This is a genomic window from Microbacterium sp. MMO-10 (genome assembly GCF_037148715.1).
GTDB lineage: Bacteria > Actinomycetota > Actinomycetes > Actinomycetales > Microbacteriaceae > Microbacterium.
Map to the genome: position 1 here is coordinate 281654 of NZ_JBBCSV010000003.1, position 111214 is coordinate 392867.

The following is a 111214-nucleotide window of genomic DNA, read 5'->3' on the forward strand; positions in this document are numbered from 1 at the left end:
GATCACGTTCGACGGCGAACAGTGAACGTTCATCCCGGGGAACTGGTTCGCTGGAATGGCGACGAGCTTCGCGTCGTCGCGGTGCGTCCCGCCTACGTCACACTTCGGCGACAGGACGGAGAGGATGACGACATAGAGGTGCTGCGCGCGGACCTCGTGGCGAATGCGGAGCCTGCCGGGGTGCGAAGCAGTGTGGAGATCCTCGATCTCCGGCTTCTAGACGAGCTCGCTCCAGCCGACCGCAAGGTCGTCGATGTTTGGCTGGAAGAGCTGGAACACCTCTCTGACCTCCTCGACAAGGGTGCGAAGAAGAAAGACGCTCATCGCGCCACGATCGATCGGGTGAATCGCCGGCTCGGCACCGACTACCAGCCGATCAAGGTCGCGCGTCAGGCGCGGAGTCTCGATGAGCTGGGTGTGGCGGGCCTTCTGGACCGACGTCGGTTCGGGCTTTCAGATCGGTCGGTGACGAAGCAAGACTCGCGCCTGGTGCAGGCCGTCGTTACGGTTTTGGAGGCGCAGACGCGCAAATCGACCGGCACCCGGGAACGAGTCGTGTGGATGGTCGAACGCGAGCTGGAGCGCGCGTACGGGCCAGGGGTGGTGTCGATGCCGAGCAGGGCGACCCTCTACCGTTTGATCGGCCAACTGGATGCTGGGCGCAGCACCTTCGGGAGTGCACGGCTCAGGCGCACGACCGCGAACCAACCGGATCACATCCACGGGACGAGAACAGGAGTGCGGCCGGGTGAGCAGGTCCTCATCGACACGACGCCGATGGAGATCCTTGTCAGCTGCGACGGCCAGGCAGTCAGGCCAGACCTGACGATCCTGCTGGACGAATGCTCGCGGAGCGTGCCCGCCGCGATCGTGACCGTGGGCACGCGAAGTATCGATCTGGTCGTCGTCCTCGCCCGCGCGCTGGTTCCGTACTCTGCCCGCCCGGACGGTGTGCGAGCGAACCGACGAACCGTCGCGCAGGCATGGGTGGGCGACGATGATCTTCTCGCCCAGCGGTTCGAAGATGTCCGCCTCGCTCAGCCGTATATCTTCCCCGAGTCGATCACGACGGACCGTGGCTCGTCGTACGTGTCGAGGCACTTCACGGATGCGTGCCGGACTCTGGAGATCTCATTGACGCTCGCTGCGAAGTACACCCCCACGCAGAAAGCGAAGGTCGAGCGCATGTTCCGCACAATCAAGGACGGGTTCACCGAATACCTGGTCGGGTTCCTGGGGCAGGGGCCAGAGATGCGAGGCGACGAGAGCATCCCAGTTGATCAGCTGCTCACGCTCGAGCAACTCCAGGAGCTGCTTGAGGACTGGATCGCAGCAGTATGGCAGAACCGCCCGCATGACGCGCTGCGCGATCCTCGTAACCCGCGACTTCAGCTCACCCCCAACCAGATGGTCGCCGCGTACCGTGAACTCGCTCCTGAGCTGCAGATACCGCTCGACGCCGACCGGTACATTGCGATGCTTCCGACGCAATGGCGTGCGATCCACAGCTACGGGATCAAAATCGAGCACCGCCGGTATGACGCCGATGCTCTCGCCGATCTCCGGCGTATGCGCTCTCCGCATCGCTCACAGAATGGGCGATGGCCCGTGCATGTCGACCCTTACAACCCGATGACCGTGTGGCTCGAGACGACTGACGGGTTCATCCCTCTGAGTTGGCGATCGCCGTACCAGGACGCGCCGATGGCCGACGAACTATGGAGGATCGCCAGGGCGCACGCTGCGGCGCGCGGAGAGGAGGAGCCGACGACCGTCGACCTCAACGACGCGATCCGCCGGTTCGGGAGCGTGGGCAATCGGGTGCCGACGGCCCGCGAGAGGAAACGTGCGATTAAGAACGTCACCGATCCACTCGGCATCACCAATCAACTGCCGCACGCCAGTCTCGCCCCGCAGGAGACGGGAGCCGAATCCACGCACGACCATCGTGGAAAGACGGTCGACGACTACGCCGACTTGGAGCAGCGATTGGCGCCTCCGTTCGGCAGAACCCGCGCCCAGAGCGCTGCGCCGTCCGTGGACAACGGGAAGGCGCAGTGATGCTCGACGACCTGTTCGACGATCTCGATCTCGAAACCCCAACGCTCGAGTTCGACTATGCCCGCAAGGAGGGATGGGCTCAGTTTGCCAGCTTCGATGCATCCCAGCCGGTCGAGATGAGCATGGGTGACTACGAGGCCCTGAGCTCCACGGAGCGAGCGCTCTACAACATCGGACGCGAGCGATTCATGACCGTCGAGTTCCGCGTGGCGACGCCCTCTCTGCGGAAAGCCGCGAAAGCGATCCAGAACGCCATGGCCGACAATAGGTCGCCCGATGCCAGCAAATCAGGCGTCATCATCTCCGGCAGGCCCGGATACGGCAAGACCACGGCCGTTCTAGAGTTCGGTCGCGCGCTCGAGCGACGTCTCGGGAGTCATTTCGGTCGACACGCCAAAGAGAATGAGGACGGCGAGGAGGACGAGAAGAACTTCATCCCCGTGGCGTACGTGCCCGTACCGACGCATGCGACCGCGAAGACGATGATCTCGAAGATCCTCGACTTCTACGGTGCTATCTATTCACAGACCACCCGCTATGAAACGCTCCTCGCGCGAGCCACCAGCATCATGCGGAAAGTCGGCACCCAACTCGTCATCATCGACGACATCCATCGACTGGATCTGACCTACCGCCACAACGAGCAGGTCGCCGATGCTTTGAAGGAAGTCTCTGAGCGATGCCCGGGAACCATGGTCTACGCGGGCGTCGACGTCGCAAAGAACGGATTGTTCTGGGGCTCTCGAGGCGAGCAGATCATGGCGCGATTCGAGGTCGTCCAGTTCGACCGGTACCGGGTCGATAGCGCTGAAGGGTTCGCGGTATGGGGGCGGGTCGTCGCCGAGCTCGAGTCCTCGCTCTGTCTCCTGCAGCAGCCGCATCTGGAGCTGGTGAGCATCGCAAAAGAACTACACGAGCTCTCCGGAGGGTCGATCGGGCGGCTCGCGAAAGCAGTGCGTCGCGGCGCAAGAGATGCCATCGGCAACCACACTGAGCGCCTGGATCTCGACTTGATTCTCGCCAATCTCGCGGCGGGCCGCGCCACCGCGCGATGGGTCGAGGACGAAGAAGGCGAACGACGAGTTCGCCGGCGTCATCGAACCCAGGTCGGGTGAGCCGGTCGAATGAGGGCTCTCCCGCTCCAGCCCATCCTTTTCGCAGGCGAGACAGTGCGGAGCTTCTATGCGCGTCTGGCCAAATGCAATGAGGTGCCGCCGGGGGAACTCTGGACGGCGATCCGGAAGAACCTCACGGGGCTTCCCCTCCGTACCACGCCGCACCTGGCGACTAACCTCATCGAGGAACTCGGAGGACTCGTGCCTGGCCACTTCAGAGAGGACGCGATACGTCAGACGCTTTACATCCGTTGCGAGCACCATGGCTGGGCTCATGCCCCCTGCCGCTCATGTGTGACACCGCCTCCACCAGCGAGGATGTGCACTCGTTGCTCGGCCGGCCAAGTCGTAGAAGTTCAGAGACGAGCGGGCGCGTTCTGCATTCGGCACCGGCGATGGCACTACGGCGGTGAGGAACACGACGTCCGTCATCGCGCCAGCTATCGTCGAGCGGAGCGCTGCATAGCGGGCACCCTGTGGCGGCGTGGCGTTGCGCTTGGCACCGGAGAGATCGAACTCGCGGCCGAACTGCTGCACGTCAGCGATCCGATGATCTCCGAAGGAGCAACCTGTGCCAACCGCCTGCGTGCCTGGTATCCAGAGGCGGTAAGTCTCGCCGAGTTCCTGACGGAGCCATGGGCGTGCCAGTTCCTCGCGGCCAGGACAATCGGTTCGGAGCCAGTCGTTGCCTTGATCGAGAGCAGCGTCGCAGCCGTCCGCGACGGCGGCGACACGGACCTCGAGCACATCCGAGGAGCCTTCCGCGCCAACGGGCGAGAAGCGAGCGTGACAGCTCCGCGCCGGGCCCGCGACCCTTACATGACGATCGTCAACGCAGGCCGTGTTCGCGCCTTCGTCCGCAAGCGAATGCCACGGTTGCGCGGCGCGTTCCTGAAGCACAACGACGCGCGGGACACAGAAGTCTCATGACACCGCTCCGCACACTGCCGATCAGTATCGCGCCGATAGACGGCGAGACCACCGACGGATACCTGGGCCGACTCGCAGTGGCCAACTACACAACCGTCGCCGAGGTGCGACATGCAGTTCTCGAAAGCATAGGACGCGCCACCTGGAACACCTTCGATCCCCGCGTCGGCGTCGCGATCGCGCGGCTCGCGGACATCCCGGCGGCCAGTCTCGAGCCTTCCTTTGAGGACCACGGGATGTGGGTTCGATGCGGACACGAAGGACGCTGGAGACCACGACAATGCGAGCGGTGTCGACGGTTCACAACCCCTCGCAGGGCGTGCTCCGCGTGCGTTAATGGGCTCGTGACCGAGACGGTCGCTCGGGGTGGCGGATACTGCGCGCGTCATCACCAGTGGGCGATGGATACGCATGAGTTCGCGGTCGATGACGCATGGGGCTACGGACAGGCAGAGGACATCGTTTCCGACCGGCTCTGGGAACGAGGGATCTCGCTCAGCACAGGGGAACTCCACCTGGGGGCGGCGCTTTGCCTTGCGGCTATTGGCGAAGATGCCACGGCGCGAGTTCGGCAACGGTCCCGCGAGGCGGGGTGTCCCGAGCCCCGCACCTACTCGGACTTTCTCGCGTTCGCGTATCCCGAAGTGGTCGCGGTGACCGACCTGATCACGACCAGAGCGTTCGTGGGCAGGCTGCTCGATTCCTCGGTCTCCGCCATTGTCAAAGGCAAGCAGCTCGCCATGGCCGTCGCGAAACTCTTCGGCGAGCCGGACAGCGACCAGCTGAGAGAACTGTCCATCAGGATCGTCGGCCACGCGCACGAAGCAGTGGTCTACGCAGAAGGACTTCGTCGAACTCGACAGGCGAAACAGGTGCTCTGTCCACCCGCGCGCGCCCTCATCGTGGCGGCGAACCGCCGGCGTGCATGCTTGCTTCGACACGCGTCACCGAGAGTCCTCCGGAACCGTACCCGACCGAGGAGCGACGGCACGCCGCCGCCCAGTGTCACCCGAAACGAGCCGCTCGTGCCAGACCTGCTTGCTCTGCGTTGAGCTCCACAGCCGGCGATCGGACTGTCCTACCGCGCTCGCAGGTCCGGGACGTCGGCCGGGATCAGCGATATGAGAGGGAGTTCCAATACCTGCGCCAGCGCGAGCAGAGTCCGCAAGGTTGGATTCGCGGGACTTCCAGGCCGCGACTCGCCCTTCTCGTACTTCTGATAGGTGTATCGGGTCAGGCCTGCCCGATAGGCGACATCCTCCTGGCTGAGGCCGGCACGCTCACGGGCGGATCGAAGCGATGTCGCGAAGCGCTGGGAATACGCGCTCCACTCCGCTTCGATCTGTTCGTTCCGCCGGGACACCTCATCAGCGTGGTGAAGGTCGCACGATCGTATGGCCTAATCCGTATGGCATAATTTCGGAGGCCATACGAAACAATCCATGTTCGTCGGACGTACTCCGCTGTTCCCTGCACGTGTGCTGCCCACCCCGACGACAGTTGGTCGCCTCGCGGGGTCGGCCCGTGCGTGCGACCGCGATTGCGACGGTGGCTCGTGGAGCCCGACCCTAACCCGATCTGGTGGCGAGGTATTGCAGCACCGCCACCGGCCGCATGGGCATATGTCTTTGAGGACTTCACCGGCGAAGACACAGCCGAGGAGTGGGCCCTCGCCGCGGCCATCTTTATTGCCCAGACGCGACGGCGAACGGGACATGGGCCCACGTTCGCGGAGCTCTTCGCGCACCTACTCCCGGACACATCCGGATTGCCCGCCCCATTCCCTGACGGGCTGGAGTTCATCGAACGCCGCCGCGCGATCTCGCGCTTTCGTGGACATGCGGCCACGGAATGGCGACGACGCGACATGGTCAGTTGGGACACCCAGGTGACCCGCAGTCTTCGAGTCGGCCGCGCGTTCCGAGAGCGATCACGACGACGGCAGCTTGCGCGTGAGCAGCGCCAGATGTCGGCATCCCATGAGCCCATCACCCGCGACTGCTCTGATCCGCAGTTCGGCAGCGGAGGGCAAAATGGTTGAAAGCGATGAGACCCTGCTGGAGGCGATTCTGGCCCGCTTCGACGAGGGGTGGGCCGAGGCCATCGACGTTGGGCCAGGGTGGTATTCGCTCCTCGTGAGGCTCGATCAGCAACTGAGCGAGATTGACCCCAACTATCGAGTGCAGCAGGTGAAGAGCAAGTTTGGGGCTCTCAGTTTCTACGCACGATCTTCTAGCGAGCCCGACGAGTTCAACGAGGTGTTCCATCAGACGATTCGGAGCGCCGAATGGGAAAGCGCGGAGATGTGTGAGGAGTGCGGGGCGCCAGCGCGTACCTACGCGATCCGCCTGTGGGTATCGACGCTCTGCGAAGAGCACGCGAAGGTCAAACGCGAAGAACCCGATGAACGCTAAGACTTGCGCATCAGGTGCGGTGATGCTTGTCAACGAAACGACGGATCTCCGCGACATCTGTCTGCGTAAGCCCCAAAAACTTGTCAGGGGCAACGACGAGCACAGGGACGTCGACCAAACGCCTCAGCTGTCTGCTGGCCTCGTCATCAGCGCGATCGTCAGCCCACACCACGGCCGAGAATCTACCCTCGCGAACGAAGGAGACCAGGCTCTGCAAGCGCCATCCGGAACGGGGCCAGTTCCGGTGCGACACATATGGCCCGACGAGCTTGCCGACTAACGGACCTCTAATAAGCCAGCCAACTTGCTCGGGCGACCACGTCGTGAGCCATGCGACCTGCACGTCCGAACGCTTGGCAACGGAATCGAGAGCATCAATCACCGAGTCGTCGACCGTCATCCACGACGTCCAACCCGGATCATTCGCATGGTCTGCGTATTCTTCTTCTCGATAAACCCTCGCGATGGTCCCATCGACGTCAAGCGCCAGCAGCACGCTTGGGTGGAGGCCTCTACTGCGCATCTGCACCCCTCAGACGATAGGTGGTACCGACGCCGGTCAACGACCCACGCGGTGCATGTCGATCAACTTCTACGCCATGTGATGTTGATCGAAGATCGGGCCAACCTGCTCGTCCATCACTTGAACATCCTCGAACGCGAAGGGATCATCACCTGCGGCCTTCCCGAAGGCGATGGCTGGCGAACGGGGCCGTACCGACCTCGTCAGCGCAGGAACCGATGCCGCGTTCGAGGCGGCGTTCGAAGACTTGTGCCGCCGCGTCGGTCAGCCTACGTTGCGCATACTCTCGCATCGGTACAGTGAGTGACCTGCTGCGGCCCGGACGCGAGCTCGTGATGAACCCGGGTTCGGGGTTCAATCGGCGGCGAAGGCGAAGGCGGCGCGCAGGACGCGCTCGTGGGCGTCGTCCGAGCCTTCACGGAGGATCCGGGCTGGTGATCGATCGTCCAGATCGGGATGCTTGCCTTGCAGCCAGGAAGCGGCCAAGCCGGGGCTTGCGCTGTGCGTGAGGACGCTGACGACCCGGTATGCCATGCGCAACTTGGTCATCGCTGCGGCGGGTGGGGACGCGATCCCTGTGACCCAATCGCGGACCGTTGCGGTGGCGCTGGTGCCAGCGATGTAGGTGACCAGGCGTGCGCCCAGGGTGGTTCGCAATGCGTCAACCAACTCTGCGGGCGACAACCGAAGTGCATCGTTGTAGGCCTGCAGGTGTACAGCGTCGATCGACCTGCTCATGTCCTTCAACCTAGCCGCTAGAACCCGCGACGGTGGCCGTTCAGTTGCGTGCGGGGCATCGCTCGATCAGGACCGTGTCCTACTACTGCCCTGCGTGCATGCAGGGGGCCGAGCGGGAGTTGCGTTCCCAATGTTCCGGCCTCACCAGCCTGCAAGATCCCACGGAAGTTGCCGTCTCGCTAGAGCTGCCATTTCTCACGGAAGTTGCGACTCGCTGCGCTCAAGGGTCGCAAACCATCCGAAGTAGCGACCCGGGCAGGCCTTCCCGTGGATGCGCCACGGCCGCGGGGAATGCCGACGCGCGGCACTCCCCTCGAGCCGAGCCACTCCGAGTGCCACAGAGCTCGCCCAGGACATGCCGGCCAACGAGGCGACCGGGAAAGCGGGGAGACCGCCGCCGAGGACTGTTTTCCGGTGATCCGATCCGCGCCCAACAGGACCTTCGTTCCTGCTGCTCGGGGCAAGTTGAGGAGGACGAGATCTACGTGCCGCGGGCAGACCTCGTGGCGAACGCGGAGTCGCCCTAGTCGCCGCCCCAGTTGCCAAGGTACATCGGCGTCCAATGCTGAGCATTTCGCGAGCTCATGAAGAACTGATGAGTCTTGTGGGCAGAGAGGGCCGCCGATGGGAGCGGGTGACGGTGACGATCAGTGCCGCGATCGTTCCGCAAGGGATGAGCAAGGACAGCCATGGCCCGAGAATGACTGCGGGGGTCAACCCAGTGCGCAGATTGACGGTGGTGAGTTTGGCGGACGCAGCCCCTGCGGGGGCAGTCGCGATGGTCTTGCCGGTGGGGTCGATTGCTTGGCTGGTGCCGGCGGTGGAGATGTTGATGACCGAGCGGCCGGTTTCGATGGCGCGCATGCGGGCGAAGGCGAGCTGCTGCAGGTTCTCATCGGTGCCGCGGAAGTCGGCGTTGTTGGTTTGGAAGACGTAGACCTGCGCACCGTTCCTGGCGCCGTCCCAAAGCACAGGGTCGAAGATGACGTCGAAGCAGATCGCGAGACCGATCGTCGTGTTGCCTACGGTCACGACGGAGGGAGTCCGGCCGGGGGTGTATTCGCGTTGGATGAGTCCGACGAGGTCTGGTGCGAGTTTGCCGTAGAGCCACCGGTCGGGTACGTACTCCCCGAAGGGGACGGGGTTTCTCTTGTCGTATAGTTGCGGACTGACCTTATCGGGCGTCCACAGCATCGACGTGTTGAATGTCTGTCCGTTCCGGGTGGTGGCCGCGTTGGCGAGCAACGGAGCCCCGGCGGCCGATGAGATCTGGTTGAGGACGGTTTGCGTGGCGGGGTTGCGGAGCGGGTCGGAGTCGACCGATCCTTCCGGCCAAACCAGCAGATCCATGGGGCGCCCGAAGAGCGGTGCGCTGGCGGCGGTCTGCCCGGCGAGGAGATCCCCCTGCTGCTTCCGATCGAAGTAACCGGCGGGGCCGTTGCCTTGCACCCAACCGATTCGGAAAGTGCCATTCGAGGTCGTCGGAAACTGCGGCGTCACGATCAGGATGCCCACGAGGACGATGGCCGGGAGCAAGCCAAGGCAGAACCGAAGCCCGCCGCCACGTAGCCACTGCAGAACTGCCGCCGCGATGACCGCGCAGAGGAAGGAGAGCCCGGTCACTCCCGTCCACGAGGCGACTTCTGCGAGAGGCCCGTTCACTTGCGTCATCCCGAGACGAGCCCAAGGGAATCCGCCGTACGGCCACGATCCTGCGAGCAGCTCGCCGGTCGTCCAGAGTCCCCCGATCAACATCGGGACGAGGGTTATCTGGGCGAAGCTGCGGCGGGGCGTCCTGGCGGTCCAACGGTAGGCGAGGGCGATGAGGACAGCTCCGATGCCGGAGAGCAGCGCTTCCAGCGTGGTCAGCGCGATCCGCGGCAACGGCCCGAGAAACGCCCCGACCCACGCGAGGAGGAGACCGTAGAAGACAGCGCCGTACGTGAACCCGAGCAGCGCGGCGATCGTCGCACGGCGCCCGACCAGCGCGGAGAGGAGGAGTGTGACGCTGACGAAGGTCAGCGGCCACCAGCCGATTGCCGGACTGGCGAGGACCATGGCCACGCCTGCGATGGCGGAGGCCAGCACCGCGACAGGAAGCGGCATCAGCGCCTTCAGCGGCGTAGAGGCAGGCGAAGTCTTCACGGCAGTCGTGGCCGGGATAGTGGTGGCGGGCATCCGTGTCAGGAGTCTTTCTGGCGCAGTGCGGCGAGGTGGGCGTTGTAGGCATCCAGTTCGGGGTTGCCATGGGCATCGATGTACCGGTCGGTGGCTTCGGTGCGGGCAGTGTCGTCGCGGAACCAGCGGTGCATCACGTAGATGATGATGAGAAGGGTGGGCGCTTCGCCGTAGGACCAGGCGAGGCCGCCGGCGACTCGCTGATCCTCGAGGGGATCCATGCCGAGCGCGGCGGTGGATGCGGCGAAAGAGTCGACGAGCAGTCTCGGCGCGATCATGAGGAAGACACCGAAGAAGGCGTGCAACGCCGCCTCGGCGAAGACGTCGAGGGCCCGCCCCGCGTGGGTGAGCTGAACCGGGAGCGGGTCGGCTGACAACACCGGGATTGCGAACAGGATCCCGGCGACCAGAAACGCGGCCTCCAGTACGAGGTGCCCGCCGGGGACGGAGAGGATCGGGCCAGCCAGGTCGGCCAGATACAGACCATAGAACGCTGCCAGGTACAGGGGCAGCGCGATCCACGGGCTGAGCGCCCATCGGGACGCACGACTGCGCAGGCCTGTATGCGCGGCACGCAGAACCAGGATGCCTGCGCCGTGATGCGGGGTGGCGCGAAGTAGGAGCGTTCCGGGCGAGCCGAGGACGAGCAGCGGTGGGATCGCGATCATCAAGGTGAGTTGCTGGAACATGAATACCGACAGCAGCGCGTACCCGTAGTTCTCCACGCCGAGGCCCGTCGTCGCGGCGAGGGCAAGGCATCCCAGCAGGAAGCTGATCGTGCGCCATATCGGCCACCGCCGGTGCTGTCGTCGCAACCGGATCACTCCCGCGAGATAGGCGGCAGCGAGCATTGCGGCGATGAGAGGGAGCAACGGGAACAGTCCCGGCGACGGGGTGAGCAGGGTGAGCGGTGATGGCGGACCGTCAAGGATCCCTGTGTTCATGCCGCACCGTCGTCCGTGTGAGGGGTGCACTCACTTGTGTGTTGGGCGGCGGCATCGGCGACAGCCCGACCGAGGGTCGGGTCGTCGCCGCGTGCGAGCCCGGCGTACTCCACCCGGATCCCGTCCGCAGAGGGGTGCGCTTTCACCCAGATCCGGCGACGGGGAAACAGCAACCCAGCCATTAGCCCCACGGTGGCGATCAGCGCGAAGACGAGCACCCACATGGCGTTCGGGTCGTGTTGCACTTGCAGAGACGCGAACCGTTTCACGGGGTCCTGCGCGGACGCCGTCTCCCAGGTGATAGTCCCCCACCCGTTGGGCAGGTCGGCGGTGCCTCCGGGGGTGAGCTTCAAGGATTCGCGGCCAGACTTGCCTCCCGTCTGCTGCGTGAGCCCTTTGACGTCGAGGGTGTATACCGACCGGGGGGTGCCGTTGTCGATTCCGAGGTCTCCGCTGAACACGTTGAGCGTGAGCACCGGGTTGATGAGATCGGGATAGATCGACGTGAACGCGCCGGACGGCAGGACCCCTTGGGTGGGATACAGGAATCCGACCAGCCCGAGTTGGGTGGGCATCCCGTCAGTGACCTTGATGACCCCTAACGACGTCATGTTGGAGTCTTGCGGAAGAAACGGCTGCGATTCGCGATACACGATCTCTCCCTGGGCGTCGCGGACGGTGATGGTCGGGGCGTACCCATTGCCGAGCAGGTAGATCCGGTCCTCGCCGATCGTGAGCGGCTTGTTCACCTGCACGCCACGGGTCTGCGGCGTCCTCTCTTTGCCGCGGACGGTGACCTCGGCGGAGAAGTCGCCGGCCTGACCGGCGCCCGGTGCTCCGGGTAGCTGGTAGGCGACCTTGAAGTCGTCGAGTGTCAGGGAATATGGGGTCAACCCGGTGCCGTCGATGAAACGGCCGGGGTTGAATGACGAGTAGTCGCTGAGGGAGTTCACGAAGGTGGTGCCCTCGACGACGACACGTTGACCGGTGTAGGTGAATCCGCCGCCGACGCCCACCGCGATCAGCACGCCGACCAGTGCGATGTGGAAGAGCAGGTTGCCGGTCTCGCGCAGGTACCCGCGTTCGGCGGAAACCGACATCCACCGGTCGGTGTCGTACCGCTGCACCCGATAGCCGCGGCGACGGAGATGCTCTTCCGTGATCTCGATCATCGCCGGGGCCGCGGTCCGCGGAACAGGCAGCATCGTCTCCTGATGCACGGGGAGACGTGACAGCACGGCCGGTGTGCGCGGAGGCCGAGACCGGAGAGCCTGGTAGTGATGCCGAGCACGCGGGATGACGCACCCGATCAGCGACGTGAACAGCAGCAGATAGATCGCGGAGAACCAGGGCGACACGTAGACGTCGAACAGGCCCAGCCCGTCGACGAACCCGAACACGCCCGGATTGTCGCGACGCCACTGGGTCACACCGTTCGGGTCTGCGCTGCGCTGCGGGAACACGGACCCGGGCACCGCGGCGACGGCGAGGAGGAGGAGCAACACCAGCGCGGTACGCATGCTGGTCAACTGCCGCCATCCCCACCGCAACCACCCGACCACACCGGAGGCCGGCGGGGTCGGGTTGTCTGCGGCCGCCTCCGTGTGGTCGGCGGGACGCAGCGGATCGACCGCAGCGCCGGCATCGAGGTCAGAGCGGGAGCGGGACATTGATCACCACCTGCTGCAGGGCGGACATCAGCGCCGTCCACAGACCGGTCACCATCAGGAGGCCGAGGAACACGAGGACACCGCCGCCGACGATGTTCACGGTGCGGATGTGCCGGCGCAGCAGCGTCACCGATCGTGATGCCCACCCCCACCCGACAGCAAGCAGCAGGAACGGGATGCCCAGGCCGAGCGAGTACGCCAACCCGAGCAGCCCCGCTCGTGCAGGATCGCCTAGGTTCCAGGACATCGACAAGATCGCCGCCAGGGTGGGCCCGATGCAGGGGGTCCATCCGACGCCGAGGGCGAAACCAAGCAGAGGCGCGCCGACGAGACCGGCCCGGGGCGAGATGCGGGGGCGCAGGGTGCGCTGCGCGATGCCGAAGAGGCCGATGAACACCAGGCCGAGCAGGACGATCACGACACCGAAGACGCGGGTGAGGACGTTCGCGTACCGGATCAGCGCGGAGCCCGCCGCACCACCGAGGATCGTGACCGTCACGAACACGACGGTGAAGCCGGCGATGAACAACCCCACCCCCCACAGAAGGCGGGCGCGGTCCGGTTGCGAACCCCTGGCCGTGCCGGCCCCAACCGCACCGCCGAGATAGCCGAGATATCCGGGAACGAGCGGCAGCACGCACGGTGAGAGGAACGAAACCAGGCCTGCCACCATCGCGATCGGGATCGCCACCCATAGGGCCCCATCGACGACGAGCGCCCCGGGATTCACGGCGACTCCGCCAGAGCGTCGGCGACCAGAGTGGAGAGTATGGATCCGCTTTCCAACTGTCCGATGATCCGGGCAGCCACCCGCCCACTCCGATCCAGCACAAGCGTCGTCGGGGTCGCCTGAATCGGGGTCGCCTGGGCGAAGGCGAGCTTGACCGAGCCGTCGGTGACGTCGATCACACTCGGATAGGTCACGCCGTTGTCGCGCGCGAACGATCGTGCGGTGGCGGGCTGGTCATAGGTATTCACGCCGAGGAACGCAACAGGCTTCCCCTGATACTTCTGCCACACCTGTTCCAGCAATGGGGCCTCTACGATGCAGGGGCCGCACGCGGCGTACCAGAAGTTCACGACCAGCACCTTGCCCCGGTAGTCGTCACTGGACACCGTCTCACCCGTCTCAGTGGTACCGCGGAAGATGACCGGATCGCTGCGATCCGCGGACGCAATCTCCACCACCCGGAAGTCCCCGGCGATATACCCTTTCGTGTCTCCGCCCCGGTACTGCTGAGACAGCGATTCATTGCTGGCGCACCCGGTCAGCGCCGCGAGAACGATTCCCACAGCCGCGACCGCCGCGGCGCTCCGCCCCCGGCCGGTCATGCGCGTCTGATCTTGATCATCGAGCCGGCGACCAGGAACACCACCCCTGCCACCGGTTGCGCTGCGGTCCAGACAACGCCGCGAAACGCGAACGGGAGCACAGGGTTCCAGAGGACTGCGACCACGGCGAAGACCGGGATCCACCACCACATCCGCGCCTGGAACGCGAACCAGCCGACGATGATGGCAAGGATGGACGCGACGAACAACGGCAGTGGCCCCCACCCTCGATCGGCCAGGACCGGCGCCAAGAACAGGACCACTGCGGCGACCATCGCCGGCGCCAACGCGTTGCGCTGGAACGTCGACGGCGCGCGCTTTCTGCCAGTCACCGTCCGCTCACCGCCGTGGTCGACCGTGTCAGGTCGCTGACCGAGCGGGCGGCGGGTCGACGGCGTGCCCACAGCACCACGACCAGGATCACGAGACCGATCGCGAGGGCGACATCGGCGAGATTGCCGATGAACCAGTCGCTATAGGCGAGGAAGTCGGTGACGTATCCGCGACCAAACCCCGGCGGGGCGAAAAGACGGTCGATCACGTTCCCGAGAGCTCCCCCGAGAACGAACCCGAGTCCGACGGCCCACGCGGTGCTCACCGCTCGCGTCGCCGCCACGAACAAGAACACGACCGTGCCGACACCGAGAGCGGTGAGCAACCAGGGAACGCTGGATCCGAACGACAGGGTCGCCCCGGGGTTGAACGTCAGCTGCAGGCCAAGTAGGTCGCCGAGCAGAGGAACCCGCGTGGTCTCGCTCAGCGAAGCCAATGCGGCGGCCTTGCTCGCCTGGTCGATCAGGACAAGCACTGCCGCCGTGATACATGCAGCAGCGAACCGTTGCGCCTGCTCACGCCTCACGTGCATGCTCCGCATCCGCATCCCGGCGAAGCCGATCCCGGCGGACCAACAGCACACCGACCACGCCGGCCCCGAGAATGAACACCCCACCGGTCACAGCGAGGACAGCAACCAGGCCGAGATCACGGGTGGGATCGTTCCGCTCGCCGCTGCTTGCTGTCACGGCTGCCACTGTTTCGGTCGGAGACGGTTCCGGTGAGGGGATCGAGGTCGGTGTGGGGGCCGGAGCCATGGCCGGTGCCAGCGGCCGCACGGTGTAGGTGAACGAGTCGCTGATCGGATGTCCATCCGTGCCGACGATGCGCCACCGAACCGTGACGACGCCGGAGACGGGGGCCGAGCGCAACGGCTGCGTGACAGTGCCGCCGTCGATGCTCGGTGCCCCGTCAGCCAGGTTCTCCCCGCCCGCGGTGATCACTTCGACGAGTGCAGTCCCCTCAAGCGTCTGCGGCTGCCCGGTGAAGTTGAGCGTCACGCTCGTGGGTGCGACCGTCACGGTGGAGTCCGCGGCAGGGACCGTGGAGTCGAGGCCGTCGTGAGCGGCGGCTGGTCCCGCACTGGACAGCAGAACGCCCGTGCTGAGAGCCGCCGTGGCGGCCACGATCAGCAGTGTGCGCGTGAGCGTCCCCCCTCGGCGGCGCGGGATCTCAGAAGTCGAAGAGGTCACCGAGCATGCCTCCCCGTCGGCGGCGGCCGGAACGATCATCATGACCGCGACCGCGGTCATGACCGTGGCCGCGGTCGGCCTGGCGGGGGTCGTAGTACGGCGTGCCGGGTGCGGGCCGGCCGGTCAGCTGATCGTCGGATGCGCGGTCGATGATCTTGTCGAGCTCGCCGCGGTCCAGCCACACGCCACGGCATTGCGGGCAGTAGTCGATCTCGACGCCCGACCTTTCGCTGATGAGCAGGTCGGTCGCGTCAACAGGGCATTTCATGATGGTGCTCCTTCGAATCGGATAGGGGTATCAGGAATGGGCAAGATGCTCATCGGGATGAGAACGGGGTTCCAGCTGGAACGTGGAGTGCTCGATACTCACCGAGAAATGCTCTGCGACGCACTCCTGGAGCTTCCGCAGCAGCAAGGCCATGTCGTTCACCGTCAGCGTGTCGTCGACGACCACGTGCGCGGTGAGGGTTGGCAGATCGGTGGAGACCTGGGACGCATGCAGATCATGCACCGCGATCACCTGCGGGAGTTCCAGGATGTGAGCGCGCACCTGTGCGAGGTCCAGCCCAGGTGGGGTGGACTCGAGCAGGACGCTGGCGGACGCGCGGAGCAGGATCAAGGTCCGCGGGATGATCAGCACTGCGATCAGGATGCCGGCGACCGCGTCGGCCCGGTACCAGCCGAATGCGGCGATCAGCACGGCGCTGACGATCACGCCCACCGAGCCGAGCGCGTCGTTGGCAACCTCGAGGAACGCGGCTCTCATGTTCAGGTTGTGATTGCGCCCACCCATCAGCACCCACAAGGAGGCGAGGTTCGCGGCGAGTCCGATGATGCCGAACACGAGCAAGCTGCCTGAGGCGATCTCGGGGGGTTCGATCAGGCGGCGAACGCCTTCGACGAGGGCGAAGATCCCCACGCCCAACAGCAGCGCGGCTTGTGCGAGGGCGGCCAGCACCTCTGCGCGACGCAGCCCCCAGGTGTGTCTGTCCGACGGTGCCCGGTTCATCAGCTGTGCCGCGGTGGTCGCCATCGCCAGGCCGATCAGATCGGTGAGCATATGCGCCGCGTCAACGAGCAGGGCCAGGCTGCCTGTGAGAATCGAGCCGATCACCTCGATGATGAAGAAGGAGGCAGTGATCGCGAAAGCGATCATCAGACGGCGTCGCGGCGTCGTCCCTCCCGCGTCGTGGCTGTGTCCGGCACCCATGATCGTCCTCCTCGTGTCTCGTGCTAGCGGTGGTTATCGTCGTCTCAGCGGTTGCCGCGCACGGCCTGTTCGATGAACCGTTCGAGGTCGTCGCGTTGCTGTAGAACGACCCGTTTTCCGTCGATGTAGAACGTCGGGGTGCTGTTCACACCCAGCTGGGTTCCCTCCTTGACGTCCTGCATGACGCGGTCCACCGTCTTGCGGTCCGCGATCGCACGGTCGTACGCGGTCATGTCGAGCCCAAGCTCCGCCGCCAACGTGCGGAACACCTCGGGGCGGGACTCCTTCGCCTCAGCCCACTGTTGCTGCGTCTCGAACAGCCGGCGGTACATCTGCTCGAACTGTCCCTGCTGCCCTGCCGCTTCGGCCGCTACGGCCGCATTGACCGAGTTGACGTGCCCTGGCAGAGGGAAGTATCTGACCACATACCGGATCTTCCCTGCGTACTGCTTCCGCGCGTCCTCGACGAGCGGGTAGAACGCGCCGCATGCCTCGCATTCGAAGTCAAGGAACTCGACGACGGTCACGGCGCCCTTTTCGCCGGCATCGAGGACATGTGAGTTGGGACGCACCACTTGGGGCTTCCCGTCCGTCGCCGCCACCACGACTTCTGACTTGCGTGACAACGCAACCGCGACCACGACACCAACCGCCAACAGCACAGCTGCCGTCGTCGTCACCAACGCGACCTTTACCTGGGTCTTCACTGCTTCTCTCCAACCATGCTCCGCAGACACGACGAACACCTCTCCCGATCAGCCCCGCAGTGCAACGCGAAGAGTCGAGAGCAGCGAACGGAATCAGGTCCGGAGGACGGAGAGTGCGACGATCGAGGGAGAAGGGGCGTGCGAACGCGCCGACGGCACGAGCGGGATCTGCACCCTCCCAGCGAGGCAGACCGTCGTCGCCGTTGCACGACGGAGCAACCGGCGGGCAACGGCGACGATTAGCAGACAGCACAGCGCCCCCAGCGCACAGCCCGCGACCCCCAGGACGCTGCCGTCCGCTGGGAGCGCGCCAGTCCCCACCGCTATGGCAGGGGTCATGCCGTCATCGCCGGTGGCCGCCGTCTCGACCTGAATCGTCGCGGCTGGAGTGTTCGAGACACTGGCGAACCGATCACCGGGTTCGGCGTGAAGAACCGACCAGACGCCACCCACGAGCATCAGCAGCACCAAGACGAATCCGAGAATGATTCGCATTCTCAACGGTGCGATATCGCGGACCCGATCTCTCAGGTGAGTCGACGCGATGCTCATGACAAGCTCAGGATAGCAACCGAAGACCCAATCCCCTAACATCTGAAGAGTTATTCAGGGGTCGGGCGGAGTTTGCGATGGAACGTGCAGCGGATGAGTGCGTGCGCCGAGAGGTCGACGGGGATCGTGTCGCGCTCGTGCAGGGGGCGTTGCCCGCCGATCACGACATCGACGAGCTCGCCGATGTGTTCTCTCTCTTGGGAGACCCGAGTCGGCTCCGTCTGCTGATGACCCTGCTTGAGGCGGGCGAACTGTGCGTGTGCGACCTGGCCGCTGCCACCGGGATGAGCGAGAGTGCGGTCAGCCACGCGTTGCGCCTTCTGCGCGCGCATCGCGTCGTCACGGTGGCCCGCCGCGGGCGAATGGCGTTCTACCGGCTCAGTGACGCGCACGTCCGCCTGTTGCTTGATGTGGGGATGAGTCACACCGCGCACACGGTCGCGATTCACCCTGAACGCGACGCGACGACGAACGGAGCGGACGCTTGACCGCCAACGACCAGCCGCGCGAGGACCACACGCACACGGGCGATGAGCCCGGTCACCGCGGTGTGCACGATCACTCCGGGGCAGGGCATGCGCATGCGCATGGGATCTCACAGAACGCCGATCGGCGTTACCTGATCGTCGCCCTCGCGCTCATCGTCGGGTTCATGCTGGTTGAGGTAGTCGTCTCAATCCTCTCCGGCTCTCTCGCTCTGCTCTCCGACGCCGGTCACATGTTGACCGACGCCGGCGCGATTGCGATGTCGCTCTGGGCGATGCACCTCGCTAAAAAGCCCGCCCAAGGGATTTGGACCTTCGGGTTCAAGCGTGCGGAGATCCTTTCCGCGGCGATTAACGGCATCTCCCTCGTCGTGATCAGCGCGCTCATCCTCGTCGAAGCGATCCGTCGACTGATCGACCCGCCCGCCGTCCAAGGTGGCCCGGTGGTCGCGGTCGCTGTCCTCGGCGTGGCTGTCAACATCGTCGCAGTGTGGATGCTGGCCAAGGCGAACCGCACCAGCCTCAACGTAGAGGGATCCTTCCAGCACATCCTGACGGACCTCTACGCGTTCATCGCTACCGCGATTGCTGGCGTGATCGTACTCACCACGGGGTTCGCGCGGGCAGACGCCATCGCCTCGCTCGTGGTCGTGGCTCTCATGCTCCGCGCAGCTTGGGGGCTCCTGCGGGACTCCGGTCGGATCCTCCTCGAAGCGGCTCCCGAAGGCGTGGAGCTGGCGAAGATTCGCGAGCATCTCCTGGCGACGCCGCACGTGGTAGGTATCCATGACCTGCATGTGTGGACGGTAACTTCGAACCTTCCCGCACTCTCCGCGCACGTTGTCCTGGAACGCAGCTGCTTCAACGACGGACACGCCCCCAAGATCTTGGACGAGCTCCAGTCTTGCCTCACAGGCCACTTCGACGTTGAACACTCAACCTTCCAACTCGAACCTGGAGAACACGCCGCCCATGAGGACGCTATCCACTAGCAACGGGTGGTTCTCTCCGTGAGAAGCCAACTCGGGCCGGAGGTAGGGTGCTCTCCGGTCTCGCGGACGCCCAAAGAACGGTCGGTCACTGGGCCCCCGAGGAGGGCGTGATGTTGCAGGCTTTGAGTAGACTGCTCACCGCCTGCGCAGGAATCTGATCGCCGGCGTTGGCCACTTCTTCCAGAGAGGTGAGCAGCTCACCGCCGATCCCCGCGGCCTTCGCAGTGGTCACCAGAGCGCCTAGAGCTTGCTGGTCCTGAGTGGTAATCACACCATCTTTGAGCGGTGCGCAGATCTGGCGGGTGATCTCGTCGGTCGCCGCCTTTCCTGCCGAATCCGCCACGTTCTGCAGTTGCGCGCACCCGACTAGCGCGGCGAGCAGAGGGGCGATGGCGAGCACAGGCAGCAGCGAGCGACGAGACATGACCTCGTTTCTACTGAGCCGAGCTTGGGTGTGCCTGACAGCGTCGGGACCGCCCCACAGGTAGGTGGCAGCTCCTGGTCATGCCTTCAGTGTGCTGCTCATACTCATGTTCGTCTCGATGGGGGCTAAACAGCTCAGGTGGTGCTTCCGGCGGGCGATGGTGGGTCCGTTCGATCCAGGCTGCGACCCCATGACCGTCATTTCGGGCCTGGCGGGCGAGCCACCGTCCATCCCGGAGAGGCTCGGGTGACTATGGAGGCCACCTGCTGAACCACGGCGCGGTCGTTTGACCCGTTTGCCGCGCCGATCGTTGCGACAACGCGTCGTCCTGGAAGAAGGACCGAATGACCACTTCAAGCACCGAACGTGCAGCGGCAGCTGCTGCGGAGGAGTGCGGTTGCGCGCCAGCCCCGAGCGAACGAGAGTCCGTGTGGCGGCTACCGATCGACCGCCGTCACGCGCTGGGGATCGCGGCCCTGAGTACCGTCGCACTGGCCGCGTTCGGCGTCGGTTCCGGTGTCTCGAGAGCCTATGCGGCGTCATACCCGAGTTGGGACGATGTGCAGGCTGCAAAGAGCAATGAAGCGGCAAAGGCGGCGGAAGTCACGAGGATCGAGGGTCTGATCCAGTCCCTCACCCAGCAAGTGGCTGAGACGCAAGCTGCCGCGGCGAAGGCTTCCGACGAGTTCTACGCAGCGCAGCAGGCCCATTTCGCCGCGGTCACCAAGGCGCAGAACCTGCAAGCTCAAGCGGATCAACAGGCTGAGATTGCCGATGGCGCGGCGGCGCGGGCGGCGAAGGTGGCCGCACAGCTCAACCGTGATGAGGGCGACGACACCGCCCTCAAGCTGTTCTTCTCCGACTCGGGCGCCAACACCGACGAGCTCCTCGCGCGGCTCGGCACGATGGACAGGTTCCTCAACTACAACCAGTCCGTCTATGACACCGCGGTCTCTGCACGCAATACCGCGCAGTCGCTCACCGATCAAGCGAAGGTCGCGCGCGATGAACGGGACCGTCTCCAGCAGGTTGCCGAAGAGAAGCTGGCTGCAGCGCGGAAGGCGGCGGAGGTTGCGCAAGCGGCACTGAAGGAGCAGTCCGCGAATCTCGAGACGCTCACAGCGCAGCTCGCGGCGCTCCGGGACAGTACGGCGCAGACCGTGGCCGGATACCAGGCGGGGGTTGCTGCACGTGAGGCTGAAGAGCAGGCTCGTCGTACCCGCGAAGCGGCAGAAGCAGCAGCCAACGGCGGTGGCAATGGCGGCGGTGGCGGCGCTTCCGGATCCGGTGGCTGGGTCCGCCCGCACGGAGGCGCACGCAGCTCGAGCTACGGGCCCCGCGTCCCTGACTGCGGCCCCCAGGGATGCTCCTCCAGCTATCACTACGGAGCGGATCTCGCCAACGGCTGCGGGGCTGCGATCTACGCCGCGAACTCAGGGACCGTCGACTACGCCGGCGCCAACGGCGGCTACGGCAACTACATCCGGATCCAACACGGCGGCGGCATCGGCACCGGGTACGCCCATATCCGGCCGGGAGGCATCCTCGTCGACAACGGGCAATGGGTCAGCGCCGGGCAGGTGATCGCGTACGCCGGCGACACGGGACGATCGTTCGGTTGCCACCTGCATTTCGAGGTCTACATCGACGGCGAATACACCAACCCCGTCGCGTTCATGGAAGATCGCGGAGTGTACGTTTGACCACGCACTGGAGTTGACGATCGTCGTTGAGCGCTCGATCGTGGGCCGCCGGCAGAGGAATCTGCTCAAGGCGTGTTCGAGGCCTCGTTCTCCTTGGCCGTTGACGCACGATCGATGCGGCGCCGTTCTCGAGCAACGGCGAGGACACCGAGGGCTCCTGCTGCGAGTATGAAGGCGAGCCCGATGACGAACGTGACTCCGATGAGGGCGAGGTCATCGCGTCTTACACGTTGTTCTTCGTTCGGTGTTGGGTGGTCCAGATCGTCGGACGGGCTCGGGGGCGGTGTCTGTGTTGCCATGGGCGTGGGACTTTCCACGGCGCGGGGCGACGCGGATGCGGTGTCCCCGATCGAGGATCCGATCGTGAGCGCGATGAAAACAGCCACGGTGGCCAGCGCCCGTTGCAAGGTCCTGAGCGGCGTCCGCCAGCGGGTGAACGAGCGATCAGAAGGCGACAAGAGCACCATTGGCCTTGCGCGCCGAGGACGGGCGCCGCGACCGTGCTGATCCCGGCTGTTCCAATCGGGGCGGTCCTTGCGGCTGCGCTCTTGGTAACCGCGTTCATTCGTAGGTGGGTAGTAGCCGGGGTGACTGGGAAGCGGACTCATCGGGTTGAGGCTGCGGTCGACAGTCTCGAGCTCGCCGCGGTCCCGCCCGGCATCACAGTGTTGCGGATTGGAGGGGATCTCCACGCCGGAGCGATCCGCAACGTGTAGGCCAGCTCCGTCAACAGGGCATTTCATGATCTGCTCCTCGAGTTCTTTCAGGGTGGTTTGGGTTGTCACGGACGGCTCACGCGCGTTCCTCGGTTGAGACTGATTCGGTTCGGGGTGAACACTCGGCGCCGATCGGCAAGCGCTCCGCGACACTTGGCTGAAATCCCAGCTGAAGAGCAGCAGAGACTTTTCCGATTTGGCCCGTGGGACGCGGCGAAGCTTGAGGCTCAACTTGCGCGACGACGTCGCCGGCGCGCAAGCCAGACGAGGGTGAGGAGGAGGACGCCAAGAGCTATTGCGGATCCCGCGATGATGAAGGCGATAGTGCCTTCATCGGTGTTCGTGGAAGCGGCGACTGTCGCCGAAGTTGGTGTGGGCGTTTGCGCGGCGGGAGTTTGCGTGGCGGCTGCTGTCGGTGGAGCGGCGGGCGTGGCGCCCGGTTGGACACGGATGGACTCATTGCGACAGGCGGGGAGGTTCCACCCGAGGGCTGGCGTTGCGTCAGCTGCAGGAGCGTATTGGAAGTCGTACTTCTCAGAGATGGGATGTCCGTCGCTGGAGACGGCGTTCCAGATGATCGTGTAAGTCCCCGGCTCTCCGAGGGCGACCGGAGTGGTGAGCACGTCCATCTCGATGGTTGAGCAGGATGTCTCGTAGTAGAGACCATCCGGGCCGACCACCTGAGCAAAACTGGCCTGCGCGAAGTCGATGAGCTCACCGCTGAAGGTCAAAGACACGGCGTTCAGGCTCGTCACTGTTTCGCCGGCGGCGGGCGACGAATCGAGGAGGTTGTCGTGTGCCGAAGCCGGGCTACTAACGAGTAGCGTCGCTGCGACGGCACTGGCTAGGCCGAGAGTCGCGACACGAAGTGCGCGGGAGATGGTCCTTTTCATTGTCAATCCTTGGGGTTGGAGGCAGGCTTCGGTGGAGCGAGGGTAGGTGAAGGCGCAGGACTGCAGCGGCTAAATAGCGTCGCTGTTGTCGCCCCGCCTTCCGGGTGCGATTGCACGGTCGCCGTGTGCCGTGCTGTTCAGGGGTTGCGGGTGTGATGTTCTCCTGGCCTCACGCCGGGCGATGACGATCGTGAGCAGAACCGGGAATGCGCCGACCAGGATGAGGATGCCAGCGATGGTCTGGTCGGCTCTGGGCTCAAGGCCCCAGGTCCTTCCCATCGCCCCGAACCAGTTCGCAGCGATCAGGCCGCTCTGGAACGCGATCCATCCGCCGATGACGACAGGCACCATTGTGACCAAGGCGGCCGAAAGCCGGGTGGCGCGGGGAAGCGTTGCGTGTGGACGTAGCAGGGACCTCGTGAGGATGGACCCGGCGATGACCATCGCAGCAACGCGTAGCTCGTGCCCGAGCAGGTCGGCAAGTGTCCAGCGCAGCAACCCGGTCGCTGATGTTGCCCACAACACCAGCACGAAGAGGATGCAAGCCGCTACCGGAGACGAGAAGAGGCGGACCGGGCGTGACCGGGCGGTTGCCTGGATCCATTCACGGACACCCCGGCTGTCGTCTGTGCGGCTCGTGATCGCGACCAGAGCAAGTTGGTAGGGCGCCCCGAGAACAAGAAGCAGTGGCACGACCGAGATCAGGATCATCCGCCCCAACGCGTCGATGCTGTGGAGGTAGTCCGCGTACGCCGAGATAGGCCCTGATGTGCACCAGAAGAGAAGGAGCATTCCCGCGATCCAGGAGGCAGTGCGACCGTGCGCCCAGGTTTCGCCTCGTTGACGGAGCCTACGCACACCTGCGACATAAAAGTAGATGGCGAACGCAGCGATCAGCGCCCAAAGAAGGTCCAAATCCCAGCTCGTGAACCATCTCTCAACCGTGAGCGCGGGCGGGAGCGGCGCCTCCGTAAGGATCTCCGCAGGCGTCGTGAGGGGCGGGGCAGCCGTGTCTGCGGGGGCGGGGGTGCGTGCCAGAGCGGCGGCGGCCCCGCTTGCTAACCCCATGACGAGGAATTCGATTGTCACGAACACCCAGAATGAGCCTCCTCGCTCCCCACTTCGCTTGATGAATCTCTGACGGTGGAGCACGCCAATCGCGCCAAGCCCGATGAGCGCGACGATCTTCACCGCGAGAAGCGCACCGTAGACGCTGACCAGGTCGGTCACGCCATTGATCGAGGTCAGTGTCCGCGCAACGCCTGCGATCGTCACAACGATGAACGCGACCAGAGCGAGGGTTGAATAGCGCTCGACGACGATCCGCATCGGTCGCTCCTGGAGCCGAGGCCGTAGGAATGTGAGAGCAAGGAGACCGCCGAGCCACACGGCTGCCCCGCTGATGTGGAGCACTAGCGCCATGACTGCAGCATCGTGATTGGCGAGGCTACCGGAATGGCCCTGCGTGGCCATCGGAATCAGCGTGGCAAGGGACATCAGGCCGATCAACATGGCTGCGGTCCACGTGCGGAATGCGTAGGCGAGGAGTGTGATCACGGCTGCGGCGACGGTAGTGATCAGCCATACGCGTCCGAGTTCCGTCTCCAGGAGGAATCTGCCTAACTGCTGCCCGAACTCTGATCCCAATGAGACGCGCGGATTGAACGAGGAGAGGAACGTCAAAAAGCCGGTGATTCCACTGCTGATCGTGAGTATGGCCGCCCCGATCGAGGCGAGGTCCAACACGACGTTGTATTCCCTCTTTCCTGCCTGGAGCGCGAAAAGGACAAGCACAGCCGAACCCGCCATGAGGGCTGCGGAGAAGTTGACGAGGAGCTTGGCGGCGGGCAGCCCCCAGCGCACGAAGGCTCCGGGGTCATTCGTCAGCCGGGGCGCCGCCCCACCACCGATCAGCAACCCCATAAGAAGAGTGATCACGGCCGCGGCAATGAGGATCGCCGGGCCGGCGAGCCTCAGGTCCCAGGACCTCACGGAGCCGATCCCGTGCCGTTTGCCGTCGAAGCGTTGGGATCGTCGGCCGTATCGGTGTCCGGTGCGATGCATGCGCTCTTCTTTGGAAGCTTTTGAGTTGCCGGAGCGAGCGCTCCCAGCGCAGCGTCCGCTGAAACCCGGGTCGTGTCCACGTATGCCTGTGCCGCTGGCTCACGACCGTATGTGGTCAACCGGAGGTAGGGAGACTCGGAGTCGTCGACAATCCAGTCAACGGCGTTGATGGTGACACACTGTTTCGTGGTTGGCGCGGGCGGCTCAAGGCCGCACGTGAACACGACGGCCACCGGGTCCCCCCACGCGGCAGTGGCTTGGGCATCAGTCGTGCGAGCAGTCAAAGACCCAATCGATTCGGGTACCCGGACGGCGACCTCGGCGCACTCCGGGGCGTTCGCGTTCCGCGCAGGCTTCAGCGCCACAGTCGGCGCACAACCGGCCATGGTCAGCACGACCGCTATGGCGCACACAGCAGTGAACGTACTTCCCGCAACCCGAACGGCCCTCACCGCACTGGTCCCAGAAGTGGAATCCGGATGGCGATAGTCAACATAGGCGTACTCCAAAGCGATCAACGACATGACGAAAGCCCCAGGCATGATGCCCATCGGGCTCGACGATGAACAGCTCGGAAGCTCAGGTTCGCGAAAGCCGCAACTGGGTCAATGTCAGGTGTCCCACCCGGGCAGGAGTACACATTTCAGCCCTGCTCAGAAGCGCTCGCGCGACGGAGTCGCGACGCTCGTACTCGAGCTCAGCCCCACCCTTGCCACGTACTCCTGCGAAAATGATCAAGCCGAGCAACACCCCGACCAGACACAGCACGCCGCCGAACGTGGTGGTGTCAAGCGTTATCTCGCCGGTGCTCTGCTCCACGTCCGAGATTGAGGCAAGTGCTTCCACCTCGATGGCTGATGACGTTGGAACGGGCGCCTTGGCCTCGGCGTGCAACGTAGTCGCAGCAGCGAACGACACCAACAACACTGCGGTGAGGCTGAGGATGAGTCTCATTATCAGCTGGTTCTTGATGGAAGGATCGTTGCGAACAAGCGACATCCACCAAACCATCAGTCCCGATCATATCGGGACGGCGATGACGGGGCCAACGCGTCTCGCGGTGGCCGTGATGGGCAGATCAAGATTGAGGTCACCCATCTGATATGCGACTGAGCGTTCCACTGTTTGTCAGCCTGTATGCCCATCGAGCCTGGACGAGAAGCGGCCCCGGGTCGGCCCCCGGCGTAGTCGGCATCGCCGCAGATGAATAGTCATCACATGCTGTATGGTCATTGCATGCTGACTATTGCTTCGCGGGTGGATGTGATGAACCGGCTGGGCCGGGCGATGGCGGATCCGTCTCGTTCTCGGATTCTGCTGTCCCTGCTCGACGGGCCGGGGTATCCCGCGAAGCTCGCGCGTGATCTGGAGCTCACGCGGACGAACGTGTCGAACCATCTGTCGTGTCTGCGGGGTTGTGGGATCGTCGTTGCGGAGCCCGAGGGGCGGCAGACGCGCTATGAGATCGCGGATCCTCACATCGCGGCGGCGTTGACGGCGCTGGTGGATGTCACTCTCGCGGTGGATGAGAGCGTCCCCTGCATGGATCCGCAGTGCCAGGTTCCGGGGTGCTGCGACACCACGGAGGGTGTGCTGTGAGCGAGGAGTGCTGCGGTCCCGATGAGCCGCGCCTGGTGAGGCCGGAACCGCAGCGGACCTCGCTGCAACTGTTCGGCGGGGCCCGGCCCGAGGTCTCCGTCGATGCCTGCTGCGGACCCGCCTCGATCCCGGCTGCCGTGCATGACGAGGGGGACGCCTGCTGCGGCCCCGACCTTCCGCGCCAGGCTTCGGCGGCCGAGGAGGAAGCGGATGTGCGTCCTCCGTGGTGGCGCGACACCGCACTGCTGCCTTCGGCGCTGTCGGGTCTGTTCCTCGCCGCCGGGTACGGGCTGGACTGGGCAGGGCTTAGCGTCCTCGGCCTCGTCGCGCAGTGGATCGCATTGCTCGCCGGCGCGTGGACCTTCGTGCCGGGCGCGGTGCGCCGCTTCATCCGCGGGCGGCTCGGAGTGGGCCTGCTGATGACGATCGCCGCGATCGGCGCAGTGCTGCTCGGACATGTCGCCGAAGCAGCCGCACTGGCATTCTTGTTCTCGCTCGCCGAGGCGCTCGAGGACCGCGCGATGGACCGCGCCAAGGAAGGACTGCGCGCCCTGCTGACACTGATCCCGGAAACCGCCAGGATCTCGAAGCTCAACGGCGACGTGACCGTTCCTGTCGCAGAGATCCGCGAACTCGACCTCCTGGTCATCGGCGCGGGAGAACGGATCGCCACCGACGGTGTCGTGACCGAGGGACGCTCCAGCATCGACGCATCAGCGGTGACGGGAGAATCGATCCCCGTCGACGTCGCCCCCGGCACCGCTGTTCCTGCCGGGGCCGTCAACGGCGCCGGTGTTCTGCTGGTGGAAGCGACCGCCGACGGGCGCGACAACTCGCTCACCCAGATCGTCGCCCTGGTCGAGCAGGCCCACGCCCGCAAGGGCGAACGTGCACGTCTCGCGGACAGGATCGCGAGACCCTTGGTTCCGGCCGTGCTGATCGTTGCCGCGCTGGTGGCCCTGTTCGGCGTCGTGATCGGCGACCCCTGGACGTGGATCGAGCGGGCGCTCGTCGTCCTCGTCGCCGCGTCTCCGTGCGCGTTGGCGATCGCGGTGCCGGTGACCGTGATCAGCGCGATCGGATCTGCGTCGAAGCTCGGCGTCGTGATCAAGTCCGGCGCCGCGTTCGAGCAATTCGGCACCATCCGGGCCGTCGCGTTCGACAAGACCGGCACCCTCACTCAGGGGCGCCCTCAGGTCGTCGACGTGCGCACCGTCGCAGGCGTCGCGCGCGAAGAGCTCCTCGCCTGGGCCGCCGCGATCGAAGCGACGAGCGCTCACCCCCTCGCCGCGGCGATCACCGCCTCGACTCCGACCGCACCCACGGCGACCGAGGTGAACGAAGATGCCGGGCACGGCCTCACCGGCCGCGTCGAGGGTCGCCTGATCAGGGTCGGCAGCTCCCGCTGGCTCGACCCGGGCAGTCTCCGCACCGACGCCGACGAACTGGCCGAGAACGGCATGACGGTCGTGATCGTCGAAGCCGACGGCAACACGGCAGGGGTGATCGGGATCCGCGATGAACTGCGCCCTGAAGCGGCCGAGACCGTGCAGCTCCTCCACGAACAGGGGATCCGCACCCTCATGCTCACCGGCGACGACACCCGCACCGCCCAGGCTCTCGCCAGTCAGGCGGGCATCGACGACGTGCGCGCTGAGCAACTCCCGGCCGACAAGGCCGCCGCCATCGCGGCGTTGACTGCCGTGCGGCCGACCGCGATGGTCGGCGACGGAATCAACGACGCCCCCGCCCTGGCGACCGCCACCGTCGGCATCGCCATGGGCGTCACCGGCTCCGCCGCCGCCGTGGAATCCGCCGACATCGCCTTCACCGGCCACGACCTGCGCCTCATCCCCGCAGCGCTCGCCCACGCACGGCGGGGCCGCCGCATCATGACCACGAACATCGCCCTCGCCCTTGCCGTCATCATCGGGCTGTTCCCCCTCGCCCTCTTCGGGATACTCGGGCTCGCCGGCGTCGTCCTCGTCCACGAGATCGCAGAAATCGTCATCATCCTCAACGGCATCCGCGCCGCACGCCGCCGCAGACCCCACGGAGTGAGGAGCTCTTGACCTTGTTCCAGGAGGGTAGACGCACCCCGCTGCTGTGCTAGCGGAGCAATCGACGGCTCTAGTCTGGCCAGAAGATGATTGATCTATCTCGATTCAACGCCACCTCGTTTCAGGACCTGGCCGCAACGTTGGCGGTCGCGCACTTCGGTCATGGCATCCGACCGATGGGGTCAGGAGCGGACGGTGGGCGAGATTTCGTGTGCGAGTCGCCGATCAGGTGGGTTACCCCTGGGCTGTTCGGGGAGCAAAGCTCAACCGGGTACACGGTCTTCCAGGTCAAGCACAAGGATCGCCCGGGAGCGACGCATAACGCAAACCTGTCGTGGCTCTGGAGCCAGGTACGCGACGAGTTGCGAGACTGGGCGGAGAAGCCTGAGCGGAGGCGGACGCCGGACACTCTCATTTTCGTGACTAATGTCGCGTTAACCCCCGTGCCGGGGAGCGGTGGTTTCGACACGATCATGATGGAGATCAAGAACTACATCAAGAAGGCATACGAACGCATCGACGACGCGGGCAACGATGAAGAGCTTCGGGCCATCAGAAAGAACCAGGCTGCCCGGCTCCTCGACATAAAGGCGGTGTACTTCTGGGATCTGTACCAGATTGATGCGCTGGTGGCAGCTCACGCTGATGTGCGCTGGGCAAATAACGCACTCCTCACCGCGGGGGATGTGCTGGCGGCGATCCCTACTCTTCTCAATTCCGTTCCGGAAAGCGATCTTGAAAGGGCTCTACGCGCGCATGCGCGGACCACTCTCGTTACGGGTGGCCGGATCTACTTCGATGAAGCAGGAGGAACGGCTGACGGCGGCATGCCGGTTCACAAAGTGATGGTGGACTTGCCAGTCGAGATCGTGAGCGATGACGGACAGCGGAAGCGTGCATCTGTTCTTCGTTACGTGCTGGGTCGAAGCGGGCGAGTACTGAAGCCGAAGGTGTCCCGGCTCCAGAAGCCGCGTCATCTCATCATCACTGGACAGCCAGGGAACGGAAAGACGACCCTGTCGAAGATGATCGTGCAGGCGCATCGCGCAGCGTTTCTGCGAGGGAGCGCAGCGTTGAGCGACGATCAGCGTGCCGTAGTCCACGAGACAGATCAAGCGCTTGCAGACCTCGGCGTCGCGCCGCCAACCTTTCCACGCTGGCCTGTACAGATCAACCTCGCAGAGTTTGCTCAAGACGAGGCCGTTGACCTCAACGCCACGCTGATTCGGCGGATCGCCCGTGACGTGAGCGCGAAATCGGATGTCGGCGAGATCGCGCCCAACCTCCTCACCAAATGGCGCACAAGATGGCCCTGGCTTCTCGTCCTCGACGGGTTCGACGAAGTAGTAGATCCGACACTCCGTCGGCGGATCGTCGAACAAGTAGCGGAGTTCGCGAACGACTGCGAGGCCGAGGACGCCGATGTGCTGATCATTCTCACTACCAGGCCTCTGGGCTTCACAGAGGAGATCGGGCGCGGGCTGTTTGAACGCGTCGATCTCGCGGATCTGAAGCCCCGTACAGCACTCAAGTACGGCGAGAAGGTCACAAGTGTGCGCCTAGCCAACGATCCAGACCGGCGCGACCTTGTTGTGAGAAGGCTTCGGGAGGCAGCGGCCGACGATGCCTTCGAGAACTTGTTGCGCACCCCGCTTCAAGTTCTAATTCTCAGCATCATCGTGGAGCAGGCTGGAGAGCTCTCGCCGGACCGATTCAGCCTGTTTGACAGGTACTTCCAAACGATCATGACGCGCGAGAAGGGCAAGATCGGCGGGTTCAGCGCCTTGATCCGAGATCACAGCGGCTTGATCGAAGAGATCCACCAGCAGGTGGGCCTGACGCTTCAGGCGCGGGCCGAACGCGGAGAGACAACACGCTCTCTCGTGACACCAGCGGAGCTGCAAGACATCGCTTGGGCAGTGCTCGAGAGGGCAGGTTTCAAGCCTGATAGGCGTGACCGGCAATTGCTTGCCGACATCAAGCAGGCCGCGACTCATCGTCTTGTCCTCTTGGCCCCACACGGGGCCGAAGGCTACGGATTCGACGTTCGTAGCCTTCAGGAGTACATGGCGGGTCAGTATCTGACATCTGCAGGGGACGCTGCCCTCGGCGATCGGCTTCGCCTTGTCGCGCACAGCCCCCACTGGCGAAACACGTGGCTCTTCGCCGCGGGCAGGACATTCGCGCAGCCCACGCGGCACCTGCAACAGCTCGTGGTAGAGACCATCGAGAACATCGACGAGAACGCGCCTAGGCGCCTTGGCGCGCTCTTCCCTATTGGCCCGCGTCTCGCACTGGACGTACTCAACGACGGCATGGCGCGATCCCGGCCCGTGTGGCTTGAGCGCCTGATCACTCAGGCCCTTCGCCTTCTTCTTCACCCCGTCGAGCGCGACCTTCCAATGCTCACGACTTCCTTAGTGAAGCTCGCCTCCTTCAACGACCACACCCGGACGCTGATCGCGGATGGGATGCGCGCTCGACTCAGTTCCGGGGAAGGGCGAGCAGGTGTCGAAGCCGTTCAACGCATTTGGATCACTACGTGCGACGGACTGAAGGCCTCGACACAGGTTCGCGGCCTCTCGCAGATCAAGCCATCGTTGACATCATCTCTACTCGAACCGCACGAGCGTCCGAGGCACACCTACTCGAATCAGTTGTTGGAGGATGAAGCACGATTGGTCTCCGCCGCACTGGGCGCGGTCGAGAGCACCGACATGGTATCGCTGCGTCCCCTCGCAGAAGCGCTCACAGACGAGAACGCCGCACTGGCGCTTGAGATGATGCTTCAACCACTTCTCGCGACGAAACCTTACATGCGCCGTCGAATCGAAGCCGATGTCCTTCCGACCGTGCTTCGGGCGCCCCTAGGCCAGGAACTGATCGACGAAGCGTGATCACTGGGAGCGAGCTCAGCGAGCAGTCCGACCTGTTAGTTCCTGCTGGGTGGCAGCCGATCTGCGGGGCGGCAACACGCAACGTGTCGCCCAGCGGTCCGCGTCTACGTCTGCAAGCCAGGCTGCTTCTGCCCTTAGGTGGAAGAGTCGCGCCTCGTTGAGGCGAATCGGCTTCATGATCTGACTGGTGCGGATAGGACACCCGAGGGTGCCCCAGCTTCGCTAAGTTCGGGGAAAGCCCTCGACGAGCCGAGGCAGAGAAGAGCGAGCCGCACCTCATGAAACTCATCAACTTCACCGTCGAGGGCTACCGCCGCTTCTTGCTAAGAACGTCGGTCAAGCTTCACAGCGATCTGATTGCTTTCGTCGGCCCGAACGAGGCAGGTAAGAGCTCCCTCCTCAAGGCCCTCAAGCATCTGAATCACGATGAGCCATTTGACCGGACCGAGTACCCACGGCGCTCATCAGGAGTCTCTCCGACGCTGCAGTGGCAACTTCAACTTGAGGCCGACGATGTGGAAGCACTGGCGCATCTGCGAGACGGGGCCAAGGTCGAGAAGATCGTCGTCAGGAAGATTGGGGTAGTCGGACGTTCGATCGAGTTCCATCCTGTTGCGCCCAGCCGTGATCCGAATCCTCGCCTAGCACTTGCGGCAGAACTCAAGAGGTCGAAGCCCATTCTGGAGTACATGGCAACGTACCTGCCCATCGATCTCAGCCCTGTTGACGCGATAATCACATCGATGGCATCAGGTGAGGCGCCCCCCGAGCCCACAAACCTCGACTGGCTCGCGGAGTACGCTGAAGCGGCAGCGAACGTCCTCGAATCCGGCAACATTGATGCCGCAGCGTTCCCGGGCGAGGCATGGACCGATTGGGCACCCATGCTGCGCGATCTTGTGGTCCAAACTAGGCAGCAGGCGCAGGCAGAAGCGGAACCAGACCCGACCGCCGCTGCCACTGCGATCCTTCTTCCACGGTTGCCCGAGTTGAGGCTGCTGGAACCCGAGGACCGCGATCTCAAGTCCGAATACGACTTGGAATCCGAAGCCGACCACCCGAGTGCTGCCCTCGGGCATCTCGCGCGTCTCGCTGACTTGGACCTCATCGCTCTTCGGCAAGAGGTGCGAGACGGCAATTACGCAGATGTGGCAACCCGCCGCAACAAAGCCAACGATCGCTTGCGCAAGATCTTTGAAGAGAGCTGGAACCAACAGGACGTTGCGGTGCAGGTCGACGTGCAGAACGCGTTCCTGTTCATTCAAGTGACAACCCCGAGTGACGAAGGTCTGTCAAGCATTACCGAACGCAGCGACGGCCTCCGATGGTTTGCAGCCTTGCTCGCGTTCACGCATGGCGGTAGGAACAAGCCGATTCTGCTGGCCGATGAGATAGAGACGCACCTCCACTACGACGCGCAGGCCGACCTGGTCGATGTGCTCGGACGGCAGGTCTACACATCCAAGGTTCTGTACACCACTCACTCTTTCGGCTGCTTGCCCAATGACCTAGGCAATGGGGTGAGGGTTGTCGAGCCGATCAACCAGGGCACGTCCCGTTTACGCAACGGGTTCTGGGAGGGCGGTGCAGGGTTTTCTCCCCTGCTAAAGAGCATGGGCGCCGCCGCGGCGACGTTCACCCCCGCGCGCCACGCGCTCATCGGAGAAGGGCCATGTGAGGCGATCTTGCTGCCCACCTTGTTCCGCCAGGCTGCGATGCGCGACAAGCTCGGATTTCAAGTCGTTCCCGGGCTATCTAGCGTCGCAGGTTCACAAATCCCAGAACTCGTCTCTCAAGCTGGACACGTCGCGTTCGTCGTCGACGGAGACGGTGGAGGACTCGATAACCGGGACAAACTGGTCGCGGCAGGCGTTGGTCTCGACCATGTGATTGTTCTGGACGATACGGACGGTGCTGGTGCCCTCGAAATTGAAGATCTAGTCGCCCCCGAGATCTACGCTGCGTGTGTGTCGAAAGAGGCTCGTTGCTGGGCGACGATCCCAGGGGATCTAGCGCCTGAGAACTTGCCAGCCGGGATGCGAACCAAGGCCGTGGCGGAGTGGGCGACATCGATCGGCATCGACCCGCCGGACAAGGTCGCGGTGGCTCAGCGAGTTGCGAACCAGAGCGTCGACCGTGACATCGTCGACCCCGGCAAGCGGGAGTTGGTGAGGGCCATTTTGGAGCGCATCGAGTCCGCCCTTGAGCTTTAGACGCATAGCGTGAGCTTTGAGCGCGGAGGCCACCGGGCTTGGAAGGGTGGACGAAGAGCCGCACTGCTGGCAGCGTCGCAATGTCGGTCAGGAGGGCTACGTTCGACGCATGCTCATCGATGCGTTGTTGCCGGCCGCCGCTGGTGCGCTTCTCGGCGGCGTCCTGGCATTCGTGGGTGGGTACATCCAGCGCCAACAAGTCGAACGACGCTCGAACCGTGCCCTCATCTACGCGACGCTCCTCAGGGATGCACTATCGGAGACTGAGGACTACGTGCGACGGCCCTATCGTGAAGGACCGCTCGAATACATGAGCAGCGAGCGTCTCTCGTCAAGCCTCAAAGAGATTTACCGTCGAGCGCTCATCACTTCTCGCGATGACGAACTCCGCACTCGCTCCTTGTGGCACGTCGCCCTCGATCTCGACGAAGCCCGCAGACGTTGCGAGCTTGAGGAGCAGATCACGCGCGTTCGAGAGGGCGGGTGGGCGAAGCTGTCGTTCGACACCGTCGCCCAAGGCGAGGAGATATTGCTTCGGTACGAGCGATGGCTTCAGCGGCGCCTGCTTGCGCGACCCCGTCGACGGCATCCCGACGACTACGTGCGCATAGAGATCAACCGAGATGTCATGGACCCAGATACGACGCGATTTGATCTGCCGGCCGCCTTGACGACCGAAACACTCGTCCGGCTACTGGAAGTGCCGATCATCTCTTGGAGGGTGCGAACTTCCGTGCCGTTCTATGGGCGGGTTGTCGATCTATGGGTCCGCCCCGACGATGCACGTCAAACGATGCAACGCACTTTCGAGACCAATCGTCAGTGGCTGTCACCACTCGGAGCGATCGAAGGCGAAGGGCACCCTGACTATGTGATGGTCATGGCGGCTCTTCATGCCCCGGACTGTCCCAGTCCAGATGAACGAACGACGGAGGTTCGGGTTCTCAGGCCAGAAGGCCGCCGCACACTGCCTGAGATCGTCCTGCGCGAACTCGATGGCGCGCTCGATCGATGACTCCTGCCTCGGGTGACTGAAGACGCTCCGCGGATCAGGTTTCGCGTATTTTTGACACCTCTCGTGAGACAACCGCTTCTCAGAGTGGCTGGGCTCTTCTGCGGAACTCCGCGCCTCGCGCGTCTCAGTTCATGACAACTCCCGTGAGATCGAACAGGTCGTGTCTCGGCCCATCACCGCGACGCAACCGTCGCGACGATCGCATTGAGCGTCTTTCACGGGCGTCCCGGCCACGTGTGTACGGCGAACATCGCGCAAGTGGTCAAGGCGCTGCATGCGATGATCCACGTCTGGACGCAGGCGCTCGGTGGCTTACGCTGCCGAGGTTACAACCGTCTTCACAAGGACTTCTATGGCTTCGCGCACGCGCAGGGTCCGCTCCGCATCGGGGTCGAAGTCACCCATGAAGACGTTGCCGAGCGCTGCGGACAGAGTTCCGTCCGCGATTGTCGCGAGGCGGTCTGGGTTCGCTTCGGGGAACGCTTCCGCGGCGAGATCCGAAAGGCGCTGACGGGTGCATGCATACGCGTCGGAGAGGATTTCTGCGATCACCGGTTGCTTCCGCGACAGCTCGACGAAGCCGAGCACGATCGCGTTCTCGGCGTCGGACCTCGTGAACTCTTCACCGAAGAGGAAGTCCAGGGCTCCGCGAAACGTGGTGACTGTGCGCGGGAGGATCGTCGGCTGCCCGCCCTCGTCGCTGAAGACGTGTCTCGCGGTCTCGGCGAGCAGTTGGTCGCGGTTGCCGACGAAGTGGCGAACGTGCCCTCGGGACATCCCGGCGGTCTCCGCGATGCGGTCCAGCGATGCGCCGGCGATACCGTGCTCCGCCAGTGTCTGCAGCGTCGCCTCGATGATTTGGTCGCGGCGCTCGGCGGCGACGCTCGGACGTGCCATGCGGCTCCTTCCAGCTTCGGGGATCGGCCTTCGCAGGATATCCCGTAGATCTTCAAGTTTCTAGTCTAGTCGGACTTGACTAATTTAGTTTCGACTCCTATCGTCGCTTCCACAGCACCCTCTGTTCCGGTTCGGGGGCTACCCGAAAGTCCAATCCGTGCGTCGGCGATTGCCGGTCCGAAGGAGAGACATGGTTCGTTTCACTCGCATCTCACCGGCGCCGGTGAGCCCGCTCGCGCGTCCTGAGCAGGTGAGCATGCGCGACGGCGTGCGACTTGCGACAGACGTCTACATCCCCGGCGGCGATCCCGTGCCGGGCGACACCATCCTCATCCGATTGCCTTACGACAAGAGTGGCGAATACGCGTTCATCCCTCTCGTGGCCGAGTACCTCATGACGAGGGGCTATCGTGTCGTAGCTCAGGACGTTCGGGGAAAGTTCCGCTCAGAAGGGCAAGCGCTCTTGTTCGTCAATGAGGTGCGCGATGGAGAGGACACTCTCGACTGGATCGTGCGCCAGCCTTGGTCAAACGGTCGCGTGGCGATGTGGGGTGACAGCTACTACGGCTACACCCAGTGGGCGGCGGCAGCGAGTGGTCATCCCGCGCTCAAGGCAATCGCGCCGCGTGTGACCGGTACGCTGCTCGGCGAACCCGTGCAACGGCGAGCGGATGAAAGGTCCGGCGACGTGGAATGGGCCGTGACGTACTTGTATCCGGTAAGCCACTTCCATGGGAACGACACATACCTTTGGGAACCCGACTGGAGCCGGCGGGACTTCGCAGCGCAGGTCGAACGCTTCCTCACCGAAGTTGGCGCGCGCTCTCTCTCCTATGACCAGTGGTATCCACGGCCCGTTCTCCTCCCCCGCTTTCCGGAGAACACGCCGTTCGCTGCGCGGTCCGTGCCCGTCCTGCACACGATCGGTTGGTGGGATAACTGCGCACCTTTGGGGTGGCATGACGTCACGGAGATCGAGAAGCACCCTGCCTGGGCGGCACACCACCACCTCCGGATCGAGGCCATCGACCATGAAAGCCACGAACTGCTCGAGCCGGACACCGATCGAGTCCCGGAGCGCAGCGAAGAACAAGTGCGTGCGCTGCTGCCGCGCACGCTGAACCCAGCGTTGGAGTTCTTCGAAGTCTATGTACGCGGCAACGGCGACGTCGCGTCGATCCCCAGGGTGAGCTGGAATCTCGCCGGAACCCACGAGCAACGCACAAGCGCGACCTGGCCGCCGGAGGCAACGCGCAAAATCGACATGGTCGCGACTGCGGACGGTGCGCTCCGGGTCGCAGGCACCACGCGCGAGACAGAGAGCACGAGAGACTGGATCCACGACCCCTCCAGCTTGGTCCCCTCCAGCGCTGAAGACGCGTTCTCCTTCCTCCGCGAACTGCCCGACGAGGCACCGATCGGTGACCGCGATGACGTGCTCGTCTTCACGTCGGAACCCGTCCTCCAGGACGTCGACCTTGTGGGCCCGATCAGGGCGCAGGCCAGGGTCTCGTCGGACGGTCCCGTCATGGACCTGTTCCTGCGCCTACTCGATGTCCGACCTGACGGGTCGGCGCTGCGGATTGCCCGCGGGCAGCGACAGCTGCACCAGGCGTACGACTACGGAGATCTCGAGATCGACCTGGGGCACATCGGCTACCGTCTCGCGGCCGGCCATCGTCTCCGGCTGCATGTGTCCAGCAGCGACTATCCGGAGTTCATCCCGCAACTTGGAACGGGCCGCGACCCGTGGGAGGGCGGCGAGAGCGAGCGCAACGTGCAGACTCTCGTCCTCGGCGGACAGCACGGCCTTCAGCTCACTCTGCCCATCCTCGAAGGAGAACTCGCATGACCACCCGTCTCGACACGAGTGACGAAGCTCGCCGTGACCCCCTGCGCGAGCCGCATCTGGACTTGGCTTTTGAGATCCGCGTCGACGTCGCGGAGGACCTGCACATCGGCCGTGGCGCGAACGAACGACTCGCCTTCACCCCGATCATCGGAGGCACCGTTGACGGGCCGCTGTTGCACGGCGAGGTGCTCGCAGGCGGTGGAGACTGGTCGGTCCAACGCGACGATACGTTCCAGCTAGAAGCCCGCTACCTCATCCGCACCGAAGACGGCGCGACGATCGACATCCTGAACCGCGGCTATTACCGCGAGACCGCCAACCCTGAGTCCCCGTACTTCCGCACCGCGCCGGTGTTCCAGACGGACTCCGCCGCGCACCGCTGGCTCACCGAGCACCAGTTCCTCGGACTAGCCCGCGACGAAGACCAGCAGATCCGCATCCGAGTCTTCGTCGTGCGCTGACCTCCCACCTCGACTCTGCAGTTCCCCATCCCGCGCAGCGACGCGCAACCCCGAGCGGCCGACGACGACCGTTCGAAGAACCGAGAGGACCCGACCATGCAGCGCACCCCGTCCGCACGCGGCCTGCGGCTCACCATGGCGATCGCCGTGGCCGCCGCCGCCCTGCTCGCCGTCACCGCTTGTGCACCGCGCACGGCGAACGGCGATTCCACTGCCCCGCCTGTCAACGCCGACACGCTCATCTCATCGCTTCCGGCTGCGTCCAAGACCGTGGACAAGGTCACGTGGGCGGTCGTGGAAGGTGAACCCGCCACACTCGACCCTGCATCCTCGGCCAACGTGATCACACCGAACCTCTGCGACAACCTGCTGAAACTGAACCCGGACTTCTCCGTCTCCGGCGGCGTCGCCGAGAAGGCCGAGTGGACGGATCCGGTCACCTTCGACATCAAGATCCGCGCCGGACTCACCTTCTGGGACGGCACCCCCGTGACTGCCGCCGACGTGGCCTACAGCCTCGAACGCAACCGCAACCCGAAATCGCAATGGTACGCCTCGTTCGCGCTCATCCAGAACATCGAGATCGCCGACGGCAACACGGTGCGTGTGCACTTCAGTGCCCCTGACACGACGTTCCGGGATGCGCTGAGCGGCGCCGGCGGCGCCGTCATGAGCAAGTCGTTCGGCGACAAGGCGGGCGACGCACTCGGCACCTCAGGCGTCGGCCTCATGTGCAGCGGCCCTTACCAGCTCGGCGCATGGAAGCCGGGCACGGAGATCGACGTGACCGCGAACACGCACTATTGGGACGGAACGCCGAAGACGAAGAACATCTCGTTCGTCTTCGTCACCGACGGCTCCACCCTCACCACAGCGCTGACCGGGGGTGAAATCGACGGTGCGTTCAACGTGCCGCCGGGATCGCGAGACGCGCTCACCGGAAAGGGCGCTGGCCGTCTCATCGTCGGCCCTTCCACAGCGTCCTACAGCTTCGGCCCCGCCTCAGCGACGAGCGCCGCCGCCAACCCCAAGATCCGACAGGCCCTCAACCTCGCGATCGACCGGAGCGACTACATCAGCACCGTCGTCCACGGGTACGGCTATCCGCAGAAGACGATCGTGCCGCCCTTCGTCTGGGCCTGCATGGACGCCAAAGACGTCTATCAGAAGGCGTACGACGCGCTCCCCGAGCAGGAGGTCGACATCGCCAAGGCCAGGACGCTCGTCGCGGAAAGCGGTGCCGACGTCTCCAAGCCGCTGGTCCTTGCGATCCCGGCAGGATCCAAGGAGCTGTCGCAAACAGCCGCGATCATCCAGTCGGCGGCGAAGGACATCGGGTTGAAGGTGACGATCGACGAACGCCAGCCGGCCGACTTCGGAGCATTGTTCTTCGACGCCTCCGCACGAGCCGGGGTCGACTTCGTCGCGACCACGGGCTACCTGGAGACTCCCGGCGTGCTCGGCTATCCGCAGCTGTTCATGCTCCCCGCCGAGATCGGTGGCGTCTTCAACTGGACGAACTACTCCAACCCCGCGGTGACCTCCAACCTCCAAGCGGCTCGTACGGCGACCGATCCGAAGACTGCGGCGGAGGCATTCGTCAAGGCGCAGGAAACGTTCGCACCGGACCAGCTCCAGATCACTCTTGCGGGCGTCTACCAGCTGACCTACCTGTCGTCCAAGCTCACCGGCGTCGTCACTTCCGTTGCGATGTACAGCTCCCCCTGGGCGCTGAAGCTCGGCGCGAAGTAGCCGCGGCAGACAGCCCGAACGAAAGGCGATGACATGATCGGATCCGTGCTCCGGAAGCTGGGCGGGCTAGTGCTCACCCTCTTCCTCGCGAGCGTCGTGATCTTCGCTGCCCTCCTGGCGACCCCCGGCGATCCCGTAGCAGCGATCGCCGGGGGCGCCCGGCCCTCACCGGACTTGATCGCCCAGATCCGCGCGCAATACCGGCTCGATGACCCCGCCTGGTTGCGCTATCTGCACTGGCTGGGCGGTGCTTTGACGGGCGACTTCGGGCACTCGTTCGTGTACAAGACCGACGTTGCGTCGCTGGTTGCCTCGCGTTTCGGGATCACCCTTCAACTCGTGCTCCTGACGACTCTGTTCATCATCCTTTTCGGTATGGGCAGTGGCATCCTCGCCGCCGCGCGTGGCCGAGGAACCGACACGCTGGTGTCCGTGCTGACTTCTCTGGGGATGGCGCTGCCCACGTTCGTCGTCGCGATCCTGTTGATCTGGGTGTTCGCCACGTCCCTGGGCTGGTTGCCCAGTTTCGGTGCCGGCTCCGACGGTCTTGACCGGCTGATGCATCTGCTGCTGCCCGCGCTTTCTCTGGCCGTCATGTTCATCGCGTATGTCAGCAGGGTGACGCGCGGCGCGCTCGTCGCTCAGATGCACTCCGAGCATGTCGAGACCGCCACGGTGCGCGGCATTCCGCGGGCGAGGATCTTCCGAGTGCATGTGTTCCGCAATGCATCACCGCAGATCCTTGCGATCTCCGGGACGACCATCGCGGGCCTGTTCGCTGCGTCGGCGATCGCCGAGCAAGCGTTCGGACTCGGAGGGCTCGGCTCGCTCCTCACGGAAGCCGCTGCACGCAAGGACCTCCCGGTCGTGCAGATCGTCTCGCTGCTGCTCGTGACCGTGTTCGTCGTCCTCAACGCCGCTGCAGATCTGCTCAGCGCCGTCATCGATCCCGACTCGGTCGGCACCAGGAGGACTGCATGAGCGTGGGACAGCTCACCCGGGGACGCGTACCCGCAGCGGCACGACGTACGGCCAGACGCGGCCCCCTCACGATCACCGCACTCGTGGTGTTCGGAGTCGTCGTCGTCGGTGCGGTGCTCGGATCCTGGATCGCGCCCTACCCGCCAGACATGTTGCACGCGGGGCCGATCGATGGCCCCGCCACCATGACCAATCCGTTCGGGACCGACGACCTCGGCAGGGACATCTTGTCCCGAGTGCTTGTCGGAGCCGGACCCAGTCTCTTCGGACCTGTCATCGTGGTTCTCCTGTCGACGCTGCTCGGCGTCACCCTTTCGGTGACGGCCGCCTGGTTCGGCGGTGTCATCCGGGGCACCGTTGCGCGACTTGTCGACGTGATCTTCGCAATTCCCGGTCTCGTGCTCGCAGTGCTCGCCGTCGCGATGTTCGGAAAAGGCCAGATCGCGCCGATTCTCGCGCTTTCAGTCGCGTACATCCCGGTCGTCGCCCGTCTCACCCAGACGGCCGCGTCCCGGGAGTTGTCGATGCCGTATGTGGCCGCACTGCGGATCCAGGGCGTGTCCAGCGCCGCGATCTGCTTCCGACACCTGGTCCCTGCCTTGATACCGGTGATCGCTGCACAAGCCACGGTCGGGTTCGGCTATGCCATGCTCGACCTCGCCGCGATCTCCTTCCTCGGGCTCGGGGCGCAGCCGCCCGCCGCAGACTGGGGATCCATGATCGCCGGCGGTCAACCAGGACTGTTGCAGGGCGCCCCGGAGCAGTCCGTCTTCCCCGCCGCGCTGATCGTCGTCACGGTCTTGGCCGTCGGGGTACTCGGCGCCCGCGTCACCATCTGGGCAGAGGAGAAGGAACGATGAGCGCCGCAATACTCGACATCCAGCGACTCGGAGTCGCGATGCCCGGTGTCGAAGGGCTGCAGCCGCTGGTACGCAACTGCACGCTCTCGGTGGGATCCGGCGAGACCGTCGGGCTCGTCGGCGAATCCGGCTCGGGAAAGTCGCTCAGCGTGCGCGCCGTCGCGGGCCTGCTCCCCGCGCACTTCGTGACCAGCGGCACCATCACCGTGGAGGGCCAAGATCTCGCCGGGCTGAACTCGCGCGACCTGCGTGCGCTCCGTGCCCGCCGCATCGGCATGATCTTCCAGACTCCCCGTGCGCATCTGAACCCGCTCCGCACGATCGGTGACTTCCTCACCGAAGCCCTGGTCAACGTTGCGGGAGTGCACCACGACGTCGCAGAGCGACGCGCCATCGAACTACTCGACGAGGTGGGCGTGACTTCACCAGCGCGTCGACTCCGGCAGCACCCGGGAGAACTCTCCGGCGGATTGCTGCAACGAGTCATGATCGCATCGGCACTCGCCATGGATCCGGTGCTTCTCCTCGCCGACGAGATCACCACGGCGTTGGATGTCACCACCCAGGAAGAAGTGATGGCGGTGATCGGCGATCTGCGCCACCATCGCGACCTCGCCATGCTGTTCATCACGCACGATCTCGCTTTGGCTTCCGCTGCGTGCGACCGTCTCGTGGTGATGAAAGAAGGCACAACGATCGAGACGCTGAGCGCGGGGACGATGCGCGCGGATGCGCGGAAGGACTACACCCGTGCTCTGTTGTCGGCGTCGCTGGACGATGCCCGACCCGCCGAGACTGCATCCTCTCCCGATCCGCTGCTCGTGGTCGACGATCTCGAGAAGTCGTACCGGGTGCGTACCGCTCGGGGCCGTGGGTATGAGGCCTTGCAGGCTCTCGATGGTGTGAGCCTGACGCTCGCTCCGGGAGCATCCCTCGGCATTGTCGGAGAATCCGGGTCGGGCAAGTCCACCACTGCCAGGATCATCTGCGGTCTGGAGGCCGCAGATGCCGGATCTGTCGCCGTGGATGGCGAAGACTGGAGCAGCCTGCCGCGCCACGCGAAAGAACGACGTGCCCGTGCCAGGGTCGTACAGATGGTCTTTCAAGACCCCTATCAGTCCCTCGATCGCCGGCAAAGCGTGCGGCAGGCGCTCACCGAGACTCTGCGGATTCACCGTCCGAACCACGATGGCATCGCGGTCAGCCACCGCATCGCGGAACTCATGGCTGCGGTCCGTCTTGACGAGGCACTCCTGGACGCCCGTCCTCGCGCTCTCTCCGGCGGGCAGCGACAGCGTGTCGCCATCGCACGGGCACTCGCTGCGGAACCGCGCATCCTGGTCCTCGACGAGGCCGTTTCCGCGTTGGACCGGACCACCCAGGTGGAGATCCTCACCCTGCTCGAACGCATCCGGCTCACCACCGGTGTCGCTCTCCTGATGATCACCCACGATCTCACCGTCATACGCCGGTTGTGCGACGACGTCATCGTCATGCGCGACGGGAGAGTTGTCGAACGCGGCCCGGTCGACAACGTGCTGGATGATCCCCAGGCCGAATACACACGAATCCTGCTCGACTCGATCCCGCGCGAGGGATGGAAACCTCGCCGCCGCATCACCGCTCGCACTGCGGCCCTTCCCATCCACACCCCCCGTCGCACCGGCGTGTGGAGGCGAGGATGAACCGATCGGAGAAACTGATGGAACCGGCCCTCGAATACTGCTTCGACCTGCGAGTCGCGGTCGATCCACCGCGACGCATCGGCGGATCGACCGCGGGAGAGATGTACTTCACCCCGATCACCGGCGGGACCATGCAGGGCTCTCGACTGAACGGGCAAGTTCTCCCGGGCGGGGGCGACCGGTGGGTGGACGGCGGGGACGTCGTTCGGCTGGACGCCCACTATCTGCTGCAGATCGGCGACGAGATCGTCGACGTGGTCAATCGTGGCTACTGGCGTGCGAGCGCCACCGCGATCGCAGTCCTCGAAGCGGGTGAACAGCCACCCGAGGAGGAGCTGTACTACCGGACCGCTTTCACCTTCCAGACCGATGCTCCGAGCGTGCGATGGCTCGCCGAATCCCAGTTCATCGGATACGCGACCGGAACACCCGACGAGGTCCGCATCCGCGTATTCCGCGTCATCTGATCGCCAGCCCAGCTGCCTCTTCAAGGAGACCCCATGACTGAACCCATCACCGCTGATGTCTGCATCGTTTCGGGCCGCGTCTTCGACGGACGGATCCGCACCGCCGACACCGCGGTCGCTCTCGCAGGCACCAGAATTCTTGCCGTCGGCGACGACGACCACATCCGGGCTCACGCCGGACCGGCGACACGCGTGATCGACGCGCAGGGCGGACTGATCCATCCTGGTTTCGTCGACGCCCATGCGCACGCCGCGTTCGCCGGCGTGGAACGACTCAGCTGTGACCTCACCGGCGCGCGTACCGTCGATGAGACCTTGGCGTTGATCGTTGACGCCGCCGCAGCGACGGATGCGGAATGGGTGACCGGTGGCGGATGGAGTCACGAGCTCTTCCCCGAGCCCACGCGACAGATGCTGGACGAGCTCATCCCCGACCGGCCGGTCGCGCTCAGCGACGCCGGACATCACACACTGTGGGTGAACTCACTCGCCCTGGAACGCGCAGGAGTGGATTGCGACACTCCCCAGCCGCCGAACGGACATATCTCCCGTGACGGAGACGGAAACCCGACCGGGTACCTCAACGAGACCGCCGCCGAGCTGGTCGGGCGAGTGATTCCTCCGGCGACGGAGGCGGAGATCGTCGCAGGGCTGCGCAATGCCCAAGCGCATCTCTGGAGTATCGGGGTCACGGGGTGGCACGAGGCGATCCTCGGCGAGTACAACGGCAAGGCCGACTGCACGAACGCCTACCGCAAGACCATCGAAGACGGAAGCCTGCGCAGCCGCGTCTCTGGCGCACTCTGGGTGCCACCGGGGGTCACCGTCGGAGACATCCCAGCCCTTGTCGCGGATTTCACCGCTCGCCGCGAGGAGAACTCGCGCGCCGGGTTCTCGACCACCACCGCGAAAGCCATGGTCGACGGTGTCCCTCATGGCGGCACCGCCGCGCTCCTCGACCCCTACTGCGCGCATGCGGGTCAGATCGGCACCGGCGAGCTGCACATCTCCCCGGAAGCACTGGACGCCCTCGTCGTCGCCCTCGATGCTGAGGGTTTCGCGATGCATCTGCATATCATGGGAGACCGCGGCGCCCGCGTCGCGCTCGACGCAGTCGAGCAGGCGCGACGTACGAACGGTCCCGGTCCGCGTCACCACTTCGCGCACCTGTCGATGGTGCACCCCGACGACGCGCGCCGTTTCGGACCACTCGGCGTCACCGCCAACGTACAAGCCCTGTGGGCGTCAGAGGACCACGCGGTCGTGCCCATGATCGGAGAGGCACGCATGCGGGCCGGGTACCCGTTCCGGTCCCTGCTGAACAGCGGCGCCGACCTTGCCATGGGATCGGATTGGCCGGTCTCACCCGCCGACCCATGGCTCGCCATCCACGTCGCCGTGAACCGCTCATTGCCCGGGCCGAGCGGCCCCTCCGCACCTCTGGATGCCGGTCAGGCTCTGACACTGACGGAGGCGCTTGCGGCGTACACCAGTGGGTCCGCCGAACTCGTCCTCGGCGACGGTGGTCGCCTCCGGGTCGGCGAACGAGCCGACGTCGTCGTCGCGACGGTCGACCCGTTCGAGCTCCCGTTGGACGCGCTGATCGAAACTGGTACCGCCCTCACGATCGTGGGCGGACAGATCGTGCACGAGCTCCGCGCGCCGTCCACGGCGTCAGATCTCACGCACCCGGAGGAGGGACACCGATGAAGATCATCATCGCCGGCGCAGGCATCGGCGGACTCGCCGCTGCGCTCAGCCTGGAAGCCGCCGGCTTCCGCGACATCGTCGTCGCTGAACGCAGCCCCGAGCTGCTGCCGCTCGGCGTAGGCCTGAACCTCCTGCCGCATGCGGTACGCGAACTCACGGAGCTGGGCGTCGCCGACCGCGTGGCAGAACTCGGGGTCGAGCCGAACAGCTTGTCGTACTACAACCGGCACGGGCAACTCATCTGGAGCGAGCCACGCGGACGAGCCGCGGGCTACGCATGGCCGCAGCTGTCGGTGCACCGCGGACGGCTGCAGATGCTGCTGCGCGATCTCGTGACCGAACGACTCGGAGACGTGATCCGGCTCGGGCACCGCCTTGTCGCGGTCGACGGCACACAGGACGGGGCGACGAGCGCGACTGCTCGTTTCGCACTGCCCGATGGGGCGAAAGCCACGATCGCCGGCGACCTGGTGATCGGGGCGGACGGGATCCGCTCAGCACTTCGTGCCCAGTTCGCCCCGGGTGAGGGCGATCCCGTATGGAGCGGGCTGACCCTCTGGCGAGGGACTGCCTTGATGGATCCCTTCCTCGACGGTCGCAGCATGGTGATGGTGGGCGACGGGGAACAGAAGTTCGTGGCGTACCCCCTTGCCGGACCGTTCGAGGACGGGCGGGTTCGTGTCAACTTCATCGCCGAGCAGCGTGGCGCCGGTGTCGCAGAAGCCGATTGGAACCGCTCCGTCGAGCGTGAGCCAATCGCGCAGCTCTTCGACGGCTGGCGATACGACTGGCTGGACATCCCTGCGATCATCGAGAGGGCGGAGGAACTGCTCGAGTACCCGATGGTCGACCGAGATCGGTTGCCAGGCTGGGTTCACGGCCGCGCCGTGCTCCTCGGCGACGCAGCACACGCGATGTATCCGAACGGCTCGAACGGCGGATCGCAAGCGATCCTGGACGCGCGCACACTCGCGTATCAGCTCGCGACCGCGGGGAGCATCGATGCCGCTCTCTCCGCCTACGACGCTGAGCGACGCCCGGCCACTGCCGCGCTGCTGGATCTTACGAGGCAGACCGGGCCGGAGCGGGTCATGCAGATCTCCCGGGAACGTGCGCCCGAAGGGTTCGCGGACGTGCACGATGTGATCAGCGACGACGAACTCCAGCAGATCGCGCTCGAGTACAAGCGCGCCGCCGGATTCGATCCGTCACGCCTCAACGCGCGCAGCACCCTGTCCGTCCCTCAAGCGCATGGCTGAGATGCTGACTTTGACGCCCGTCTGTGAGGTGATCGTCGAGCTCGGGGAGCCTCTCGACCTCGGCGCCACCCGCGACGGGAACAGGCGAATCACGCCCATCCTCGGCGGCGAGCTCCGGGGTGCGCGGATCGCCCCCGTGGGTGAAGAACACGTCGTTGACCGCAACTACCTCGATCTTCGGGCAGTGATATTGCCTGGCGGGTCCGATCGCCAACTGGTCCGGGCAGACGGCGCGATCGAGATCGACGCACGATATACGGCGCAGACCGACGGTGGCCATCTGGTCGGTGTCCGCACTGTGGGGATCCGCCGCGTCTCCCACGACGGAACCTATTTCCGCGTTGCGGTCCGGTTCGAGACCGCATCGCAAAGCCTGACCGATCTGCAGGACTCGATATTCATCGCGGACGGCATACGCGAGCGCTCAATGGTTCGGCATGTGGTCTATCGGGTTGACTGATCGATGTCTGTTCCGTCCCATGGCCCGCGCCGCCCCCTCCCGCCCGCCCCCTCACGACGCGGCGGGGTGCTGCTTCCAGGTCTCTGCGGCCGGAGCAGGGGCCGGAGAGGAGAGCGCCCGCGCCTTCAGGGTCTCGAACTCCGCCTCGGTGATCGTGCCTTCGTCGCGGAGCGCCTTGGCCCGGGAGATCTCCTCGGCGGGCGTGCTCGCGTGGGGCATCCGGCGCAGGAAGTCGTCGGTGGCGCGCCACCGCTGCTCCGCCTCCCGGTTCGCGCGGGCCTGCATGCCCGGTCCGCGGAAGATCAGGTACGCGAGCAGCGCCACGAGCGGGACGAAGACGAGTCCGATCACCCACAGCGCTTTCGCGACGCCGCCGAGCGTGTGGTCCCGGAACAGGTCGGCGACCACCGCGAACAGCGCGAACAGGTAGGCGGCGAACGCGACGATCGCGAACATCGTCCAGGTCAACGACCAGAAGCCGTCGTAGCCGTACAGCATCATGACGACACCTCGGTCTCGCTGTCGGCCCGGCCGTCCTGGGGGCGGACGACGAGGACGGGGGAGTGCGCGTGGCGGACGCAGGCGGCGCTGACCGAGCCGAGCAGGAGACCGACGAAACCGCCGTGCCCGCGGTTGCCGACGACGAGCATCTCGCAGCTCCGGCTCATCTCGATCAGCGTCGCCGCCGGCATGCCGCCGACGACGGTGCGCGTCAGGCGAGAGGGCGGGGTGTCGCCGAAGGCGCGGTCGATCGTCGTGGACAGCGTGTCCTCCGCGACGATCTCGGGCGTCCACTCCACCACGAGCTCCGCGCCGGTGATCGACGAGTAGTACCAGGTGGTGACGGCTTCGAGGGGGACGTCGAGCGCGTCCGCGAGGCGGGCGGCGTAGCGCAGGGCCGCGACGGAGGAGTCCGATCCGTCGATGCCGACGATGATCCGGTGGGTGTCGATGGTGTCCATGACCCGAGGCTCCTCCCCGCCGGCGTCCCCCGGCGGGACGAAAGTCACCCGGAGCCGGAGCCGGAGCCGGAGCCGGACTCGGAGCCAGAGCCGGACTCGGAGCCAGAGCCGGGGTCGAGGCCCGTGGGCGGGCGCGACCGGGCGGCGCGTTCAGCCCTCCGCGTGAGGCTCAGCCCTCGCGTGAGACTCAGTCCTCCGCGTGAAGAGCATGCGGGCGGACGACGAGGACGGGGGAGTGCGCGTGGCGGACGCAGGCGGCGCTGACCGAGCCGAGCAGGAGGCCGACGAAACCGCCGTGCCCGCGATCGCTGACGACGAGCATCTCGCAGGCCCGGCTCATCTCGATCAGTGTCCGCGCCGGAGGTCCTGCAGCCACGGTGCGGACGAGACGGGCGGGCGGAGCATCTCCGAAGGCGCGGCCGACGGCGTCGGCCAGAGTGTCCTTCGCGTCCTCGTCGGGCGTCCACTCCATCATGACCCTGGCCTCCGTCGCCGACGAGTAGTGCCAGGTCGTCACGGCCTCCAGCGGCAGGTCCAGGGCGTCGGCGATCCGCGCGGCGTAGCGCAGGGCGGCGACGGAGGAGTCCGGTCCGTCGACGCCGACGATGATCCGGTTCGCGATCGTGTCCATGACCCCTACGTTCCCTCGGTGCGCACGCGGACGTCGGGACGAAAGTCACCCCGGTCCGCCCCCGCGATCCGGGCTCGGCTCTGCGCGCGCGGATCGCTTCTCGGCGTCCAGCCGCTCCAGCACCTCCCGCTGCCCGGCGAGCAGGCGCAGCTGCTCCTGCTGCAGATTGGTGAGATACGTGAGGGTGCGGTGATCCGCCTCCGCCTTCGCATCCTGCTGGGACTGGATGACGTTCTGGCCGACCATGATCACCGGCAGCAGGACGAGCTGCAGGAAGTTCTGCGAGATCCAGGCGATGAGCGTGATCATGCTCGTCGTCACGATCCACGCCGGGAACCACGACCGCAGCCCCGGGGAGAACGCGACGAGGATCGCGGGCAGGGAGAGCAGGGAGAGCAGGGCGAACGCGTAGGCCGACCACATGGATCCCATCACGGCCGTGATCCTCACGGCGAGGCGGGTGTTGAAGCGGGTGACGGCCGACGTCGGCGCGGCACGCAGTTCGGCCGGGTGCACCACGTACGCGTTCGGCGCCGGCCGGCCTCCGTCCGAGCTCATCCCGGCCTCCTGTCGGTCCGCCGTCATCGTGCGTCAGTCCGCGTCCTCGACGTCGAAGTCGAAGACGAGGCGGGCGGGCACGGACCCGTCCAGCACCTCCTGCATCGACGCGGCCGCCGTGGACAGGTCCCGCGTCTGGGCGACGACGGTCGTGCGTCCGAGCGCGTGCAGCCGGAAGACCTCGGCGAGATCCGCCCTGGTGCCGACGATGGATCCGATGATCTCGATGCCGTTCAGCACCGTGTCGAAGACCGGGAACGTCAGGCTGCCGTCCTTCGGCAGGGACACGAGCACGAGCCGCCCGCCGCGGGCGAGGGCCCGGTACGACTGGTCGAACACGGCGGGGGCGACGGCGAGCACGATGCACGCGTCCGCGCCGCCGAGGGCTCTGATCGCCTCCACGGGATCCGACTTCGCGGCGTCGACGACGTGGTCGGCGCCGAGCATCGTGGCGAGCTTCAGTTTCTCCTCGCTCACGTCCACGGCGATCACCTCCGCCCCGACCAGCCGCGCGTACTGGATCGCGAGATGGCCGAGCCCGCCGATCCCGAACACCGCGACGCGCTCGGACGGGGTCACCCGCGCGGCCTTGATCGCCGCATAGGTGGTCACGCCCGCGCAGGTGAGCGGGGCGGCATCGAGGGAGGTCACCGATTCGGGGACGGGCACCGCGAAGCGGGCGTCGATGACCGCGTACTCGGCGTGCGCGCCGTTCACCGCGTACCCGGTGTTCTTCTGCGCGAGGCAGAGGTTCTCGCGCCCGGTCACGCAGTACCGGCAGGATCCGCACGCGGATCCGAGCCAGGCCAGCGCGACCCGTGTGCCGATCGCGGGGGCGGAGACGCCGGCGCCGAGCCCGTCGACGCGGCCGATGCCCTCGTGCCCGGGGATGAACGGCAGAGACGGCTTGACCGGCCAGTCGCCGCGCGCCGCATGGATGTCGGTGTGACAGAGGCCGCTCATCTCGATGCGCACGAGCACCTGTCCGGGGCCGGGGACGGGCACGGGCACCTCCTGCACCGCGATGGGCTCCGTGAACGAAGAGACGACCGCGGCGCGCATCGTCGCGGCCGGCGCCTGCGCCCCGTCCACCGCTGCCGCGGGGGCCGGGGAGGCTGCGGGCGCACGCTCGCCGCGGGCGGCCTCCGCGCCGCGGGCATCCTCCGCACCGCGTGCGTCCTTCGCACCGCGGGCTTCGCCCTCCGCACCGCGGACGGAGGGCTCCGGCGCCGTCGCGCCCTCCGCCGTCGCGCCCTTCGTGCGTCCGAACCCGCCCAGCGGGACGACCTCCTCCAGCCGAGGCACCCGCACGTTCCAGTCGAGATCCCGCCGGATCCGCCGGCGCAGCGCATCCGCGGCCGTAGGCTCCCCGTGGGTGAGGAAGACCTGCGCGGGGGCCTCGGGTGCGGTGCGCATCCACTCGACGATCTGGCCCGCATCCGCGTGCGCCGACATCATCTCGAGCGAGTGCACCTCGGCGAGGATGGGGATGTCCTGCCCGTAGATGCGCAGGGTGCGCTCGCCGCGCTGCAGTGCGTCGCCGCGTGTGCCGCCGGCCTGGAATCCGGTCAGGACGATCGCGTTGCGCGGATCCGGTCCGTACGAGGCGAGGTGGTGCAGGATCCGTCCGCCCTCGAGCATGCCGCTCGCGGAGATGATGATCGCGGGGCCGCCGCGGGTGTTGAGCGCCTTGGAGTCCTCGACGCTGCGCACCAGGGTCGCCGTCTCGTACATGCGGCGGAACTCGTCGGGTGCGATGCGGTGCTCCTCCGGGTGGCGGGCGTACATCTCGGCCGCGCTGACCGCCATGGGGCTGTTCAGGAACAGCGGCACCTGCGGGATCCGCCCGGCGGTGCGCAGACGGCTGAGGTGCAGCAGCAGCGACTCCGCCCGGCCGATCGCGAAGGCGGGCAGCAGCACGACCCCGCCGCGGGCGCAGACCCGGGTGATGATGTCGGCGAGCGCCTCCTCCGCGTCGACGCCGGGGTGCGTCCGGTCGCCGTACGTCGACTCCGCCACGAGGACGTCGGTCGCCTCGAGCGCTCGCGGCGGTCGCATCAGCGGATCGTCGGTGCGCCCGAGATCGCCGGTGAAGTGCACGCGGGTGCCGTCCACCTCCAGCAGCACCTGCGCCGCGCCCAGGATGTGCCCTGCCGGGACGAACGAGACGCGGGCGTCGCCGACCTCGACGACGGCGTCGAACGGATGCGGGGCGAAGTGCTCGAGCGCCGCCATCGCGTCGCTCTCGGTGTACAGGGGCAGAGGGTGCGCATGCTTCGAGCTGTGCCGGCGCTCCGCGTAGGAGGCCTGCTCCTCCTGCAGTCGGCCGCTGTCCGGCAGCACGAGGGTGCTGAGTTCGGCCGTGCCGGTGGTGCTGTGGATCTCGCCGTCGAAGCCGTCGCGCACGAGCGCCGGCAGGTAGCCGGTGTGATCCAGATGCGCGTGCGTGATGACGACGGCGTCGATGCTCGACGGTTCCACGGAGAAGCGCGCCCAGTTACGCTCCCGCAGGGACTTGTACCCCTGGAACAGCCCGCAGTCGATCAGGATCCGGCTCCGTCCCGTGTCGACGAGGTAGCGGGATCCGGTGACCGTGTCGGTCGCTCCGAGGAATGTCAGCGTTGCGCTCATGCAGTGAGACAACACCCCGTGGACCGCCCGGACCGGGACTTTGGTCACCCGGTGAGCCGTCGTTCACGGGCGGGACCGGATCCGGGTGCCGAGGATCCCCGCCACGACGTCCTCCGCATGTTCGAGCGGCCCGATGACCGCGGACCTGCCGGTGGCCAGCGCGAACTCCGACGCCGCATCGACCTTCGGCCCCATCGAGCCCGAAGGCAGATCGAGTGCGGTGGCCGTGGCGGGGGTGAGCTCGGGCAGCACGGTCGCCTCCGGCGATCCGTAGTCGGCGATCACCCCTGGGACGTCGGTGAGGATGGCCAGGAGTTCGGCGTCCAGCTGCTGCGCGATCAGCGCGGCGGTGCGGTCCTTGTCGATGACCGCGTCGATCGTCCGGAGGCCGCCGGCGTCCTCGATGACCGGCACGCCGCCTCCGCCGCCCAGGATCACCGTCCTTCCGGCGCCGAGCAGGGTGCGGGCGTCGTCGAGCTCGAGGATCCTCCTCGGGCGCGGTGAGGGGACGACGCGACGCCACCCGCCGCCGTCGGCGGCGATGCTCCATCCGTGCGTCTTCGCCAGGGCACGTGCCCGGCGCTCGTCGTACACGGCGCCGATGAGCTTCTCGGGGCGGTGCATCTCGGGATCCTCCGGGTCGACGAGGACATGGGTGATGAGGGTGGACACCGGCCTGGTCGTCCCGGCGCTGCGCAGGGCCACCTGCAGCAGCGAGCCGATCATGCCCTGGGTCGCCGCGCTGAGCAGCCCCAGCGGGTAGGGTGCGCCGAGCACCGGATCCTCGGCGGACTCGCGTGCGAGGAGCCCCACCTGGGGTCCGTTGCCATGCACCAGCACGAGCTCGTGAGCGTCGGCCAGGCGCGCGAGGGCCGGAGCCACGGCGGCGAGGCGCGCCGACTGCGCGGACGCCTCCGGGCGCTCGCCGCGGTGCAGCAGCGCGTTGCCGCCGAGCGCGACCACCAGCCTCATCGCTCCTCGATCCCCGGCGCACCCTCGGCGAGGCTGTGCAGCATCACGGCGGCGATGGTGTGGCGCCGGTTCTCCGCCTGGTCGAACACCAGGGATGCGGACGAGCGGAACACATCGTCGCTGACCTCCATGCCCTCGAGGCCGGTGAGGCGGAACAGCTGATCGCCCAGCGCCGACCGGCGGTCGTGGGTCGAGGGCAGGCAGTGCAGGAAGCGGACGTCGGGGTTCCCGCTGCGCTCGAGGAGCGGGCGGTCGACGCGATAGGGACGGAGCAGGCGGATCCTGTCCTCCCAGGCGCCGCGGTCCTCGCCCATGCTCAGCCACACGTCGGCGTAGACGAAGTCGGCATCCCTGATCGCGTCGCCGACGTCCTCGGTGATGAGGATCCGTCCTCCGGACTGCGCCGCGCGCTCCTGGGCGATCGCGACGATCCCGGGCTCGGGGGAGAGGGATCCGGGACAGGCGATCCGCAGATCCATCCCGCGCATCGCCCCGCTGACGAGCAGGCTGTGCACGACGTTGTCCCTGCCGTCGCCCGTGAAGCACACCCGGGCGGGCGGCCCGGCGGGATCATGATGCTCCTCGATCGTGAGCAGATCGGCGAGCGCCTGCGTCGGGTGCCAGGTGTCGGTGAGCGCGTTCCACACGGGCACGCCGGCGTGGTTCGCGAGCGTCTCGACGGAGCCCTGGGCGAAGCCCCGGAACGCGATCGCGTCGTAGTAGCGCCCCAGCACGCGGCCGGTGTCCTCGACGGATTCGCTGTCGCCCAGATGGCTGCTCGCGGGGTCGATGTACGTGCAGTGCGCGCCGAGGGCGTGCGCCGCCGTCTCGAACGCCGCCCTCGTGCGTGTCGAGGGCTTCTCGAACAGCAGCGCGATCAGGCGGCCGGCGAGGTGCGGGGCGAGACCCGTGCGCCCGGCCGCTTTCACCGTGCGGGCCAGGGACAGGAGCGTCTCCACCTCCGCGGCGGACAGGTCGCTGTCCTTGCGGAGGTGACGAAGGGCGTCCGGCGCCGTCGTCGCGTTCACAGCCCGGCCGAATCGCGCTGGATCGGGCACGACATGCATCGGGATCCGCCTCGGCCCCGCCCGAGCTCGCTGCCGCCGATCGTGATCACCTCGATCCCGTTCCGCCGGAGCATCGTGTTGGTCGCGACGTTGCGGTCGTACCCGATCACGACGCCCGGTGCGACGGCGAGGAAGTTGTTCGCGTCGTCCCACTGCTCGCGCTCGGCGGCGCGGGCGTCCTGCTCCGTCGTGAGCAGGCGCAGCCCCTCCACGCCGAGGGTCTCGCCGAGCAGGTGGCGAAGCGGGAGCGCCGGGCCGATCGCCAGACGGTCGTCGCCCTCATCGGGCGAGATCATGTGGCCGTCCAGCCGGGCGGGGTCCAGCGCCGAGGACAGGATGAACGTGCGCTCGTCGAGCATCGTCATGAGGGTGTCGAGGTGCATCATGGCGTGCGCCCGGGGGATCGGGACGGCGATGACGCGACGCGCCTGACCGGAGCGGAAGAGCTCCTGAGCCAGGATCTCCACCGCTGCCGGGGCCGTTCGCTCGCCCATCCCGATGAGGACGACGCCGTGACCGAGCACGTGCACGTCGCCCCCCTCGAGAGGGGCGAGAGTCCGGAGCCCGTCGTCGTAGCGGTTGATCATGGGCTGCCGGAACAGCGGGTGGTAGTCGTAGATGATCCTCGCGTTCTCCGTCTCGCGGGTGCGCGCGGCGCGAGCCATCACGGTCACCGCGACGCCTCGATACACCCAGGCGGAGCTGTCGCGCGGGAACAGGGTGTTCGGCAGCGGCGGGAGCAGGAACCCGCTGTGCTCCCGCGTCTGCCACAGCAGGCTGTCCGTCGGCGCGATCTCGAGCTCGTCGAAGGCGATGCCGCCGATCATCATCTCGGCGAGGGCGGCCGCGGGCTGCGCCTGCAGTCGCTCGCGCACCAGCGGGGCGAGGGCGGGGCCGAAGCGCTCCGGCGTGCAGAGCGTGCCCAGGAGATCCGTCCGTGCGGCCGGGACCGCGAGCGCCTCGGCCAGGAGCGTCTGGAACTCGTGGACGACGACGCCGTGCGAGCGCAGGACCTCCGCGAACGCATCGTGCTCGGCACGGGCGCGCGTGCCCCACAGCACGTCGTCGAAGAGCAGCTCCCGGCAGTTGCCGGGAGTGAGCCGGTCGAGCTCGCGTCCGGGGCGGTGCACGATCACCTGACGGAGGACACCGACCTCCGAGTGCACGCCGAGCTCGGCCGCGGCGATGCTCTCGCGTACCGGGGACGGGGAGACGGCGGGGACGCTCATGAGCGCGCTCCTCGTGCGATGGACGCGGACAGCTCGGAGGAGTGCGCGTGCTGGACGTCGTCGGGGATCCCGTGCTCCCAGGGATCCGGATCCACGGCGCCGTGACGCCGATGGGACGCCTTCATCCAGATGTACAGCGGAACGCCGAGCAGGAACGCGACAGCGCCGTAGAAGGAGGCCTCCGCGCCCGTGCCGATGAGGGACCAGAACGAGAAGGCGAGCGCGAGCACCGTGACCACGAGATCCCTGCCCAGATGCGGCCAGGAGACCGCGCGAGCCTTGGTGACGAGCCAGTACAGCTGCGCCGCCGCCGAGAAGAGGTAGGGGACCACCACGGTGAAGACCGTCAGCAGCACGACCATCGTGAACACCTGGGCGAAGCTCGTGTATGCGAGGACGGTGAGGGCGGTCGCGAGCACGGTCGAGGAGATGATCCCCACGAGCGGCATCCCGCGGTGCTCGCGCCCGAACACGCTCGGGAAGAGCCCTTCCCGAGCCGCGGCCTGCGGCATCTCGCCCACGATGAAGGTCCAGCCCACCAGGCAGCCGAGTCCCGAGACGATCGCGACGACCGCGATGACCTGCCCCGCCCACGTTCCGGAGAAGATCGCATCCGCGGCGTCGCTGAACGGAGCGGTCGACGTCCGCAGGCGCGCGTTGCTGACGGTGCCGAACACCGCGAGTGTGCCGAGGATGTAGACGATGCCGCTGATCAGGGTGCCGTAGACCGTCGCCCGGGGGACGTTGCGCTTCGGATCGCGCACGCGACCGGCGGCGACCGATGCCGTTTCCATGCCGATGAACGCGAACAGGGCGATGGCTCCTGCGCCGGCCAGAGCCGACCAGCCGTCGGCGCCGGAGGAGTTGAAGGATCCGAAGTTCGCCGGGTTCAGGAAGAACAGCCCGAGCACGGCGATCGCGGCGAGCGGAACGATCTTCAGGACGGTGAAGACCACCTGCGCCCCGCCCATGCTGCGCAGTCCCATCGCGTTGATGGCGACCGGGATCCAGAGGCACGCGACCGCGATGACGATCGACCAGCCGATCTGATGGTCGGTGTTGACGAAGACTTCGACGTAGCCGGTGAGCGCGACGACGATCGCGGCGTTGCCCGCCCACGCGCTCAGCCAGTACGACCACGCGTTGAGGAAGCCCGCGAACTCGCCGAACGCCTCTCTGGCGTAGACGTAGGGTCCGCCGGATCCGGGGACGCGGGCCGTCAGGCGGCCGAAGACGATCGCGAGGGCGATCGCGCCGACCGTGACCAGCACGAAGGCGACGAGGCTGATGGGGCCGTACGCGGCGAGGGCCGAGGGCAGGCCGAAGACGCCGGTGCCGATCACCGAGCCGATGACGAGTGCGGAAGCAGCGGGAAGACCGAGCTGCTTCGCCGAGGGGGAAGATGACGTGTCCATGGCCGCGATCGTCGCGCCGCGGACCGGCGCGATCCGGGTCCAAGGTCCCGCGGGGCGCTCTGGACGTCCCGGGAAGCAGGTCTCAGGCGGGCAGCGGCACGGACCACCGCACCCGGGTGCCGCCCGCGGTGCGGTTCTCGACGACGCAGCGTCCGCCGTGCCGCTCCGCGCGTGCCTCGAGGTTCGCGGTGCCGCTGCGGGGGGCGTTCTCGGGCAGGCCCACGCCGTCGTCCTCGACGGTCACGACGACGTCGGTCTCCGAGACGAGCACCGCGACGGAGGCCGACTGCGCGCGGGCGTGCCGGGTCACGTTCGCGAGGGACTCCCGGATCACGGCGGTCAGGTCGTCGGCGAGCGCCCCCGTGACGAGGAGGTCGACGGGCCCCGCGAACGTCATCCGCGGTCGCGGCGTCGCGCCCGAGACGAGCGCGAGCAGCCGTCCGCGCAGTCCCGGACCCGTGGTCGCCTGCGTCCGCAGCGCGAAGATCGCGGTGCGGATGTCGGTGATGGTCGCGTCGAGCTCTTCGATGTGCCGTTCCAGCGCCTCGGCCTGGGCGGGGTGCGCCGCCGCGAGGGCCTGGAGACCGAGGGCTGTCGCGAACAGCCGCTGGATCACGTGGTCGTGCAGGTCGCGGGCGATGCGACTGCGGTCCTCGACGAGATCGAGCCGCTGGCGCTGCTCCCTGGCCCGCGCCAGGGATACGGCGATGCCCGCCTGCGAGGCGAAGTCCGAAATCGTGTCGAGCTCCATGCGGGTGTACGTGGAGCTGCTGCGGGAGACGCAGAGCGCACCGACCGCGTCGCCGCCGACGACCAGAGGCACGGCGACCGTGTGCCCGAACGGCCGGACGACGGCGTCCGCCGGATCCGGCAGATGCTCCACGATCAGCCGGCCCTCTTCGATCGCGCGGGCGGCGAGGGCGCCGGCGGCGGGGTAGTGTGTCCCCTCGATGGCGGCGCCGCCCGCGCCGCGCGCGATGTCGATGCGCAGACGGTCGTCGTCACCGGGGGTGATGATCGCGACGAGCTCGGTCGGCACGACGGTGGCCACGGCCTCGGCGACGATCGCGAGGGCATCGCCGGCGTCGGGTGAGAGCAGGGCGGCGGTCACCCCCGACAGCGCGGTGCCCAGTCGCTCGCGCCGGCGGGTCTCCGCGAACAGGCGCGCGTTCTCGATGGCGACACCGGCGGTCGTCGCCAGGGCCTCGATGATCTCCTGATCGTCGTCGGAGAAGAGGTCCTTCTCCGGATCCGTCAGATACAGGTTGCCGAAGGTCCGGCCCCTGATGCGGATCGGCACTCCCAGGAAGGCGTCCATCGGCGGATGGTGCTCCGGGAAGCCGACCGACCGCGGATCGTCCGCGATCCGCGGGATCCGGATGGTCTTCCCCGCCTCGATCACGGCGCCGAGCAGCCCGTGTCCCGTCGGCGGCGCTCCGATCTCCTGCACGACCTCGGAGGGGATGCCCTCGTGGATGAAGCGTTCCAGGAGCCCCTCGTCGTCGATCACGCCGAGGGCGCCGTAGCGGGCGCCGACGAGTTCGATCGCCGCCCCGACGATCCTGCGCAGCACCGCGTCGAGGTCGAGGTCCTCGCTCACCACGCGGGTGGCGCTGAGCAGTGCGCGCAGCCGTCCCTGGGCCGTGAGCACGTGCTGGGCGCGCGACATCAGATCCGCGATGGTCTTCTCGAGCTCCAGCCGCGGCACATCGGGGAACGTGATCGGGTCGTCATCCATGGGCTTCCCAGCGCTTGACGCTTCGAGTGTACGCGCGGCCCGCGGGACTTTCGACCCTCCGGGGGCGCAGCGCCGCGCGGAGGGTGAGAGCGTGCACTCCCGCACCCGACGAAAGGAACTCTCATGGCCATCCACACCGACACCGACCTCGACGTGCAGACGCTCGTGATGGACGAACTCGATTGGACACCCGATGTGGACGCCGCAGGAATCGGCGTCGCCGTGGTGGACGGGATCGTCACCCTCTCGGGCGAGGTCGGCAGCTATGTCGAACGCCTCGCAGCCAAGAAGGCCGCTCGGCGCGTGCGCGGGGTGCGGACCGTCGTCGACGATCTCACCGTGCACCCGAAGTCGGCGTGGCCCGTCACCGAGACCGACGTCGCGAAGGAGGTCGAGCGTGCGCTGCGCGCGGCGAGCAATGTGCCGCAGAGCGTGAAGGCGGACGTGCAGGGGCACAGCGTCACGCTCAGCGGAGAGGTCGACTGGGACTTCCAGCGCCATGCGGCCAAGCGCGCGGTGCAGCACCTGCGGGGCGTCGCGTCGGTCATCAGCAGGATCCAGATCGCCGCACGGCCCTCGGGGACGGATACGGAGGAACGGATCCGCAACGCGCTCACCCGCAACGCCCAGCTCGACGGACAGACGATCCACGTCGCCGTCCACGGGAACAAGGTCACGCTCACCGGAACAGTGAAGTCGTGGACCGAGCGTCAGCAGGCGGGCAACGCCGCCTGGGCATCCCCGCACGTCACCGACGTGGACAACCAGATCATGGTCCGCGCGTTCTGAGCATCGTGCGGGTCCGGGGCGGGCGTGCCCCGGACCCGCGTCCCGGCGGAGAGCGGAGGAGCGACCCGTGTTCATCGACAGACAGGACGCCGGACGGCGGCTCGGCGCGGCGCTGCGGCACGCCGATGTCCGGGCCTCGATCGTGCTCGGGCTTCCGCGTGGCGGCGTCCCCGTCGCCGCGGAGGTCGCCGCCGCGCTCGACCTGCCGCTCGACGTGATCGTCGTCCGCAAGCTCGGCCTGCCGACGCATCCGGAGGTGGCGATGGGGGCGATCGGCGAAGACGGAGTCCGCCTGCTCGATCCGGGCATGATCCGGGACGCGGGCGTGAGCCGCGCGCAGCTCGACGACGTCGAGAGCCGCGAACGAGAGACCCTGGACCGTCGCGCTCGGCTGTTGCGCGGGGGCGCGGCACGCCGCGACCTGACGGGTCAGGCCGTGCTCATCGTCGACGACGGCATCGCCACCGGGGCCACGGCGTCCGCGGCCTGCCTGGTCGCCCGTCGGCTCGGCGCCGCGCAGGTGGTGGTGGCCGCGCCCGTCGGCGCGCCCGACGCCGCGCGACGCATCGTCGGCGCGGACCGGGTCTTCTGCCTGGAGCAGCCCGAGGACTTCCGGGCCGTCGGCGCCTCGTACCGCCGATTCGATCAGACGACCTACGACGAGGTCGTCCGCCTTCTCGCACGAACAGGGACAGCATCATGACCGCCAGAGACGACCTCATCGACGACATCCGGGACCTCGCCCATCCGCTCGCTCAGGAGGGAGCGCTGGACGGTCTGGTCGACCGGGCACGAGGGCGTCGCTTCGTCGCGATCGGCGAGGCCTCGCACGGCACGGGCGAGTTCTACCGGTGGCGCGCCCTCCTCACCCGTCGGCTGATCGAGGAGGCCGGAATCACCTGGATCGGCGTCGAGGGCGACTGGCCGGACTGCTGGCGGATCGACCGCTGGGTGCGCGGCCTCGCCGAGACCGACCGCGACGCCCGTGGAGTGCTGGCGACCTTCGACCGATGGCCGACCTGGATGTGGGCGAACACCGAGGTCGCCGACTTCCTCGACGGGCTCCGCGAGCTCAACGCCTCCCGCCCGGCCGAGAACAGGGTCGGGTTCTACGGACTCGACGTCTACTCGCTGTGGGATTCGCTGCAGCGGATCATGGCCTGGCTCGCGGTGAACGAACCCGACGCGCTGCCGGTGGCCGCGAGGGCATGGCGGTGCTTCGCACCGTTCGACGAGGACCCGCACCGTTACGCCTGGGGCACCCGGCTGGTGCCGGCCTCCTGCGAGGACGATGTCGTCGAGCTCCTCACCGAGGTGCGCCGCCGTGCGATCGGCGACGGGGAGGAGGCGTTCGATGCGCGCCAGAACGCGTCGATCGTCGTCGAAGCCGAACGCTACTACCGCGAGATGGTGCGGACGGACCGCGGATCCTGGAACATCCGGGACCTGCACATGATGGACACGATCGACCGGCTGGCCGCGCATGAGGGACGGGCGTCCCGCGGGGTGATCTGGGCGCACAACACCCATGTGGGCGATGCGCGCGCCACCAGCATGGCCGCGGCCGGGCTGCTGAACATCGGGCAGCTGCTCCGCGAGCGGCACGGCGCCGACCAGGTGCTGCTCATCGGCATGGCCTCGCACTCCGGCACGGTGACGGCGGCGCGAGAGTGGGGCGTCGCCGAGGAGCGGATGCCGGTTCCGATCGCGCGGGCGGACAGCCACGAGGGACTCCTCCACGACGCGCTCGGCTTTCCCGCGGTCCTCGACTTCGGTGCCGAGCGGACTCGCGCCTGGCTGTCGGACGGCGCCGGTCATCGTGCCATCGGCGTCGTCTACGACCCGGCCCGCGAGCGCGGCAACTACGTCCCGACCGCCATGGGCGCGCGCTACGACGCGCTGCTCTGGTTCGAGCAGACGCACGCCCTCCTGCCCCTTCACCACGAGAGGCGCCCCGAGGAGGTCGAGTACGAGACGGAGCCGACCGGCTTCTGACGCCGCTCGGCGTCCGCTCACTGCGACTCGTGCTTCACGGCCCGGCCCGTCATCCGCGTGATCCGGAACCGCAGCGGCACGTCCCGCTCTCCGCCCGGCCAGGGCGAGACGCGCGCGACGAGCGCCGCGGCCTCCTCCGGTGCGGGGCGGGAGAGCGGTCCGCTCATCAGCACGCTCCAGGCCGCGCGCCCGAGGCTGTCCAGGTGGTCCACTTCGAACGACACGGTCGCGCCCGCGTCGGCGAGGACGCTGAGCGCCCCGTCGGATCCGGTCCGCAGGAGGAGATCGTGCCCGGAGACGGCATAGTTCATCGGGATGATCTCGACCACTCCTTCCCGCACATATCCCGCGCGGCCGACCGTGGTCGCCGTGAGGAGGTCGTAGCAGCGCTGCTCGCTGAGCACGTGGATCATGATCTTCTCCCTTCGGTGGACGGGCTCCCGTCAGCCGCCCTTCCCGCCAGCGTCCCCGATGCGCCGCCGCCCGACCGTGACCTTCGTCCCGTCGTCCTCCGCGCCCGTCAGAAGCCGATCACCAGGGAGCCGGCCGCCCGCCCGCTCCGCAGCTCATCGATCGCCGCACCCGTGTCGGCGAACGCATAGCGGGTGACTCTCGGCGTCAGCCGGAGGCTCTGCGCCAGGCGGAGGAATGCGGCGCCGTCGGCGCGCGTGTTCGCGGTGACCGTGCGCAGGTCCCGCTCCCGGAACAGATCGCGGGCGTAGTCCATGGCGGGGATCGCGGTCATGTGGATCCCGGCCAGCACCACCGTGCCGCCGGGGCGCGTCGCCTCGAGGGCGAGCGGCACGAGCTCTCCGGCCGGCGCGAACACGATCGCCGCATCCACAGGGGTGGGCGGAACGGCCGTCGCATCCCCGACGAACACGGCGCCCACGCGCCGCGCCAGCTCCCGGTTGCGCTCGCCGCGTGTCATCGCGAGCACGCGCGCGCCCTGGGCGATCGCGAGCTGGGCCGTCAGGTGCGCACTGGATCCGAATCCGTAGATCCCCAGATCGCCGCCCGGGGGCAGGTTCGCGCGCGTCAGCGCGCGATAGCCGATGATGCCCGCGCAGAGCAGCGGCGCGATCTCCCTCGGATCGGCGTCCTGCGGCAGCCGGTAGAGGAAGGACTCGGGCGCCGTGAGGTACTCCGCGAATCCGCCGTCGGCATCCCACCCGGTGTACCGCGAGGCGGGGCAGAGGTTCTCGCGCCCCTCTCGGCACCACCGGCAGGTGCCGCAGGTCCGGCGCAGCCACGCGGCCCCGACGCGGTCGCCGGGGTGCAGCGCGCGCACGGCGGCTCCTGCCGCGACCACCGTGCCCACCACCTGGTGCCCGGGGACCACCCCGGGGCGGTGCGGCGGGATCTCCCGGTCGATGACGTGCAGGTCGGTGCGGCACACGCCGCACGCCTCCACGGCGATCAGCACCTCGTCCGCTCCGGGGGACGGCACGCGCCGGGTCGTGGACGTCAGGGTTCCGGCGGCATCACCGGTCGCCCACACGCGCATCTCGGCGGAGGGCGCCGGGGCGGGCGCTGCGCGGAGCGAGGATCCGTTCACGCGCCGGCCCGGCTCTCAGCCACGATCCGTCCCGTCGTCGTCGGTGTGCATGATCAGCACGGGGCAGTGCGCGTGCGAGGCGCAGGAGGCGCTCACGGAGCCGAGCAGCAGGCCGGCGAATCCGCCGCGGCCGCGGCTTCCGAGCACGAGCATGCCGGCCGTCTCGCTGAGATCGATCAGCGTCCGTGCGGGCGGCCCGGACAGCACCGTCCGGGTGAGCCCGTCCGGCGGGGCGTCGCCGAACGCGGCGACGACCGACTGATCCAGGATCTGCTGCGCGTCCTGCTCCGGCTGCCATTCGATGACGAGCTCCGCGCCGGTCATGGGCGGGTAGGTCCAGGTCGTGACGGCTTCGAGCGGCGCGTGCAGCGCCTGGGCCAGCCGTGCGGCGTACTTCAGGGCGGCGATGGAGGACGGCGAGCCGTCCACCCCGACGATGATCCGATCCATGTCCATGCGTTCAGCTTCACCGCTGCGGCTGCCCGGACGCGGGACGAAAGTCACATGGCTCAGCCGGGATCGGAGGACTCGGGTCTGATCCGCAGGTCGTCGACCAGTGCGCGTACGCCGCGCACCCGTCGCACCGCCTCTCGTGCGGCGACCTTCTCGGCCTCCGAGCCGACCTCTCCCGAGAGCGTGACGGCGCCGTCGCGCACGAAGACGCCCACATCGACGGGATCGACGTCGTGAGCCCACTCGAGCTCGTCGGCGATGTCCTCCTTGATGTCGAGGTCCGCCCTGCGCGTCGCGTCCATGCGTCTTCCCCTCGAGTCGCCCGTGGCCGCCGGTCTGCGCCCCGGGGCGTTCACCGGTGCGTCGGCTCCGGCGCGTGCGCCGAGAGCTGAGCGGTGACGAGGTCGGTCAGATCGACCGGGTGCGTGGGCGGAAGCACCACGTCGGAGGGACCGATCGGCGAGCTCGGACGAGGGAACCCGGCGCGGTTCATGATGCACCCGCGGTCGCCGGGGCTTCCGTGCCCTCGGTGCCGTCACGGACGATCAGGACGGGGCAGTGGGCGTGCGCGGCGCACGCCGCGGACACCGACCCGAGCAGGAGCCCGGCGAACCCGCCGTGCCCTCGACTGCCCAGCACCAGCATGCCCGCGCATCTGCTCAGCCCGATCAGGACGCCCGCGGCGGGGCCGAGCAGCACGGTCCGCTTCAGCGGCGGCGGCTCGGCGCCGAACGCCTGCTCGACGGCGGCGTCGAGGACGGATCTTGCGTCGTCCTTCGGCGACCACGAAGGCACCAGGTAGGTGTCCGCGAACGGCGGGGAGGACCAGGTGGTGATCGCCTCGAGCGGGGCGCCGAGCGCGTCGGCGATGCGTGCCGCGTACCGCAGCGCGGCGATCGACGACGCGGACCCGTCCACGCCGACGATCACCCGGTCGGCATCAGCGTTCTCATCGTTCATGTCCCCACTGTCCCCGGCCGGATCCAGACCGATCGGGACGAAAGTCATACGGATCGGATCAGATCGGTTCGCCCGCCGCGCGGGCCGCGCGCGGAGGCCGTCGTGCTCCGCGTGACTTTGGTCCCGGCTCCGATGGCGTGCTGCTGCGAGCGTGAGGGGAGGAGATGGGAGAGGACCCTCATGAACGGCAATCGCTTCGCAGAACGCACCATCATCGTGACCGGCGCCGGATCCGGCATCGGACGGGCGACCGCCCTCCGCCTCGCGAGCGAAGGAGCGCGGATCGTCGGCGTCGATGCGTCCCGCACCCGCTTGCAGGATCTCGAGCGCGAGCTCGGGGACCGGGTCGCGACGGTGGACGGCGATCTCCTCCAGCAGCTCACGGCGGATCGTGCGATCGCCGCGGCGCGCGGCAGGATCGACGGGCTGGCCAACGTCGCCGGGATCATGGACGGATTCGAGCCCACGGCCGAGATCGACGACGCGACCTGGGAGCGCGTCATCGGCGTCAACGTCACCGGCATGATGCGGATGACCCGTGCGGTGCTGCCCGCGATGCTCGCCGCCGGTCGGGGCGCGATCGTCAATGTGGGCTCCGAGGCCGGGCAGCGGGGGTCGGCGGCGGGAACGCCGTACACGGTGTCGAAGCACGCGGTGAACGGGTTCACGAAGAGCACGGCGTTCTTCTACACGCCCCGCGGCGTGCGATGCAACGCCGTCGCGCCGGGCCCGGTCGCGACCAACATCGAGGCCGCCTTCCGCTCGACCCTGGCGCAGGAGCGCCTGGGGCCGGTGATGCGGGCGACACTCCCGCCTGTTGCGCAGCCGGAGGCTCTCGCCGCGGCCATCGCGTGGCTGCTCAGCGACGACGCCTCGGATGTGTCCGGAGCGATCATCCCCGTCGACGGAGGGTGGGCGGCCATCTGATCCGGGTGCATGATGGCCTTGGCGAGCATGGACGCGGGGAAGGGGAGTCCCGATGAGCAGTGTGTTCCTCGTCGACGATCACGAGATCGTGCGGCAGGGGCTGGCGGGCGTGATCGAGGGTCAGGCCGACCTGACCGTGGCCGGCGAAGCGGGCAGCGCCCGCGATGCGCTCGCGCGGATCGCGGCGACGCAGCCCGACGTGGCGGTCCTCGACGTCCGCCTTCCGGACGGGAACGGGATCGACCTGTGCCGGCAGATCCGGCAGGATCAGCCGCGGGTGCAGTGCCTGATCCTCACGGCCTATGACGACGACGATGCGATGTTCGCGGCGGTGGTGGCGGGTGCGGCCGGCTACCTCCTGAAGAGCGTCCGCGCGGCGGAACTGCTCGAGGCGATCCGCGGCGTCGCGGCGGGCCGGAGGCTGCTGCACCCCAGCGCCGAGCGCACGGCGATGCAGCGGATGCGCGACGCCCCCGGAGAGGATCCGCGTTTCGGATCCCTGGGGCTGCGGGAGCGGCAGATCCTCGCGCTGATCGCGGACGGGCTGACCAATCGGCAGATCGGCGAGCGGCTGGGGCTCGCGGAGAAGACCGTCAAGAACTATGTCTCCGGGCTCCTCAGCAAGCTGGGTCTGGATCACCGCACGCAGGCGGCGGTGTTCGAGATCGAGCGGGGCCGCCACCGCGACGACTAGAGCGCGGCGTCGGAGCCTCAGCCCTCCTGCTTCTCGTGGCGCACGATGAGGACGGGGCAGTGCGCGTGCGCCGCGCAGGCCGCGCTCACGGATCCGAGCAGCAGCCCGGTGAAGCCGCCGCGGCCCCGCGTGCCCAGCACCAGCATCTCCGCATGGCGGCTCTCCGCGATGAGCACGGACGCAGGCGGGCCGGCGACCACCCGGGTCGTCAGGCCGGCCGGACGGCCCTCCGTGAAGGCGCGCGCGATCACCGCGTCGAGATGCGCGGCCGTCTCCTTCTCCGGAGAGCGTCCCGGTGTCGGATACAGGTCGATCAACGCGGCGTAGTCCCAGGTCATGACGGCGCGGATCGGACGACCGAGCGCACCGGCGAGCGTCACGGCGTAGCGGAGGGCGTCGACGGAGGACTCCGATCCGTCGACGCCGACGAGGATCGGAAGGTCAGCGGTGGTGTTCATGCCCTTCACCCTCGCCCGCCGCCCGGGCGGGAGAAGGGACGAAGGTCACATGCGGGCGCGGGAGGAGCGCGCAGAGGGACGAGGATCGCCGTCCGAGCCGGTGCTAGCCCTTGTTGTCCGCGAGCAGCAGCACGCCGCCGAGGCCGATCATCATGCCGCCGCCGGTGCCGCGGACCGCGGCGAGCCGGCGGGGCGACCGTGCGAACCACGACCGCGCCGCCCCGGCGATCAGCGCCCACGTCGCATCGCAGGCGAAGGCGATGACGGTGAAGATCAGTCCCAGGATCATCATCTGCACCGGCACCGAGCCGGCATGGAAGTCGACGAACTGCGGCAGGGCGGCGACGAAGAACACGATGGTCTTGGGGTTGGTGGCGCCGACGACGAACCCCTGCCGCAGCATCGCGAACGTGGACAGGCGGCGCGGACCGGTCTGGGACGCGTCCGCGAAGCCGTCGCGACGGTGGCGGATGGCCTGGATCCCGAGGTAGGCCAGGTAGAGCGCGCCGAGCACCTTGACCGCCGTGAAGAGGGCCACGGACTGGGCGACGATGGATCCCACCCCGAACGCCACGGCGGTGATCGGGACGAGGCTCCCGAGCTCGTTGCCCAGCACGCTCCAGAGCCCGGCGCTGCGACCCCAGGCGAGGGAGCGTCCGATGACGAACAGCACGCTCGGCCCCGGGATGGCGATGAGCACCAGCGAGGTGAGCGTGAAGGCGACGAGGGCTTCGGTGTGCGGCACGTGAAGAACCTAGTCCCCCGCGGGTCCGGGCGCCAGAGGCCGTCCACCGCGGCGGCCGGGGCACCCGGCTACGATGACGCCGTGACCGACGAGACCTCCCGGATCCACACGCTCGGCATCATCGGCGCCGGCCGCATCGGCAGCGTGCTCGCCCGGCTCGCGGTCGCGGCCGGATACCGGGTGCTGGTCGCGGGATCGTCGGATGCGGCTCGGATCGCGCGCAGGGCAGGTGCGCTCGGGGCGACGGCCGTCGACGTCCCGGAACTCGCCCGCGAGGCGGATGCCGTGCTCCTCACGCTGCCGCTGCGTCGTCACACCGCGCTGCCGGCGGAGCTGCTGCGCGGCACGCTCGTGATCGACGCCATGAACTACTGGTGGGGGTCGGACGGCCTCCGCGACGACCTCGACGATCCGCGCACATCCACGAGCGAGATCGTGCAGCGGTTCCTGGCGGGCTCCCGCGTCGTGAAGGCGTTCAATCACATGGGCTATCAGGACGTCGAGGACGAGGCCCGCCCCGCACGAGCCCCGGGGCGCAAGGCGATCGCCGTCGCCGGCGACGACCCGGCGGACGTGGCGCAGGTCGCCCGGCTGGTCGACGACCTCGGGTTCGACCCCGTGGTGGCCGGCGTCCTCGCTGCGGGCATCATGCTGGAACCCGGCGCGGAGGCGTTCGGCGCCGATGTCGACGCGACGGAGCTGCGGGCGATGCTGGAGCGCTTCTGGAGCTCGCAGCGCGGCCTCGTCGTCGCGAGGGCGCGCGGCACGGGATAGCGGTATTCTGCCCGGCCCCCGCCCCAGTAGTCTCTTTCTCGTGAGCACGGAGTGGACGCGTCGGGTCCTCGTCGTGGAAGACCAGTCCGCTCTGCGCGTGCTCCTCTGCGATCTGCTCCAGCGGCACGGGTTCGAGACCGCGGCGGCCGCCGACGCGGCGACGGCGACGCAGCTGTTCACGGAGTTCGACCCCGATGCGCTCCTGACCGACATCGACCTGGGCTCCCGTCCCTCGGGCGCCGAGCTCGCCGCGATGCTCGCCGAGCTCGCGCCGCATCTCGCGATCGTCTTCCTCAGCAGCTATCCGCGCGCCGCCGCCGGCGCCACCGCGATGGGCATCCCGCGCGCCCTGTTCGTCCCGAAGCAGACCCTCGACTCACCGCGGACGCTCATCGACGCGCTCGAGCAGGCGCTGTCGACGCAGCCCGTGCCGGACGCGGGCTCCGTGCTCTCGCGTGAGGGACTCGGCGCCCTCACCCGGCACCAGCTCGACGTGCTGGCGATGATCGCCCGGGGCTGGTCGAACGACCGCATCGCGACGGAGACCGGATCCACCGTGCGCGCCGTCGAGCGATCGATCAGCCGGATCTTCGACAGGCTCGGCGTCACCGGGGATCCCACCGTGAATCCGCGCGTGGCTGCCGCGGCGACCTACCTCGCCGCGTTCGGCCCCTCGCGATGAGAGGCCTTCTCGCCGCGGTGCACGGATCCCTCCGCGGCGGACGCTTCCTCACGATCTGGTCTTTCGTCGCGACCCTGCCCCTCTCCGCGACCGTGATGGCCCCCTTCGGCGCGGGCGTCGATGCGCCCAGCGCCTGGCCGGCGACCGCCGTGACGTGGCTGTGCTTCGCCGGCGCGCTGGGCGTGGTCGCGCTCGTGGAGCGACGCCTGCACCGGCCCCGCGCACGCGTCGTCGCCGTCGTCGTCGGAGTGCTGCTCTGCAGTGGGCTGAGGCCGATCGTGCAGGATCTGTGGACCGCTGCCTCGGAGCTGCCGACGCCGCCGGCCTGGCAGCTCCCGTTCCGCATCGCGACGAACGTCCTGGTGTGGACGGTCGTGCTCGTCGTCGTGGCCGTGCTGGAGGCGGCGTTCCGCGGTCTGCGCAGCACCAACCGGCTGCTCGGCTCCGTCGCCGCCGAACTCGTGCAGGCGGAGGCGCGATCTCGCGACTTCGCCGAACGGGCGCACCGGATCGCCCTCGCGGCGGCCACCCGCCTCCGCGCCGGGATCGTGGCCCTCGGCGCCGACGACGGCACCGCCGCGGCCGTCCGTCGTCTCGGTGCGGAGGGCTTCCGGACGTGGAGCCATCGGCTGCGCGCGCTGGCCGAAGAGCCCGACGGCTCGCCGTCGCCCCAGGACCGGGGCGACGGCGCCGTCCCCGGCCCCGAGACGCGCGGGCGCGGGGCGGGGTACCGGCTGCCCGCGACGGGCGTCGTCGTGCTGCTGTACGGCGCCACGATGCTGCCCTATGCCCTGCGCAGCCAGAGCGCGACCGAGCTGCTGCTCGGCGTCCTCGTGCTCGTCGGCGGCGGACTCGCCATCGACGCGGGATCGCGCTGCCGCGCCCTGGCCCGACGGCGCGGGGCGCGGTCCGCGGCCTTCCTGGCGCTGTCCGCGGTCCTGGGGATCGCGCTCTCGGCCCTCGCGGTCGCGCACGGGGCGCCGGTCGGGACCGCGGTCGTGCCGGCCGTCGTCTACTTCGCGTATGCGCTCTTCGCCGGGCTCTGCGCCGGGGCGCTGCACGCGCAGCGCCGCGAGCGGCGCCGGCTCTCGGGCGCGATCCGGAGCGCGCAGCGGACCGCGCGGGAGGGCACCCGGACGGCGCGGGAAGGACTGCGCCGCTCGGCGGAGCTGCTGCACCGGGACGGGCAGGGCGGCTGCGCCGTGTTCGCCCTGGCCCACCCGGATCCGACCCGGGTCGAGGTCGCCGGACTGCAGCAGGCCCTCGACGAGACGGTCTCGCGGATGGAGGCGATCCTGTCGGCCGGCGGTGCGGCAGGAGATCCCGGTGCGGAGCTGACCGCGCTGTTCGGCACCTGGGGGCGGGTGATGGACCTGCGGGTCGAGGAGTCGGAGGCGGCTCGGACCGCATGCGGCTCGGCCCCCTGGGCGGCGCGCGACGCCTACGACGTCATCGCCGAAGGGCTTCTGAACGCCGTGAAGCACGGCGTCGAGCGCCGCGCCGAGATCTCGCTCGACGTCATCGCCACCGGCGCCGGACCGCACCTGCGGGTGCGGGTGCGGTCGTTCGGGGCCGTGGTTCCCGGCGCGCAGCTGCGACCGGCCTCGCGGATGCGGGACCTCGATGCACGGCTGCTTCGCGCACCCGGCGGGGCCGTCCTGGAGGCCGTCCTCGCCCTGCCGCACAGTGCTGTCGTGTCAGCCGAACATCCTGCGGAGGCCCCTCGGCGGCGACCGTAATATCGGCGGCGGATCACCCGGACGCACCCGCTCCGGGGTCCGCGACGCGAAACGGACGCTCCCGTGAACGACCTGCACGAGCTCATCCCGCTGGCGGTCGGGATGTCGCTGTCCCCGCTCCCGATCGTCGCGATCGTGGCGATCGTGCTCGCACCGCGCGGGCGCAGCTCCGCCCCGGCCTTCACGGCCTCGTTCACGCTGGTCTCCCTCGTGCCGATCGCGATCGGGGCGATCGCCTCCGCGCACGTCTCCGCCGCCACCTCGGGCAGCCGGGTCGTCTCACTCGTGGTGTCGATCCTCGTCGCCGCGGGGTTCGCCGTGTTCGCGGCGCTGAGCTGGCGGTCGCGTCCCCGCAACGGCGAGCCCGCGGTGGCGCCCCGCTGGCTCGCCGCGATCGACGCCGTCACGCCGGCGCGGGCCGCGGGGCTCGGTGTGGTCATGGCAGCCGTGAACTCCAAGAACGTGCCCCTGGGGCTGAAGGGCGGTGCCCTCATCGGCGAGGCCCACCTGCCGGTCTGGGGGAGCGCGGCCCTCTGCCTCGTTCTCGCGCTCGTCGCGTCGTCGCTGCTGATCGTCCCCGCCCTCGTCGAGCTCGGCGGCTCACCCCGCGTCCGCTCCGCGCTGCAGGGTCTGAAGGGGCAGCTGATCGCGCACAACGCGGCGATGATGACGGTCGTGTTCGCGCTGCTCGCCGCCGACGAGGTGGCCCAGATCGTGCACCGGCTCACCAGCTGACCTCGTACGTCCCGTCCCCGTGACCCCCGAGAGAGAAGGATCCATGTCGCACCAGGAACCCACCCCGTCCGCCGCGTCCGGCGACGCCTCTGCCGTCGTGGCTCCCGCGGGGACCTTCCGGGGCGCCGCCGCCGGCGGCGTCCGCTCCTGGCGGGGCATCCGCTACGCGGTGGCGCCCGTCGGAGGGCTGAGATGGCGGGACCCGATCGCCGCGGAGCCGGTGGAGGGGGAGAGCGATGCCACCGTCTACGGTCCCGCGTGCCCGCAGAGCGCGAACCCGTCGGTACCGCTCGGCGACGACGTGGTGCTCGACGAGGACTGCCTCGTGCTGAACGTGTGGGCTCCCGAAGGGGCGACGGCGCCGCTTCCCGTGATGGTCTGGCTGCACGGCGGCGCGTACACCTTCGGCTCCTCCAGCCAGCCGCTCTTCGACGCGACGTCGCTCGTGCGCACCGGCGACGTGGTCGTGGTGACCGTGAACTACCGGCTCGGGGCGTTCGGGTTCCTCGACCTCGCCGGGCTCCTCCCGCACGGCGGGTTCGACCGCAACCTCGCCCTCAAGGACGTGCTGCTGGCGCTGCGCTGGGTGCAGGACAACGTCGCCTCCTTCGGGGGCGATCCGGATCGGGTGACGGTCTTCGGCGAGTCCGCCGGTGGCGGGCTCGTCACGACGCTGCTCGCCACCCCTTCCGCCGCGGGGCTCTTCCATCGCGCGATCGCGCAGTCGTCTCCCGCCTCGAGCATGTACGGCGTCGACCGTGCGCGCGACGTGGCGGAGCGCTTCGCCGCCGAGCTGGGCATCGATCCCTCGGATCCGTCCGCCGCGGACGCGCTGCGCGCGGTGCCGGCGGAGGACGTCGTGACCGCCGGGATGGCCGTCTACGCCGCCATCCCCGATGTCGCCCCCGGAACCCTGGCCTTCGCCCCGGTCGTCGACGGCGCCCTCCTCCCCGAGGCCCCGGTCACGGTGCTGCACGACGGCCGGGGGCTCCCGGTGCCCCTCATGATCGGGACGAACAAGGACGAGGCCGCCCTCTTCAAGTTCATGAAGTCGCCGCTGATCCCGATCACGGACGACCGGATCCGTCAGATGTTCGCGGACATGGCCGCAGACAACCCCGGCCTCGACATGCCCTCGGCGGCCCAGGTGCAGACCGCCTACGAGGACGTCCGGCAGCGCGCGATGGGACTCGGAATCGCCCGGGACATCGGCTTCCGCATGCCGACGCTGTGGATCGCCGAAGGGCACAGCGCGGTCTCCGACGTCTGGCTGTACCGCTTCGACCACGCCGCGCCCTTCCTGCGGCTGATCGGTCTCGGCGCCACCCACGCCACCGAGCTCCCCTACCTGTGGGGCAACCTGAGCGGCGGACCGAAGGATCCGACGTTCCGCCTCGGCGGGCGCCGCGTCGCCGAGGCGATCTCCGCGCGCATGCAGCAGCGGTGGACCGCGTTCGCGCACGGCCGCAATCCGGACGCGGCCGACGCGCCCGCCTGGCCCGCGTACTCCGTCGACGGCGCGGGCGGCACCCGGGCGACTCTCGTGATCGAACGGCAGGACGCGATCGTCGACGACCTCGACGGTGCGCTGCGCCCCGCCTGGGGCGACCAGGTCCTCGACTTCCGCTGATCGGCCGGCCGGCGCATCCGCCCGGCGACATCTCCCGCATCTCCTCCCGTTCTCTCCGGCACCCTCCTCACCCCTAGGAGCCTCATGTCCGACGACTGCCTCGCCGCCCTCCCCGCGAGCCGCGCCCACCTGTCCTCCGCGATCTCCGCCGCCGGCCACGGGATCGCGCCCGCGCACTACGCCGCCGACTCCGCCGCCGGATCCGCGGCCGACCTGCTCGTCGTCGGCCGCATCTCGACGGGCGATCCGCTGGCGCCGGCGGCCGAGGCGATGGCCGTGTCCGGCGGGCGCATCATCGCGCTCGGATCCGCCGCCGACCTCGACGGGCTGACCGGCCCCGCCACGACCGTCCTGTCGCCCGACGGCGTGGTCATCCCCGGCCTCATCGAGCCGCACGCCCACATCTGGGTGTCGCTCATGACGCTGGACTGGACCGACGTCTCCCACGTCGCCTGCCCCGGGTTCGACGACGTGTTCGCCGCCCTGAAGGTCGCGGCCGCCACGACGGCACCCGGCCAGTACGTGCTCGCCAAGCTCTTCGACCCCAGCCTCTATCCGGGCGAGCCCGCGCTCACCCGGGGCATGCTCGACCGCGTCGCGGCCGATCGTCCCGTCGTCGTGCTCAACGCGTCGATGCACTTCGCCTACGCCAACAGCGCCGCGTTCGCCGCGGCGAACATCTCTGACGACACGCCGGCGCCCGCCGGCGGCACGCTCGAGAAGATCGACGGGCGCCTGACCGGGATCGTCGGCGAGGCGCCGGCCGTGACGATGCTGCTGGCGGGCCTGCCGCGCCCCGACGCCGCCGATGTCGCGCGCGGCGTCCGCCGGCTCCTCACGGAGTTCGCGAGCCAGGGCGTCACCTCGGTCCGGGAGGCGATGACGGGCACCCTCGCCGGAGTCAGCGAGATCGCGCTGCTGCACCAGCTCAACGGCGCGCGGCGGCTGCCCGCTCGGGTCTCCACCGCGCAGTTCTCGGCGCTCGACGGATACACGACGCCCGCCGAGGTCGCCGCCGCCTGGAAGGCCGCGGGCGTGACGCCGTTCAGCGGGGACGAGATGGTCCGCGCCGACGCGTGGAAGCTCGTCGCCGACGGATCCAACCAGGGCCGCTCCGGCTACTTCCTGCAGCCGTACCTCGGCGAGACCGCGGGAGGTCACGCGAACTGGACTCCCGAGGGGCTGCGCCAGGCGATGCGCGCGGGGCTTGCCGACGGGTGGCAGCTGATGATCCACACCAACGGCGACGCCGCGGTCGAGCTCGCGCTGGAGGCCGCGGAGGAGCTCCTGCCCGGCACCGATCCGCACCTGCGGCACCGCTTCGAGCACGCCTCCGTGACGACCGACGATCAGCTCGCGCGGATGGCCTCCGCGGGGATCTCGCCGAGCTTCCTGATGGACCACGTCTACTACTGGGGTGCCGCGTTCCGCGACACGATCCTCGGCGCCGACCGCGCCGCACGCCTGGACCGCGTGGCCTCCGCCTACCGGGCGGGGCTGCGTCCGAGCCTGCACTCGGACTACAACGTGACGAAGGTGCACCCGCTGCACAGCGCGCAGACGGCGGTGCTGCGCCGCCTCGAGGCGGACGGGTCGGTGCTCGGACCCGACGAGTGCGCCACGCCCGCGCAGGCGCTCGCGGCGATCACCACCCACGCCGCCTGGCAGATCCACGCCGACGACCGCGGAGTCCTGCGCCCCGGCATGCGGGCCGATTTCGCCGTCGTCGACGCGGACCCGTGGACGACCGATCCGGCCGGCTGGGACGGGATCGACGTGCACGCCACCTACATCGACGGCACCGTCGCCTTCTCCTCCTGACCCCTCGCGCAGAGAGCCCCCACGACATGAACGACACCGCCACCGCCGACGTCGCCCGCACGGCGTCGCGCCTCGCCGTCCCCCTCCTGGGCGTCCTGGCCGCCGTCCAGGGCGCCGCACCCAACATCGCCGCCACCGCGCTCGTCGGCGCCAGCCGCGGCCTCGACATGGTCGGCGGCCAGCAGGCGCTCGGCGCGTCGATGCAGACCCTCGCGATCGCGGCCTCCGTCATCACGACGGGGCTGCTCGCCGACCGGATCGGGCGCCGCGGGATGCTCGTCGCGGCGCTGCTGGCGAGCATCGCAGGTCAGGTCCTCGTCGCCGTCGCCCCGACGGCGCTCGTCTACATCGTCGGGCAAGCGGTCTCCGGCGTCGGGCTCGGAGCCGTTTACGCCGCCGCCTTCGCGTACATCCAGGTGCTCGCGGCCCCCGGCCGGCTCCCCGCGGCCGTCGCCGCCTTCGCCGCCGTCGCCGGGGCCGCCGGCGTCGTGTTCACCTTCTCCGGCGGACTCCTCGCCGGCGCGGACTGGCGCCTCGCCTTCCTGCTCGTCCCTCTGCTCTCGGCTCTCGCCATCCCGGCGGTCCTGATGCTGCTCCCCGCGGTCGCGCCGAGCGTCACGGAGCGGCGCGACGTGTGGGGGCAGCTCCTGCTCATGGCAGGGATGGTGGTCTTCCTGTACGGCGTCTCGCAGCTGGCCTCGTCGCTGACGAACCCGGTCACCTGGGCCGTGATGGCCGCCGGGATCCTGCTGCTGGCCGCCTTCGCGTGGTCGCAGACGCGCGTGCGCCACCCGTTCTTCCCGGTGTTCCTCTTCCGGCGCCCGCTCTTCCTCGGTGCTCTGTGCGCGGGGTTCGTCTTCAACTTCGGCGTCGCCGCGGCCTTCCTCCAGCTCACGAACCTCTGGCAGTACGTGCTCGGGCTCACCCCCGCCGCGGTCGCGGTCTGGCAGCTGCCGGTGTCGGTCACGTCGATCGTCGGAGCGGTGATCCTCGGGCGCCTGATGTCCCGCGGGATGACCCCCCAGGCCTCTCTGATGCTGGGCGGGCTGCTCGCCGCGGCCGGCTTCGCCGCCGCCGCCCTCGCGCGGAACGCCGACACCCCGCTCGCCTTCGTGCCCGCGGGCGTGCTCGTCGCGTTCGGCGTCACCGCGGCGTCGCTCCCGTACGGCACGCTGATCCTCAGCGAGGCCCCGGCGGAGTTCTACGGCCCCGTCACGAGCGCGCGCACCACGTTCGGGCAGCTCTTCTACTCGCTCGGCACCGCGCTGTCGACGGTCGCGGTCACGCAGCTCACGATCTCCGGGATCACCGCGCGCCTGCACGCTGCCGGGATGTCGGCCTCCGATGTCGCGTCGGCGCTGGGCAGCGTCGGGGCCTATGCGAAGGACGGCAGGCGCCCCGCGCCGCAGGTGTTCGAGGCCGCGACGGCCGCCTACCGCGACGGGTTCGGGGTGCTGATGACCGCGATCGCCGTGCTCGCCGCGATCGTGGCGCTCATCGGCGCACGACTGATCGCACGGGGAGGACGCTCCGGGACCGCCGCCGCATGACCTCGCGACACGGTCCCTATCCAGGACCCTGTTCCCCTCCCGCACCGGCGTTCCCTCTCGGTACACGCGGATCCCGTCAGCGTGGTGGGGTCGAGCGGCCTGAACCCGCTCGCCCGGGTCTTCCTCGGATCCCACGGTGCGAAGATCGTGCGCAACGCCGGCGTTCCGGTGCTCGTGGTGCCGCGCTCCGCGGCATGGCCCTGAGGTCGTCGGGCCTGCCGCTCAACGGGCCCCGGGTCTCGCGGCACGGTCGAGCAGGAGCGCCTGCTCGGCCGTGTTCGCGGTGAGCCTGGCGGCCCGTTCGAGCTCCCGGCCCGCCTCCGCCGTCCGCCCGAGCCGCAGCAGCAGGTCGCCGCGCACGGCGTGCAGCAGGTGGTAGTCGTCGATCGTCCCGCCTGCGACGACCGCATCGACGAGCTCGAGTCCCGCCGCGGGGCCGTGCAGCTCGGCCACGGCGACCGCACGATTGAGCTCGACGATCGGCGAGGGGAACCGCGCGGCGAGCACGGCGTAGAGGCCCGCGATCCGTCGCCAGTCGGTCTGCGGCTGCGTCGGCGCCATCGCATGCGCGGCGGCGATCGCCGCCTGCAGCGCATACCGGTCGGGCGGCCGCCCGCGATCGTGGGCGAGCGTGTGGGCGCGGGCGAGGGCGGCACAGCCGCGCCGGATCAGCAGGCGGTCCCACCGGGTGCGGTCCTGGTCGCGCAGCAGCACGGGGCGACCGGCAGCGTCGTACCGGGCGCGCAGCCGGGACGCCTGCAGCTCGAGCAGCGCCGCGAGGCCCGCGACCTCCGGTTCGGCGGGGAGCAGCCCGCTGAGGACCCGCGCGAGCCGCAGCGCCTCGGTGCAGAGATCGATCCGCATCCAGTCGTCCCCGGCCGTCGCCGCGTACCCCTCGTTGAACACGAGATAGACGACCTCGAGCACGGCATCGAGACGCTCGGCGAGCTCCGCACCGCTCGGCACCTCGTAGGGGATGTGCTCGTCCCGGATGGTCTTCTTCGCGCGCGAGATGCGGCGCACGATCGTCGGGGTGGCGGTCACGTACGCCCGGGCGATCTCGTCGGTCGTCAGCCCGCCGACCATGCGCAGCGTGAGCGCGACCTGCGAGGTGCGGGGGAGCGCCGGATGGCAGGCCGTGAACAGCATCCGCAGCAGGTCGTCGGTAATCTCCTCGTCGACGGCCGCGGCGGGATCGGACGAGCCCGTGTCGAGGGAGGAGAGGATCTCGCCCTCCAGCAGCGGCAGCTTGCGGGCGAGCGTCGAATCCCGGCGGATCCGGTCGATCGCCCGCCGCTTCGCCGTGACGGTGAGCCACGCGCCGGGATTGGCCGGCACGCCGTCGCGGGGCCACTGCTCCAGCGCCGCGACGTGCGCGTCCTGCGCCAGATCCTCGGCCAGGGTCATGTCGCCCACGAGGCGCGTCAGCACGGCCACGAGCTGCGGCCACTCGATCCGCCACGCCGCGTCGACCGCGCGCGGGACCGCGCGGTCGACGGGCGGGTCGGACGCCGTCATTCGCCGTCGAGCTCGCGCAGCTCGAGGGCCATCGTCCACTCGGGGCCGTGGATGCGCAGGAACCGCGTGCCCCATTCGACGGCCTCGTCACGGGTCCGCGTCTGCAGCAGGCAGTAGCCGCCCACCATCTCCTTCGACTCGGTGAACGGCCCGTCGACGACGGTCACGCTCCCTCCGGCGAGCCGGAGCACGGCTCCTTCCTCGGGCGGGCGGAGACCGGCCGTGTCCAGGAGCACGCCCGCCTTGGTCATCTCCTCGAGCAGGTGGCCCATCTCCTCCTCGAGCCCGGAGTCGGGCGCCCAGTCGGCGGGCAGTTCGTCGATGTCGGGACGGATCAGCAGCAGGTATCGCATGGTCCGATCCTCTCTCAGGCCACGCCGTAGCGCAGGTAGGTCGCACCGGCCGCGAACGAGCGGGACTCCTCGAGCCTCAGGTCGAGCTCGGTGCCCGCGGGGAACAGCGGCGTGCCGCCGCCGATCACGACCGGGTGCACGACGACGCGGAACTCGTCGATCAGGCCCAACGCGAGGAAGGAGTGCACGAGCTTCGGGCTCGCGTAGATCGCGATCGTCCCCCCGGCCTGCTCCTTCAGGGCGCCGAACTCCTCGGCGAGGCTCCCGCGCACGAGCCGGGTGTTGTTCCAGTCGGCCGATGCGAGCGTGGTCGACACCACGATCTTCTCGACCGCGTTGACCCACTCCGCGTGCTCGCGCTCCACCGGCGTGCTCTCCGCGGTCGGCTGGGTGCTCCAGTACCCGTACATCCCGAGATAGGTCTCCCGGCCGTAGACGGGCAGGTCGAAGTCCTCCTGGATGTGCTGCGCGTAGGCGGAGAGCTCCGCGTCGTACGCGCGGTTCGTCCACTCGAACCCCATCCCCTTGCCGCTGGACACGTACCCGTCGAGCGTCATGTGCTCGAATGCCACGATCTTCCGCATCTTCCTGTCCTTCCGTCGCGGGGCCGCCTTCCGGCCCCTTCACCTGTTCCGTCGAACGAGGCCGTCGGATCCGGACACACGGGCGGGAATCTCTCCTCTCGCGGGCGGGCGCGTCGCCTCCGGTGACCGGCGACGGCGCGACCGAACTCAGGCTGGATCTCACACAGGCCCCGGTTCTGCGGGTGAAATCGGCCGCGGGCACGGATCCGGCCTGAATTGCGTCGGGCGCGGGGAGCCGCACCGCGAAGCGGTCGGGCGGATTCCGGATCCGATCTCACGTTTCGGCCGTGGTGTGCGTCTTCAGAGCAGAGACGGATACCAAGACGAGAGACTTCAGGGGGAGGGACATGAGACAGCCGTTCGAAGCAGTGGTGCAACAGCACGGGGTCACGGTGTTGCGCGTCTGCCGGTCCCTGCTCGGGATCCACGACGCCGACGACGCCTGGTCGGAGACATTCCTCGCCGCGATGCGCGCCTACCCGGGGCTCCCTGAGGCGGCGAACGTCGAGGCGTGGCTCGTGACGATCGCCCGCCGCAAGTCGATCGACGTGCACCGGGCGGCCCGGCGCGCTCCGCTGCCGGTCGAGGAGCTGCCAGACGCACCGAGTGTGCTCGGCATCCCCGGCGCGGGGGACGACGACCTGTGGGCGAGCGTCGCGGCGCTTCCGGGCAGGCAGCGGCAGGCGATCACCTACCGGTACCTCGCCGGGATGTCGTACGCCGAGATCGCGACGATCCTCGGCGGGACGGTCGAGGCGGCGCGCCGCGCCGCCGCCGACGGCATGAAGACCCTCAGAAGGACCTATCCGGGCGTGAACCAGGAGGGAGCAAGACCATGAACGACCTGACGCACATCCCCGACGCCGACGCGGTCGGCGTCGGGCCGGCGTCCATCGACTCCGGCACGATGGCTGCGCTGCATCGTCGGCTGGAGGCCGCGGCGCAGGCGGAAGGCCTCGTCGACGTCGCCTACACGACCGTCGACAGCCCGGTCGGGCCGCTGCTGCTCGCGGCGACCCCGCGGGGGCTCGTCCGCGTCGCCTATGCGATCGAGGACCACGACCGCGTGCTCGAAGACCTCGCGGTGCGGCTCAGCCCGCGCGTGCTCCGGGCGCCGAAGCGGCTCGACGCCGCCGCCCGCGAGCTCGACGAGTACTTCTCCCGCACCCGGGAGCGGTTCGACGTGGAGCTGGATCTGTCGCTCTCGCGCGGCTTCCGCCGGCTGGTGCAGCAGCATCTGCCGGAGATCGGATACGGGCAGACCCGCAGCTACCGGCAGATGGCCGAGCTCGTCGGCAATCCGAAGGCGGTGCGCGCCGTCGGCACCGCCTGCGCCACCAACCCGCTTCCCGTCGTCGTGCCGTGCCACAGGGTCCTGCGCACCGACGGCACGCTGGGCGGGTACATCGGAGGGCTCGAGGCGAAGACCGCCCTGCTCGCGCTGGAGGCCGCGGCATGAGCACCGCGACGGCCGAGGGGTGCGCGGCATGACGCTGTTCACTCCCGACATGGAGGCGCCCCGGGGCCCGGAACGTCCCGGCCCCGGCGCCGTCCTGCTCCCGGGCTGGCTGACGCTCGATCAGCAGCAGTGGATCGTCGCCCGCTTCCGCGAATGGACGGCCGGGCCCGTGCCGATCCGGGCCGCGAAGGTCCGCGGCCACGAGATGTCCGTGCGCACCGTCTGTCTCGGCTGGCACTGGCAGCCGTACCGCTACACGCGGGAGGCGACGGATGTGAACGGCGAGCGCGTGCTGCCGTTCCCCGACTGGATGGTGCGTTTGGGGCGCCGGGCACTGGCCGATACGGGCCACTCGGATGAACAGGTGGCCGCGTACACCCCCGACACCGCGCTGGCGAACTTCTACGACGACGCCGCGCGCATGGGCATGCACCAGGACAGGGACGAGAAGTCCCTCGCCCCGATCGTGTCGCTGTCGATCGGCGACACCTGCACGTTCCGGTTCGGCAACACCGAGAACCGCGGCAGACCGTACACCGATCTGTCGCTGCGCTCGGGCGACCTCTTCGTCTTCGGTGGCGCATCGCGGCTCGCCTATCACGGCGTCACCCGGGTGCATCCCTCCACCGCGCCCGAGGGATGCGGCCTCGACAGCGGCCGCATCAACATCACCATGCGGATGACAGGACTCTCCGGCTGACCGTGGTCGGGCCCGGGGCGGCGGAGCTGGCCGAGGGCGGGCCGCCGTGGCTGACCGTGGCCGGGCCCGGCCGCCGGGGCTGACCCGCGCCGGCGTCAGTCCAGCGGGCGGCTCACGCCGAGCAGCAGGGCGGGGAGGGTGTGCCGCACGTAGCTCGATTCCGGGAACGACTTCTCGTTGCCGCCGGACAGGATCCACGACTCGAAGGAGCGCTCGTAGGTCAGGATCACGACCCGCACGCCCAGCGCGGGCTGCCACTCGAATCGGCGGCCGATCCGCGCGAGCAGCAGCTCGAAGGCCTCGAGGAGTGCGGGCAGGAACGCGCGCTCCGACTCGATCACGTCCTCGCTGCGCGCTCCGGTCGACGCCGCGAGCTGTCGTTCGCGGAGCCGGATCGTGAGCGAGCTCCAGTCGAGGGGGCGGGCGCGGGCGAGCGCGGCGGAGATCGCGACCTCCGGCGCCTCGTCCGGATGCTCATCCGGATCGAAGGACTCGGCGGCCGAGCGCACGCGCTGGGCGCACTCCTCGAGCAGCTCGTGATCGACGGCGTGCAGGAGATCGCGATCGCCCGGGAACAGCGTCCGGAAGGCGCCGTCGCCCAGGCCGGCTTCACGGCGCAGCTGGGCGGTCAGCGCCGGAAGGGATCCGTCCCAGGTCGGGAGCATGATCCGCGCCAGGGTGATCACGCGGGCGCGGCTCTGCCGGCGCGATGCGTTCACGCGCGACGAGTGCTCTTCGGTTGCCATCTCGGATCCGTCCTCTCCTTGATCGAGGGTAGCGGCGTCCGGTATGCCCGAGGTCCGGCCCCGGGGCGTCGGCGGCTGCGAGAGGATGGTGACGTGAGCTACGACGCGGAGGAGACCGTCTTCGCACAGGCGGGACGGCGGATCCGGCTCGAGACGAACGCGCAGTTCGACGCGCTGGTCGGGGCGTTCGAGGCCGCGGTCCCCGCGCTGCCGGAGGAGCAGGCCCTGGCCGAGGTGCGCGGCGGCGACTGGGCGGGGTTCGTGCGCGGGCTGCAGTGGGAGGCGCCGAGCGGGTTCGTCCGGGTCTGGACATCGCGCCCCGATGCGCTCATGCAGCACGCCGGCGGCGGTGCCCGCAGCGCGGTCTGGCTGATCGCTCACCATGGGATCGCCGCGCGGCTGTTCCGGCACGACCCCGGCACGATGCTCTACGCGCCGCTGCGCATCGAGATGCACACCTCCGCCGCCGCGGGCACCACGCTGAGCTTCGAGGCGCCGGGCGCCCGGCTCGCCGGATTCGGCGTCAACAAGATCATGCAGGCCGGCGCCGAGCTCGACCGCGCCCTCGGCGACCTCATCGAGGAGATCGGGCTGCCCCGCCCGGCCGCGCTGCGGCGCTGATCGGGGCCGCCGAGCGGCGGCGCCGGCAGCACGTCGCCGGGCGCATCTGCCTCCTGCGCGGAACGCGATCAGCGCCGCGGATCCACCATCGTCATTCCCGCGACCGTCGCCCGGTCGAAGGCGGGCAGCAGCGCCGCGGCCTCTTCGAGGCCGATGGTGCGTTCGATGAGGCGCTGCGGGGCCAGACGCCCCTCGCCGATCAGCGCCATCATCGCGGGATAGTCGGCTGCGGCCATGCCGTGGCTGCCGAGCAGGTCGAGCTCCCAGCCGATCACGCGGTCCATGGGCACGCGGGGATGTCCGTCGACCGGGGGGAGCAGGCCGATCTGCACGTGCCTGCCGCGCCGGCGCAGCGAGTGGATCGCGTCGGCGAGGGTCTGCTCGCTGCCGACCGCATCCACGGAGATCTGGCTGCCTCCGCCGGTCAGCGCGGCGACGGCGGCCGGGATGTCTGTGCCGTCGGCGAGCAGTGCGAGCTCGGCTCCGACCTCGCGCGCCACGGCGAGCGCTTCGGGATTGCGGTCGACGGCGATCACCCGTGCGCCGAGCGCCCGCGCGATCATCACCGTGCTCAGGCCGACCCCGCCGGCCCCGACGACCGTGACCCACTCGCCCTCGCGCACCCTGGCGCGGCCCACGACGGCGCGGAAGGCCGTGGCGAACCGGCAGCCGAGGCTCGCCGCCGTGGCGAAGTCGACGTCGTCGGGAACGGCGACGAGGTTCACGTCGGCGGCATGGAGGGCGACGACCTCGGCGAAGGAGCCCCAGTGCGTGAAGCCGGGCTGCTGCTGATCGGGGCACACCTGAGCGTTGCCGGAGAGACACCACTCGCAGCGCCCGCAGCCGCACACGAACGGCACGGTCACGCGGTCGCCGATCCGCCAGCGCGCGACCTGCGGCCCGACGGCGACGACGACGCCCGCGAGCTCGTGCCCCGGCACATGAGGGAGGGCGATGTCGTCGTGCCCGGCCCAGGCGTGCCAGTCGCTCCGGCACAACCCCGTGGCCGAGACCTGCACGAGAACGCCGTCTGCGGGAACCTGCGGTTCCGGGACCTCTCGCACCTCGGGCTGGGATCGGACCGCATCGAAGACGACTGCACGCATGCCCTCATCCTGTCAGGCTCGCGTGCGGCGCCGGGGGCTCGCCCGAGCGGACGCGGCCTGACGCCGCTCAGGCCCGCCGGTACGCCGAGGCCATCGGGCAGTCGAACGGATCCCGCGCGGCCAGGCCCACCCGGTTCAGGTAGTCGATGACGATCGCGTAGGAGCGCCAGAGCGAGGTCTCGGTGTAGGGCACGTCGTGCGTGGCGCAGTAGTCGCGGACGATCTCACGGGCCCGGCCCAGGTGCAGCCGCGACATGTTCGGGAAGAGGTGGTGCTCGACCTGGTGGTTCAGGCCGCCCATCAGCACGGTCGCCCACCAGCCGCCGCGGATGTTGCGCGACGTGCGCACCTGCTTGCTGAAGAAGTCCAGCCGTGCGTCCGGTGCGATCACGGCCATCCCCTTGTGGTTGGGGGCGAACGACGCCCCCATGTAGACGCCGAAGACCGCCAGCATCACTCCGAGGAAGGCGAACGCCATGCCGAGCGGGAGCAGCAGGAAGATCGGGGTCAGTACCAGCGCGAAGCGCGCGGCGACCATGCCGATCTCCGCCCAGCGGGCCTTCACCGGTCCGCGGCCGACGAGGTGCCGGAAGCTGAGGACGTGGAGGTTCAGGCCCTCCAGGGTCAGCAGCGGGAAGAAGAGCCAGCCCTGCCGCAGCGTGATCAGCCGTCGGAGCCCGCGGGCCTGGACCGCGTCCTCCTCCAGGAAGGAGATCGTGTCGACCTCGATGTCGGGATCCTTGCCGACCCGGTTCGGGTTGGCGTGATGCCGGCTGTGCTTGGAGTCCCACCAGGAGTAGCTCATGCCGACGACCGCGGCCAGCACGCGTGCCAGCCGGTCGTTCGCGGGCCCGGTGGAGAGGATCTGCCGATGCGCGGCCTCGTGCGCGAGGAAGGCGACCTGGGTGAACAGGATCCCGAGCGCTGCGGCCATGAGCAGCTGGAACCAGCTGTCGCCGAGCAGCACGAATCCGGTGGCGACCCCGGCGAAGGCGACCGCGATCGCGGCCCCGACCATCGCATAGAACCAGGGCGTCCGCCGCAGCAGGCCGGTCTCCCGCACCACCTGGGACACCTCGACGAAGGCGCGGGCGACCGGAGGGAAATCCCCCTGCCTGGCGTACGTCTGCCGGACGGGGCCGAGGCGGGAGGGGGGAGTGCCGACGGATGCGAGGGTCATGCGCGCCTAACGGGTCTCCGGCCGGAGCCGGGGGGGCGGAAGCCAAGGGCGGGCGCCGATCGCTGGTGCTCACGCTACGCGGGGGCATATGCGTCGTGGCGCATGGGTCGCAGCGCAGGCTGCGGGCATTCCTCAGTCGCGCGGGCGGCCGGGTGACAGGGTGAGCCCCACGGACCCTTTCGGGGCGGATCCGGCAGGACGCGCACAGCAGTCGTCATCGCACGGCTCGGGATCCCGCTCGCCGGTCAGCGCGGACAGGGGCGTCGCGCAGCAGGCGTCGCCGCGCCACGCCTCGATGCCCTCGCGCACGGCGAAGCCCGCGATCACGAGCGCGGCGACGGAGTCCGCCCAGGCCCAGCCGAGCAGGCTGTTCAGCAGCAGCCCGGCCAGGAGCGCGGCGGACAGGTACGAGCAGATCAGCGTCTGCTTCGAGTCGGCGATCGCGGACGCGGATCCCAGTTCGCGCCCGGTGCGTCGCTCGAACCAGCTGAGGAACGGCATCACCACCAGGCTGAGGGCGGCGAGCGCGATGCCGATCGGCGAGTGCGCGGCCTCCCGGAGCCCGACCAGGGAGAGCCCGGCATCCACGACCACGTACGCGGCGAGGCCGAAGAAGGAGATCGCGATGATCCGCAGGGCGGCCTTCTCGCGCCTCTGCGGATCCGGCGCGGCGAACTGCCAGGCCACCGCGGCGGCGGAGAGCACCTCGACGATCGAGTCCAGCCCGAACCCGATCAGCGCCGCGGAGGACGCCGCGCCTCCGGCCGCCAAGGCGATGACCGCCTCGACGACGTTCCAGGTGATGGTGATCGCTACCACGATCCGGATGCGCGGGCGCAGCACCGCGACACGGCCGGGCGCGACCGCGAGCGTCATGAGGCGGAGCCCGTCGCGCAGCAGCCGGGGACGGTGCAGGCCGGATCGAGACACGGCACGTCCTCGTCGACGGCGAGCGTCGTCTCCACCAGCGCGGTGAGCGCGGCGGCGAGATGCGGGTCGGCGATCTCGTAGCGCGTCCGGCGTCCCTCCGGCTCGGCGACGACGATGCCGCAGCCGCGCAGGCACGACAGGTGGTTCGACACGTTCGTGCGGGTGAGGTCGAGATCCCGCGCGAGCTGCGCGGGATAGCCGGGCGCCTCGAGGAGCGAGAGGAGGATCCGGGAGCGCGTGGGGTCGGCCAGGGCCCGGCCGAGCCGGTTCATGACGTCCACTCGAGTCGCGATGGTCAGCACATGCTGACTATACAGCGAACGCTGACCAATCTTGTCCGCGATCCTTCCGCGGCGCACCGGGGGGCGGGATTTACCGCATGTTCACAGCGGGCGCGCTCGGCGAAACGCCCCGGAAACATAGCGCGCGTCGGCCCGAAACGCGCCGGTGGGAGTCTGACTGCACCCGACGCTGCAGGAGCGTTCTCACTGAGAGAGGAGCGGACCCATGGATCAGGGGAATACCGCCTTCGTTTTGATCTGTGCAGCCCTCGTGCTGCTCATGACGCCAGGTCTGGCGTTCTTCTACGGCGGCCTCGTCAAGGCCAAGAGCGTCATCAGCATGATGATGCTGAGCTTCGGTGCGATCGGCCTCATCGGCGTGCTGTGGGTCATCTACGGCTACGCGATCGCCTTCCCCGGCAACCACGGCACGGTCGCGCCGTGGGCCATCGACTGGTCGTCGATCGGGCTCTCCAACCTGCTCGAGGTCCCCAAGGGCGCCGCCTACCCGCCGCTCGCGTTCGTCGCCTTCCAGGCCACCTTCGCCATCATCACGGTCGCCCTCATCTCCGGCGCCATTGCCGACCGCGCGAAGTTCGGATCCTGGATGGTCTTCGCCGCCATCTGGGCGACCGTCGTCTACTTCCCCGTCGCGAGCTGGGTCTTCAACTTCGGCCTGAACAAGGACGGCTCCTTCGCCTACGGCGGCTGGGTCACGCACGGCCTGCAGGACATGCTGGGGGTCGGTGCGATCGACTTCGCGGGCGGTACCGCGGTGCACATCAACGCGGGAGCCGCAGCCCTCGCCCTCGCTCTCGTGCTCGGCAAGCGCCTCGGCTTCCAGAAGGGCGCCGACGTGCCCCACAACCCGCCGTTCGTGCTGCTGGGCGCGGGCCTGCTGTGGTTCGGCTGGTTCGGGTTCAACGCCGGCTCCGAGCTCGCCGCCGACGGCACGGCCGCCGTCGCCTTCGTGAACACGATCGCCGCCCCCGCCGCCGCGCTGCTGAGCTGGCTGCTGATGGAGAAGATCCGCAACGGCAAGCCGACCTCGGTCGGGGCCGCCTCCGGTGCGGTCGCCGGCCTCGTCGCCATCACGCCGGCCTGCGCATCGCTGACGCCGATCTGGGCGGTCGTGCTCGGACTCCTCGCGGGCGTCGTCTGCCAGCTCGCGATCGATCTGAAGTTCAAGCTCGGCTTCGACGACTCCCTCGACGTGGTCGGCATCCACCTCGTCGGCGGCATCATCGGCACGCTCTACCTCGGCGTCTTCGCCAACGGCACGGGCCTCATCTACAGCGGCAGCTTCGCGCAGCTCGCGGCGCAGGCGCTCGCGGCCGGCGCGGTGCTGGTGTACTCCTTCGTCCTGGCCTACGGCATCGGGTTCGTGATCGAGAAGACCCTCGGCTTCCGTGTGAAGGACGAGGACGAGATCGCGGGCCTCGACACCGTGGTGCACGGCGAAGAGGGCTACGTCCTCACCGGCGCGAAGGCCTGAACCCGGTGGCTGCGACGACCTTCGCTCCGGGGCCGGCCCCGACCAGGCTCACGCGCCTGCGGGACCTGCCCCGGCGAGGGCTCGTCGCGGGCGGCGGGCACGTGCGCGAGATCTGCGGCACCTGGGGCGCCAACGGCGAGCTGCACTGGATGCTGCAGCTCGTCGAGCTGCGCGGACCGGAAGGGATCCTGCACCTGCCGCCGGATGCGGCGCATGTGCTGGCCGGAATCGGCGGGCCGCAGGTCGGGATCGGGCCGGGAGCCGCCGTGGGCCTGCGCAAGGAGCGGGTGATGCACTACGCAGGGGCCTTCCTCGAGCTGCACCGCCCCCGGCTGCGCGCGGCGGAGCTGAGCCGCGTGCTGGTGCTGTCCTCGGTGCCGGCGCGCGCGACTCCGTCGCTGGTCTTCTCCGATCTGCACGGCACGACCCCGTTGCCCGCCGACGTGCGCGCGCTGGTCGTGCGATCGGGAAGGGTGAGCGCAGGAGGCAGCACCGCGACGGCGATGGAGGCGCTGGTGCTGCCGGATGAGACGAGGGGCGACGGCGCGGTCGTCCCCGGACCCGGGGCCGTCGCCGACGACGCCCGGGTCCTCCTGGTCGTCGGCTGACGGCCGCGGGCGGATCCGATCCCTGCGGATCCGCCCGCGAGGCGATCAGCCCCGCAACGCGGCGATGATGGCGAGGTGGTCGCTGCGTCCGGCCGTGGTGGTCTTCGCCGCCGCCTCGGCGAAGCCGCGCTGGAAGACGTGGTCGATCCGCACGGCGGGGAACGAGGCGGGCCAGGTGAACGACGGCGCGAGACCGCCGAAGCGCGCCTCGCCGAGTTCGCGGGAGATCGACGCGAGTGCCGGATCCGTCGAGACGGCGTTGAAGTCGCCGAGTGCGACGACGCGCGGGGTGCGGTCATCGCGGATCCGCTCGCCCAGCGCGGACAGCATGCCGTCGCGTGCGCTCTGCGCGCCGGGGCGCAGCGATGCGGCGTGCACGACGTAGACGCTCACCGGTCCGCTCGGCGCTTCCACGGTCACCCGCAGGGCGCGCTTCCACCCCAGCCCGAGGTCGAGCGCCTCCTGATCGACGATCGGGTACCTGCTCCACACGCCCACGGTGCCCACGCGGTACGCGTGCGGGTAGGCGTCGGCGAGCTCGTCCGCGATCGCCGCACCCGAGTCGGCGTCCAGCTCGGTGAACGCGAGGAGCTGCGCCCCGTCGGCGGCCAGTGTCCGCGCCGAGGCCGCCCCGGTGCCGGATCCTGCCTCGACGTTCTGCGTGGCGACGAGCAGTCCGTCTCCCGCTCCGGGGCCGCCCTGCCAGGGCACGGGCAGGAACCCCCACAGTGCGACGGTCCAGGCCACGACGGGGACCGCGGCGATCCAGGCGGTCCGCGGACGCACGAGCAGCGCGCCGACCACCAGCGGGACGAGCGCGAACCCGAGCCAGGGGAGCACGACGGCGATCGCGGTGCCGAGAGGGCCGGGGACCGCGCCGAGCAGCACGATCGCCACCAGCGCGACGGCGGTCACCAGCAGCGCGACGATCGCGCCCCGGCGGGGTGCGGTGCGCCGGGCCCCGACCGGATCCATCGTCGCCTGGCTCATGGAACCATCCTTCCGGCATCGATCTGGGGATCGGCTGACGGCGCCGATGCCGCGGTGTCGGCGGGCGCACGCAGAATGGATCCGACCCCGATCGTGCGAGGAGCGTCATGGATCCGTTCTGGAACACGGGCAGCCGGCGCCGCCGGCAGCAGCCGGTCGTCGCCGTGCACCCGGCGGACGACGCCCCGGGGCCGGGCGGGGACTGGCCGCGGAACATCCCCGCCGTCGCCCAGGTGCTGCGGGACGGCATCGAGCTGGATCCCGGCATCACGTTCCTCGTGGGCGAGAACGGCAGCGGCAAATCGACCATCGTGGAGGGCATCGCGATCGCGTACGGGCTGTCGCCCGAGGGCGGATCCCGGCAGGCGCGGCATCGCACCCGGCCCACGGAGTCGCCGCTGTCGGACTGGCTCCGGATCCAGCGCGGCGTCGGAGCCGACCGGTGGGGCTTCTTCCTGCGCGCCGAGACGATGCACTCCTTCTACACCTACCTCGAGGAGAACCCGTCGACGGGTCTGCCCGACGTGCCGTTCCACGAGATGAGCCACGGCGAGTCGTTCCTCGCGCTGCTCGGATCCCGGTTCAAGGACCCGGGGTTCTACTGCCTCGACGAACCCGAGGCGGCGCTCTCGTTCTCGTCGACGCTGAGCCTCATCGCCGTGCTGCGCCGCATCGCCGACGAGGGCGGTCAGGTGCTCTGCGCCACGCACTCGCCCGTGCTCGCCGCGCTTCCCGGGGCCACGATCCTCGAGGTCGGCGCGTGGGGCCTCCGCCCGGCGGCCTGGGAGGATCTGGAGCTCGTGCAGCACTGGCGCTCGTTCCTCGACGCGCCTGCGCGGTACACCCGGCACCTGCTCGACTGAGCGGGTGCCGCCGGGGCTGGGGGGCGGGCTCCGCCAGGGGCGGGGCGGCTCGTTCTCTCGCCGCGTGTGACGATCAGCACAGGGTGTGGCGATCGGCACACGTGTTGACCTGGATCCGTGTGCTGATCGGCGCGAGGTGTGCTGATCGTCACAGCCGAGCCGAGCCGAGCCGAGCCGAGCCGAGCCGAGCCGAGCCGAGCCGAGCCGGCGCCGGGTGTCGGCGGCCGGACGCGGCGGTGTCCGGGAGGGGCGCCGGGCGCGGTCAGAACGCCCGGGTGAGCTTCTCCGGGTTGCACACCTGGCGGAGCCCGTGGATGAGCCCGTCGTCGCCGAACTCGAGCGTGAGCACGTCGGTGCGGTCGGGACGCAGGAACGCGATCGCCGGCTCGCCGTTGATGTCGAGCCGCTGCACGGAGAACGGCAGCGCGGGGTCGGCGATCGCCTTCTGCAGCACGCCGACGAGGAAGCGCCGCACATGATCGGCGCCGAAGATCGGGTTGCGTGCGGCGCTGACCCTGCCGCCCCCGTCGTTCCAGAGGATCGCGTCGTCCGCGAGCAGGGCGAGCACCCCCGAGACGTCGCCGTGCTCGACGGCGACGAGCAGCGCGCCGAGGGCCGCGGGATCCGCCGCGCGGGTCGTCGCCGGGTCGTCCGCAAGGCGCAGCCGGCGCTCGCCGCGCGAGATGAGCTGCCGCACCGCGGCCGGCGTCCGCTCCAGGATCCGCCCGATCTCCCCGGCCGTCATGCCGAACGCGCGGTGCAGGACGACGGCCGCACGGGCGTCGGGCGCCAGCTGCTCCGCCATGTGCAGCAGGGCGAGGGAGAGCAGTTCCCGGTCGGCGACCGCGTCCTCGGGCAGCCGCGAGGTCGCGACGGGCTCCGGCAGCCACGGGCCGACGTACTCCTCCCGCACGGCGGCGAGGGCGCGCACCCGATCGATCGAGCGCCGCACGCACACGGTCGTGAGCCACGCGGGCCACGACCGCACGCGTCCCGCGGACCCGGATCCGGAGGGCTCGGATCCCTCGCTGCGCTCCTGCTGCAGGGCCTCGATCGCGACTTCCGACACGACGTCCTCGGCGTGACCGTAGTCGCCGAGCATACGGGAGGCGATGCCGATCAGGCGCCCCCGCTCGGCCTGCCACGCGCGGGTGGCGGGCGAGACGAGGGTCATGCGCTCACGGTACCGTCCTGGCGTCGCACCGCGCTCACACGATCGGGTGCTTGCCGTCGATCGGCGGCACCATGCGGGTGGCGATCGCGACGCGGTTCCACACGTTGATCGTGCAGATCGCCAGCACGAGGGCGCCGAGCTCGCCCTCGTCGAAGTGCTGCGCCGCCGCATCCCAGATCTCGTCCGTCACGGTGTCGGGTCCGAGCCGCGTGACCGCGTCGGTCAGCGCGAGCGCGGCGAGCTCCTTCTCCTCGAAGAAGCCCTGGGCGTGCTGCCAGGCGCCCACTGCGTGCAGGGTGCGCTGCGGGATCCCGCGCCTGGCGCCCTCGGTCGCGTGCATGTCGACGCAGAACCCGCATCCGTTGAGGATCGAGGCGCGCAGCTTGATCAGCTCGTACAGCCGGGGCTCCACGCTCTTGCGGGAGTACGCCTCCAGTCCGAGCACCGCGGCGTAGCCGAGCTTGTTGGTGCGGCCCATGTCGATCCTGGTCATCGTCGTTCCTCTCGTCGCCGGCGCCGGCGACGGATCTCGTCGCCGGGCGTGCGGCTCTCATCAGGGATGTCGGATCCGGGCGTGGAAGTGTGACAGGGGTCGCTGACCGCCGTGGATCCGGGCCGGGCGGATCCGGGCCGGGCGGATCCGGGCCGGGCTGATCCGGGTCCCGGCGACGATCCGCGGGCCGTCACGATCAGCACACGGTGCGACGATCAGCACACGCGTTGACGGGGATCCGTGTGCCGACCGTCACGGCGTGTGCTGATCGTCACATCCCGGGGCGAGGCAGCCGGGACCGGGCGGATCCGCGCCGTGGTGTCGGGGCCCGGGCGTACGATCGCCGGGTGAGCTTCTCCGGTTCGATCGCGACGCCCGTGGGGCTGCTCGAGGTGCACAGCGACGGCGTCGCGGTGCGGCGGGTGACGTGGCCGCGCCCCGGGTTCGGAGCGCCCGTGGCTGTCGGTGCGACCGGGGGAGCGGCGCGGGATCCGCTTCTCGCCGAGGCGCTCGCCCAGCTCGAGGCGTACTTCGCCGGCGCGCTCTCGGCCTTCGACGTGCCGTTCGATCTCGGGGCGCAGCCCGACGTCACGAACGCGGTGCTGCACGCGCTGTACGACGGCGTCCGGCACGGTGAGACCGTCACCTACGGCGAGCTCGCCGAGCGCAGCGGCACCTCCGTGCCCGCGCGCGCGATCGGATCCATCATGGGGGCCAACCCGATCCCGATCATCGTGCCCTGTCACCGCGTGGTCGCGAGCGACGGACTCGGCGGCTACTCCGGCGGGACCCCGGGCGAAGGCCTGCGGACGAAGCGCTGGCTGCTGGAGCACGAGGGGGCGCTGCCGCAGGCGCTGTTCTGAGACCGGCGTCCTGTGCCCGGGCACGTCGCACTCCCCGGCTGCCACGGCGGCGCCGGATTCGTCCCCGGCGGACCGGATCCCCGTCCGGGCCGTGACGATCAGCACACGATGCGACGATCAGCACACGGATTCTTCGGATCCGTGTGCTGATCGTCACGGGCTGTGCTGATCGTCACGGGCTGTGCTGATCGTCGCAGCCTGGGGGCCCGCGCAGGTGTCAGCGCAGGGCGTCCCGGCCGGAGGAGCTCACTGTGCGACGAAGAACGGGATCGCGCCGGTGAGGATCCCGACGGCGAGCATCACGAGCGAGACCACGAGAGCGCGCCACAGCACCTTGCGGTGGTGGTCGCCCAGGTTCACGCTCGCGAGCGACACGAGCAGCAGGATCGCGGGAACGAGCGGGCTCTGCAGGTGCACGGGCTGGCCGGTGATCGACGCGCGGGCCATCTCGACCGGGTCGATGCCGAAGTGCGCGGCGCTCTGCGACAGCACCGGCAGGATCCCGAAGTAGAACGCGTCGTTCGACATCAAGAACGTGAACGGGATCGACAGGACGCCCGTGATCGGCGCGAGGAACGGGCCGAGCGACGGCGGCAGCACGTTCGTGATCCAGTTCGCCATCGCGTCGACCATGCCGGTGCCGGTCAGGACGCCGACGAGCACGCCGGCCGCGATCACCATCGACACCACGCCGACGATGCTCGGCGCATGGGCGACGATCTCGGACGCCTGGTCCTTGAGCTTGCGGAAGTTCACGAGCAGCGCCACCGCGGCGCCGACCATGAACACGTAGGGCAGGGGCATGATGTCGATGACGAGCAGCACCATCACCGCGACGGTGAGCACGAGGTTGAACCAGATCAGTCGCGGCCGCAGGGTCGCGCGGTTCGGGTCGAGCATGGTGTCCGCCATCGCCGTGTCGGCCGGGTCGACGCCCACCGCGGCGACCGGCCCGTGGCCGCCGGCGACGGTGACGATGTTGCCGGTGCGCAGCGACGCACGGGCGCCCGGCTTGGCGTCGGCGCCCCGGAAGATGGCCGGCACGGCGGCGAGCAGTCCGCCGTCGGCCGCGCCGGTCAGGCGGCTCTCGTCGAGAGCGCCGAGGCGGCGCCGCTCCTGCAGGCCGAGCATCCAGGCGAACCCGAGCGCGACGACCAGTCCCACGCCCAGCGAGGGCAGCATCGGCACGAACACGTCGGTCGGCTGCAGGCCCAGCGCCGTGGCCGCGCGCACCGTGGGACCGCCCCACGGCACGATGTTGAGCGTGCCGTTCATGAGGCCCGCGACGCAGGTGAGCACCACGGGGCTCATGCCCAGGCGCAGGTAGATCGGCAGCATCGCCGAGGTCGTGATGATGAAGGTCGTGGATCCGTCTCCGTCCAGCGACACGGCGCCGGCGAGCAGCGCCGTGCCGATGACGACCTTGGCCGGGTCGTCGCCCAGCACGCGGGTGATCACCCGGATGAGCGGGTCGAACAGGCCGACGTCGATCATGATGCCGAAGAACATGATCGCGAACATCAGCAGCGCCGCGGTCGGGGCCATCTTGCCGATCGAGTCGAGGATCATGTCGCCGAGTCCCAGCCCCGCGCCGGCGAAGAGCCCGAACACCGTGGGCACGAGGATGAGCGCGACCATGGGGGTGAGGCGCTTGGTCATGATCAGGGTCATGAAGACCAGCACCATCGTGAAGCCGAGGATCACGAGCACCCATTCCGGGGGCGCGAACGCGATGTCGTAGGGGGGCTTGTCGTCGGCCGCGGCGAGCAGGCCGGTGAGAACCGTGGTCATGAGGTGACTCCTTCGTCATCCGTCTGTCGTCGTCGACGCACTCCGCCGAGACTAGGGAGGGCGCGCGCAGCGGATCCGATATCCCGCATTCCCGTGCGTTGTGCGCGTAGCGTGACTTCTGCGCATATTGCTCAACGAGGAGGACGGATGCCCCGCCGACGCCGGATGCGGTTCGCCACGCGGACGCTGCTGCTGCAGTTCGCGACGGTCGTCCTCGTCGTGGCGCTGTGCACCGGCGTCTATCTGATCCTGGCCGCCCAGCAGCTGCGCGCCGAAGCCGAGTCCTCCGCGCTGGGGATCGCCCGCACCCTGACCGAGGACCCGGAGATCCGCACGGCCGTCGAGACCGCATCCGACGACCCGGGCACCCCGCGGGCCGAAGAGCTGCGGGACGGCTCCCTGCAGCGCATCACGACCGCCACGGCCGCCCGCACCGGAGCGCTGTTCGTCGTCATCGCCGACGATCACGGGATCCGGCTCGCGCACCCGGATCCGGCTCGCCTGGGCGAAGAGGTGAGCACGCCGTTCCAGCGGGTGCTGGCGGGGCACGAGGTGGTCGAATGGGACACCGGCACCCTCGGCGAATCGGCGCGCGCCAAGGTCCCGGTGCGCGACGCCGCCGGAACGCCGGTCGGAGAGGTCAGCGTCGGCTTCGCGCGCGCGGGGGTGTTCGACGACCTGCCGCCGCTGCTCGCGGTCATCGGCCTGGCGGCGGCCGGGTCTCTGCTGCTCGCGGGGATCGGTGCGCTGCTGCTGCGCCGGCGGTGGGAGCGGCTCACCCTCGGGGTGCAGCCGGAGGAGCTCGTCGCCCTCGTCCAGAACCAGACGGCGGTGCTGAACGGGGTGGACGACGGCGTGCTCGCGATCGACGCCGAGGGGATCGTGCGGGTGTGCAACGCCGCCGCCGAGCGCCTCCTCGCGGTCCGGCAGGCGGTCGGCCGCCCTCTGGCCGGGATCGGGCTGCCCGATGCGGTGCGCGACGCCGTCTCGGGCGGACGCGCGCTGTCGGAGGCGGTGCTCGGCGACCGGGTGCTCTACCTCGACACGCGGCCCGTGGAGCGGGACGGCCGGCCCCTCGGCACGGTGGCGGTGATCCGCGACCGCACCGAGCTCGTCGCGCTGTCGGAGCGGCTGGAGACCGTGCGGACCATGACGGCCGCGCTGCGCGTGCAGCGGCACGAGTTCGCGAACCGGATCCACGTCGCCGCGGGACTGCTCGACGCCGCCCGCGTGCAGGAGGCGCGCGACTTCCTCGCCGAGCTCGCCGAGCGCGGTTCCGTCGACTTCCCCGTCCCCGGCATCGCCCGGCTCCGGGATCCCTTCCTGCGGTCGTTCCTCGGGGCGAAGGCGCTCGAGGCGAGCGAGCGCGGGGTGACGCTGCGCATCGCGGAGGACACCCAGCTGCTCGGGGCGGTGGGCGAGGCCGAGGACGTCGCGGCGGTGCTCGGCAACCTCGTGGACAACGCCGTGGGCGCCGCGGTCGCGGGCGTCGCCCCGCGCTGGGTCGAGGTCGGCGCGTTCGACGATCGCGACGCGCTCGTCGTCACCGTGGCCGATTCCGGAGCCGGCCTCGACGGCCGGACCGAGGCCGGATCCGCGGACGGGAACCGGGCGGGCACGGCGGGCTCTGCTGACGCCGATGGCGTGCCCGACGAGGCCGGCCCGGTGCACGGGCACGGCCTGGGCCTGCCGCTGTCGCGGGAGATCGCACGGCGCGGAGGCGGCGACCTGTGGGTCATCGACCGCGGCGGCGACGACCACGGCGCGGTCTTCGCGGCGCGGCTCGTCGGCGTCGTCGCCGCACCCGGCACCGCGCCGCACGACCGGGCGGAGACCGGCCGGCCCCAGGAGGAGGACAGATGACGGACCCCATCCGCACGCTCGTGCTCGACGACGACTTCCGCGTCGGCCGGCTGCATCAGGCGATCGTCGAGGAGCACGCCGGCTACCTGGCGCTGGAGCCGGTGCGCACGATCGCCGAGGCCAGGGCGGCCGTCCGCGACCTCGCACCGGATCTGATCCTCGCGGACGTGTACCTGCCCGACGGCGACGGGATCGGGCTCGTCCGTGAGGCGGGGATCGACGCGATCCACATCTCCGCCGCCGACGACGCGGCCACCGTGCGGCGTGCGCTGCGCTCGGGCGCGCACGCCTATCTGATCAAGCCGTTCGAGCGGCGCACCCTGGCCGCCGCGCTGGACCGCTACGCGCGCTACCGCAACCTGCTCGCGGGTGACCGCGCGGTGCAGCAGAAGGAGCTGGACCGCGCGCTCGCGATCCTGCACGGGTCGGCGGATCAGGTCTCGACCTCGCGCTCGGCGACCGAGCAGCTCGTGCTCGCGGCGCTCGGGGAGGACGAGGCGTCGGCGGCCGAGATCGGCGAGCGCGTCGGGATCTCGCGGGCGACGGCGCAGCGGCACCTCGCGGCGCTCGCCGAGCGCGACGCCGTCGAGGTGCGGCTCCGCTATGGCGCCGCCGGGCGCCCGGAGCACCGCTATACGGTGCGGCGCTGAGCGGCACGGCACGGCACGGCAGGGCATCCGGTAGCGGGCGCGGCTCCGCTGCGGCCGGTCGCGAGCCGGTGGGTCAGCCGCGGCCGAAGAGCGCGCCGCCGTTCACCTGCAGGATCTGGCCCGTGGTCCAGCCTCCCTCGGGGCCGGCGAGGTACGAGACCGCCCCCGCGACCTCGTCGGGCGTGCCGGCGCGGTTCATCGGCACCTGGGCCAGCCGGGACGCGACGATGTCCGGTGTGCGCCGGCCGTCCCAGAAGCCGGTGTCGGGCACGTAGCCCGGCGCCACGGCGTTCACCGTGACGCCCTCGGGGGCGAGGTCGGCGGCGAGGCCCATCATCCAGCCGTGGATCGCCGCCTTGGCCGCGCCGTAGCCGTTCGCGCCGCGCAGCGCGGCGATCGAGCTGATCGAGATGATGCGTCCGCCCGGACGGACGAGGCGTGGCAGCAGGGCCTCGGTGAGCAGCACCGCGGTCAGCACGTTCAGCCGCAGGTTCGCCTCGTAGTTCGCGGCGATGCCGGCGAGCCCCTCGCCGCGATCCAGGACGTTGCCGCCGGCGTTGTTGAGCAGCACGGCGACGGATCCCTCGACCTCGGCCGCGGCCCGCTCGACCTGGGCGGGATCCTGCAGATCGGCCGCGATCGTCCGCACGGCGGCTGCCGGCGTCTGCTCGCGGATCCGTGCGGACGCGGCGTCGAGCACGGCGGTGCGGCGCCCGATCAGCGTCAGGTCGAAGCCGTCCCGGGCCAGCCGCAGCGCCGAGGCGAGGCCGATGCCGGTACCGCCTCCGCTGACGACGGCGAGCGGACGGGGGGATCCGGGGAACGACGACGGGGTGCTCATGGATCCAGCCTAGGTCGCCGACCCGCGACCGGTCCGGTCCGGACCCTGCGGGCGGGGAGGGCTCTGCCGTCAGTCCGCCCCGCGCAGCCGGCTCCCCGTGACGGGGCGCTCGCCGCGGATAGCATGGCCACGATGAACGACGTGCCCCCGATCGCCGCGCGGCTGAGCCGGATGATCCAGCTGCCGACCGTGTCCGCCGAGCTGGAGACGCGCGGAACCGCGCCGTTCGAGGACTTCGTGGCCCTCCTCGCCGAGCTCTATCCCCGCGTGCACTCCGACCTCGTGCTCGAGCGGCACACCGAGTTCGGACTGCTCTACCGCTGGGCCGGACGCCGGGAGGCGGTCGACGGACCGCTCGTGCTCATGGCGCACTACGACGTCGTCCCCGTGGACGAGTCCGATGACTGGACCCATCCGCCGTTCGCCGGGGTGATCGAGAACGGATCCGTCTACGGGCGCGGCGCGCTCGATGACAAGGGCCCGCTCGTCGTCATCCTGGACGCGGTGGAGAACCTCCTCGCCGAGGGGTTCGTCCCGGCCCGCGACGTGTACCTGTCCTTCGGGGGCAACGAGGAGACCTACGGGTCCGCGGCCATCGCCATCGCCGCCGCGTTCCAGGAGCGCGGCATCGTGCCATGGCTGGTCGTGGACGAGGGCGGTGCGGTCGTGGACGCCCCGCTGCCGTTCGTTCCGGGCCGGGCCGCGATGATCGGCGTGGGGGAGAAGGGCGTCATGACGGTGCGCCTGACGGCGCGCGGCGACGGCGGGCACGCCTCCGCCCCGCCGAACCGCACCGCGGTGCGCCGCATCGCGCGGGCGGTGGAGCGGCTCGGGCCCGGCACGTTCCGTCCCCGCACGCCGCAGGCCGTCTCCCGCATGCTCACGCAGCTCGCGGGCTCCGCCACCGGGCCCGCGCGGCTGCTGCTGCGCGTCCTCGGTGCGCTCCCGCCGCTGTCGGCGCGCGTGTTCGCCGCGCTGGGCGGCGAGGCGGCGGCCCTCGTGCGCACGACCGTGGCGCCCACGATGCAGTCCGGCGGCACGGCGGCGAACGTGCTGCCGTCGCAGGCGACGGCGACGGTGAATCTGCGCATCGCCCTCGGCGAGACGGTGCAGAGCGCGGCGGCGCGGGTGCGCCGGCGCATCGCGGATCCGCGGGTCTCGGTCGAGGTGCTCGAGGGCAGCGACCCCTCGCCCGAATCACCCACGGACAACGCGCCGTTCGCGCTGCTCGCCGACGCGCTCGCCGTCTCGCACCCCGGCGTGCCCGCTGTGCCGTACGTGATGATGGCGGCGACCGACTCCCGTCACTTCCACCGCTTCGCGCCGGCCGTCTACCGGTTCGCCCCGCTGGAGATGTCGAACGCGCAGCGCGCCGCGATCCACGGCGTCGACGAGAGCGTCGAGATCGCGGCGCTCGAGCGCGGGGAGCGGTTCCACCGGGCGCTCATCGAGCGGTTACAGTGAGCTGACCCGTTCGCGGTCGCCGCGCCCGCCGAGGCGACCGTGTCAGCTCCCGCCACCCCGGCGTGAGACCCCTGAAGGAGCCGCGATGTCGCGCACCGTCACCGGAGCGGCCCTGGCCGCCGTCGTCGGATTCCTCGCCTTCGTCGAGTTCACCAGCGGCGTGCTGCAGGGCTACTACACGCCCATGCTGACCGACATCGCGCGGCATCTGCAGATCCACGACGCCGACGTGAACTGGTTCGAGGGCGCGCAGCTGATGCTGTCCGCCCTCGTGGTGCCGGCCTTCGCGAAGCTCGGCGACATGTTCGGCCGCAAGCGCATGCTGCTCGTCTCCACGGCGATCACGGCGGTCGCGGCGTTCGTGCTGCCGTTCACGAGCACCTTCGGCGTCTACCTCGTCGCCTGGGCGTTCATGGGTTTCTACGTGGTCTGGCTGCCGCTCGAGATCGCGCTCATCTGGTCGCGCGCACGGCGCAGCGAGGGCAGCTCGGCGATCACGGCGAAGGCGGCGGGGATCCTCGTCGCCTCCCTCGAGGGCGGGGCGATCATCGGCGCGCTGGCGGGCGGGGCGCTCGTCGACAAGTTGCCGCTGCCGGTCGTGCTGCTGGTGCCCGCGTTCCTCATCGCCGCCTGCTTCTTCGTCATCCTGTTCGGGGTGAAGGAATCGCCCGAGAAGACCGGGGGAGTGTTCGACACGGTCGGGCTCGTGCTCATCTCCCTCGCGCTCATCGGCCTCACCGGCGGGCTCAGCCTGCTGCGGCTGCCCGGCGGCGTCGCGAACCCGCTGTCCTGGATCGTCATCGTCGTCGGTCTCGCCCTCGTCGTGCCGTTCGCCCTCTGGGAGCTGCGGCAGTCGGATCCGCTCATCGACGTGCGGATGTTCCGCAGCCCGGCGCTCGGACCGGTGTTCCTCACGGCGGGCCTCTTCGGCGTCAGCGTGCTCGGCGCGCAGGCCCCGCTGTCGACGTTCGCCCGCACGGATCCGAGCGCCTACGGCTACGGCCTCGGCACCACCGGCTTCCAGACCTCGCTCATCATCGGGCTCTACCTCATCGCGATGATCGGGGGCGCGCTGCTGTTCCCCGTCGTGGCCCGCCTCGCCACTCCCCGGATCACCCTGATCGGCGCCTCGCTGCTGGTGGCGATCGGGTTCCTGCTGTTCCTGCCGTTCCACGGCGCCTACCTGCAGGTCGTCGCGAACATGATGATCGCCGGGATCGGATCCGGAGCCCTCGTGGCCGCCCTGCCCGCCGCGGCGGCCTCGGCTGCCCCGCACACGCAGACCGGCGTCGCGACCGGGCTCACCAACTCCGTGAAGACCGTGGGCGGCGCGATCGCATCCTGCGTGTTCGGCATCGCGCTGATGCACGCGGTCGCCGGCGGCGCGGGAGGCGGCGAAGGCACCGCGGGATCGTTCTCCGGCTACGTCACCGTCTGGATCGTGTGCGGCGTGACGGCGCTCGCCGCGGCGGTGCTGCTGCTGTTCGTGCCGAAGCAGGCCTTCACGGACCGCGCCGGCCAGCCCCAGGACGACGCGGGGGTGGCCGCAGGCTGACGCCCTCGGGGTCGTTGAGCGAGGACGCCGTAGGCGACCGAGACGAAACGCGGTTCCTCGACGATCGCCGCGTTTCGTCTCGCGCGCTTCGCGTGCTCGCTCAACGACCCCGAGGGAGGTCCTAGCGGTCGCCGCGGGACAGCCGCGACGGCCACCACACGGCCCGGCCGACATCGTGCACGAGGGCGGGCACGAGCAGCGAGCGCACCACGAAGGTGTCCAGCAGCACGCCGAACGCGACGATGAAGGCGAGCTGGGCGAGGAACAGGATCGGGATCACCGCGAGCGCCGCGAACGTCGTCGCGAGCACGAGCCCCGCCGAGGTGATCACCCCGCCGGTGATCGCGAGCCCGCGCCGCACGCCCTCCCGGGTGCCGTGCGTGCGGGACTCCTCGCGCACCCTCGTCATGAGGAAGATGTTGTAGTCGATCCCGAGCGCGACGAGGAAGACGAAGCCGTAGAGCGGAACGGCCGGATCCGCGCCGGGGAAGTGGAAGATCCCGTTGAACACGAGCGCGGACACGCCCATCGCGGTGCCGAAGGAGAGCACGGTGGTGACGATCAGCAGCACCGGGGCGACGATCGCGCGCAGCAGCAGCATCAGGATCAGCATGATCACGACGAGGATCACCGGGATGATCAGCGTGCGGTCCCGCAGGGAGGCGTCGTCGGTGTCCACGGCCGTCGCGGTCACTCCGCCGACCAGGGCGCCCGTGCCGTCGAGCGAGGAGCGCAGCCGCCGCACGGTGTCCTCCGCGGTGGCGGAGTCCGCGGCCGCGGTGAGCGTGCCCTGCAGCAGCACGTCCCCGTCGATCACCGTCGGGTCAGGCGCCGGAGTGCCCGGCCTCCCCACCGGCTGGATGCCGTCCGCGGTCACCGGCGCGGTGCCGCTCACCGAGTCCTTCGCGGTCACGGTGACGCCGTCGATGCCCTTGTCGGCGAGCAGCACGTCCGCCGTGCGCTGCAGAGAGTCCTTCGCGACGAGGACCTGGACGGGACTGCCGGATCCGCCGGGGAAGTGCGCACCCAGCGCCTTCTGCCCGTCGCGCGCCTGAGAGGAGCCGAGCACGAGGTCGGACTGCGGCACGCCGGAGGCGTCGAGCTGCAGCACGCCGAGCGTCCCGATCGCGAGCACCAGCGTCGTCGCGATCCAGATGATCCGCGAACGACGGCGGATGAGCTCGGAGAGCCGCGCCCACACGCCGCCGGCGGGCAGCCCGTCCTCCGCGGCGACGGCCTCGGGGTCGAAACGCGGACGACGCGGCCAGAACGCGGCCCGGCCGAACGCCATGAGCAGGGCGGGCAGCAGGGTGAGCGCCGAGAGCATCGCGAACACGATCCCGATCGCCGCGACCGGGCCGAGCGCACTGTTCGACCGGAGGTCGCTCAGCAGCAGGCACAGCAGACCGGCGATCACCGTGCCGCCGGAGGCCAGGATCGGCTCGAACGCCCCCTTCCAGGCCAGGAGCACGGCTCGGCCGCGATCGTGCTCGATCCGCAGCGCCTCGCGGAACCGCGACACGAACAGCAGCGCGTAGTCGGTCGCCGCGCCGATCACGAGGATGAACAGGATCCCCTGGGTCTGTCCGCTGAGCAGCAGCACGCCCCACTTCGCGAGCCACCACACCAGCAGGAGCGCCGTGCACAGGGCGAACATGCTCGTCGCGAGCACGACGACCGGCAGCAGCAGGGAGCGGTAGACGAGCACGAGGATGACCAGCACCGCAGCGAGGGCGACGCCCAGCAGGATCCCGTCGATTCCGGCGAACGCGGCGACGAGGTCGGCGCTGAAGCCGGCGGGCCCGGTCACGTACACCGTCACCCCCGCCGGGGCCGCCTCGTCGAGGTGGGTGCGGATCTCGGACACGACGTCGCCGAGGTCGGCATCGGAGCGGATCGGCACGAACGCCTGCACCGCCTTCCCGTCCTCGGAGGGGAGGGCGGGGGAGATGTCGTCGCCGACGCCGGCGATGTCCGTCGTGGCCGCGACCGCATCCGCCAGCGTCGTGCGCTGGGAGTCGGTGAGCTTCGCGTCCGACACCGCCACGATGATCGCGGGGATCTGGTCGGATCCGGCGAAGCGGGTCTGCAGCTCCTGCACCCGTGCGGAGTCGGAGGACGACGGGAGGTAGGCGGTGCGGTCGTTTGAGGAGACCTCGTCGACCTTCCCGAACAGCGGGCCGCCGAACGACGCGGCGGCCAGCCAGCCCAGGATGATCAGGGCCGGCAACAGGATCCGCAGCGTTCGGCGGGTGCGCTGCGGGCGGGTGGCGTGCTGCGGGGCTGTCATCGTGGATCCTTCCGTCTCCGGAAGAGTAGATCGAATTCGCTAGCTTGGCAAGTAATACCCCTGGCGTGAAAAGAGATCGACTGTACGATGACGGAATGACCGATCGACGCGACGAAGCCGAGGAGCGCCCGGTGGCGCCCCGCGGCGGAGCGTCGACGGGGGACGGCGTCGAGGTCGCCGCCGTCTACGACATCGAGGCGAGCGACCCGACGGGGATGCTCCTCGATCGCGGCGGCGTCGACGAGAACGGGATCCGTCAGATCACCCGCCTGATGACCGCGCTCGGCGAGCTGCGCGATGCGGAGCAGCGCCTGGCCGAGGCGTCACGCCGGTACATGAAGCTGAACGAGACCGACATGCGGGCGCTGCACTACCTCATCGTGTGCGCGAACACGGGAGCGGTCGCGACGCCGGGCGGGATCGCCCAGCATCTCAGCATCTCGACCGCATCGACCACCAAGCTGCTGGATCGGCTCGAGCGTGCGGGGCACGTCACCCGCGCCGCCCACCCGACGGACCGACGGGCGCTCGCGATCTCGATCGCCCCGGAGACGCAGCGGGCGGCGATGGAGACGGTCGGACGTCAGCAGGCGCGCCGCTTCCACTCCGCGGCGCGCCTGACCGAGAGCGAGCGCGATGTCGTCATCCGGTTCCTGCAGGACATGACTCAGGAGCTCCGGCTCGACGGCGTCGAGTGGGCGCTCCCGGACGCCGACGACCGCTGACCCCGGACGCCGCCGGGGTCGGCGATCGGCGGGGCTCAGGCCTGGCTCTGCCCGGCGGAGAACATCCAGTCGACGCCGAAGCGGTCGGTGAGCATGCCGAACTGGTCGCCCCAGGGCGCCGGGCCGAACTCCTGGGTGACGGTCGCCCCGTCTGCGAGCTTGTCCCACGCGGCGCGGATCTCGGCTTCGTCGGTGCCGCTCAGCGAGACGGAGACGCCCTGCGGCGCCTTGTACTCGAAGTGCGCGGGGGTGTCGGACGCCATCAGCACGAGGCCGCCGGGGGTGGTCAGCATCGAGTGCATGACCAGCGCCTGCTCGGCCTCGTCCTGGACCATGCCGGGCATGTCGCCGAAGGTCATCACCTGCAGGTCGCCGCCGAGGGCCTGCTGGTAGAACTCCATCGCGGCACGGGCATCGCCGCGGAACGAGATGTACGGGTTGAGGATGGTCATGGTGGTGCCTCCCTGCTCGGGTCTGCGGCACCGCACCGGCGCCGCACTCAGTCTGAGCCCGACCTCCGACATCGGCAACGGTGTGTCGTGGATCGGCTCTCGCCGAGTCGCCTTCCGGCTCGATCCTTCGAGCGCGGCCGCGGTTCCCTCCGGACCGGCCGTGGCGGTCTCGCCCGGCCCGGGGCCCGAGGTCCGTCAGGATCCGGGGCCCGAGGTCCGTCAGGATCCGGGGATCAATCCGCGTCCCGCGGCGGGTTGTGCAGCATCTCGAGGCGGATGCCGTTGTCGTCCTCGACGAAGGACGCGTAGTAGCGCGCGGTGAAGCGCGGATACTCCTTGGGGTCCCGCACGGGCGTCCAGCCGGCGCCGAGGGCGATCGCGTGCAGACGGTCGACCTCGGCGCGCGAGTCGACGGCGAACGCGAGGTGCTGCCAGCCGACGCGGCCGTGCTCGTGCGGGCCGTCCGCGTTCTCGCGGGCGGGGTAGAGCAGGATCTCGGGCTGGCCGTCCTGGCGCCAGTAGGCGTGGTCCTCGGCGTCGTACGCCCGGGTGTAGCCCAGGGCGGTCAGCACCGGATGGAACTGCGCCGAGGCGCTGGGGACGTGGTCGACGCTGATGCCGAGGTGATCGAGAGAAGCCATGCCCCCAGCATCGCGGACGCCGCCGACATCGGCCAGCGGGCTCGGTGCCGCCGAGCCTCCGACCGCCGAAGGCACGGGTTGGCGACGACTGCACGGGTTGGCGACGACTGCACGGGTCGTTCGCGCGAAGAAGCCGTGCATTCGGCAGGATCGGGTGCGTCCGGGGAGCACCGTGGCCCGCAGCCGAGCATGCCGCTCAGTCTTCGACGGACTCCCGCGGCGGGTTGTGCACGAACTCGAGCCGGATCCCGTTGTCGTCCTCGACGAAAGAGGCGTAGTACCGGTCGGAGAAGCGCGTGAAGACCTTCGGCGCCCGCACCGTCGTCCACCCCGCGCCGACCGCGACCGCGTGCAGTCGCTCCACCTCCGCGCGCGAGTCCACGCCGAACGCGAGGTGCTGCCACCCGATCCGGCCGTACTGATGCGGCTCGCCTCCGGGCTCCGGCGCGCGGTAGAGGATCAGCTCGACGTCGCCCTCGCGGTACCAGGCGATGCCGCCCTCCATCTCGCCGTCCTCCGCGATGCAGCCCAGCGCCGTGAGCACGGGATCCCACTGGGCGAACGCCCGGTCGAGGTCTTCCACGGTGAGGCCGAGGTGATCGATGAGGGGCATGCGTCCAGTCTGCCCGATGCGTTCGGCGCGGCAGGCTGCGGACGCGGTTGCGCACCGATCCTCCGGGCGTGCGACAGACTGTCGCCATGACCGCCGTCACCCTCGTCCGTGCCGCCGAGCTGTCCGACGTCGCGCAGTACGCGTACGCCGCGACCGCGCCGCAGAACGCGCGGCTGATCTTCCTCGCCGGCGCCTGCCCGATCGAGCAGGACGGCTCCACGGCGGCGGTCGGCGACCATGCCGGCCAGGCGAGGAAGTGCATCGAGAACCTCGAGACCGCGCTCGCCGCGGCCGGAGCGGTGCTCACCGACGTGATCAGCACCCGCGTGCTCGTCGCTTCGACCGACCGCGCGGAGCTGAGGACGGCGTGGGCGGTCGTGCGCGATGCCTTCGGCGCTCACGAGGTGCCGAGCACCCTGATGGGAGTCACCGTGCTGGGCTACGACGACCAGCTCGTCGAGATCGAAACCGTGGCCGCCGTCGTCGACAGGGCCTGAGTCGCCCGCGGTGCGGATGACGCGGCCCCGAGGCGCGGCTCAGTGCGGGGCGTGGTACTCGGCCTCGCCGCGCTTCCAGTAGCCCTTCACGACGGCCTGGGCCGGGTCCACGCCCCAGCGCTCGAGCAGGGCGCGGCCCGGCTTCACGATCGACGACTCCGCGGCGACGAAGACGAACGGGGCCGTACCCGGGCGGTCCTCCGCGACGAGCGACTCCAGGAACGCGGCGAGTGCGATGCCGGCGGGGGCGCTGCCCCGATGGATCCACTCGACGGGCACGGCGGCGTCGAGCGCGAGCTCGTGCTCGGGCCCGCGCACCTCGATCGCGATGCGGGCCGGGGCGCCGGCGGGGATCCGCGCGGCGAATCGTCGGATCGCGGGGATCGCGGTCTCGTCGCCGGCGAGCAGCCAGCCGTCGGGCTCGCCCTCCAGGACCATCGAGCCACGGGGTCCGCCGACCCCGACGGTCGAGCCCAGGGAGGCGTTCGCCGCCCAGGGGGCGGCGATGCCCTGATCGCCGTGCACGGCGAACTCGACATCGAGCCAGTCCTCGCCCCAGGCGAGCGGCGTGTACTCGCGGCTCGGCGCGGCGCGCAGCTCCTCGACCGAGTCGGCCGGGCGATCGGCGAAGAACAGTCGCATGTGGTCGTCCGCGCCCAGCGAATCGAAGCCGGCGAGGTCGGATCCGGTGAGGCGCACGCGCACGAAATCGGGGGCGATCCACTCGCGGGAGGCGAGGGTCAGGGTGCGGAAGCGCAGTTCGAGGGGGCGACGCTCCAGGGCGAAGCCGGATTTCGCGTTGGTCATAAGGTAAGGCTAACCTGTGTGAGACCTCAGGTTGAAGTTAGGTAAACCTAACCTTTCTCCCCGGGTCATTCACACAGCACATCCCGCAGAACAGGAGCATCTCCATGTCCGTGCCTCGGATCCTCACCGCCACCGCGCTCGGCCTCGCCGCCGTCGTCGCCCTCGCCGGCTGCGCCTCCGGCCCCGCTTCCGCGCCCACGGAGAGCGCGAAGGCGAGCACCGTGACCGTCGAGGACAACAACGGGAAGCACACGATCGCCACGCCGCCGACGTCGGTCGTCGCCACCGACAACCGCACGTTCCAGACGCTCGCGGACTGGGGCATCCCGGTCACCGCCGCGGCCGTGTCCCTCATGCCGGAGACGGTCTCCTACGTCAAGGACAAGAGCATCGTCGACCTCGGCACCCACATGGAGCCCGACCTCGAGGCGGTCGTCGCCGTGGCGCCGGACGTCATCGTCAACGGGCAGCGCTTCACCCAGCACCACGACAAGCTCGCCGCCCTCGTCCCCGATGCGACGATCCTCGAGCTCGACCCGCGCGACGGCAAGCCGTTCGATGCCGAGCTGAAGCGTCAGGTGACGGTGCTGGGCGAGGTCTTCAGCAAGCAGAAGGAGGCGAAGAAGCTGGTCTCCGACTTCGAGGCGGCCGCGGAGCGCGCCAAGAAGGCCTACGACGGATCCGGCGTGATGGCGGTCACCACCTCGGGCGGCAAGATCGGCTACCTCGCGCCGACCGTCGGCCGCACGCTCGGCCCGGTTTTCGACATCCTCGGTCTCACGCCCGCCCTGCAGGTGGAGGGCGCGGACGACAACCACAAGGGCGACGACATCTCGGTCGAGGCGATCGCCGCGTCGAACCCGTCCTGGATCCTCGTGATGGACCGCGACGCGGTGTTCGCGAAGGACGACCCCTCCTACGTGCAGGCCGCCGACATCCTGGAGAAGAACCAGGCGCTCGCCTCGGTCACCGCGATCCAGCAGAAGCACGTCGTCTACATGCCCACCGACACCTACCTCAACGAGGGCATCCAGACGTACACGACGTTCCTGAACTCCTTCGCCGACGCTCTGGAGAAGAGCGCGAAGAAGAGCTGACCCGACGCAGGAGAAAGCGCATGCTGACTCTTCGCCCGCGCGCGACGGCCGGCCGGACCCTGCGTCCGGTCGGCCGTCGGGCGCGGCTCTTCGACCCCGCGCTGCTCGTCGGAGCCGTCGTCGTCGCGGGCCTGCTGGTCCTGTCGCTGTTCGTCGGCGTCTACGACGTGACCGGATCCGCCGACGGCGCAGAGATGTTCGCGATCACGCGCATCCCGCGCACGACCGCGCTCGTGCTCGCGGGCGCCTCGATGGCGATGGCGGGCCTCGTGATGCAGATGCTCACGCAGAACCGCTTCGTCGAGCCGACCACCACCGGCACGACGGAGTGGGCCGGGCTCGGCCTGCTCGCTGTCTCGATCCTCGTCCCGCATCCGAGCATCCCGCTGCGCATGCTCGGAGCGGTCCTCTGCGCCTTCGCCGGCACCCTGGTGTTCTTCGCGTTCCTGCGCCGGGTGTCGCTGCGCTCGTCGCTCATCGTGCCGATCGTCGGGATCATGCTGGGCGCGGTGGTCGGATCCGTCTCGACCTATCTCGCTCTCGCGACCGACACGCTGCAGACGCTCGGGGTGTGGTTCGCCGGCAGCTTCACGTCGGTGCTGCGCGGGCAGTACGAGCTGCTCTGGATCGTGGCGGTCGTCGGGGTGGTCGTCTTCGTCGTCGCCGACCGCTTCACGCTCGCGGGGCTGGGTGAGGAGATCGCGACGAACGCCGGCCTGAACCACGGCCGGGTCGTGCTGCTCGGCACGGTGCTCATCGCCGCGACCACGGGCGTGGTGACCGTGGTCGTCGGCAACCTGCCCTTCGTGGGACTCATCGTGCCGAACGTGGTGTCGATGATCCGCGGCGACGACCTGCGCAGCAACCTGCCCTGGGTGTGCCTGCTGGGCGTGGGCCTCGTCACCGTGTGCGACCTCATCGGACGCACGATCATCATGCCGTTCGAGGTGCCGGTGTCGCTGGTGCTGGGCCTCGTCGGAGCCGCGGTGTTCATCGTGCTGATCCTGAGGCAGCGTCCCCGTGGCTGAGGTGCTGGCCGCCGCCCCGGCGCGAACCGCAGCGGCGGGAGGGCGCACGTCGGGTGCGTTCCCGACCGCGGGGGCGAGGCGACGGTACGTCCTGGTGGTCGCCGTGCTCACCCTGCTCGCCGCGGCGTCACTGATCGGGTTGCTCGTGCACGGCAACCCCGTGCCGTTCGGCACCGCCGGCTTCTGGCGCATCGTTCAGCTGCGGGTCACGAGCGTGCTGGTGATCCTGGTGGTCGCGATCGCGCAGGCCACGGCGACCGTGGCGTTCCAGACGGCGGCGAACAACCGCATCGTGACCCCCTCGATCATGGGGTTCGAGTCGCTCTACACGGCGGTGCAGACCACGGCCGTGTTCGTCCTCGGCGCGGCCGGGGTCACCGCGCTCCAGGGCGTCCCGCAGTTCGCGCTGCAGGTCGTGCTGATGACCGGGTTCGCCGTCGCGCTCTACGGATGGCTGCTCTCGGGGCGGCGCGGGAGCATGCACGTGATGCTGCTGATCGGGATCGTGATCGGCGGCGGGCTCGGCGCGGTGTCGACGTTCATGCAGCGGCTGCTGACCCCGAGCGAGTTCGACGTGCTCGCCGCCCGTCTGTTCGGCAGCGTGGCGAACGCCGACGCGTCCTACCTGCCGCTCGCGATCCCGCTGTGCCTCGCCGCGTCCACGCTGCTGTTCACGCGTGCGCGCCGGCTGAACGTGCTGGCGCTGGGCCCCGACGCCGCCAACGCCCTGGGCGTCGGCCATCGCCGCGAGCAGCTCCGGGTGCTGCTCCTCGTCGCCGTGCTGATGGCCACCTCGACCGCGCTGGTCGGGCCGATGACGTTCCTCGGCTTCCTCGTGGCGACCCTCGCGTACCAATGGGCTGACACCCACGACCACCGGCTCGTGCTTCCCGTGGCGGTGCTCACCGCCGTCGTCGTGCTGGGCGGCGCGTACTTCGTGCTGAAGCACGTCTTCTCGGCGCAGGGAGCCGTCTCCATCATCATCGAGCTGGTCGGCGGATCCGTCTTCCTGCTCGTCCTCCTCAGGAAGGGCCGTCTATGAACGCCGCCGACGGAACCGCGAGACCGAATCCGGCTCCCGAGACCGACGACGAGATCGTGGGTCTCGGGACGCGGGTTCGGTCTCGCGAGCATGCGGAGGGGACCGGATCCGGGATCTCGATCGCGGGGGTGCGCAAGCGCTACGGCGACGAGGTCGCGATCGGCCCGGTCGACCTGGAGATCCCGGCTGGGGGCGTGACCGCGCTGATCGGCCCGAACGGCGCCGGGAAGTCGACGCTGCTCACGATGATCGGGCGGCTGCTCGGGATGGACGAGGGATCCATCCGGATCTCGGGCTTCGACGTGGGCACCACGCGGTCGAAGGACCTTGCCACGGTCGTGTCGATCCTGCGCCAGGAGAACCACTTCGTCACCCGGCTCACCGTGCGCCAGCTCGTGGGCTTCGGCCGGTTCCCGCACTCGCGCGGTCGGATCACGCGCGCGGACGAGGAGGTCGTGAGCAGGGCGATCGACTTCCTCGAACTGGGCGAGCTCGAGAAGCGCTATCTGGACGAGCTCTCCGGCGGGCAGCGGCAGCGCGCCTATGTCGCGATGGTGCTCGCGCAGGACACGGGAACCGTGCTGCTGGACGAACCGCTCAACAACCTCGACATGAAGCACGCGGTGCGCATGATGCGGCACCTGCAGCGCATCTCGGACGAGCTCGGCAAGAGCGTCGTCGTGGTGCTGCACGACATCAACTTCGCCGCCCGCTACGCCGACCGGATCTGCGCCATGAAGGACGGCGAGGTCGTCGCGTTCGGCCCGGTCGCCGACATCATGCGCGGCGACGTGCTCACCGACGTGTTCGGGACCCCCGTCAGCGTGATCGACGGGCCGGACGGGCCGCTCGCCGTCTGGCACTGAGCCGTCCTGACGCCCGGGGGGTCAGCGGGCGACAGCCGCTGCGCTCCCTGGCGTGCGACGATCAGCACACCTCGTCGCGATCGGCACACGGATCCGGCTCTCTCCTGCGCTGATCGTCACAGCGTGTGCCGATCGTCGCAGGACCGGGCGACGGGCGCAGCGCGGGATCAGGAAGGCACGCGGGCCCGAGGTCAGCGGGTGCGGTGGTCCTCGGGAGCGAGGCGCGGGCCGCGGCGGGGCTCGGCCGCGCCGCTCAGACGGATGAGCCGCACGACCCGCTGCCGGTGGCCGGCCCACGGCGCGAGCAGCGCCAGCATGCCGTCGTCGTCGGTCCGATGACCGGTGAGCGCGAAGCCGACCTCGTGGGCGAGGTGGTAGTCGCCCACGCTCACGGCGTCGGGATCGCCGAGGGCGCGGATCCGGGTCTCGGCGGCGGTCCAGGGCCCGATCCCGGGCAGGCTCGTCAGCGCGGCGTCGCGGGCGGCGCCGTCGCCGGCGGCGAGCACGGCGCGTTCGAGGCTGGGCGCGCGCTCGGCCGCCCGCACGAGGGTGCGGGACTGCGGCGGCTGCACGCCCGCGCGATGCCAGGCCCAGGAGGGGATCCGGCGCCAGCCCTCGGCATCGGGGGCGACCGTCATCGGGCGCGGGACGGGGCCCGGCGCAGGGTCGCCGAAGCGCGTGACGAGCAGGCGCCAGGCGCCGTACGCCTGCAGGCCGGTGACCTTCTGCTCGAGGATCACGCCGCTGAGCGCGTCGAACACGGCGCCGGTGCGCGTGAGGCGCAGACCGGGGTTGCGCCGCGCGGTCGCGGCGATCAGGGGATGCCCGGACGGGTCGAACCCGTCCGGGTCGTCGAGTGCTCCGCACAGTGCGGGCAGGAGGTCGAGGGCGGCGTCGGCCCCGGGCCCCCAGGCGCTCGCGTGCACCTCGCCCGACGCCGGTCGCAGCGCGAGCGTGGCGATCCCGGCCG

Annotated in this window: 114 protein-coding genes (2 of these 114 cut by a window edge); 55 read left to right on the forward strand and 59 right to left on the reverse strand. The window is 69.2% G+C overall.

The window, feature by feature from the left end:
• The 5 genes from WFJ17_RS10110 to WFJ17_RS10130 form a co-directional block, all read left to right on the forward strand.
• Positions 1-25, forward strand: the final stretch of a protein-coding gene (locus WFJ17_RS10110) for a TnsA-like heteromeric transposase endonuclease subunit (protein ID WP_336648320.1). Its footprint begins 719 nt before the window's first position; only the last 25 of its 744 coding nucleotides appear in the window; the start codon falls outside the window, past its left edge; it ends in the stop codon at positions 23-25.
• Positions 22-2061: a hypothetical protein gene (locus WFJ17_RS10115; RefSeq protein WP_336648321.1), complete on the forward strand. Its 2040-nt coding sequence runs from the start codon at positions 22-24 to the stop codon at positions 2059-2061. The genes WFJ17_RS10110 and WFJ17_RS10115 overlap by 4 nt, the downstream gene beginning before the upstream one ends.
• The gene (locus WFJ17_RS10120) at positions 2061-3176 is read left to right on the forward strand and encodes a TniB family NTP-binding protein (protein ID WP_336648322.1); all 1116 of its coding nucleotides are present in this window, start codon (positions 2061-2063) and stop codon (positions 3174-3176) included. The genes WFJ17_RS10115 and WFJ17_RS10120 overlap by 1 nt, the downstream gene beginning before the upstream one ends.
• A gap of 318 nt (positions 3177-3494) precedes the next feature.
• Positions 3495-4106: a hypothetical protein gene (locus WFJ17_RS10125; protein WP_336648323.1), complete on the forward strand. Its 612-nt coding sequence runs from the start codon at positions 3495-3497 to the stop codon at positions 4104-4106.
• A 344-nt stretch (positions 4107-4450) separates the two neighbouring features.
• Positions 4451-5158, forward strand: a complete 708-nt coding sequence (locus tag WFJ17_RS10130; RefSeq protein ID WP_336648324.1) for a hypothetical protein — start codon at positions 4451-4453, stop codon at positions 5156-5158.
• A 26-nt stretch (positions 5159-5184) separates the two neighbouring features.
• Here the strand turns inward: WFJ17_RS10130 and WFJ17_RS10135 are convergent, their stop codons facing one another.
• Complete coding sequence (locus tag WFJ17_RS10135; protein WP_336648325.1) at positions 5185-5469, reverse strand: helix-turn-helix transcriptional regulator; 285 nt, start codon at positions 5467-5469, stop codon at positions 5185-5187.
• Positions 5470-6139: 670 nt separating this feature from the next.
• Here WFJ17_RS10135 and WFJ17_RS10140 point away from each other — a divergent pair.
• Positions 6140-6520: a hypothetical protein gene (locus WFJ17_RS10140; RefSeq protein ID WP_336648326.1), complete on the forward strand. Its 381-nt coding sequence runs from the start codon at positions 6140-6142 to the stop codon at positions 6518-6520.
• A gap of 10 nt (positions 6521-6530) precedes the next feature.
• Here WFJ17_RS10140 and WFJ17_RS10145 read toward each other — a convergent pair whose 3' ends face one another.
• From WFJ17_RS10145 to WFJ17_RS10210, 14 genes are all read right to left on the reverse strand, one after another.
• Complete coding sequence (locus WFJ17_RS10145; RefSeq protein ID WP_336648327.1) at positions 6531-7049, reverse strand: hypothetical protein; 519 nt, start codon at positions 7047-7049, stop codon at positions 6531-6533.
• A 348-nt stretch (positions 7050-7397) separates the two neighbouring features.
• Positions 7398-7781: a hypothetical protein gene (locus tag WFJ17_RS10150; RefSeq protein WP_336648328.1), complete on the reverse strand. Its 384-nt coding sequence runs from the start codon at positions 7779-7781 to the stop codon at positions 7398-7400.
• Positions 7782-8363: 582 nt separating this feature from the next.
• Positions 8364-9959 (reverse strand): apolipoprotein N-acyltransferase, encoded by a 1596-nt coding sequence (gene lnt, locus WFJ17_RS10155; RefSeq protein WP_336648329.1) that lies wholly within the window; start codon positions 9957-9959, stop codon positions 8364-8366.
• A 5-nt stretch (positions 9960-9964) separates the two neighbouring features.
• On the reverse strand, positions 9965-10903 hold the full coding sequence (locus WFJ17_RS10160; protein WP_336648330.1) for a cytochrome c oxidase assembly protein: 939 nt from the start codon (positions 10901-10903) through the stop codon (positions 9965-9967).
• Positions 10900-12573, reverse strand: a complete 1674-nt coding sequence (gene resB, locus WFJ17_RS10165; protein ID WP_336648331.1) for a cytochrome c biogenesis protein ResB — start codon at positions 12571-12573, stop codon at positions 10900-10902. The genes WFJ17_RS10160 and resB overlap by 4 nt, the downstream gene beginning before the upstream one ends.
• Entirely contained in the window at positions 12554-13303 is a 750-nt protein-coding gene (locus WFJ17_RS10170; RefSeq protein WP_336648332.1) for a cytochrome c biogenesis CcdA family protein, read from the reverse strand. The genes resB and WFJ17_RS10170 overlap by 20 nt, the downstream gene beginning before the upstream one ends.
• Positions 13300-13905: a TlpA family protein disulfide reductase gene (locus tag WFJ17_RS10175; RefSeq protein WP_336648333.1), complete on the reverse strand. Its 606-nt coding sequence runs from the start codon at positions 13903-13905 to the stop codon at positions 13300-13302. The genes WFJ17_RS10170 and WFJ17_RS10175 overlap by 4 nt, the downstream gene beginning before the upstream one ends.
• Positions 13902-14237 (reverse strand): DUF6804 family protein, encoded by a 336-nt coding sequence (locus WFJ17_RS10180; protein WP_336648334.1) that lies wholly within the window; start codon positions 14235-14237, stop codon positions 13902-13904. Before WFJ17_RS10180 ends, WFJ17_RS10175 begins: the two co-directional genes overlap by 4 nt.
• Positions 14234-14713 carry a signal peptidase II gene (locus tag WFJ17_RS10185; protein ID WP_336648335.1) on the reverse strand — a complete coding sequence of 160 codons (480 nt, stop codon included), beginning with the start codon at positions 14711-14713 and terminating at the stop codon, positions 14234-14236. Before WFJ17_RS10185 ends, WFJ17_RS10180 begins: the two co-directional genes overlap by 4 nt.
• A 40-nt stretch (positions 14714-14753) precedes the next feature.
• Positions 14754-15365 (reverse strand): copper resistance CopC family protein, encoded by a 612-nt coding sequence (locus tag WFJ17_RS10190; protein ID WP_336648336.1) that lies wholly within the window; start codon positions 15363-15365, stop codon positions 14754-14756.
• Between the two features lie 46 nt (positions 15366-15411).
• Positions 15412-15699: a TFIIB-type zinc ribbon-containing protein gene (locus WFJ17_RS10195; protein ID WP_336648337.1), complete on the reverse strand. Its 288-nt coding sequence runs from the start codon at positions 15697-15699 to the stop codon at positions 15412-15414.
• Positions 15700-15729: 30 nt separating this feature from the next.
• On the reverse strand, positions 15730-16641 hold the full coding sequence (locus WFJ17_RS10200) for a cation diffusion facilitator family transporter (protein WP_336648338.1): 912 nt from the start codon (positions 16639-16641) through the stop codon (positions 15730-15732).
• 44 nt (positions 16642-16685) lie between these two features.
• A complete protein-coding gene (locus tag WFJ17_RS10205; protein ID WP_336648339.1) occupies positions 16686-17348 on the reverse strand; it encodes a DsbA family protein in 663 nt (220 codons plus the stop codon).
• 93 nt (positions 17349-17441) lie between these two features.
• Complete coding sequence (locus WFJ17_RS10210; protein WP_336648340.1) at positions 17442-17900, reverse strand: hypothetical protein; 459 nt, start codon at positions 17898-17900, stop codon at positions 17442-17444.
• A gap of 77 nt (positions 17901-17977) precedes the next feature.
• Here WFJ17_RS10210 and WFJ17_RS10215 point away from each other — a divergent pair, with 77 nt between their 5' ends.
• Positions 17978-18388, forward strand: coding sequence for an ArsR/SmtB family transcription factor (locus WFJ17_RS10215; RefSeq protein ID WP_336648341.1), 411 nt, complete (start codon positions 17978-17980; stop codon positions 18386-18388).
• Positions 18385-19377: a cation diffusion facilitator family transporter gene (locus tag WFJ17_RS10220; protein WP_336648342.1), complete on the forward strand. Its 993-nt coding sequence runs from the start codon at positions 18385-18387 to the stop codon at positions 19375-19377. Before WFJ17_RS10215 ends, WFJ17_RS10220 begins: the two co-directional genes overlap by 4 nt.
• An 85-nt stretch (positions 19378-19462) precedes the next feature.
• Here WFJ17_RS10220 and WFJ17_RS10225 read toward each other — a convergent pair whose 3' ends face one another.
• A complete protein-coding gene (locus WFJ17_RS10225) occupies positions 19463-19801 on the reverse strand; it encodes a hypothetical protein (protein WP_336648343.1) in 339 nt (112 codons plus the stop codon).
• Between the two features lie 344 nt (positions 19802-20145).
• Here WFJ17_RS10225 and WFJ17_RS10230 point away from each other — a divergent pair, with 344 nt between their 5' ends.
• Positions 20146-21504 carry a M23 family metallopeptidase gene (locus tag WFJ17_RS10230; protein WP_336648344.1) on the forward strand — a complete coding sequence of 453 codons (1359 nt, stop codon included), beginning with the start codon at positions 20146-20148 and terminating at the stop codon, positions 21502-21504.
• A gap of 65 nt (positions 21505-21569) precedes the next feature.
• Here the strand turns inward: WFJ17_RS10230 and WFJ17_RS10235 are convergent, their stop codons facing one another.
• The 5 genes from WFJ17_RS10235 to WFJ17_RS10255 form a co-directional block, all read right to left on the reverse strand.
• Positions 21570-22289: a hypothetical protein gene (locus WFJ17_RS10235; protein ID WP_336648345.1), complete on the reverse strand. Its 720-nt coding sequence runs from the start codon at positions 22287-22289 to the stop codon at positions 21570-21572.
• 158 nt (positions 22290-22447) lie between these two features.
• Positions 22448-23113 (reverse strand): copper resistance CopC family protein, encoded by a 666-nt coding sequence (locus WFJ17_RS10240; protein WP_336648346.1) that lies wholly within the window; start codon positions 23111-23113, stop codon positions 22448-22450.
• 69 nt (positions 23114-23182) lie between these two features.
• Positions 23183-25177 (reverse strand): cytochrome c oxidase assembly protein, encoded by a 1995-nt coding sequence (locus tag WFJ17_RS10245; RefSeq protein ID WP_336648347.1) that lies wholly within the window; start codon positions 25175-25177, stop codon positions 23183-23185.
• A complete protein-coding gene (locus WFJ17_RS10250; RefSeq protein WP_336648348.1) occupies positions 25102-25728 on the reverse strand; it encodes a DUF3515 family protein in 627 nt (208 codons plus the stop codon). The genes WFJ17_RS10245 and WFJ17_RS10250 overlap by 76 nt, the downstream gene beginning before the upstream one ends.
• Before the next feature lie 28 nt (positions 25729-25756).
• Positions 25757-26188: a hypothetical protein gene (locus WFJ17_RS10255; protein WP_336648349.1), complete on the reverse strand. Its 432-nt coding sequence runs from the start codon at positions 26186-26188 to the stop codon at positions 25757-25759.
• Positions 26189-26413: 225 nt separating this feature from the next.
• On the opposite strand from WFJ17_RS10255, the gene cmtR (WFJ17_RS10260) reads away from it, so the two are divergent.
• The 5 genes from cmtR (WFJ17_RS10260) (at position 26414) to WFJ17_RS10280 (ending at position 34961) form a co-directional block, all read left to right on the forward strand.
• On the forward strand, positions 26414-26776 hold the full coding sequence (gene cmtR / locus WFJ17_RS10260; RefSeq protein ID WP_336648350.1) for a Cd(II)/Pb(II)-sensing metalloregulatory transcriptional regulator CmtR: 363 nt from the start codon (positions 26414-26416) through the stop codon (positions 26774-26776).
• 212 nt (positions 26777-26988) lie between these two features.
• Entirely contained in the window at positions 26989-28848 is a 1860-nt protein-coding gene (locus WFJ17_RS10265) for a heavy metal translocating P-type ATPase (RefSeq protein ID WP_336648604.1), read from the forward strand.
• A gap of 74 nt (positions 28849-28922) precedes the next feature.
• Positions 28923-31733, forward strand: a complete 2811-nt coding sequence (locus WFJ17_RS10270) for an NACHT domain-containing protein (protein ID WP_336648351.1) — start codon at positions 28923-28925, stop codon at positions 31731-31733.
• Between the two features lie 278 nt (positions 31734-32011).
• Positions 32012-33946 carry an AAA family ATPase gene (locus WFJ17_RS10275; RefSeq protein ID WP_336648352.1) on the forward strand — a complete coding sequence of 645 codons (1935 nt, stop codon included), beginning with the start codon at positions 32012-32014 and terminating at the stop codon, positions 33944-33946.
• A 109-nt stretch (positions 33947-34055) separates the two neighbouring features.
• On the forward strand, positions 34056-34961 hold the full coding sequence (locus WFJ17_RS10280) for a hypothetical protein (RefSeq protein WP_336648353.1): 906 nt from the start codon (positions 34056-34058) through the stop codon (positions 34959-34961).
• Positions 34962-35273: 312 nt separating this feature from the next.
• Here WFJ17_RS10280 and WFJ17_RS10285 read toward each other — a convergent pair whose 3' ends face one another.
• A complete protein-coding gene (locus WFJ17_RS10285; RefSeq protein WP_336648354.1) occupies positions 35274-35858 on the reverse strand; it encodes a TetR family transcriptional regulator in 585 nt (194 codons plus the stop codon).
• 190 nt (positions 35859-36048) lie between these two features.
• On the opposite strand from WFJ17_RS10285, the gene WFJ17_RS10290 reads away from it, so the two are divergent.
• The 10 genes from WFJ17_RS10290 (at position 36049) to WFJ17_RS10335 (ending at position 47345) form a co-directional block, all read left to right on the forward strand.
• The gene (locus WFJ17_RS10290) at positions 36049-37710 is read left to right on the forward strand and encodes a CocE/NonD family hydrolase (protein ID WP_336648355.1); all 1662 of its coding nucleotides are present in this window, start codon (positions 36049-36051) and stop codon (positions 37708-37710) included.
• A complete protein-coding gene (locus WFJ17_RS10295) occupies positions 37707-38171 on the forward strand; it encodes a DUF3237 domain-containing protein (RefSeq protein ID WP_336648356.1) in 465 nt (154 codons plus the stop codon). The genes WFJ17_RS10290 and WFJ17_RS10295 overlap by 4 nt, the downstream gene beginning before the upstream one ends.
• A gap of 96 nt (positions 38172-38267) precedes the next feature.
• The gene (locus tag WFJ17_RS10300; RefSeq protein ID WP_336648357.1) at positions 38268-39923 is read left to right on the forward strand and encodes an ABC transporter substrate-binding protein; all 1656 of its coding nucleotides are present in this window, start codon (positions 38268-38270) and stop codon (positions 39921-39923) included.
• Positions 39924-39956: 33 nt separating this feature from the next.
• Positions 39957-40904 (forward strand): ABC transporter permease, encoded by a 948-nt coding sequence (locus tag WFJ17_RS10305; protein ID WP_336648358.1) that lies wholly within the window; start codon positions 39957-39959, stop codon positions 40902-40904.
• 83 nt (positions 40905-40987) lie between these two features.
• Positions 40988-41764 carry an ABC transporter permease gene (locus tag WFJ17_RS10310; protein WP_336648359.1) on the forward strand — a complete coding sequence of 259 codons (777 nt, stop codon included), beginning with the start codon at positions 40988-40990 and terminating at the stop codon, positions 41762-41764.
• On the forward strand, positions 41761-43449 hold the full coding sequence (gene nikE, locus WFJ17_RS10315) for an ABC transporter ATP-binding protein (protein WP_336648360.1): 1689 nt from the start codon (positions 41761-41763) through the stop codon (positions 43447-43449). Before WFJ17_RS10310 ends, nikE begins: the two co-directional genes overlap by 4 nt.
• The gene (locus WFJ17_RS10320; RefSeq protein WP_336648361.1) at positions 43446-43916 is read left to right on the forward strand and encodes a DUF3237 domain-containing protein; all 471 of its coding nucleotides are present in this window, start codon (positions 43446-43448) and stop codon (positions 43914-43916) included. The genes nikE and WFJ17_RS10320 overlap by 4 nt, the downstream gene beginning before the upstream one ends.
• A gap of 33 nt (positions 43917-43949) precedes the next feature.
• A complete protein-coding gene (locus WFJ17_RS10325; RefSeq protein WP_336648362.1) occupies positions 43950-45626 on the forward strand; it encodes an amidohydrolase in 1677 nt (558 codons plus the stop codon).
• Positions 45623-46885, forward strand: a complete 1263-nt coding sequence (locus WFJ17_RS10330) for a flavin-dependent oxidoreductase (protein ID WP_336648363.1) — start codon at positions 45623-45625, stop codon at positions 46883-46885. The genes WFJ17_RS10325 and WFJ17_RS10330 overlap by 4 nt, the downstream gene beginning before the upstream one ends.
• Positions 46878-47345: a DUF3237 domain-containing protein gene (locus WFJ17_RS10335; protein WP_336648364.1), complete on the forward strand. Its 468-nt coding sequence runs from the start codon at positions 46878-46880 to the stop codon at positions 47343-47345. Before WFJ17_RS10330 ends, WFJ17_RS10335 begins: the two co-directional genes overlap by 8 nt.
• Positions 47346-47396: 51 nt before the next feature.
• Here WFJ17_RS10335 and WFJ17_RS10340 read toward each other — a convergent pair whose 3' ends face one another.
• The 10 genes from WFJ17_RS10340 to WFJ17_RS10385 all read right to left on the reverse strand — a co-directional run bounded on the left by WFJ17_RS10340 (position 47397) and on the right by WFJ17_RS10385 (position 58548).
• Positions 47397-47846, reverse strand: coding sequence for an SHOCT domain-containing protein (locus WFJ17_RS10340; RefSeq protein WP_336648365.1), 450 nt, complete (start codon positions 47844-47846; stop codon positions 47397-47399).
• Positions 47843-48307: a universal stress protein gene (locus WFJ17_RS10345; RefSeq protein ID WP_251439031.1), complete on the reverse strand. Its 465-nt coding sequence runs from the start codon at positions 48305-48307 to the stop codon at positions 47843-47845. Before WFJ17_RS10345 ends, WFJ17_RS10340 begins: the two co-directional genes overlap by 4 nt.
• A 187-nt stretch (positions 48308-48494) precedes the next feature.
• Entirely contained in the window at positions 48495-48938 is a 444-nt protein-coding gene (locus WFJ17_RS10350) for a universal stress protein (protein ID WP_336648366.1), read from the reverse strand.
• Positions 48939-48983: 45 nt separating this feature from the next.
• A complete protein-coding gene (locus tag WFJ17_RS10355; RefSeq protein WP_336648367.1) occupies positions 48984-49496 on the reverse strand; it encodes a hypothetical protein in 513 nt (170 codons plus the stop codon).
• A 33-nt stretch (positions 49497-49529) separates the two neighbouring features.
• Positions 49530-52127 carry a zinc-binding dehydrogenase gene (locus tag WFJ17_RS10360; RefSeq protein WP_336648368.1) on the reverse strand — a complete coding sequence of 866 codons (2598 nt, stop codon included), beginning with the start codon at positions 52125-52127 and terminating at the stop codon, positions 49530-49532.
• 63 nt (positions 52128-52190) lie between these two features.
• Positions 52191-53099 (reverse strand): amino acid kinase family protein, encoded by a 909-nt coding sequence (locus WFJ17_RS10365; protein ID WP_336648369.1) that lies wholly within the window; start codon positions 53097-53099, stop codon positions 52191-52193.
• Entirely contained in the window at positions 53096-54127 is a 1032-nt protein-coding gene (gene argF, locus WFJ17_RS10370; RefSeq protein ID WP_336648370.1) for an ornithine carbamoyltransferase, read from the reverse strand. The genes WFJ17_RS10365 and argF overlap by 4 nt, the downstream gene beginning before the upstream one ends.
• Positions 54124-55395 carry an arginine deiminase gene (locus tag WFJ17_RS10375; protein WP_251439014.1) on the reverse strand — a complete coding sequence of 424 codons (1272 nt, stop codon included), beginning with the start codon at positions 55393-55395 and terminating at the stop codon, positions 54124-54126. The genes argF and WFJ17_RS10375 overlap by 4 nt, the downstream gene beginning before the upstream one ends.
• Complete coding sequence (locus WFJ17_RS10380; RefSeq protein WP_336648371.1) at positions 55392-56810, reverse strand: amino acid permease; 1419 nt, start codon at positions 56808-56810, stop codon at positions 55392-55394. Before WFJ17_RS10380 ends, WFJ17_RS10375 begins: the two co-directional genes overlap by 4 nt.
• Positions 56811-56892: 82 nt before the next feature.
• Positions 56893-58548: a GAF domain-containing sensor histidine kinase gene (locus WFJ17_RS10385; protein ID WP_251439011.1), complete on the reverse strand. Its 1656-nt coding sequence runs from the start codon at positions 58546-58548 to the stop codon at positions 56893-56895.
• 123 nt (positions 58549-58671) lie between these two features.
• On the opposite strand from WFJ17_RS10385, the gene WFJ17_RS10390 reads away from it, so the two are divergent.
• The 3 genes from WFJ17_RS10390 to WFJ17_RS10400 all read left to right on the forward strand — a co-directional run bounded on the left by WFJ17_RS10390 (position 58672) and on the right by WFJ17_RS10400 (position 61332).
• Positions 58672-59337 (forward strand): BON domain-containing protein, encoded by a 666-nt coding sequence (locus tag WFJ17_RS10390; protein ID WP_251439009.1) that lies wholly within the window; start codon positions 58672-58674, stop codon positions 59335-59337.
• Positions 59338-59404: 67 nt separating this feature from the next.
• Entirely contained in the window at positions 59405-60040 is a 636-nt protein-coding gene (locus tag WFJ17_RS10395; RefSeq protein ID WP_336648372.1) for a phosphoribosyltransferase, read from the forward strand.
• Entirely contained in the window at positions 60037-61332 is a 1296-nt protein-coding gene (locus tag WFJ17_RS10400) for an erythromycin esterase family protein (RefSeq protein WP_336648373.1), read from the forward strand. Before WFJ17_RS10395 ends, WFJ17_RS10400 begins: the two co-directional genes overlap by 4 nt.
• Before the next feature lie 17 nt (positions 61333-61349).
• Here WFJ17_RS10400 and WFJ17_RS10405 read toward each other — a convergent pair whose 3' ends face one another.
• The 6 genes from WFJ17_RS10405 to WFJ17_RS10430 form a co-directional block, all read right to left on the reverse strand.
• Positions 61350-61745 carry a pyridoxamine 5'-phosphate oxidase family protein gene (locus tag WFJ17_RS10405; protein WP_251439003.1) on the reverse strand — a complete coding sequence of 132 codons (396 nt, stop codon included), beginning with the start codon at positions 61743-61745 and terminating at the stop codon, positions 61350-61352.
• 107 nt (positions 61746-61852) lie between these two features.
• Positions 61853-62890: a zinc-binding alcohol dehydrogenase family protein gene (locus tag WFJ17_RS10410; RefSeq protein ID WP_336648374.1), complete on the reverse strand. Its 1038-nt coding sequence runs from the start codon at positions 62888-62890 to the stop codon at positions 61853-61855.
• Positions 62891-62905: 15 nt separating this feature from the next.
• Positions 62906-63346 carry a universal stress protein gene (locus WFJ17_RS10415; protein WP_336648375.1) on the reverse strand — a complete coding sequence of 147 codons (441 nt, stop codon included), beginning with the start codon at positions 63344-63346 and terminating at the stop codon, positions 62906-62908.
• Positions 63347-63399: 53 nt separating this feature from the next.
• Positions 63400-63645 (reverse strand): BON domain-containing protein, encoded by a 246-nt coding sequence (locus WFJ17_RS10420; RefSeq protein ID WP_251438997.1) that lies wholly within the window; start codon positions 63643-63645, stop codon positions 63400-63402.
• 50 nt (positions 63646-63695) lie between these two features.
• Positions 63696-63836, reverse strand: a complete 141-nt coding sequence (locus WFJ17_RS10425) for a hypothetical protein (RefSeq protein WP_251438995.1) — start codon at positions 63834-63836, stop codon at positions 63696-63698.
• On the reverse strand, positions 63833-64303 hold the full coding sequence (locus WFJ17_RS10430; protein WP_336648376.1) for a universal stress protein: 471 nt from the start codon (positions 64301-64303) through the stop codon (positions 63833-63835). The genes WFJ17_RS10425 and WFJ17_RS10430 overlap by 4 nt, the downstream gene beginning before the upstream one ends.
• 180 nt (positions 64304-64483) lie before the next feature.
• Between WFJ17_RS10430 and WFJ17_RS10435 the strand changes: the two genes are divergently transcribed.
• Both WFJ17_RS10435 and WFJ17_RS10440 read left to right on the forward strand, forming a co-directional pair.
• Positions 64484-65230: an SDR family NAD(P)-dependent oxidoreductase gene (locus WFJ17_RS10435; RefSeq protein ID WP_336648377.1), complete on the forward strand. Its 747-nt coding sequence runs from the start codon at positions 64484-64486 to the stop codon at positions 65228-65230.
• Between the two features lie 52 nt (positions 65231-65282).
• On the forward strand, positions 65283-65924 hold the full coding sequence (locus tag WFJ17_RS10440; RefSeq protein WP_251438989.1) for a response regulator: 642 nt from the start codon (positions 65283-65285) through the stop codon (positions 65922-65924).
• 17 nt (positions 65925-65941) lie between these two features.
• On the opposite strand, the gene WFJ17_RS10445 is transcribed toward WFJ17_RS10440, so the two are convergent.
• Complete coding sequence (locus tag WFJ17_RS10445) at positions 65942-66382, reverse strand: universal stress protein (RefSeq protein ID WP_336648378.1); 441 nt, start codon at positions 66380-66382, stop codon at positions 65942-65944.
• Positions 66383-66485: 103 nt separating this feature from the next.
• Positions 66486-67127: a LysE family translocator gene (locus tag WFJ17_RS10450; RefSeq protein WP_251438986.1), complete on the reverse strand. Its 642-nt coding sequence runs from the start codon at positions 67125-67127 to the stop codon at positions 66486-66488.
• 81 nt (positions 67128-67208) lie between these two features.
• On the opposite strand from WFJ17_RS10450, the gene WFJ17_RS10455 reads away from it, so the two are divergent.
• The 8 genes from WFJ17_RS10455 (at position 67209) to WFJ17_RS10490 (ending at position 76262) form a co-directional block, all read left to right on the forward strand.
• Positions 67209-67901 (forward strand): NADPH-dependent F420 reductase, encoded by a 693-nt coding sequence (locus tag WFJ17_RS10455; protein WP_336648379.1) that lies wholly within the window; start codon positions 67209-67211, stop codon positions 67899-67901.
• A 40-nt stretch (positions 67902-67941) separates the two neighbouring features.
• Positions 67942-68583: a response regulator gene (locus tag WFJ17_RS10460; RefSeq protein ID WP_251438982.1), complete on the forward strand. Its 642-nt coding sequence runs from the start codon at positions 67942-67944 to the stop codon at positions 68581-68583.
• Positions 68580-70322 (forward strand): hypothetical protein, encoded by a 1743-nt coding sequence (locus WFJ17_RS10465; RefSeq protein WP_251438980.1) that lies wholly within the window; start codon positions 68580-68582, stop codon positions 70320-70322. Before WFJ17_RS10460 ends, WFJ17_RS10465 begins: the two co-directional genes overlap by 4 nt.
• A 63-nt stretch (positions 70323-70385) precedes the next feature.
• Positions 70386-71057 carry a GAP family protein gene (locus tag WFJ17_RS10470; RefSeq protein ID WP_251438978.1) on the forward strand — a complete coding sequence of 224 codons (672 nt, stop codon included), beginning with the start codon at positions 70386-70388 and terminating at the stop codon, positions 71055-71057.
• 43 nt (positions 71058-71100) lie between these two features.
• Entirely contained in the window at positions 71101-72687 is a 1587-nt protein-coding gene (locus WFJ17_RS10475) for a carboxylesterase/lipase family protein (RefSeq protein WP_336648380.1), read from the forward strand.
• Between the two features lie 84 nt (positions 72688-72771).
• Positions 72772-74508 carry an amidohydrolase gene (locus WFJ17_RS10480; protein ID WP_336648381.1) on the forward strand — a complete coding sequence of 579 codons (1737 nt, stop codon included), beginning with the start codon at positions 72772-72774 and terminating at the stop codon, positions 74506-74508.
• Positions 74509-74534: 26 nt separating this feature from the next.
• Positions 74535-76058 carry an MFS transporter gene (locus tag WFJ17_RS10485; protein ID WP_336648382.1) on the forward strand — a complete coding sequence of 508 codons (1524 nt, stop codon included), beginning with the start codon at positions 74535-74537 and terminating at the stop codon, positions 76056-76058.
• Positions 76059-76139: 81 nt separating this feature from the next.
• Positions 76140-76262: a universal stress protein gene (locus WFJ17_RS10490; protein ID WP_251438971.1), complete on the forward strand. Its 123-nt coding sequence runs from the start codon at positions 76140-76142 to the stop codon at positions 76260-76262.
• A gap of 18 nt (positions 76263-76280) precedes the next feature.
• On the opposite strand, the gene WFJ17_RS10495 is transcribed toward WFJ17_RS10490, so the two are convergent.
• Genes WFJ17_RS10495 through WFJ17_RS10505 form a run of 3 tightly spaced genes read right to left on the reverse strand, consistent with a single transcriptional unit; the run spans position 76281 to position 78513 of the window.
• On the reverse strand, positions 76281-77576 hold the full coding sequence (locus WFJ17_RS10495; protein WP_336648383.1) for an RNA polymerase sigma factor: 1296 nt from the start codon (positions 77574-77576) through the stop codon (positions 76281-76283).
• The gene (locus WFJ17_RS10500; protein WP_336648384.1) at positions 77573-77929 is read right to left on the reverse strand and encodes a YciI family protein; all 357 of its coding nucleotides are present in this window, start codon (positions 77927-77929) and stop codon (positions 77573-77575) included. Before WFJ17_RS10500 ends, WFJ17_RS10495 begins: the two co-directional genes overlap by 4 nt.
• Positions 77930-77943: 14 nt before the next feature.
• Positions 77944-78513 (reverse strand): dihydrofolate reductase family protein, encoded by a 570-nt coding sequence (locus tag WFJ17_RS10505; protein ID WP_336648385.1) that lies wholly within the window; start codon positions 78511-78513, stop codon positions 77944-77946.
• 347 nt (positions 78514-78860) lie between these two features.
• On the opposite strand from WFJ17_RS10505, the gene WFJ17_RS10510 reads away from it, so the two are divergent.
• Genes WFJ17_RS10510 through WFJ17_RS10520 form a run of 3 tightly spaced genes read left to right on the forward strand, consistent with a single transcriptional unit; the run spans position 78861 to position 80672 of the window.
• On the forward strand, positions 78861-79352 hold the full coding sequence (locus tag WFJ17_RS10510; protein ID WP_251438963.1) for an RNA polymerase sigma factor: 492 nt from the start codon (positions 78861-78863) through the stop codon (positions 79350-79352).
• Positions 79349-79972, forward strand: coding sequence for a methylated-DNA--[protein]-cysteine S-methyltransferase (locus WFJ17_RS10515; protein ID WP_374208746.1), 624 nt, complete (start codon positions 79349-79351; stop codon positions 79970-79972). Before WFJ17_RS10510 ends, WFJ17_RS10515 begins: the two co-directional genes overlap by 4 nt.
• Positions 79973-80000: 28 nt before the next feature.
• Complete coding sequence (locus WFJ17_RS10520; RefSeq protein ID WP_336648386.1) at positions 80001-80672, forward strand: alpha-ketoglutarate-dependent dioxygenase AlkB family protein; 672 nt, start codon at positions 80001-80003, stop codon at positions 80670-80672.
• A 95-nt stretch (positions 80673-80767) separates the two neighbouring features.
• On the opposite strand, the gene WFJ17_RS10525 is transcribed toward WFJ17_RS10520, so the two are convergent.
• Positions 80768-81418, reverse strand: a complete 651-nt coding sequence (locus WFJ17_RS10525; protein ID WP_292885601.1) for a hypothetical protein — start codon at positions 81416-81418, stop codon at positions 80768-80770.
• Positions 81419-81511: 93 nt separating this feature from the next.
• On the opposite strand from WFJ17_RS10525, the gene WFJ17_RS10530 reads away from it, so the two are divergent.
• Positions 81512-82039, forward strand: coding sequence for a hypothetical protein (locus WFJ17_RS10530; RefSeq protein ID WP_336648387.1), 528 nt, complete (start codon positions 81512-81514; stop codon positions 82037-82039).
• 68 nt (positions 82040-82107) lie between these two features.
• On the opposite strand, the gene WFJ17_RS10535 is transcribed toward WFJ17_RS10530, so the two are convergent.
• From WFJ17_RS10535 to cmtR (WFJ17_RS10550), 4 genes are all read right to left on the reverse strand, one after another.
• Positions 82108-83145, reverse strand: coding sequence for a zinc-dependent alcohol dehydrogenase family protein (locus WFJ17_RS10535; RefSeq protein ID WP_336648388.1), 1038 nt, complete (start codon positions 83143-83145; stop codon positions 82108-82110).
• A gap of 67 nt (positions 83146-83212) precedes the next feature.
• Positions 83213-84325, reverse strand: a complete 1113-nt coding sequence (locus WFJ17_RS10540; protein WP_292885584.1) for a fatty acid desaturase family protein — start codon at positions 84323-84325, stop codon at positions 83213-83215.
• A 132-nt stretch (positions 84326-84457) separates the two neighbouring features.
• Positions 84458-85201 carry a cation transporter gene (locus WFJ17_RS10545; RefSeq protein ID WP_336648605.1) on the reverse strand — a complete coding sequence of 248 codons (744 nt, stop codon included), beginning with the start codon at positions 85199-85201 and terminating at the stop codon, positions 84458-84460.
• Entirely contained in the window at positions 85198-85557 is a 360-nt protein-coding gene (gene cmtR, locus WFJ17_RS10550) for a Cd(II)/Pb(II)-sensing metalloregulatory transcriptional regulator CmtR (protein ID WP_336629391.1), read from the reverse strand. The genes WFJ17_RS10545 and cmtR (WFJ17_RS10550) overlap by 4 nt, the downstream gene beginning before the upstream one ends.
• A 205-nt stretch (positions 85558-85762) precedes the next feature.
• Between cmtR (WFJ17_RS10550) and WFJ17_RS10555 the strand changes: the two genes are divergently transcribed.
• Positions 85763-87031 carry an ammonium transporter gene (locus WFJ17_RS10555; protein WP_292885578.1) on the forward strand — a complete coding sequence of 423 codons (1269 nt, stop codon included), beginning with the start codon at positions 85763-85765 and terminating at the stop codon, positions 87029-87031.
• Positions 87032-87036: 5 nt separating this feature from the next.
• A complete protein-coding gene (locus tag WFJ17_RS10560) occupies positions 87037-87639 on the forward strand; it encodes a hypothetical protein (RefSeq protein WP_251438945.1) in 603 nt (200 codons plus the stop codon).
• Positions 87640-87684: 45 nt separating this feature from the next.
• Here WFJ17_RS10560 and WFJ17_RS10565 read toward each other — a convergent pair whose 3' ends face one another.
• On the reverse strand, positions 87685-88629 hold the full coding sequence (locus tag WFJ17_RS10565) for an endonuclease/exonuclease/phosphatase family protein (RefSeq protein WP_336648389.1): 945 nt from the start codon (positions 88627-88629) through the stop codon (positions 87685-87687).
• A gap of 107 nt (positions 88630-88736) precedes the next feature.
• Here WFJ17_RS10565 and WFJ17_RS10570 point away from each other — a divergent pair, with 107 nt between their 5' ends.
• Positions 88737-89492 (forward strand): AAA family ATPase, encoded by a 756-nt coding sequence (locus tag WFJ17_RS10570; protein WP_336648390.1) that lies wholly within the window; start codon positions 88737-88739, stop codon positions 89490-89492.
• A 262-nt stretch (positions 89493-89754) separates the two neighbouring features.
• On the opposite strand, the gene WFJ17_RS10575 is transcribed toward WFJ17_RS10570, so the two are convergent.
• Complete coding sequence (locus WFJ17_RS10575; protein ID WP_336648391.1) at positions 89755-90666, reverse strand: sigma factor-like helix-turn-helix DNA-binding protein; 912 nt, start codon at positions 90664-90666, stop codon at positions 89755-89757.
• Positions 90667-90700: 34 nt separating this feature from the next.
• Positions 90701-91159 (reverse strand): carboxymuconolactone decarboxylase family protein, encoded by a 459-nt coding sequence (locus WFJ17_RS10580; protein WP_292885564.1) that lies wholly within the window; start codon positions 91157-91159, stop codon positions 90701-90703.
• Positions 91160-91506: 347 nt separating this feature from the next.
• On the opposite strand from WFJ17_RS10580, the gene WFJ17_RS10585 reads away from it, so the two are divergent.
• Positions 91507-92022, forward strand: coding sequence for a methylated-DNA--[protein]-cysteine S-methyltransferase (locus WFJ17_RS10585; protein WP_336648392.1), 516 nt, complete (start codon positions 91507-91509; stop codon positions 92020-92022).
• Between the two features lie 246 nt (positions 92023-92268).
• On the opposite strand, the gene WFJ17_RS10590 is transcribed toward WFJ17_RS10585, so the two are convergent.
• A complete protein-coding gene (locus tag WFJ17_RS10590) occupies positions 92269-93813 on the reverse strand; it encodes a CitMHS family transporter (RefSeq protein ID WP_336648393.1) in 1545 nt (514 codons plus the stop codon).
• 147 nt (positions 93814-93960) lie between these two features.
• Between WFJ17_RS10590 and WFJ17_RS10595 the strand changes: the two genes are divergently transcribed.
• The gene (locus tag WFJ17_RS10595) at positions 93961-95676 is read left to right on the forward strand and encodes a sensor histidine kinase (RefSeq protein WP_336648394.1); all 1716 of its coding nucleotides are present in this window, start codon (positions 93961-93963) and stop codon (positions 95674-95676) included.
• Complete coding sequence (locus WFJ17_RS10600; protein WP_292885552.1) at positions 95673-96326, forward strand: response regulator; 654 nt, start codon at positions 95673-95675, stop codon at positions 96324-96326. Before WFJ17_RS10595 ends, WFJ17_RS10600 begins: the two co-directional genes overlap by 4 nt.
• Positions 96327-96399: 73 nt before the next feature.
• On the opposite strand, the gene WFJ17_RS10605 is transcribed toward WFJ17_RS10600, so the two are convergent.
• Positions 96400-97167 (reverse strand): SDR family NAD(P)-dependent oxidoreductase, encoded by a 768-nt coding sequence (locus WFJ17_RS10605; protein ID WP_251438928.1) that lies wholly within the window; start codon positions 97165-97167, stop codon positions 96400-96402.
• A gap of 132 nt (positions 97168-97299) precedes the next feature.
• Between WFJ17_RS10605 and WFJ17_RS10610 the strand changes: the two genes are divergently transcribed.
• A complete protein-coding gene (locus tag WFJ17_RS10610; RefSeq protein ID WP_336648395.1) occupies positions 97300-98631 on the forward strand; it encodes a M20/M25/M40 family metallo-hydrolase in 1332 nt (443 codons plus the stop codon).
• An 85-nt stretch (positions 98632-98716) separates the two neighbouring features.
• Positions 98717-100186 carry an MFS transporter gene (locus tag WFJ17_RS10615; protein WP_336629381.1) on the forward strand — a complete coding sequence of 490 codons (1470 nt, stop codon included), beginning with the start codon at positions 98717-98719 and terminating at the stop codon, positions 100184-100186.
• A 121-nt stretch (positions 100187-100307) separates the two neighbouring features.
• Here WFJ17_RS10615 and WFJ17_RS10620 read toward each other — a convergent pair whose 3' ends face one another.
• The gene (locus WFJ17_RS10620) at positions 100308-102476 is read right to left on the reverse strand and encodes an MMPL family transporter (RefSeq protein WP_336648396.1); all 2169 of its coding nucleotides are present in this window, start codon (positions 102474-102476) and stop codon (positions 100308-100310) included.
• 95 nt (positions 102477-102571) lie between these two features.
• Between WFJ17_RS10620 and WFJ17_RS10625 the strand changes: the two genes are divergently transcribed.
• On the forward strand, positions 102572-103201 hold the full coding sequence (locus WFJ17_RS10625) for a MarR family winged helix-turn-helix transcriptional regulator (RefSeq protein WP_336648397.1): 630 nt from the start codon (positions 102572-102574) through the stop codon (positions 103199-103201).
• A 35-nt stretch (positions 103202-103236) separates the two neighbouring features.
• Here WFJ17_RS10625 and WFJ17_RS10630 read toward each other — a convergent pair whose 3' ends face one another.
• The 3 genes from WFJ17_RS10630 to WFJ17_RS10640 all read right to left on the reverse strand — a co-directional run bounded on the left by WFJ17_RS10630 (position 103237) and on the right by WFJ17_RS10640 (position 104907).
• Positions 103237-103653, reverse strand: a complete 417-nt coding sequence (locus WFJ17_RS10630; protein WP_251438923.1) for a VOC family protein — start codon at positions 103651-103653, stop codon at positions 103237-103239.
• Positions 103654-103886: 233 nt separating this feature from the next.
• A complete protein-coding gene (locus tag WFJ17_RS10635) occupies positions 103887-104294 on the reverse strand; it encodes a VOC family protein (RefSeq protein ID WP_336648398.1) in 408 nt (135 codons plus the stop codon).
• 196 nt (positions 104295-104490) lie between these two features.
• Complete coding sequence (locus WFJ17_RS10640; protein WP_336648399.1) at positions 104491-104907, reverse strand: VOC family protein; 417 nt, start codon at positions 104905-104907, stop codon at positions 104491-104493.
• 86 nt (positions 104908-104993) lie between these two features.
• On the opposite strand from WFJ17_RS10640, the gene WFJ17_RS10645 reads away from it, so the two are divergent.
• Complete coding sequence (locus WFJ17_RS10645) at positions 104994-105404, forward strand: Rid family hydrolase (RefSeq protein ID WP_336648400.1); 411 nt, start codon at positions 104994-104996, stop codon at positions 105402-105404.
• 39 nt (positions 105405-105443) lie between these two features.
• Here the strand turns inward: WFJ17_RS10645 and WFJ17_RS10650 are convergent, their stop codons facing one another.
• On the reverse strand, positions 105444-106211 hold the full coding sequence (locus tag WFJ17_RS10650) for a siderophore-interacting protein (RefSeq protein ID WP_336648401.1): 768 nt from the start codon (positions 106209-106211) through the stop codon (positions 105444-105446).
• Positions 106212-106315: 104 nt separating this feature from the next.
• Here WFJ17_RS10650 and WFJ17_RS10655 point away from each other — a divergent pair, with 104 nt between their 5' ends.
• The 4 genes from WFJ17_RS10655 to WFJ17_RS10670 are packed head-to-tail and all read left to right on the forward strand — an operon-like array spanning position 106316 to position 110244.
• Complete coding sequence (locus tag WFJ17_RS10655) at positions 106316-107308, forward strand: siderophore ABC transporter substrate-binding protein (RefSeq protein WP_336648402.1); 993 nt, start codon at positions 106316-106318, stop codon at positions 107306-107308.
• A 20-nt stretch (positions 107309-107328) separates the two neighbouring features.
• The gene (locus WFJ17_RS10660; RefSeq protein WP_292885517.1) at positions 107329-108336 is read left to right on the forward strand and encodes an ABC transporter permease; all 1008 of its coding nucleotides are present in this window, start codon (positions 107329-107331) and stop codon (positions 108334-108336) included.
• Positions 108329-109378, forward strand: a complete 1050-nt coding sequence (locus WFJ17_RS10665) for an iron chelate uptake ABC transporter family permease subunit (RefSeq protein WP_251438908.1) — start codon at positions 108329-108331, stop codon at positions 109376-109378. Before WFJ17_RS10660 ends, WFJ17_RS10665 begins: the two co-directional genes overlap by 8 nt.
• Entirely contained in the window at positions 109375-110244 is an 870-nt protein-coding gene (locus tag WFJ17_RS10670) for an iron ABC transporter ATP-binding protein (RefSeq protein WP_336648403.1), read from the forward strand. The genes WFJ17_RS10665 and WFJ17_RS10670 overlap by 4 nt, the downstream gene beginning before the upstream one ends.
• A gap of 191 nt (positions 110245-110435) precedes the next feature.
• Here WFJ17_RS10670 and WFJ17_RS10675 read toward each other — a convergent pair whose 3' ends face one another.
• Positions 110436-111214 carry the 3' portion of a DNA-3-methyladenine glycosylase family protein gene (locus WFJ17_RS10675; RefSeq protein WP_336648404.1) on the reverse strand. 169 nt of this gene lie beyond the right edge of the window, so the window shows 779 of its 948 coding nt (coding positions 170-948); the start codon falls outside the window, past its right edge; the stop codon is at positions 110436-110438.

What these genes read in the sequence shown, in the direction of transcription:
- WFJ17_RS10375 (WP_251439014.1), bottom strand. Translation starts at nt 55,395, where the DNA reads ATGAGCGTCCCCGCCGTCTCCCCGTCCCCGGTACGCGAGAGCATCGCC.
- WFJ17_RS10600 (WP_292885552.1), top strand. Translation starts at nt 95,673, where the DNA reads ATGACGGACCCCATCCGCACGCTCGTGCTCGACGACGACTTCCGCGTC.
- WFJ17_RS10125 (WP_336648323.1), top strand. Translation starts at nt 3,495, where the DNA reads ATGTGCACTCGTTGCTCGGCCGGCCAAGTCGTAGAAGTTCAGAGACGA.
- WFJ17_RS10570 (WP_336648390.1), top strand. Translation starts at nt 88,737, where the DNA reads ATGGATCCGTTCTGGAACACGGGCAGCCGGCGCCGCCGGCAGCAGCCG.
- WFJ17_RS10160 (WP_336648330.1), bottom strand. Translation starts at nt 10,903, where the DNA reads ATGAACACAGGGATCCTTGACGGTCCGCCATCACCGCTCACCCTGCTC.
- WFJ17_RS10350 (WP_336648366.1), bottom strand. Translation starts at nt 48,938, where the DNA reads ATGGACACGATCGCGAACCGGATCATCGTCGGCGTCGACGGACCGGAC.
- WFJ17_RS10475 (WP_336648380.1), top strand. Translation starts at nt 71,101, where the DNA reads ATGTCGCACCAGGAACCCACCCCGTCCGCCGCGTCCGGCGACGCCTCT.
- WFJ17_RS10290 (WP_336648355.1), top strand. Translation starts at nt 36,049, where the DNA reads ATGGTTCGTTTCACTCGCATCTCACCGGCGCCGGTGAGCCCGCTCGCG.
- WFJ17_RS10140 (WP_336648326.1), top strand. Translation starts at nt 6,140, where the DNA reads ATGGTTGAAAGCGATGAGACCCTGCTGGAGGCGATTCTGGCCCGCTTC.
- WFJ17_RS10330 (WP_336648363.1), top strand. Translation starts at nt 45,623, where the DNA reads ATGAAGATCATCATCGCCGGCGCAGGCATCGGCGGACTCGCCGCTGCG.
- WFJ17_RS10175 (WP_336648333.1), bottom strand. Translation starts at nt 13,905, where the DNA reads ATGACCGGCCGGGGGCGGAGCGCCGCGGCGGTCGCGGCTGTGGGAATC.
- WFJ17_RS10535 (WP_336648388.1), bottom strand. Translation starts at nt 83,145, where the DNA reads ATGCGTGCAGTCGTCTTCGATGCGGTCCGATCCCAGCCCGAGGTGCGA.
- WFJ17_RS10670 (WP_336648403.1), top strand. Translation starts at nt 109,375, where the DNA reads ATGAACGCCGCCGACGGAACCGCGAGACCGAATCCGGCTCCCGAGACC.
- WFJ17_RS10415 (WP_336648375.1), bottom strand. Translation starts at nt 63,346, where the DNA reads ATGGACATGGATCGGATCATCGTCGGGGTGGACGGCTCGCCGTCCTCC.
- WFJ17_RS10510 (WP_251438963.1), top strand. Translation starts at nt 78,861, where the DNA reads ATGAGACAGCCGTTCGAAGCAGTGGTGCAACAGCACGGGGTCACGGTG.
- WFJ17_RS10365 (WP_336648369.1), bottom strand. Translation starts at nt 53,099, where the DNA reads ATGAGGCTGGTGGTCGCGCTCGGCGGCAACGCGCTGCTGCACCGCGGC.
- WFJ17_RS10150 (WP_336648328.1), bottom strand. Translation starts at nt 7,781, where the DNA reads ATGAGCAGGTCGATCGACGCTGTACACCTGCAGGCCTACAACGATGCA.
- WFJ17_RS10500 (WP_336648384.1), bottom strand. Translation starts at nt 77,929, where the DNA reads ATGCGATACCTGCTGCTGATCCGTCCCGACATCGACGAACTGCCCGCC.
- WFJ17_RS10520 (WP_336648386.1), top strand. Translation starts at nt 80,001, where the DNA reads ATGACGCTGTTCACTCCCGACATGGAGGCGCCCCGGGGCCCGGAACGT.
- WFJ17_RS10515 (WP_374208746.1), top strand. Translation starts at nt 79,349, where the DNA reads ATGAACGACCTGACGCACATCCCCGACGCCGACGCGGTCGGCGTCGGG.
- WFJ17_RS10440 (WP_251438989.1), top strand. Translation starts at nt 65,283, where the DNA reads ATGAGCAGTGTGTTCCTCGTCGACGATCACGAGATCGTGCGGCAGGGG.
- WFJ17_RS10120 (WP_336648322.1), top strand. Translation starts at nt 2,061, where the DNA reads ATGCTCGACGACCTGTTCGACGATCTCGATCTCGAAACCCCAACGCTC.
- WFJ17_RS10485 (WP_336648382.1), top strand. Translation starts at nt 74,535, where the DNA reads ATGAACGACACCGCCACCGCCGACGTCGCCCGCACGGCGTCGCGCCTC.
- WFJ17_RS10270 (WP_336648351.1), top strand. Translation starts at nt 28,923, where the DNA reads ATGATTGATCTATCTCGATTCAACGCCACCTCGTTTCAGGACCTGGCC.
- WFJ17_RS10245 (WP_336648347.1), bottom strand. Translation starts at nt 25,177, where the DNA reads ATGCATCGCACCGGACACCGATACGGCCGACGATCCCAACGCTTCGAC.
- WFJ17_RS10215 (WP_336648341.1), top strand. Translation starts at nt 17,978, where the DNA reads ATGGAACGTGCAGCGGATGAGTGCGTGCGCCGAGAGGTCGACGGGGAT.
- WFJ17_RS10380 (WP_336648371.1), bottom strand. Translation starts at nt 56,810, where the DNA reads ATGGACACGTCATCTTCCCCCTCGGCGAAGCAGCTCGGTCTTCCCGCT.
- WFJ17_RS10305 (WP_336648358.1), top strand. Translation starts at nt 39,957, where the DNA reads ATGATCGGATCCGTGCTCCGGAAGCTGGGCGGGCTAGTGCTCACCCTC.
- WFJ17_RS10615 (WP_336629381.1), top strand. Translation starts at nt 98,717, where the DNA reads ATGTCGCGCACCGTCACCGGAGCGGCCCTGGCCGCCGTCGTCGGATTC.
- WFJ17_RS10335 (WP_336648364.1), top strand. Translation starts at nt 46,878, where the DNA reads ATGGCTGAGATGCTGACTTTGACGCCCGTCTGTGAGGTGATCGTCGAG.
- WFJ17_RS10425 (WP_251438995.1), bottom strand. Translation starts at nt 63,836, where the DNA reads ATGAACCGCGCCGGGTTCCCTCGTCCGAGCTCGCCGATCGGTCCCTCC.
- WFJ17_RS10480 (WP_336648381.1), top strand. Translation starts at nt 72,772, where the DNA reads ATGTCCGACGACTGCCTCGCCGCCCTCCCCGCGAGCCGCGCCCACCTG.
- WFJ17_RS10210 (WP_336648340.1), bottom strand. Translation starts at nt 17,900, where the DNA reads ATGAGCATCGCGTCGACTCACCTGAGAGATCGGGTCCGCGATATCGCA.
- WFJ17_RS10635 (WP_336648398.1), bottom strand. Translation starts at nt 104,294, where the DNA reads ATGGCTTCTCTCGATCACCTCGGCATCAGCGTCGACCACGTCCCCAGC.
- WFJ17_RS10405 (WP_251439003.1), bottom strand. Translation starts at nt 61,745, where the DNA reads ATGATCCACGTGCTCAGCGAGCAGCGCTGCTACGACCTCCTCACGGCG.
- WFJ17_RS10445 (WP_336648378.1), bottom strand. Translation starts at nt 66,382, where the DNA reads ATGAACACCACCGCTGACCTTCCGATCCTCGTCGGCGTCGACGGATCG.
- WFJ17_RS10430 (WP_336648376.1), bottom strand. Translation starts at nt 64,303, where the DNA reads ATGAACGATGAGAACGCTGATGCCGACCGGGTGATCGTCGGCGTGGAC.
- WFJ17_RS10355 (WP_336648367.1), bottom strand. Translation starts at nt 49,496, where the DNA reads ATGAGCTCGGACGGAGGCCGGCCGGCGCCGAACGCGTACGTGGTGCAC.
- WFJ17_RS10325 (WP_336648362.1), top strand. Translation starts at nt 43,950, where the DNA reads ATGACTGAACCCATCACCGCTGATGTCTGCATCGTTTCGGGCCGCGTC.
- WFJ17_RS10660 (WP_292885517.1), top strand. Translation starts at nt 107,329, where the DNA reads ATGCTGACTCTTCGCCCGCGCGCGACGGCCGGCCGGACCCTGCGTCCG.
- WFJ17_RS10555 (WP_292885578.1), top strand. Translation starts at nt 85,763, where the DNA reads ATGGATCAGGGGAATACCGCCTTCGTTTTGATCTGTGCAGCCCTCGTG.
- nikE (WP_336648360.1), top strand. Translation starts at nt 41,761, where the DNA reads ATGAGCGCCGCAATACTCGACATCCAGCGACTCGGAGTCGCGATGCCC.
- WFJ17_RS10625 (WP_336648397.1), top strand. Translation starts at nt 102,572, where the DNA reads ATGACCGATCGACGCGACGAAGCCGAGGAGCGCCCGGTGGCGCCCCGC.
- WFJ17_RS10345 (WP_251439031.1), bottom strand. Translation starts at nt 48,307, where the DNA reads ATGGACACCATCGACACCCACCGGATCATCGTCGGCATCGACGGATCG.
- WFJ17_RS10640 (WP_336648399.1), bottom strand. Translation starts at nt 104,907, where the DNA reads ATGCCCCTCATCGATCACCTCGGCCTCACCGTGGAAGACCTCGACCGG.
- WFJ17_RS10295 (WP_336648356.1), top strand. Translation starts at nt 37,707, where the DNA reads ATGACCACCCGTCTCGACACGAGTGACGAAGCTCGCCGTGACCCCCTG.
- WFJ17_RS10505 (WP_336648385.1), bottom strand. Translation starts at nt 78,513, where the DNA reads ATGCGGAAGATCGTGGCATTCGAGCACATGACGCTCGACGGGTACGTG.
- WFJ17_RS10360 (WP_336648368.1), bottom strand. Translation starts at nt 52,127, where the DNA reads ATGAGCGCAACGCTGACATTCCTCGGAGCGACCGACACGGTCACCGGA.
- WFJ17_RS10320 (WP_336648361.1), top strand. Translation starts at nt 43,446, where the DNA reads ATGAACCGATCGGAGAAACTGATGGAACCGGCCCTCGAATACTGCTTC.
- WFJ17_RS10650 (WP_336648401.1), bottom strand. Translation starts at nt 106,211, where the DNA reads ATGACCAACGCGAAATCCGGCTTCGCCCTGGAGCGTCGCCCCCTCGAA.
- WFJ17_RS10465 (WP_251438980.1), top strand. Translation starts at nt 68,580, where the DNA reads ATGAGAGGCCTTCTCGCCGCGGTGCACGGATCCCTCCGCGGCGGACGC.
- lnt (WP_336648329.1), bottom strand. Translation starts at nt 9,959, where the DNA reads ATGCCCGCCACCACTATCCCGGCCACGACTGCCGTGAAGACTTCGCCT.
- WFJ17_RS10620 (WP_336648396.1), bottom strand. Translation starts at nt 102,476, where the DNA reads ATGACAGCCCCGCAGCACGCCACCCGCCCGCAGCGCACCCGCCGAACG.
- resB (WP_336648331.1), bottom strand. Translation starts at nt 12,573, where the DNA reads ATGTCCCGCTCCCGCTCTGACCTCGATGCCGGCGCTGCGGTCGATCCG.
- WFJ17_RS10240 (WP_336648346.1), bottom strand. Translation starts at nt 23,113, where the DNA reads ATGAAAAGGACCATCTCCCGCGCACTTCGTGTCGCGACTCTCGGCCTA.
- WFJ17_RS10435 (WP_336648377.1), top strand. Translation starts at nt 64,484, where the DNA reads ATGAACGGCAATCGCTTCGCAGAACGCACCATCATCGTGACCGGCGCC.
- WFJ17_RS10195 (WP_336648337.1), bottom strand. Translation starts at nt 15,699, where the DNA reads ATGAAATGCCCTGTTGACGCGACCGACCTGCTCATCAGCGAAAGGTCG.
- WFJ17_RS10595 (WP_336648394.1), top strand. Translation starts at nt 93,961, where the DNA reads ATGCCCCGCCGACGCCGGATGCGGTTCGCCACGCGGACGCTGCTGCTG.
- WFJ17_RS10340 (WP_336648365.1), bottom strand. Translation starts at nt 47,846, where the DNA reads ATGATGCTGTACGGCTACGACGGCTTCTGGTCGTTGACCTGGACGATG.
- WFJ17_RS10610 (WP_336648395.1), top strand. Translation starts at nt 97,300, where the DNA reads ATGAACGACGTGCCCCCGATCGCCGCGCGGCTGAGCCGGATGATCCAG.
- WFJ17_RS10390 (WP_251439009.1), top strand. Translation starts at nt 58,672, where the DNA reads ATGGCCATCCACACCGACACCGACCTCGACGTGCAGACGCTCGTGATG.
- WFJ17_RS10525 (WP_292885601.1), bottom strand. Translation starts at nt 81,418, where the DNA reads ATGGCAACCGAAGAGCACTCGTCGCGCGTGAACGCATCGCGCCGGCAG.
- WFJ17_RS10285 (WP_336648354.1), bottom strand. Translation starts at nt 35,858, where the DNA reads ATGGCACGTCCGAGCGTCGCCGCCGAGCGCCGCGACCAAATCATCGAG.
- WFJ17_RS10250 (WP_336648348.1), bottom strand. Translation starts at nt 25,728, where the DNA reads ATGGGCATCATGCCTGGGGCTTTCGTCATGTCGTTGATCGCTTTGGAG.
- WFJ17_RS10565 (WP_336648389.1), bottom strand. Translation starts at nt 88,629, where the DNA reads ATGAGCCAGGCGACGATGGATCCGGTCGGGGCCCGGCGCACCGCACCC.
- WFJ17_RS10495 (WP_336648383.1), bottom strand. Translation starts at nt 77,576, where the DNA reads ATGACGGCGTCCGACCCGCCCGTCGACCGCGCGGTCCCGCGCGCGGTC.
- WFJ17_RS10580 (WP_292885564.1), bottom strand. Translation starts at nt 91,159, where the DNA reads ATGACCAGGATCGACATGGGCCGCACCAACAAGCTCGGCTACGCCGCG.
- WFJ17_RS10605 (WP_251438928.1), bottom strand. Translation starts at nt 97,167, where the DNA reads ATGAGCACCCCGTCGTCGTTCCCCGGATCCCCCCGTCCGCTCGCCGTC.
- WFJ17_RS10420 (WP_251438997.1), bottom strand. Translation starts at nt 63,645, where the DNA reads ATGGACGCGACGCGCAGGGCGGACCTCGACATCAAGGAGGACATCGCC.
- WFJ17_RS10300 (WP_336648357.1), top strand. Translation starts at nt 38,268, where the DNA reads ATGCAGCGCACCCCGTCCGCACGCGGCCTGCGGCTCACCATGGCGATC.
- WFJ17_RS10230 (WP_336648344.1), top strand. Translation starts at nt 20,146, where the DNA reads ATGACCACTTCAAGCACCGAACGTGCAGCGGCAGCTGCTGCGGAGGAG.
- WFJ17_RS10590 (WP_336648393.1), bottom strand. Translation starts at nt 93,813, where the DNA reads ATGACCACGGTTCTCACCGGCCTGCTCGCCGCGGCCGACGACAAGCCC.
- WFJ17_RS10575 (WP_336648391.1), bottom strand. Translation starts at nt 90,666, where the DNA reads ATGACCCTCGTCTCGCCCGCCACCCGCGCGTGGCAGGCCGAGCGGGGG.
- WFJ17_RS10645 (WP_336648400.1), top strand. Translation starts at nt 104,994, where the DNA reads ATGACCGCCGTCACCCTCGTCCGTGCCGCCGAGCTGTCCGACGTCGCG.
- WFJ17_RS10200 (WP_336648338.1), bottom strand. Translation starts at nt 16,641, where the DNA reads ATGGGTGCCGGACACAGCCACGACGCGGGAGGGACGACGCCGCGACGC.
- WFJ17_RS10630 (WP_251438923.1), bottom strand. Translation starts at nt 103,653, where the DNA reads ATGACCATCCTCAACCCGTACATCTCGTTCCGCGGCGATGCCCGTGCC.
- WFJ17_RS10385 (WP_251439011.1), bottom strand. Translation starts at nt 58,548, where the DNA reads ATGGATGACGACCCGATCACGTTCCCCGATGTGCCGCGGCTGGAGCTC.
- cmtR (WP_336648350.1), top strand. Translation starts at nt 26,414, where the DNA reads ATGCTGACTATTGCTTCGCGGGTGGATGTGATGAACCGGCTGGGCCGG.
- WFJ17_RS10545 (WP_336648605.1), bottom strand. Translation starts at nt 85,201, where the DNA reads ATGACGCTCGCGGTCGCGCCCGGCCGTGTCGCGGTGCTGCGCCCGCGC.
- WFJ17_RS10655 (WP_336648402.1), top strand. Translation starts at nt 106,316, where the DNA reads ATGTCCGTGCCTCGGATCCTCACCGCCACCGCGCTCGGCCTCGCCGCC.
- WFJ17_RS10225 (WP_336648343.1), bottom strand. Translation starts at nt 19,801, where the DNA reads ATGTCTCGTCGCTCGCTGCTGCCTGTGCTCGCCATCGCCCCTCTGCTC.
- WFJ17_RS10280 (WP_336648353.1), top strand. Translation starts at nt 34,056, where the DNA reads ATGCTCATCGATGCGTTGTTGCCGGCCGCCGCTGGTGCGCTTCTCGGC.
- WFJ17_RS10540 (WP_292885584.1), bottom strand. Translation starts at nt 84,325, where the DNA reads ATGACCCTCGCATCCGTCGGCACTCCCCCCTCCCGCCTCGGCCCCGTC.
- WFJ17_RS10400 (WP_336648373.1), top strand. Translation starts at nt 60,037, where the DNA reads ATGACCGCCAGAGACGACCTCATCGACGACATCCGGGACCTCGCCCAT.
- WFJ17_RS10275 (WP_336648352.1), top strand. Translation starts at nt 32,012, where the DNA reads ATGAAACTCATCAACTTCACCGTCGAGGGCTACCGCCGCTTCTTGCTA.
- WFJ17_RS10255 (WP_336648349.1), bottom strand. Translation starts at nt 26,188, where the DNA reads ATGGTTTGGTGGATGTCGCTTGTTCGCAACGATCCTTCCATCAAGAAC.